Below are 113355 nucleotides of genomic sequence, written 5' to 3'. Positions count from 1 at the left end.
CAAACTTACCGATGCGGTGTCGAGCCCGTTGGCGGGCTCGTCGAGCAGCCACACCGGTGCCCCGCTTGCGATCACCCGCGCCAGCGCGGCGCGGCGGCGCTGGCCGGTCGAGAGCAGCCGCACCGGCACTTGCGCGAGCGAACCGAGCCCCACCGCCGTCAGCGCAGCCTCGACGCCCGCTGCCTGCCCGTCGAGCCGCGCCCAGAAGCGCAGCGCCTTGCCGAGCGACAGCTCGGGATCGAGCGCCGCCGTCTCGCCGAGCAGAGCGCGCGCGCCTTCGCCCTGTACCGTGCCCACGGCGGGTGCCAGCAGCCCCGCGGCGATGCGGATCAGGCTCGATTTGCCTGCGCCGTTGGGCCCGGTCACCAGCGCCGCCTCGCCGGGGGCGAGCGCGAAGCGCAGCCCCTCGAACAGCAGCCGGCCGCCGCGCATGCACGCCACGCCCTCGAAGGCGAGGCCGGGCGTCACTCGGCGCTGTCCTCCAGCGCGTGCATGTCGTCGTCCGAAAGCCCGAAATGATGCCCCACCTCGTGCACCACGATATGGCTCACCAGCGCTTCGAGCGAGACGCCGGTTGCCGCCCATTCGTCGAGGATTGCGCGGCGATAGAGATGGATGCGGTCGGGAAGCGCGCCCGAATCGAACGAAGATTTCTCGCCGATCGGCCGGCCGTGATAGAGTCCGGTGAGGTCGAACGGGTCCTCGATACCCATCGCGTCCAATGTCTCGTCGTCGGCGAAATCCTCGACGATCAGCACCACGTCGGCGAGATGGCTGGCGAACGGCTCGGGGATACGCGCGAGCGCGGCGCGCGCGAGGCGCTCGATGTCTTCGGCGGAAGGCGCTTGCCCGTGCATGCCCAGGTCCATAGGCGTTAGCGACGAGTTGCGGCAAGGAGCAGCAGATGGTCGAGCAGTTGAGCGATGCCGAGCGCGCGGACGCGCTCGATGACCTTGAGGACTGGGACTATGACGAGGCGCGCGACGCGATCACGCGCAGCTTCACCTTCCGGGATTTCAATGAAGCGTTCGGCTTCATGACCCGCGTCGCGCTGCTCGCGGAGAAGGCCGATCATCACCCCGAATGGTCGAATGTGTGGAACCGGGTTGAGATACTGCTCACCACGCACGACGCCGGCGGGCTCTCGGGCCGCGACATCGAGCTCGCGCACGCGATCGACGCGCTGTTCTGAAGACTCTCCCCTCCCTGCTTGCAGGGAGGGGGCGGGGGTGGGTGCGCGCGTCTGCGCGCCCAAAAGAATTCAGCCGGAAAAGCAGCGACCGAGGCATCGAGCCTCGCCCGCTGCTACACCCACCCCTGGCCCCTCCTTTTCAAGGAGGGGAACTTTGTGGGTTGTCTCACGAAAGCCGCCGCCGCATCTGTTTCCGGAGCGTCCCCGGCATCCAGCGCGCCGCGAAAGCGAGGCGGTGGGCGGTGGCGCCGACGATCACATGCACCTTGCGGCCCTGCGCGGCGTTCCACACCGCCTCGGCCACCGTCTCGAGCGGGGTGAGCTCGAGCCCCGCCGCCAGCACCGATTCGCGCACGTTGCGGTTGCTCCCCGCGATCGTCGCGTCGAGCAAGGGCGTGTCGATGAAACTCGGCATCAGCACGCGCACCCGAATGCCCTCGGGCGCCCATTCGCCGTCGAGCGCTTCGGAGAAGCCGCGCACGCCGAACTTGACCGCGGCATAGAGCGACATCCCCGCGCCGCCATAGATCGCGGCGGCCGATGCGGTGTTGACCAAGCACGATCCGGGCGTCGCCTTGAGCAGCGGATAGGCCGCACGCGCACCGTTGATCACCCCGGTCAGGTTGATCCCGACGATCCGGTCGACATCCTCGTCGCTCGCATCGGCGAGCATCCCGCCCACGGCGATTCCGGCATTGTTGAACAGCAGATCGAGCCGCCCACCGCTCGCGCCAGCGAAGTCGGCGAGTGCCTGCGCCCAGGCCGCGCGGTCGCGCACGTCCATCACATGGGTAGTCACTGGTGCCCCGGCGATCGAGGCCGCGGCCGCTTCCAGCCCGTCCGCATTGATGTCCGCCAGCCCCACGCGCCAGCCGCGCGCCGCGAACAGCCTGGCGGTCGCCAGCCCGATTCCCGATGCGCCGCCGGTGACGAAGATCGCCTTCTCGCCCGCCATGCCCCCTCCTTGCTCTTTTGACCTTTGCTTCATCATCCCGCACAAACTTGCATGATGCCAGAGCCGACGCGCAGTCTTACCTACAAAAATGTAAGCAAGCGCTATCCCGGCGGCGTGACCGCGGTTGACCAGGTCTCGGTCGAGATCGCCGGCGGCAGCTTCGTCGCGCTGGTCGGTGCCTCGGGATCGGGCAAGTCGACGCTGCTCAAGACAGTCAACCGGCTGGTCGAGCCGAGCGAAGGCGAGGTGCTGCTGGGCGGGGCGCCGGTGTCGGCTGAGCCCGTCCATCTGCTGCGCCGACGGATCGGCTATGTCTTCCAGAACGTCGGACTGTTCCCGCACATGACGGTGGGCGAGAATGTCGCGATCGGCCTCCGGCTCGCCGGCACACGCGATACCGCTGCGCGCGTCGCCGAGCTGCTCGCGCTGGTCGAGCTGCCTGCGGAAATGGCCGCGCGCATGCCCGATGCGCTCTCGGGCGGGCAGCGCCAGCGGGTCGGCGTGGCCCGCGCGCTCGCGACCGAGCCGGGGTTGCTGCTGATGGACGAGCCCTTCGGCGCGCTCGATCCGGTGACGCGCGACGGGCTCGGCAAGGCGATCCGCGGCCTCCACGACCGGCTGGGGCTCACCACCATCCTCGTCACGCACGACATGGCCGAGGCGCTGCTGCTCGCCGATCGCGTGCTGGTGATGGACGCCGGCCGCATCGTCGCCGACGCCACGCCCCGCGATCTGCTCGCGGGCAGGGCGGGCCCGGTCGCCGACGCGCTCGTCGCCGTTCCGCGTGAGCAGGCGCACCGGCTGGCGGAGCTGGAGCGGTGAGCCAGGCCTTCGCCCGCATTCCCGAACTGCTCGCCCAGCATCTGCTGCTCGCGCTCGCGGCGCTGGTGCTCGGGCTTCTGGTCGCGCTCCCGCTCGCGGTGCTCTCCGCCCGGCACCGCACGCTCGGCCGGGTGGCGCTCGGTTTCGCCAGCCTTGTGCAAACCGTCCCCAGCCTCGCGCTGCTCGCGCTCTTCTATCCTTTGCTGCTGTGGCTCTCGGCGCTGGTCGGCGGCGGCATCCCGGCGCTGGGCTTCCTGCCGTCGCTGCTCGCGCTTTCGCTCTACGCGCTGCTGCCGATCCTGCGAAACGGTGCAACCGGGCTGGCGGGCATCGATCCCGCGGTGCTCGAAGCGGCCGACGCGATGGGGATGACGCGCGGCCAGCGGATGCGGCTGGTCGAGGCGCCGCTGGTCGCGCCGGTGCTGATGGCCGGCATCCGCACCGCGGCGGCGTGGACGATCGGCGCCGCGACGCTCGCCACCACCGTCGGCCAGCCGAGCCTCGGCGATCCGATCTTCGCCGGGCTGCAGACGCAGAACTGGACGCTCGTGCTCGCCGGCTGCATCGCCGCGGCGGGGCTCGCGCTTGCGGTCGATGCACTGCTCGGGCTCGCCGAATACGGCCTTGCACGCCGCCGCCGCGGGCTGGTCTGGGCGAGCCTCGGCGCGCTGCTGCTCGGCGCGCTGGTCGCGCTCGCGCCTGCCTGGCCCGCGTCGCGCGGCACCGTCACCGTCGGGGCCAAGGGCTTTTCCGAGCAATATATCCTCGCGCGGCTGATCGGCCACCGGCTGGAAGAGGCGGGCTACCGGGTGCGCTATCGCGAAGGGCTCGGTTCCGCGGTGGCCTTCAGTGCGCTCGCCGCCGGCGACATCGACGTCTATGTCGAATATTCGGGGACGATCTGGACCAACCAGATGCGCCGGACCGACGTCCCCCCGCGGGCTGCGATCATCGGCGGCGTGGCCCGCTGGGCGCGTCACGGGCACCGGGTGACCCTGCTCGGCCCCCTCGGTTTCGAGAACGCCTATGCCTTCGCGATGCGCAGGGACGATGCGCGCCGGCTCGGCATCCGCACGCTCGACGATCTTGCGCCCCACGCCGACACGTTCGATCTCGCGACAGATGTCGAGTTCCTCGAGCGGCCCGAATGGGCGGCGGTTCAGCGCGCTTATGGGCTGCGCTTCCGCTCGACGCAGTCCTATCAACCGACCTTCATGTACCGCGCGCTCGCCAGCGGCGCGGCGGACGTGATCCCCGCCTTCTCGTCCGACGGGCGGATCGCCGCGCAGGACCTGGCGGTGCTCGGCGATCCGCGCCGCGCGATCCCTGGCTATGATGCGATCCTGCTGCTCAGCCCCCGCCGCGCCGACGATGCCCGCTTCCAGACGGCGTTGCGTCCGCTGGTCGGTGCGATTTCGGTCGAACGGATGCGCCAGGCGAACTACATGGTCGATCGTGATACGGACAAGGCAAGTCCCGGCGAAGCCGCCCGCTGGCTGGCCGATGGACTCGGACGCTGAGCTTGGGTTATCGCTAACACAAAGAACAAGGGAGAGGATGCGATGACGAAGGGGATGAAGCTGCTGCTCGCGAGCACGGCGCTGATGGCTGCACCGGTTTTTGCGCAGCAAGTGCCGACAGCGTTGTCTAAAGGGCCGACGGTCGCCGATCCCGCCAAATGGCCCGCTGCGAAGAGCCAGGGCCTGGTCGATCCGGAGACCGAGAAGTTCGTCACCGCGCTGATGGCGAAGATGACGCTCGAGCAGAAGGTCGGCCAGATGATCCAGGGCGACATCGCCAGCATGAAGCCCGAGGATCTGCGCAAATACCCGCTCGGCTCGATTCTGGCGGGCGGCAACTCGCCCCCGCTCGGTGCCGACGATCGCTCGCCGCAGCAGCCCTGGGTCGATACTGCGCGCGCCTTTCGCGCCGTCGCGATGGAGAACCGGCCTGGCAATCTCAGGATCCCGCTGATCTTCGGCATCGATTCGGTCCACGGCAACGCGAACGTGATCGGCGCAGTGGTCTTCCCGCACAATGTCGGGCTCGGCGCGGCCAACGATCCCGGTCTGATTCGCCGCATCGGCGAAGTCACTGCGATCGAGACTGCGGCGACCGGCCCCGAATGGGCGTTCGGTCCGACGCTCGCCGTCCCTCAGGACGACCGCTGGGGCCGCGCCTATGAAGGCTATTCGGAGGACCCCGCGATCGTCGCCGGCCTCGCCGGGCCGATGGTCGAGGGGCTCCAGGGCAAGGCGGGCAGCACGCGCATCCAGAACGGGCGAGTCGCCGCCTCGACCAAGCATTTCCTAGGCGACGGCGGCACCGCGGGCGGCGTCGATCAGGGCGATACGCAGATCGGCGAGGAGGAGCTGGTCCGCATCCACGCCGCCGGCTACCCCAATGCGATCAACGCCGGCACGATGACGGTGATGGCCTCGTTCAACAGCTGGAACGGCGCCAAGATGCACGGCAACAAGTCGCTGCTCACCGATGTGCTCAAGGGGCGGATGGGCTTCCAGGGCTTCGTCGTCGGCGACTGGAACGGCCACGGCCAGATTCCGGGCTGCACCAACACCGATTGCGCGCAGACCTTCAACGCCGGCCTCGACATGGCGATGGCGCCGGACAGCTGGAAGGGGCTGTTCGAATCGACCGTCCGCCACGTCAGGGACGGCACGATCCCGATGAGCCGGATCGACGATGCCGTCCGCCGCATCCTGCGCGTCAAGGTCAAGCTTGGGCTCTTCGATGCCGCGCGCCCGGTCGAGGGCAAGGCCGGCGTGCTCGGCAGCCCCGAGCACCGCGCCGTTGCGCGTGAGGCGGTCGCCAAGTCGCTCGTGCTCCTCAAGAACAGCGGCGTGCTGCCGGTCAAGGCGAGCGCGAAGGTGCTCGTCGCGGGTCCTGGCGCCGATTCGATGATGCTCCAGACCGGCGGCTGGACGCTCAGCTGGCAGGGCGATGCCAACGGCAACGAGCTCTTCCCCAATGGCGAGACGATCTATTCGGGGATCAAGAAGGCCGTGGAGGCCGGGGGCGGCACCGCCACGCTCTCGGCCGACGGCAGCTTCACTGCCAAGCCCGATGTCGCGATCGTCGTGTTCGGCGAGCAACCCTATGCCGAGATGCGCGGCGACATCCGCACGCTCGAGTTCCAGCCGGGCGACAAGCAGGCGCTGGCGCTGCTCAAGAAGCTCAAGGCGGCGGGGGTGCCGGTGGTCTCGGTGTTCCTCTCGGGCAGGCCACTCTGGGTGAACCCCGAGCTCAACGCGTCGGACGCGTTCGTCGCCGCCTGGCTGCCGGGCAGCGAAGGCGCGGGCGTGGCCGATGTGATCGTCGGCGATGCCGCGGGCAAGCCGCGCCGCGACTTCCACGGCAAGCTATCCTTCTCCTGGCCCAAGACCGCGGCGCAGTTCACGCTCAACAAGGGCAAGCCCGGCTACGACCCGCTGTTCGCGCTCGGCTATGGCCTTACCTATGCCAAGGGCGGCACCGTGGCGGCACTGAGTGAAGAGGCGGGAGTCGATCCGTCGCTCGCCAACACCAGCACCTTCTTCGCAAAGGGCACCGCCCCGGCGCCCTGGCGCATCGTCACCGAAGGCAAGATCGACCGCGCCACCGTCGATGGCCCACAGACGCAGGAGGGCGGCCAGCAGTTCGCCTGGTCGGGTCCGGGGACGCTCAGCATCCAGGGCATGGCGCTCGACCTCAGCCGTGAGACCAACGCCGATCTGTCGCTGCAGATCAGCTACAAGCTCGATCAGGTCGCGGCCGGGCCGGTGAAGCTCACGATGCTCGGCGGCGCGAACAAGGGCGCGATCGACGCGGCGAGCCTGTTCACCGGCGCGGTCGGCCAGTGGCGCACCGCCAAGATCCTGCTCAAATGCTATCAGAGCAACGGGGTCGACGTGAGCAAGGTCAGTGCGCCCTTCGCAGTCGAGGCGAGCGGTCCGCTGCGCTTCGCGATCGCCGACGTGCGGATCGTGTCGGACCCGAACGGCTCGACCTGCCCGGGAGCGAAGTGATCCAGGCGAAAGGCTCCCCCTTTGCGCTCCCCTCCCGCAAGCGGGAGGGGAACAGTGGCTACGGCGTCTTGCGCTCCACATTGAAGATCTTGTTGACGATCTTCCACTCGCCATCGGCCTTCACCAGCGAGAGATAGTCGGTGAACTTCACGCTCGGATAATCGAGCACCACCTTGGCCATCGCCGCGTTGCCGGTGACGTCCAGGCTCTCGATCGAGCGACGGCGCTGGGCCTCGTCGGCGGCGGGCTTGCCGGGGGCGGCGGCGATATAATCGGCGCTGGTCCGCTCGGCGAAGGCGCCGTCTCGGTTCCAGTAGAGCATCGCCTTGGGGTGGAAGGCGGCGCGGAACTCGTCGGGGCTGCCGGTAGCGTGGCCTGCGAGATAGTGATTCACCGCGGCGCGCGCGCCGGCTTCGTCCTTCTCCTGCGCGAAGGCGGGCGCGGCGATCGTCAGTGCTGCGAACAACAACAGGCTACGCATAGGCTGGACTCCTCCCGATTGAGGAGCCCAGCCTAAGCAGTCTTGAAACCGGCGCAACGTCGGCGGGCCGAACATTGCGCCGACGGGATGAACGTCAGAGCGTCGGCTTGCCGTCCACCCGGCGCGGGATGCCGGCATCGCCTTCGCGCAACTCCGCCGGGAGCAGGGCAGCCGGCAGGTCCTGATACGCAACCGGCCGCAGGAAACGGTCGATCGCGAGGGTGCCCACGGAGGTGCTGCGCCCGTCCGAAGTCGCCGGGAAGGGGCCGCCATGAACCTGCGCGTCGGTCACTTCCACGCCCGTCGGCCAGCCATTGGCGAGGATGCGCCCGGCGAGCCGCTCGAGCGCTGGGAGCAACTGCTGCGCGAGCGCGGTGTCGTCATCGGTGAGGTGCAGCGTCGCGGTGAGCTGGCCCTCGAGCAGGCCGATGACCTGAATCAGCTCGTCGATGCCCGCACAGCGCACCAGCAGCGACGCCGCGCCGAACACTTCCTCGGCATGGCTCGGATCGGCGATGAAATCGGCGCCGGTCATCGTGAACAGCGCACCGCGGCCCGACGTGGGACCGCTCGGCTCCTGGCCCTGTGCGACCAGCTTGAGCGCGGGTGCCGAGGCCCAGCGCGCGACGCCGCTCTCATAGGCCTTGTGGATGCCCGGGGTGAGCATCACCTGCGACGGCGCGCCGCACATCGCGTCGGACGCCGCCGTGACGAAGCGATCGAGGTCGGGGCCTTCGAGCGCGAGCACGAGGCCCGGATTGGTGCAGAACTGACCCGCGCCCATCGTCAGCGAGGCGATGAAGCCGGTGCCCAGCGTCTCGGCCCTGGCAGCAAGCGCGCCGGGCAGCAGGAACACCGGGTTGATGCTGCTCATCTCGGCATAGACGGGGATCGGCACCGGGCGGTTCTGCGCCAGCTTCATCAGCGCGGTGCCGCCGCCGCGCGATCCGGTGAAGCCCACGGCCTTGATCCGCGGGTCAGTGACGAGTGCCGAGCCGACCGAATTGCCCGCGCCGTTGATCAGCGAGAAGACGCCTGCGGGCATGCCGGTCTTCTCCGCCGCGCGCGTAATCGCGCCGGCAACGAGCTCGGAAGTGCCGGGATGCGCCGAATGGCCCTTCACGATCACCGGGCAGCCGGCGGCGAGCGCCGCGGCGGTGTCGCCGCCCGCAACCGAGAAGGCGAGCGGGAAGTTCGACGCGCCGAATACCGTCACTGGACCCAACGGCACCATGCGCAGCCGCAGGTCGGGCTTGGGCGCCGGCTGGCGATCGGGGATCGCATGGTCGATGCGCGCGCGCAGATATTCGCCCAGCCGAAGCTCCTTTGCGAACAGCCGAAGCTGGCCCGCGGTGCGGCCGCGCTCGCCGGTCAGGCGTGCCTGGGGCAGGCCGCTTTCCTGCATCGCGCGCTCGACCAGCGTGTCGCCCAGCGCTTCGATTTCCTCGGCGATCGCTTCCAGGAATTTGGCGCGCTCCTCGCGCGGCAGGTTCGAATAGATCGGGAAGGCAGCCTCGGCGGCGGCGCAGGCGGCCTCTACGTCCTCGGTGGTCGCGACGCTGAAGCTCGGCTCGATCTCGGCACCGGTCGCAGCCGCGATTGCCCTGAACCCTGCGCCATCGCGCTTTACGCGCTTGGATGCGATGAACAATTCCCCAGTCAGCGCCATTTCGCTCTCCCGATCCTGGTCAACGTTAACGGTAACATTTGCGCAGCGCACTTAGGCGTCGCTGCTCGCCGGTTCAACCGCCGCCGCCCATTTCAGCTGCCCATTTCAGCAGCAGACGGCGCGCATCTTCGATCGGCCGTGCGGATCGCGCGCCTCCATGGTGTCGCGCAGCCCGTGCTCGACGAGCCGAGCCATCGCGTCGTGCGCACCCTGCGGATCCTGCGCCTCGATCGCTTCGAGCACGTTCAGATGCACCGGAAGCGCGTCGTGCGGCGCGGGAAGCCGGTGCTGCTTGAAGGCCGTGGTGATCGCGATCGCGGCGGCGACGCCGCTGGTGAGCGAGATCACGAAGTCGTTGTCCGATGCTTCGAGCAGCGCCGAGTGGAATTGCTCGTCGCACCGCCGCCCGATCTCCGAATCGAAGCCGTGCTGGGCCACGCCGTCGAGCCCGGCCTTCATCCGCGCGAGCTGTTCGTCGCTGCGCCGCATCGCCGCGAGCCGCGCGGCATCGGGCTCGACGATCCGCCGAAGCTCGAACAGCGCTTCGATCAGCCCTTCGTCGGGCTCTCCCTCGAAGATCCAGGCGAGCACGTCGGGGTCGAGCAGGTGCCACTCGCGCCGCGGCGACACCTGGGTGCCGATCTTGGGACGCGAGGTCACCAGCCCCTTCGCGGCGAGGATGCGGATCGCCTCGCGATAGGCAGTGCGCGAGACCTTGAACTGTTCGCTCGCCGCGATCTCGCCTTCGAGTATCTCGCCGGGGGCGAGCGCGCCCGAGACGATCCGGATGCCCAGATCGCGCGCGACTGTGCCATGCAGTCGCAGCGAACGCGGGCGCGGCGGGCGGCGGCGCTTGCGCACGGTTGCAGGGGGCTGGATCGGAGCTGCGGTCATCGGGCTCCCGGCTGGGCAGCGGTGGCGGAGACGGAGGGATTCGAACCCTCGGTACGAGTAATCCCCGTACGGCGGTTTAGCAAACCGCTGGTTTCAGCCACTCACCCACGTCTCCGGAAAAGGGCCCGAGGGCGGGGCTATAGCGACGGCTTTCGCAGGGATCAACGGCCAACCTGCCGGGCCCGGAATCGACTCGCCCTGTCGAGCGTTCATTGCAGCGAAAGCCCGATGGCCATAGGATCGGGAGCCATTTTTGCTGTGGGTGGGGTTTTGATGCGCGTGCGTGACTGGATGGGCTGGGCTGCTGCCGTCATGCTGGGGCTCGGCGCATTGCCCGCTTCCGCGCAGATCACGACGATCGATCCCAACACGGCGATCGATTCGGACCTCGATGCTCCGCCGTCCGAGCAGCAGCAGGTGCCTCCGCCGCCCCCGGTCGTCGATCAGGGGCCGTATCAGGGCAGCACGCAGCCGCCTCCGCAGCCCGAGCCGCAGCAGACGCCCGTCGATCCGCAGCCGGTCACGCCCGCACCCCAGCCGACGCAGGCCACCGCGCCCAGCGCGCGCACCCAGGCGAGCACCACCTATCAGCGCGACGATCTGATCGGCGCGGCCGAGGGGGTGTTCGGCAAGGGCGCCTCGGGCCTCGCCGGAATTCTGGAGGACATCCTCAAGGAACAGGGCGAACCCAACGCCTATATCGCCGGCCGCGAGGCGTCGGGCGCAATCGGCGTCGGGCTGCGCTACGGTTCGGGCGAGATGTTCCACAAGGTCGAGGGGCAGCGGAAGGTCTATTGGACCGGCCCGTCGATCGGCTTCGACATCGGCGGCGATGCCAACAAGGTCTTCGTCCTCGTCTACAACCTCTACGACAGCCAGGAGCTCTACAAGCGCTTCCCGCAGGGCGAGGGCCGAGTCTATTTCGTCGGCGGCTTCTCGGCGAGCTATCTGCGCCGCGGCGACGTGGTGCTGATCCCCGTCCGCATGGGCGTCGGCTGGCGGCTCGGGGTCAACGCAGGCTATATGAAATTCAGCGAAAAGCAGCGCTGGCTCCCGTTTTAGGACAGGCGGCCGCGGGGAACGATCGCCGACGGGGGTCGTTTTGCACTGATGCTGGGGCATATCTTGGGTCCCGCGGGGACCGAATGACGATCAACGACAATTCTTCCGAGACGATGGGGACCAACTGGATCGAGCTGCTCGTCCAGAGCGTGACCGATTACGCCATCTATATGCTCGATCCCTCGGGCCTGGTGGCGAGCTGGAACCCGGGCGCGCGCCGGTTCAAGGGCTATGCCCCCGAAGAGATCATCGGCCAGCATTTCTCGCGCTTCTACACCGACGAGGACCGCGCGGCGGACATTCCCCGCATCGCGCTGGAAACCGCCGATCGCGAAGGCAAGTTCGAGGCGGAGGGCTGGCGCGTGCGCAAGGACGGCACGCGCTTCTGGGCCAGCGTGGTGATCGATCCGATCCGCGACCCCGCCGGCAAGCTGATCGGCTTCGCCAAGATCACGCGCGACCTGACCGAGCGGCGCGAGGCGCAGCTTGCGCTCGAACAGGCGCGGGAATCCTTCTTCCAGGCGCAGAAGATGGAGGCCGTGGGCAAGCTCACCGGCGGCGTGGCGCATGATTTCAACAATCTGCTCGCCGCGATCGTCGGCAGCCTCGATCTCGCGCGGCGGCGGCTGGCCGAGGGCGGCGACGTCTCGCGCTTCATCGACAATGCGATGCAGGCGGCCGAGCGCGGCGCCACGCTCACCCAGCGCATGCTTTCCTTCGCGCGCCGCCAGCAGCTCAAGCTCGAGACGGTGGACCCCGCCGCGCTGGTCCGCGGCATGGCCGAGCTTCTCCAGCGGACGATCGGACCTGGCATCGGGATCGTCACCCAGTTCCCGCTGGTGCTGCGGCCGGTCCACGCCGATCCCGCGCAGCTCGAGCTGGCGCTGCTCAACATCGCCGTCAACGCGCGCGACGCGATGCCCGATGGCGGCCGGCTGGCGATCGCCGCGCGCGAAGAACAGGTGGAGCAGGGCCAGGGGTTGGCGCCCGGCAGCTATGTCTGCCTCAGCATCGCCGACAGCGGCGAGGGCATGGACGAAGCGACGCTCGCGCGCGCCACCGAGCCCTTCTTCACCACCAAGGGCGTGGGCAAGGGCACCGGCCTCGGCCTCTCGATGGTGCACGGCTTCGCCGAGCAGTGCGGCGGCAAGCTCGCGATCCGCAGCCACAAGGGCGAAGGCACCATTGTCGAGATCTGGCTCCCCGTCTCCGAGAGCGAAATTGTGCCGGCGGCCGACGATTCGGGCGGCGAAGAGCATATCGCCGCCGACCTCTCCCTCGCCGTGCTCGCGGTAGACGACGATCCGCTCGTGCTCACCAACACCACGGCGATGCTCGAGGATGCCGGCCACCATGTGCTCCAGGCAAGCTCGGCCACGCAGGCGCTCCTGCTGCTCGAGGCGAATCACGTCGATGCGCTCGTCACCGATTTCGCGATGCCCGACATGAACGGCCTGCAGCTGATCGATTCGGCGCAGGCACGCTCGCCCGATCTTTCGGTGCTGCTCGTCTCCGGCTATGCCGAGCTGCCGCCCGATCTCCCGCGCCAGCTGCCGCGGCTCACCAAGCCCTTTCGCCAGGACGAGCTCGTCCGTGCGCTCAACGACATCGTCGGCGCTTCGGGCGAACGCGGCGAAGTCGTCCCCTTCCGCAGCCGCGGCAAGCGGTAGGAAGCGGACCGACCTGCTCCCCTCCCTGAAAGGGAGGGGTTGGGGGGTGGGTGCGCGCGTCTGCGCGCCTAAAGAGCTCAGTCCGACAAAAGCGACGGCCGAGGCATCGAGCCTCGCCCGCGGCTATACCCACCCCTTGCCCCTCCCTTTCAGGGAGGGGATGAATCCACACGACCCAACCCGCCGCCCGCCGCTTCGGGGCTTTTCCCGCCCTCCGCGCGCTCCTATAGCCGCGGCCATGGAGCGGCTGGACAGCGGCTCGGGGGTTCCGGCCGCGTATCGCGGCGGCATCGTCGCGCTCGGCAATTTCGACGGGTTTCACCTTGGGCACCAGGCAGTGGTGGGCCACGCGATCGCGCATGCGCATGCCGAGGGGCGCCCGGCGATCGTCGCCACCTTCGATCCGCATCCGCGGCGCTTCTTCCAGCCCGGTGCCGAGCATTTCCGCCTGACCACGCTCGATCAGCGCCAGCGGCTCTTCGCGGAGGCGGGGGCGGACGCGATGTTCGTCTTCGGCTTCGACGCCGCGCTCGCCGGCCTCAGCGCGCGCGCTTTCGCCGAGCAGCAGCTCGTGCGGCTGATCGGCGCTGCCGGCGTGGTCACCGGCAACGACTTCACGTTCGGCAAGGGGCGCGAGGGCGATGTCGCCACGCTCGCGGCGCTCGGCGCCGATCTCGGCTTCTCGGCCGAAGTCGTCCCGCCGGTGATGCTCGGCGGCGAGACCGTCTCCTCCACCCGCATCCGCGCGCATCTGCGCGAGGGCCGGCCGCGCGAAGCCGCGGCGCTGCTCACCCGGCCCTTCGCGATTGAGGGCGTGGTCGAGGGCGGAGACAAGCGCGGGCGCGAGCTCGGCTATCCCACCGCCAACATGGCGCTCGCCAATTATCTGCGACCCGCCTACGGAATCTATGCCGTGCGCGGCCGGCTGGCTGACGGTCGCACCCTCGGCGGCGTCGCGAACCTTGGCGTCCGCCCGATGTTCGATCCGCCCAAGGAGCTGCTCGAAAGCTTCTTCTTCGATTTCTCGGGCGATCTCTACGGCCAGGCGATCGAAGTCGCGCTGATCGAATATCTCCGCCCCGAAGCCAAGTTCGACAGCCTCGATGCGCTCAAGGCGCAGATGGACGCGGATGCCGCCAAGGCGCGGGTGATCCTGGAGAAGTAAGAGGTTCGCGCAGAGACGCAGAGGACGCAGAGGGTTTCCGGCTCCGCGCCGGCAGGCGCCCTCGGTACTCACCATTCGAAAGCCGCAGCGCAGTTCGTTGAACTCACTCTCGGCGTCCTCTGCGCGAAAAAATGATTCACGCGAAGGTGCAGCCCCCTGCCGTCACCCCCGCGAAAGCGGGGGCCATCTCCGAAGCGAGCCGCAGAATAGGATCTGATCGCTTGTCGATACGGCGGGAGATGGGCCCCCGCTTTCGCGGGGGTGACGGAGAGGGTGCCGCCACTGAGGCACAACCCCTTCCAAAATAGGATTTGATCTGCTTTCGTTCTCATCACGCACAGCCCGTCGAACCTCGTGGATCAGATCGCGTCGCGTGCCTGTCGCCCGGGCGTGGTTTCACCGTCGCGTCGGTGTAGCGTCGCTGGTGTGTCGGTGTCGCCCCGGCGTCGCGTCCATGGCGCGTCACTGTCGCGTGGGTGTCGCGTGAGTGTCGCTTCGGTGTCGCTTCATTGGCGCTTCGCTGTCGTGTCGCAGTCGTTTCGCCGAAAAAACGCGATATCGAGTCAACCGGAGTCAACCGCGCCCCATCCGCCGCCCCGACTCAAGGGTTTCGCGCCGCCCACACTTCCTCTAATTGCCGCCACTCCATGAACGACGCACCCGACACACCGCGCGACTGGCGCGACACCGTCTTCCTGCCGAAGACCGATTTCCCGATGAAGGCCGGCCTTGCCCAAAAGGAGCCGGCGATCCTCGAACGCTGGGCGAAGATCGGGCTCTACGATCGGCTGCGCGAGGAGCGCGCCGGGCGCGAGCGCTTCATCCTCCACGATGGCCCGCCCTATGCGAATGGCGACATTCACATGGGCCATGCGATGAACAAGATCCTGAAGGACATCATCGTCCGCTCGCAGAGCCTGATGGGCAAGGACGCGCCCTATGTTCCCGGCTGGGACTGCCACGGCCTGCCGATCGAGTGGAAGGTCGAGGAAGCGTACCGCGCCAAGAAGCTCAACAAGGACGAAGTCGATCCCGTCGCCTTCCGCGCCGAATGCCGCGCCTATGCCGAGAAATGGGTCGCGGTGCAGCGCGGCCAGTTCGAGCGGCTCGGCGTCATGGGCGACTGGGACGATCCGTACCTCACGATGAAGTTCGAGGCCGAGGCGACGATCGCCGGCGAGCTTCTCAAGTTCGCCGAGAGCGGCCAGCTCTACCGCGGCGCCAAGCCCGTGATGTGGTCCCCGGTCGAGAAGACCGCGCTGGCCGAGGCGGAGGTCGAGTATGAGGACGTGGTCTCGACCCAGATCGACGTCGCGTTCGAGATCGTCGAGGCGCCCAACGTGCCCGGCATCCAAGCGTTCATCGATGCCGGCGAGAAAGTGTACGCGGTGATCTGGACCACGACTCCGTGGACGATCCCGGTGAACCAGGCGCTCAGCTTCGGCGAAGGCATCGAGTACGTCGTCGGTTGGTTTCGTAGTGTCGACAGGGAAGCGGTTCCGGAGGAGCTCGTCGGCAAACGCTTTCTGATCGCTGAAAACCTAATCGGCGCATTCGTAAACCGCGTTCTGAAACAGCACCGCTTCGATACGCCGCGCCTCGGCTTCGAGAGGGAACCCGTCTTCTCGGGCAAAGCGCTCGCGGGCGCCGTAGCTCGCCACCCGATGCACCACCTCGGCGGCTTCTTCGCCAGGCCGCGCCCGTTCCTGCCCGGCGATTTCGTCACCACCGACGCCGGCACCGGGCTCGTCCATATGGCGCCGGACCACGGCGAGGACGACTTCCTGCTCTGCAAGGCGCACGGCATCGATCCGGTCTTCGCGGTCGATGCTTCGGGCATGTACCGCCCCGACTGGCTGTGGCTCGGCGGGCAGGGCAGCGTCATCAACAAGAAGTTCGTCGCGCCCGACGGCCCGATCTGCTCGAACCTGCGCGAAGCCGGCGCGCTGCTCGCCGCCTCGGAAGATTTCCAGCACAGCTATCCGCATAGCTGGCGAAGCAAGGCCAAGATCATCTTCCGCTGCACCCCGCAGTGGTTCATCCCGATGGACAAGCCTTCTTCTCCCTCTCCCCTCCGGGGAGAGGGTCGGGGAGAGGGGCACGCCACGAGCGATGCGCCTGCCGCACTGCCCCTCTCCCAACCCTCTCCCCAGAGGGGAGAGGGCTTTGAAGGAAGCAACGCCCCCACTCTCCGCGAACTCGCCCTCAACTCGATCGAACACACCCGCTGGGTGCCCGAGCGCTCGATCAACCGCATCCGCTCGATGGTCGAGGGGCGCCCGGACTGGGTGATCAGCCGCCAGCGCGCCTGGGGTGTGCCGATCGCGCTCTACGTCCACCGTCAGACCGGCGACTATCTGCGCGATCCGGCGGTCAACGCGCGCATCCTCCAAGCCTTCCGTGCGGGCGGCGCCGATGCCTGGTTCCAGGCCGATCACCAGGCGCTGCTCGGCCCCGATTACAGTCTCGCAGACTATGAGGTCGTCAACGACATCCTCGACGTCTGGTTCGATTCGGGCTCGACCCACGCCTTCGTGGTCGAGGCGCGCTATGGCGAGGGCGTCCGCGCCGATCTCTATCTCGAAGGTTCGGACCAGCATCGCGGCTGGTTCCAGTCGTCGCTGCTCGAAGCGTCGGGCACCCGCGGCCGCGCGCCCTATGAGGCAGTGCTCACCCACGGCTTCGCGCTCGACGGCAACGGCCGGAAAATGAGCAAGTCGCTCGGCAATGTCGTCGATCCGCTCAAGATCATCGGCGAGAGCGGCGCGGACATCCTCCGCCTGTGGGTCGCGCAGACCGACTATTTCGAGGACGTTCGCATCGGCAAGGAAGTGCTCGCGGGCACCGGCGACACCTACCGCAAGCTGCGCAACAGCTTCCGCTATCTGCTCGGCGCGCTCGATGGATTCGAGGACTCCGAGAAGCTGCCTGTGGCCGAAATGCCCGAGCTCGAGCGCTATATCCTCGCCAGGCTCGCCGAGCTCGACGCCGAGCTGCGCAGCGCCGCCGAGGCGTTCGAGTTCAATCGCTACTCCAGGGCACTCACCGATTTCGCCAACGAAGACCTGTCGGCCTTCTTCTTCGATATCCGCAAGGACTGCCTCTATTGCGACGCAGCCACGGATCCGAAGCGCCGCGCCTACCGGACGGTGCTCGACATCCTCTTCCACGCCCTGGTCCGCTACGCCGCGCCGATCCTCGCCTTCACCGCCGAGGAAGTGTGGCAGGCGCGATTCCCGGGCGAGGAAGGGTCGGTCCATCTGCTCGAATGGCCTCAGCTGCCGCAGGGCGCCGCCACCACCGCCGATTGGGCCGCGATCCGCGCGCTGCGCCAGACGGTGACCGAAGCGATCGAGCCTTATCGCCGCGAGAAGAAGGTGCGATCGAGCCTCGAAGCCGAAGTGACCGTGCCCGATCTCCCGCTTCCCGGCGACGATCTGGCGGAGCTGTTCATCGTCGCGTCAGTGACGCCGGGCGAGAGCGTCACGGTGACGCCCACCGACCGCCACAAATGCGGCCGGTGCTGGCGGCATCTTCCCGAAGTTGTGCAGGATGGCGGGCTGTGCGAACGCTGTGCCGAGGTGGTTGGCGAATGAAGTCTGTGCGTTCCATCGGTCTGCTCGTGGCCGTGCTGGTGTTCCTGCTCGATCAGGGCACCAAATATCTCGTGACCGGTCCGCTCGGGCTGAACATGCCGGGCGCGTCGATGGAGGTGCTGCCCTTCTTCGATCTGCGCTTCGTGCAGAACGTCGGCGTATCGCTGGGGCTGCTGCCCGCGAGCGGCGCGGCGATGCGCTGGGCGCTGGTCCTGCTCACCGGCGCGATCGCCGCGGGCGTGTTCTGGTGGATGCTCAAGGAGCGCAAGACGCCCGACGTGGCGGCGCTGGGGCTCGTGCTCGGCGGTGCGCTGGGCAATATCCTCGATCGCACGCGCTACGGCTATGTCGTCGATTTCGCCGACCTTCATTTCGGGACGTGGCGCCCCTTTTTGGTCTTCAATGTCGCCGATGCGGCGATTACCATCGGCGTCGTGATCCTGTTGATCCGTGCGCTGTTCGTGCGCGATAAGCCGGCCGCGCGGCCGGCTGCTGTGGAGAATGAAGTCAATGCGTAAGCTCATCGTCATCGCTGCGGGCGTCGCGCTCGCCGGCTCGCTCTCCGCGTGCGGCAAGAACGGTTATGACCGTACCCGGCCGGACGAATTCGCCGTCGCGCGCCAGGCGCCGCTGGTCATCCCGCCCGATTTCGCGCTGACGCCGCCGCAGGCCGGCGCGGTGCGTTCGCAGGATTCGAACACCCAGCAGCAGGCGCTCGACGCACTGTTCGGCGGCTCGCAGGCGCGCAGCGCGTCGGAGAATGCCGCGCTCAACGCCGCCGGGCGCACCAGCGCCGATGTCGGCGCGCGCAGCACCGTCGGCAGCCCGGACACGACGGTGGTCGACAAGGGGCAGACGACGCGCGACATCGTCGCCGCTCCCGAAGGCGACGGCCAGGAAGCCCGCGCCAGCACGCCGCAGTAAGCCTCGCTTACCCCCTGGGCACGAAAAAGGGCGCGGCCGGCGTGGCCGCGCCCTTTCGCTTCGGTCCGGATCAGAAGGCCGCGGTGAGCGACACCACGATCGTCCCGTCGGCAATCGAGCCGCCGGTGGTCTTCTGGAAGTTGGGCAGCAGATAGGCCGCGTCTTCCCCGCTGATGTCGGTGTCGATGTACGACACACCCAGCGTCAGGTTCTTCCAGGTCAGGTCGGCGCCCAGGTTCCAGTCGAGGTAGCTGCCGGTCGGCGCGACGCTGGTGCCGTTGGGCCCCAGGCCGCTGTTGCCGTCCGAATAGCCCAGATGGGCCCGCAGGCTGACCGGCGAGTTCGGGATGCCGACGACTGCGTCGCCCGACAGATAGATATTGTCTTCCTTGTCGCCGGGATCGTCCGGAAGCCCCGCCGCGGCCGCCGCGCCGGTGTAGTAAACCCGGCCGAGCGCCTCCTGCTGAGGCGCATAGAATACAGCACCGGTCAGCGTCGCCGGGCCGAGCGTGCCCGAGAGCTTGACATAGGGCTCGACGAAATCGGTCTCGTCGAGGCCGCCCGGATACATGTACCAGGTGGCGCCGATGTCGAGCGTGGCACCCTCGGCGATCGGGAACTTGAACCCGCCGAAAATGTCGAGCTCGCAGTTGCAGCCGAGGAAGGTGCCCCAGCCAGAGAGGTTCGAGCCCCAGGTGCCGATATAGGCGCCGCTTTTGTGCGAGAGCGTGACGCCGCCCTGGACCGCAAGCTCCTTGTCGGTCTGCGAGACGCCGCGGAAGCGGTAGTCGCTGGCGATCGTCGCGCTGCCGGAGACAGTGAAATCCGAAGCCGGCGGATCGGTTTCGTCCTGCGCATAGGCCGGAGTGGCGAGCGCCGCCACGGCGAGCGCGCCGAGGCTGAGCATGGAGAGGCGCATGGAAATCCCTTTCAAATCAATGGTGAAGGGTTCCCACCTGCTGTCAGCCGTCGTCGCGTCTATGATCGCGCGGCGTTGGGCCGACACAAGATCATTGCCGTAACAAGGCCGATTGCACAATATTATTTGCCACGCCGACTGCAGTTGGCCGGCGTGTGTTGCTGCGCCGCAACAGACGTCAGGCGGGGCGGACCGCCACTACGGCGTCGATTTCCACCGCCGCGCCCAGCGGGAGCACCGGAACGCCGACAGCGCTTCGAGCATGCAGGCCAGCGTCGCCGAACAGCGTCTGCATCAGCTCCGAGGCGCCGTTGGCCACCTTGGGCTGGTCGATGAAGTTGCCCGCGCTGTTCACGAACACGCCCAGCTTCACGATCCGCTCCACGCGGCTCAAATCGCCGCCCAGCACCTTCTTGATCTGCGCCACCAGCATCAGTCCGCAGCGCTGCGCCGCCTCCTGGCCGAAGGCCAGGTCGCGATCCTCGCCCAGCCGTCCGGTCATCAGCGCGCCTTCCTTGAACGGCAGCTGGCCCGAGATGTGGAGCAGCCCGCCGGCCTCGACCGCGGGGACATAGGCCGCAACCGGTGCCGCGGTTTCGGGGAGGGTGAGGCCGAGCTCGGCCAGCTTCGCTTCGATCGCTGCAGTCATGCTGCTGGCTCAACCACCGGAGCGGTCGGCGGTCAACCCCGCCGCGAAGCGCGCGGCGATCCAGGCCTGCGCCTCGCGCCAATCGTCGATCCGGGCATGCGCATGGGGTGCGGGCGGCACACGCGGCGCAAGGCTGGGTTCGGCGACCATGTGTAGTCGGTGGACGTGCGGCGCGTGGCGCGCGACCGATTCGTGGTGATGCTCGAGATCGTCGACGAACACGGTGACGGGATTGCCGAACTCGGCCGCGATCCGCGCAACCGGTGCGCCCTTGCCGCCCTGATTGCATTCCACGCGGTGGGCGATGCCGTGGGCGGCGAGCTGGGCGATACGGTGCTCGCGGCAATGATCGCCCAGGTTGGTGAGCACGACGATTTCCGCCACCTCCGCCAGCGCGGCCAGCGCCTCGCGCGCGTGCGGCACCAGCGTCTGGCGCTCCATCTCGGCGGGGAAGAAGCCGTCGAGATAGCCCCACATCGCAGTGGGCTCCACCAGCACCCCGTCGGCGCGGCGGCGCATCGAATTGGCGAAATCGCCGCCCGTCGGCGCGAATTCGATGTCGTGCGCCTCGTCGAGCCAGCTGCCGAAGTGCCGCACCATGTGGAGCAGCACTTCGTCGCAATCGGTGATGAGCAGCGGTTTCATGCGCGTTCGAGCTCCTGTCGCGCCGCGACCAGCCGGGCGGGCGGAACCTCCAGCGCGTCGGCGCAGGCGACGAGGTCGGGTTCATAGGATTCGAGAAAGCCCAGCGTCGCGGCAAGTAGCGCAGGCTCGCCGGCGCGAGCGCGAAGCCCGGCGGGATCGAGCCCGGTCAGGTCCAGCAGGCGGCTCGCCCGGCCCGGATCGCCGAGCGTCCAGACGAGCGCCTGGAGCGCGATCGCCTCGGCGTTTGTTTCTTGCGTGGGCATCGCCTAGGAACTCGTGCAAATCGTAAGGGTAAATCGCGTGGCAAAACGGGTGCTCGTTGTCGAGGACAACGAACTCAATCTCAAGCTCTTCTGCGATCTGCTGCGCGCGCACGGCTTCGACACCGAACCGGTGAGCGACGGGCGCGAGGCGGTCGCCAAGACACGCAGCTTCGAGCCGGACCTGGTGGTGATGGACATCCAGATGCCGCACGTCACCGGGCTCGAGCTGATCGAGGAGATGAAGCGCGACCCCGAGCTTTGCGCGATTCCGATCATGGCGGTGACGGCCTATGCAGGCCGCGAGGACGAGGAGCGGATTCGCGCTGCCGGTGCCAATGCCTATGTTTCGAAGCCGATTTCGCTCGCGCGCTTCATGGAGGAAGTTCGCGCGCTCGTGCCGGGCACGACGCAAGAAACCCCGCAACCCTGAAGAGGTGCGGGGTTCGCTGGAAGCGATCCCCGCTCGAGCGGGGTCACAGCAATCGGCGCCGGGCGCAGATTACTTGATCTTGGCTTCCTTGAACTCGACGTGCTTGCGCGCAACCGGATCATACTTGCGGAAGCTGAGCTTCTCGGTCTGGGTGCGCGGATTCTTCTTGGTGACGTAGAAGAAGCCCGTATCCGCCGAGCTGACGAGCTTGATCTTGACAGTGGTCGGCTTGGCCATGGCCCGAAAACCCTCGAAACTGCGAAAAGAAAGAGCGGCACGCGCCGGCGCACCGCTGTCAGACGCGGGCCGATGCGCGAGTCCCGCCCGAAAGTCAAGGCTTGGCGTGCCTCACAGCCTCGGCGGAGCATCGCGGCGGCGATATCAGGGCGTCGATCAGCATCATCGGCAAAATCCCATGGGCAGCGCGGGACCCGAACCTATATGGGATCGTTGTGCTGACGAACCGATTCATCCGGAGGGAAAGATGGCAGACAAGACCGCGGCGCTTCAGACGCCCACCGACCTCAACCGCAACGACACCAGGAGTGTCGCCGATGCGCTCAACAGCGCGCTGGCGGATTGCTACGCGCTCTACCTCAAGACCAAGAATTTCCACTGGCATGTCTCGGGCCCGCACTTTCGCGACTATCACCTGTTGCTCGACGATCAGGCGACGCAGATCCTGGGCGTGACCGATGCGATCGCCGAGCGCGTGCGCAAGACCGGCAACGTCACGCTGCGCTCGATCGGCGACATCGCGCGCCGCCAGACGATCAGCGACAACGACGCCGAGTTCGTCGCTGCTGCGGACATGCTGGCCGAGCTGCGCGACGACAACCTCAAGCTCGTCGAGAGCTTCCGCGCCGTGAAGCAGGCGGCCGAGGATGCGGGCGATAATGCGACGAGCGGCATCGTCGACGATTGGACCGACGAAGCCGAGGAGCGCGCCTGGTTCCTGTTCGAGGCCAGCCGCAAGGGCTGACTAGCGCTATCGCCGAATCGAAGGGCCGGCGCCGAATCGAAAGGGCCGGGAGTTTTCCCGGCCCTTTTTGCGTCACCTGATTGCAGCGAGGTCGACTTCGACCTTCTTGAGCATCTCATCGGTCAGCTTGCCGTCGGAAAAAGGCTGCACCGCGCGCAGGCTCATGCTCTTGAACGATTCATAGGCCGGGTGCGTGGTCGTGCCCGGCAGATCGGCGTCGAGCACCGCCTTTGCCCGCGGATCGGCGACCAGTGCCTCGATCGGCGTGTCGAGATTGAACTTGGCTGTAGCAGGCGTGGCGGTAGCGGTCGCGGGGGCAGGCGCAGGTGCCGTCTGGGCAAAGGCGCCCGGTGCGAGGAGCGCGAGCGCGGCGGCGGCCGGAACGATGAACTGCATAGGAACGGAACCCTCTACCTGAGCCGGACGTGCTGCCGGCGAAGCGGAACCTAATCGCAACTTTGTGGCAACCCTATTGCAAGGGGAGGCAAGCCGGCCGCCCCACTGTTTCAGCTTTGCTGAAACACACTCCGCCAACGATAGGCCTCATTACGAGGATTGTGGAAATGAATTGACTCCCGCTGCGCAATACCTCATTTCGAAATAAATCGAATCGAGGGTTGTGCATGGATGCAATTTCAGCAGTCCCCGCCCTGGGTGCGTTGGCACAGGAGCACCGTCTGGCGTTGTTTCGGCTGCTCGTTCAGGCGGGCGAGGCGGGAATGCCCGCCGGAGCCATCGCCGAAGCCCTTAGCGTCCCGAACTCGTCGCTCTCCTTCCATCTCGCCCAGTTGAGCAAGGCCGGCCTGGTGCGGCAGGAGAGGCGGCATCGGTCCATCATTTATCGGGCCGACTATGCCGCAATGAACGATCTGATGGCGTATCTGATGGAGAATTGCTGCGCCGGCGCCGATTGCGTCACAGCTCCCGGCTGCGCAGCCAGAACCGCCCAATCCGAAAGGAAATCCGCATGAAGCGCCTGCACGTGCACGTCGGCGTCGAGGATCTCGATCGCTCAATCTCCTTCTATTCGACTTTGTTTGGCGCCCCTCCCAGCGTCGTGAAGGCCGATTATGCCAAGTGGATGCTGGATGATCCGCGCGTGAACTTCGCCATCTCGTCGGGTCACCACGCCGCCAAGGGCATCGAGCATCTCGGCATCCAGGCAGAGAGCAACGAGGAACTCGCGGAAGTCTATGGCCGCCTCGAGGCGGCGGATCGCCCGGTGCTCGAGGAGGGCGCCACCACCTGCTGCTATGCGAAATCGGAAAAGAGCTGGGTCGCCGATCCCGACGGGGTGGTGTGGGAAGCCTTCTTCACCAAGGGCGAGGCGACAGTCTACGGCGACAGCCCCGCGCTGGGTGCGCTTTCCGGCAACGCCGCCGAGAACGCGTGCTGCGCTCCCGTCATGCCGGCTCCGAAGGTAGCCTGCTGCAAATGAGCGTGACGATTTATCACAATCCCGCCTGCGGAACCTCGCGCAACACGCTGGCGCTTATCCGCGCCACCGGCAGCGAACCCAAGGTGGTTCATTATCTCGACACGCCGCCCACCCGGGAGGAACTGGTCTCCTTGATCGAGCGCATGGGCATGGCCCCGCGCGATCTGCTTCGACAGAAGGGCACGCCCTATGCCGAGCTGGGGCTGGATGACCCGACGCTCACCGACGACCAGCACATTGACGCGATGATGGCGCACCCGATCCTGATCAATCGACCGATCGTCGTCGGGCCGAAGGGCGTGAAGCTCTGCCGCCCGTCCGAAGCGGTGCTGTCGATCCTCGGCCGGCCACTTAAGGCGGATTTTGTCAAGGAAGACGGTGAGGTTGTGCCCGCCAATGGCTGACGAAGCGGCGGCGGCCATGCCTGCCATGACGATCTTCGAGCGCTATCTGTCGCTGTGGGTCGCCCTTTGCATCGTCGTCGGCGTTGCGCTCGGTGCGATGCTGCCCGGGCTCTTCGCGGTCATTGCTGAGGCCGAGGTCGCGCGAGTCAACCTGCCCGTCGCGGTTCTGGTCTGGCTGATGATCGTCCCCATGCTGCTGAAGATCGACTTCGGCGCCTTGGGGCAGGTCCGCCAGCATTTGCGCGGCGTTGGCGTGACCCTGTTTATCAACTGGGCGGTGAAGCCTTTCTCGATGGCGCTGCTCGGCACGTTGTTCATCGGCTGGCTCTTCCGGCCGCTGCTTCCCGCAGACCAAATCGAAAGCTACATCGCCGGCCTCATCCTGCTCGCCGCGGCACCCTGCACGGCAATGGTGTTCGTCTGGTCGAACCTTTGCGAGGGCGAGCCCCATTACACGCTGAGCCAGGTGGCGCTGAACGACCTCATCATGGTCTTCGCCTTTGCGCCGCTGGTCGGCCTGCTCCTCGGCGTCGCCTCGATCACCGTGCCGTGGGGCACGCTCCTGCTGTCGGTCCTGCTCTATATCGTCGTGCCCGTGATCGTCGCGCAGCTCGTCCGCCGCCAGCGCCTCGCCAGCGGCGGCCAGGCGGCGCTCGATGCCTTGCTTCGCCGCCTCGGCCCGGTGTCGCTCGTGGCGCTTCTCACCACGCTCGTGCTGCTGTTCGGCTTCCAGGGAGAGGCGATCCTCGCACAGCCTCTCGTCATCGCGCTGCTGGCCGTGCCGATACTGATCCAGGTCTATTTCAATGCGGGGCTGGCCTATTGGCTGAGCCGCCGCTTCGGGGTCGCCTGGTGCGTCGCGGCGCCAGCCGCACTGATCGGTGCGAGCAACTTCTTCGAGCTGGCGGTCGCCGCCGCGATCAGCCTGTTCGGCTTGCAATCCGGCGCTGCCTTGGCGACGGTGGTCGGCGTGCTGGTGGAGGTGCCGGTGATGTTGTCCGTCGTCGCGATCGTGAAGCGGACGCGCAGCTGGTACGAACGGCCGGGTTCCACCGTCTCGATCTGACCGCGGACGCTCAGTTCGATACGCGAAGTCGCTCGCGTGCTGGCGTGTTCGTGACGGGAGCGCATCGGCCTGGCCGTGCGTTGCGATGGGATGCGCGCCTTTGCCGATCTGCTCGATAGCCTGGTCTACACGCGCTCGCGCAACGCCAAGCTCAAGCTGATCGGCGATTATCTGCGCGCGACTCCCGATCCCGATCGCGGCTGGGCGATGGCGGCGCTCACCGGCACGCTCGATCTGCCCGCGGTCAAGCCGGCGCTGATCCGGGCGATGGTCGAGGCGCGCGTCGATCCGGTGCTGTTCGCGCTCAGCCGCGATTTCGTGGGCGATTCGGCCGAAACGATAGCGCTGCTCTGGCTAGTCCCTGCCGATTCGAGCGCAGGAAAATCCAGTCGTCACCCCCGCGAAAGCGGGGGCCCATCTCCCAACCGCTCAACTGGGGCCAGCGGGCAGGTGGGTTCCCGCTTTCGCGGGAATGACGAGATATTGACGCTCTCCCGAGCCATCGAGCGGCTTCAGCAACTCTCGCGCTCCGATGCGCCGGCGGTGCTCGCCGCGATGCTCGACCGGCTCGACCCCGACGAGCGGTTCGCGCTGCTCAAGCTCGCCACCGGGGGCTTGCGCGTCGGTGTCTCCGCGCGCCTCGCCAAGACCGCGCTGGCCCAGGCGTTCGGGCTCAACGTCGATGCGGTGGAGGAAGTGTGGCACGGCCTGATGCCGCCCTATCTGCCGCTGTTCGATTGGGCGGAGGGGCGGGGCGCGCAGCCGACTGCCGCCAACGTGCCCGTGTTCCGCCCCTTCATGCTCGCCCACCCGCTGGAGGAAGCGCGCGTCGATCTTGGCGATTATGCGGCCGAGTGGAAGTGGGACGGGATCCGCGTCCAGCTCGTCCACGTCGCGGGGCAGACCCGGCTCTACAGCCGCGCGGGCGACGATGTCACCCACAGCTTCCCCGAAGTCGCCGCCGCGTTCGGACGCGAAGGCGTGCTCGACGGCGAGCTGCTGGTGAAGGGCGAAGCGCAGGGCGGGGCCAAGGGGCAGGGGGGTGGTGCCGGAAGCTTCAACGCGCTCCAGCAGCGGCTCGGGCGCAAGATCGTGCCAGCGCGGATGCTGTCCGACTATCCCGCCTTCGTCCGCCTCTACGACATTTTGTTCGACGGCGCCGAGGACGTGCGCGAGCTGCCCTGGAGTGTACGCCGGGCGCGGCTGGAGAATTTCGCGGTCACGCTCGATCCGGAGCGTTTCGACGTCTCCGCGCTGATCGAGGCGAAAGATTTCGCCGCGCTCGAGGAAATCCGCGCAGGCGCACGCGACTCGGCGATCGAGGGTGTGATGCTCAAGCGGCGCGACTCGCCCTATGTCGCGGGGCGCCGCGCCGGGCTCTGGTACAAGTGGAAGCGCGATCCGCTCGTCGCCGATTGCGTGCTGATGTACGCGCAGCGCGGCAGCGGCAAGCGCAGCTCCTTCTACTCCGACTATACCTTCGGTGCCTGGGGCCCGGGCGGCGAGCTGCTCCCCGTCGGCAAAGCCTATTTCGGCTTCACCGACGAGGAGCTGAAGTGGCTGGACCGGTTCGTGCGCAATCACACGCTCAACCGCTTCGGCCCCGTGCGCGAAGTCGAGAAGACCCTGGTGCTCGAAGTCGCGTTCGATTCGATCCACGAATCGAAGCGCCACAAATCGGGGCTCGCAATGCGTTTCCCGCGGATCAGCCGCATCCGCACCGACAAGCCCGCGCAGGAGGCGGACACGATCGAAGGGCTGCGGCGGCTCGCGACCTGAGCGAGACCGCGCTTGCGCGGCGAAGTTTTTATTATAGCCTCAGGACGTTTGGGGGCTTTCAGGAAATACCATGCGTTTGTTCAAACTGCTCGCCATCCTTCCGATGGCGCTCGCGCTGTCCGCTGCGCATGCGCAGGGCACCGGTGAGCCGGACTTCAGCGCCGATCGCATCCGTGCGGACGTGGCTTATCTGGCCGATGACAAGCTGGAGGGCCGCTTCACCGTCGCCAATGGCTATTTCGTCGCGGCTGCCTATGTCGCCGATCGTTTCGCCAAGCTGGGTCTTCAGCCGGGCGGCGATGTGGAGAAGTGGTTCCAGCTCGTGCCGGTGCGCTTGCCCAACGGGCGTATCGAACGCACCTATCGATCGCCCAATGTCATCGGCATCGTGCCGGGGTCCGATCCTGCGCTGAAGAAGGAATATGTCGTGATCAGCGCGCATCTCGATCACGTCGGGATGCGCCGGACGGGCGGCGATAATATCTTCAACGGCGCAATGGACAATGCGTCGGGGGTCGCGACGATGCTCGAGGCGGCGCGCGGGTTCGTCACCAGCGGCAAGCCTCCCCGGCGATCGATCATGCTCGTGGCGTTTGCGGCTGAGGAGCAGGGCCTGATCGGCTCGGACCATCTGGCGCGGAATCCCCTGATCGGCGACGGCAGGATCGTCGCCAACGTCAATCTCGACATGCCGATTCTGCTGTATGACTTTCAGGACGTGGTCGCGCTCGGCGCCGAACATTCGACGCTGGGGCCGGTCGTCGCGGCCGCAGCCGCAAAGATGGACATCGCGTTGTCGCCAGATCCGATGCCCCATGAGGATATGTTCGTCCGCTCGGACCATTACAGCTTCGTCAAGGCCGGCGTGCCTTCGCTCATGCTCAACACAGGGTTCAAGAATGGCGGCGAGAAGGCGACTCGTGATTTTCTGCGGTCGCACTACCATCAGGTCACGGACGACATTTCGCTGCCCTTCGACTGGAATGCCGCCGCCAAGTTCGCCAAGCTCAATTATCTGATCGCGCGCGAGATCGCCGATATGAGCGAGGCGCCGCGCTGGTACGCCAAGGATCGCTATGGTGAGCGCTTCGCCAAGAATGCGCCCAAGGCGGCGAGGCCTTAGCAGGCCGGCCGAAGCCGGGCGAGGGCCGGTGCCGCACTGTTTCAGCCCTGCTGAAACAGACTCTAGTCTTTCGGCGCCTCGATCTTGCCGCCGTCGGTGCGTTCGATGACCAGGCCGATCACGCTGCCGTTCGACGCGACGAAGCGGATTCGGCTGCGCGGGTCACGTTCGAGCGCGAATAGGTCGCCGCCGAGCGGCACCAGCGGCGACTTGAGCCCGCCGTCGCGCTCGAAGACGAGCCCGGCGCCCGCAACGGAGATCGTGCGTTCGCCATAGCGGCCGGCATAGGCGGTGACGGGAAGCGCCGGCGCCGCCTGGGCGATGCGGGCGCCGTGAAGCGCAGCCGCCCATTCCAACTCGGTACGCTCAGGCCCCTGCGCCTTGATCGCGAGGCCGGTGAGGGCTTCCTGCAGCGCTTTGTCGAGCGCGAGATCCTGCGGCACCTTTATCTTCGGCGCGACCCCCTTTGCTTCCCAATCGCCGCCGCCCGGCAGTTCGGGGCGGCCCACCGAGACGCTCAGTGCGAACCCGCCCGGGATCGGAAAGAGGTCGTTGCGATAGGCGGCACCTGCGGTCGTCTCGCCCACCAGCGTTCCGAAACCGAATCCGGCGACATGCGACGCGAACTCTTCCGCCGCCGATGCGCTGCCGCCGCTGGTGAGGACATAGACCGGAACACCTTGGATGCGGCCGCCGGGGACTTCGGCTTCGGCATAGGATATGTCCGGTGCCTCATCGCGCATGTGGAAGGTTACGAGCTTGGCGCCTGCCGGGACGAAATAGCTCGTCAGTCGTTTGACTGCCTCCGGGCTGCCACCCCCATTGGCGCGGATGTCGATCACGATCGCGTCGCCCGCGCGCAGGAAGGCCATGGCCTGATCGAGCGCGGCCTTGCTGGCATCGCCGCTCCAGAAGAATCCGTCGTACCGCATCAGCCGGACGTTGCCGGGAAACACCTTGAGCTCGCGCACGCCTTCGTTCTGGCGGCGGGCAAGTGCACGCCAGAAGGCGCTGTCGGCAATCTCGTCGTTCTGGCCACCGGCAGCGAGCTCGGCCGCCATCGCCGGGTTGTGCGTCAGGCTCAGATGCTTGTCGTGCGCGACCCCGGCCATGTCCGCGGTGATTCGCTGCGCGAACTCCTGGGGATCGGCGACCTCATAGCGGCCGCTGGCGAGCCCCTGCGCGAGCGCGCCATCCAGTGCCGAGCGTCGTTCCTTGACCACGTAATTCTCGCGAAGCGCCTTGCGGACCGCCTCCACCGCAACGCGCGAATCGAAACGGGCGGACTGCGCCTGTGCCAATGCCGGCATGGAAATCAAAAGGGGGCCGGTGACCGCGATCGCCGCTCCGAGCCGTAACATGAGCTTGCGCATTTCCTGTTCCTCCCACGCACCGGTTTCGCCCCGGCTGGCACCCCTGTGCATATCTGCGCTGGCGGAGGCGGCGCTGTGGAGGCAATGTTAGATCAGGCTGTGCATAATTCTGGCGCGAAAAGGGGGCATAACGCAGATAATGGGCGCAGTTACCGACAAGCTGGACCTCCGCATCCTGAAGCTCCTTCAGAAGGATGCGCTGATGACAGCTGAGGCGATCGCTGCGCAGGTGCCCCTCTCTCCGTCGGCGATCGCGCGACGCCTCCGCCGTCTGCGCGAGAGCGGCGTGATCGCAGGCGATGTGGCCGTGATCTCGGAAGAGGTGGGGCCGTTCCTCTCGGCAGTGGTGCAGGTGCAGATGGACCGGCACGCGCTCGCCGCAGTCGAGGCGCTGCGACGCCGGCTGATCGCGAGTCCCAACGTCCAGCTTTTCCTCGAAGTATCGGGGGCATTCGATCTGATGCTGCTCGTCACGGTGCGGGACATGGACGAGTATAATGCCTTCACCGACACGATGCTCGGCGACGATCCGGTAGTGCGGCGTTACGAATCCAGCTTCGTCAAGCGCCGCCGCAAGCTCAGCCTCGCGTTGCCGCTCGATACGGGCGAGGACTGACGCGCCGATGGAGGCCGCCGCGCTCGCTCCTGCGATGATGATCGCGTCCGGATCGATCCACGCGGTCGTCAACGCGATCCTCAAGGGCGGCAAGGACAAGATGGCGGGCCGCGCGGTGATCGACGGATCGAGCGCGCTGCTGCTGCTTCCGGCCACGCTGCTGGTGCCCTTGCCGCACGGTGCCTGGGGCTGGTTGATCGCCACCGCGCTGCTGCATTGCATCTATCTTTATGCGCTGGTCCGCGCGTTCGAGACGAGCGACTTTTCCGCGGCCTATCCGGTGATGCGCGGCACCGCGCCCTTGGTGACTGCTGCGCTTGCGATCGGACTGTTCGGCGAACCCGCCAGCACGCGCGAGCTCGCCGGGATCGCACTGATCGGGGCTGCGATGTTCCTGATGGTGACAGGCCGACACATCAGCCGCGCAGGCCTGGGCTGGGCGCTGTTCACTGGCCTCACCATCGCCGGTTACACAGTGATCGATGCCAATGGTGTGCGGGCCGCGCCGACGCCGTTCAGCTTCATCGTCTGGCTGTTCGTGCTGATGGGAACCGCCACGGTGACGATGTTCGCGCTGCTCTCGAAGGGCGCAATCTTCGCGTCCGCACGGATGCAGTGGCGTGCCGGCGCGACGGCGGGCGCGCTTTCGATCCTCACCTATGGACTGGCGCTCTCGGCCTTCGCGCTGGGCCCGACTGCGCCGCTAGCCGCTCTGCGTGAGACGGGCATGGTTACCGCGCTCGCCATCGCCACCTTCGTGCTGGGCGAGCAGGTGACACGCGGGCGCCTGATTGCGGTGCTCGGCATCCTCGGCGGCGCGGTGCTGATCCTCACGCGCTGAGGCAAAGCAAAAGGGCCGGACGTTTCCGCCCGGCCCCTTCGTGTTTCGGTCGCTGAAGATCAGCTGCCCGGGGTGAGGTTCACCGCTGCATATTTGCCGCGGCGGTCCACCTCGAGCTCGAACTCGAGACGGTCACCTTCGTTGAGCGTCGGCATGCCGGCGCGCTCGACGGCGCTGATATGCACGAATGCATCGGGCTGCCCGTCGTCACGCTGGATGAAGCCGAAGCCCTTCATGGCGTTGAAGAACTTGACCGTGCCGGTCGCCTTCTCGCCCGTCAGTTGGCGCTGCGGGCCGCCACGATCGCCGCCGCCTTCGCGCTCGCGCGGCGGACCGCGGTCCTCGACCGGGAGCGGCTCGCCTTCGATCTTGAGCTCGGTCGCCGAGATGCGGCCGCCGCGATCGACGAGCGTGAAGCCCAGCGGCTGGCCCTCGGCCAGGCCGGTGAGGCCCGCCTGCTCGACCGCCGAGATGTGGACGAACACGTCCTCGCCGCCATCGTCACGGACGATGAAGCCGAAGCCCTTTTGTCCGTTGAAGAACTTCACGACGCCCGTCGCTTCGCCCACGACCTGGGGGGGCATGCCGCCGCCGCCGCCGCGACCGCCGCCGAAGCCGCCGCCACCACCGCCGCCGCCGAAGCCGCCACCACCGCCGCCGCGATAGCCACCGCCGCTGCCGCCGCCGAAGCCGCCACCACCGCCGCGATAGCCACCGCCACCGCCGCCGCCGAAGCCGCCACGGTCTTCAAAGCCGCCGCCGCCGCCGTAGAAATTATCGTCACCGAAGCTGTCGCGCTTGTCTCTGCCGCGCCCGCCGCGCTCACCGCGGCGTCCTCTATCGAAACTCATGCCCTGTTCGTCTTCCCGGCTCGCCCTGAAAAGTAATCAAACCCAAGCGCCCGGACGAAAAACGCATGTGTTCGGGCACAAATTAAAGCGCCACAGAATCGTGCATAGCCCAAAATTGGACAGGGCGCGAACAAAATTCGACTTGAATAGGGCGGATCGGGCGGATTGTGGCGCTTGCGCCGCACGGTACGGCGCGGCACAGGGTGATTCATGGATACGATCCTCGCCCTGCTCGCCAGCCCCGCGGCCTGGGCCGCGCTCGTCACGCTGATCGTGATGGAGGTCGTGCTCGGAATCGACAACCTCATCTTCATCTCGATCCTTTCGAACAAGCTGCCCGAGGAGCAGCGCGTCAAGGCGCGCCGCATCGGCATCGGTCTGGCGCTGGTCATGCGGCTAGCGCTGCTGACGATGATCGCGTGGATCGTGGGGCTCGTGCAGCCGGTGATCGATCTGGGGATCACCGGGCCGCTCGGCGCGCACGGCGAGCCGGCGTTCGAGACGCAATTCTCCTGGCGCGATCTGATCCTGATCGCGGGCGGCCTATTCCTGATGTGGAAGGCTACCAAGGAGATTCACCATTCGGTCGACACGCATCAAAGCGACGATCTGCTCGACAAGAAGCATGTCGCGTCGATCAACTTCACCTCCGCGATCGTCCAGATCCTGCTGCTCGACATCGTCTTCTCGATCGATTCGATCCTCACCGCGGTCGGCATGACCGAGCATGTCGAGATCATGTATGTCGCAGTGATCGTGGCGGTGACGGTGATGCTGCTCGCGGCCAATCCGCTCGCCAATTTCATCAACGACAATCCCACGGTGGTGATGCTCGCGCTGGGCTTCCTGCTGATGATCGGCATGGTGCTGATCGCCGAGGGCTTCGGCGCGCATATTCCGAAGGGGTATATCTACACCGCCATGGCCTTCTCGGCCGGGGTCGAGTTCCTCAACATCTGGTCCCGTCGAGCCCGCGAAAAGAAGCTCGCGGCCGCCGCAGCGAAAGGCGAGCCGCCGGCAGCAGGCTAAGGCGGGGGAATCCCGCGTCTCGCGCTTCTTTTTGACAGTTGTGCGGATTGAGCCCGCGCGCCAACGCGGCTAGGCGGAAATCATGACCGTCTATTTCCACGAAGAAGACCTGCCTGAGAACGTGTTCGCGCCCGGAGCGTCGATCGCCGTCGATACCGAGACCATGGGGCTGGTCACGATGCGCGACCGGCTGTGCCTGGTCCAGCTGTCGGACGGTTCGGGCGACGAGCATCTCGTCCGCTTCGGGCCGCAATCGAGCTACGACGCGCCCAATCTTCGCGCAGTGCTCGCCGATCCCGAGCGGATCAAGCTCTATCACTTCGCGCGGTTCGATCTTGCGGCGATCCGCTTCTATCTCGGCGTCACTGCGGCGCCGGTCTATTGCACCAAGACCGCGTCGCGGCTGGTGCGCACCTATACCGACCGCCACGGGCTCAAGGATCTGGTGCGCGAGCTGCTGGGGCAGGAGATTTCGAAGCAGCAGCAGTCGTCCGATTGGGGCGGCCCCGATATCACCGAGGCGCAGCGCGACTATGCCGCCTCGGATGTCCGCTATCTTCACGCGATGAAGATGGAACTCGACCGGCGTCTTGAGCGTGAAGGGCGGATGCCGCTCGCTCAAGCCTGTTTCGACTTCCTGCCGTGGCGCGCCGAGCTCGATCTGGCAGGCTGGCCGGAGGTCGACATCTTTGCACATATCTGAGCAGCCATCTCTGGCGCGGGTATGCACCTTGGACATGAGTCATGTCTGAGGTTGCCGCTCGCCTGCGCTCGGAGCGGCGCTCCTGGGCCCACCCGGGCGGCAGCCACGATCGCGTGGTGCGGCTGCTGCTCATCGTGCTGCCGCTCGGCATCGGCGTGCTCGCGGCGTTCCTCGTGGTCGCGCCACTGCTGATGGGCGGGGACGTGAGCTTCGTGCTCGACAAGAACAAGGTGGATATGGCGCAGGAGCGACTGCGGATCGAGGCGGCCGAATATCGCGGCGCCGATGCGAAGGGCCGCCCGTTCCATCTCCACGCGGGATCGGCGGTCCAGCGCAGCTCGGCCGAGCCGATCGTACAGCTAAGCGACCTGACCGCCGAGATCCGCCTGGAGGAAGGACCCGCCTCGATCCGCGCCGATCGCGGCCATTATAATCTCAACAGCCAGCGAGTCTCGGTAGACGGCCCGTTGCGCTTTCAGACCTCGGACGGCTATCTGCTCAACACGCACGACGCAGTCGTGGATTTGAGGACGCGCCAGCTCCAGAGCGGCGGCGCCGTGACGGGCAATACGCCGATGGGAACGTTCAGCGGAAACCAGTTGAGGGCGGACCTCGAGAAGCGGACCGTCTCGCTCGACGGCAATGCGCGCTTGCGGATCGTGCCGCAGCGCGCAAATAGGCGTTGATGATCCGCGTCCTTGCCTCGCTCTCGCTCGGGCTCCCGCTGGCGCTTGCCGCGTCGGCGCCGGCTCTCGCGCAGACGCGCCACAATAGTTCGGCACCGATCGACTTCGCGGCCGATCATATCGAACTTCAGGACCGCGCGAATCGCGTGATGCTGACTGGCAACGTCAAGATCACCCAGGCCGAGATGACGCTCACCGCGGCGCGGATGACCGTCGCCTACACCGGGCAGATCACCGATGGCTCGCCGCAGGTCTCGCGGCTCGACGCTGCCGGCGGAGTCACTGTCGTGCGTCCCGATCAGCGCGCGAGCTCGCAATATGCCGTCTACGATCTCGGCCGCCGCGTGATCACGATGGTGGGCGGCGTCACGTTGCGCCAGGGGGCCAACTCCGTATCGGGCGGACGCTTGTCGATCGATCTCGACACCGGTCGCGCGACGATCGACGGCTCGGGCGTCGGCGGCAGCACGAGCCCGGGGGGCGTGCAGAGCCAGGGCGGCCGCGTCACCGGCCGCTTCTCGGTGCCCGAACGCCGCCAGTAACGGTCAGAATTTTACCGGACTGCCGCAGCCCTCTTCCATCGGCAGGCATTCTCATGCAGGAATCCTGCCAACCGGCGGGTCGCGAAGCCGGTCCAGCCCAGCCCTGCAGGATGCTGCCATGAACGACGTCGCTACGCTCGAACATCCGCTCGCCGATCCGGTCCCGCTGCCGGATCAGGGGCTGGCGGTCATCTCGATCGCGAAAACCTATGACAAGCGCGTGGTGCTGACCGACGTGTCGGTCTCGGTCGGCCGCGGCGAAGTGGTGGGGCTGCTCGGTCCAAACGGCGCTGGCAAGACGACGTGCTTCTATTCGGTGATGGGGCTGGTGAAGCCAGATTCGGGCCGGATCATGCTGGACGGCGAAGACATCACCAAGCTGCCGATGTACCGTCGCGCGATCCTGGGCCTCGGCTATCTGCCGCAGGAAACCTCGATCTTCCGCGGGCTCACGGTCGAGAAGAACATCCTGGCGGTGCTCGAGCTGAGCGAGCCGGATCGCGACGCGCGGCAGGTGCGGCTCGATCAGCTGCTCGACGAATTCGGGCTCACCCGGCTGCGCAGCGCGCCGTCGATGGCGCTTTCGGGCGGCGAGCGGCGCCGCGCTGAGATCGCCCGCGCGCTCGCCGCCGATCCCACGATCATCCTGCTCGACGAGCCGTTCGCGGGAATCGATCCGATCTCGATCGCCGACATCCGCGACCTTATCCGCGACCTCAAGAATCGCGGCATCGGCGTGCTGATCACCGATCACAACGTCCGCGAGACGCTCGACATCGTGAACCGCGGCTACATCATCTACGACGGACGCGTGCTCTTCGCCGGCTCGCCCGACGAGCTCGTGCGCGACGAGAACGTCCGCCGCCTCTATCTGGGCGAAAGTTTCGAACTCTAGATCATGAGTCTCGCGCCTCGCCTCGACCTGCGGCAGTCGCAATCGCTGGTGATGACGCCGCAGCTCCAGCAGGCGATCAAGCTGCTGGCGCTCTCCAACCTCGAGATCGAGACCTTCATCGCCGAGGAGCTGGAGAAGAATCCCCTGCTCGAATCGCAGGGCGGGGGTGACGAGGCGCCTGACCTCGCCCCGCCCGAGCCCGAAGACGCGTTCGAGCCGGTGCGTGAGGGACCGCCCGACGCCAGCGAGCTGCTCGAGGCCGGCGCGGCGGCGGGCGAGGCGGCACTCGACGTCGATCTCGCCGCCGAGACCTTCCACCACGATGGCCCCACCGATTCGATCGGCGCGCTCGACGGCAGCCTGGGCCTCAACGGTGCGAGCGGCGGCGGCGGGTTTGAGGACGGGCCCGACTTCGAGAATATCGGAACCGCGGACCTTAGCCTCGCCGATCACTTGCTGGCGCAGGCCGGCGCGAGCGTGGCGGGGGCGGACCTGTTCATCGCGCAGCACCTGATCGATCAGATCGACGAGTGCGGCTATCTCACGGTTCCGCTGCTCGAAGTCGCGAACCGGCTCGAAGTGCCGCTCGCGCGCGTCGAGGCGGTGCTTGCGATCATCCAGACCTTCGATCCGACGGGGGTCGGCGCGCGCAACCTCGCCGAATGCCTCGCGCTTCAGGCGAAGGAGGCGGACCGCTACGATCCGTGCATGGCACGGCTGATCGACAACCTCGATCTGGTCGCGCGCGGCGATCTCGCGCGGCTCCGGCGCATTTGCAACGTCGATGACGAGGACCTTACGGACATGATCCGCGAGCTCCGGGGCTATGATCCCAAGCCCGGCTGCCGCTTCGGCAGCGAGCCCGTCCAGTCGGTGACTCCCGACATCTTCGTCGCGCGGCGCAGCGGCGGCTGGGCAGTGGAGATCAACGCCGCGACGCTGCCGCGACTGCTCGTCAACCGCGCCTATTATGCCGAGATCTCGACGGGTCCGCAGGACAAGACGAGCAAGGCCTGGCTCTCGGACATGCTCGCGAGCGCCAACTGGCTGGTCAAGGCGCTCGACCAGCGCCAGCGCACGATCGTCAAGGTCGCGAGCGAGATCGTGAAGCAGCAGGAGGAGTTTTTCCTGCGCGGGGTCGCGCATCTGCGCCCGATGACGCTGCGCCAGGTCGCCGAGGCGATCGGCATGCACGAATCGACCGTGAGCAGAGTCACCTCGAACAAATATCTCAGCTGCGCGCGCGGCCTGTTCGAGCTCAAATATTTCTTCACCAGCGCGATTCAGTCGGCCGACGGCGGCGAGGCGGTCTCGGCCGAAGCCGTGAAGAGCGCGATCCGCGCGCTGATTCAGGCCGAGGATCCCAGGGCAATCCTCTCGGACGATACGCTCGTCGAGATGCTGCGCGAAAAGGGATTCGATATCGCCCGGCGCACCGTGGCGAAGTATCGCGAGGGGATGGGGATCGGAAGCTCGGTCCAGCGCCGCCGGCAGAAAGCGCTCGAAGGAGTCGGGTGAAGCACGCTCTAGAGATATTTATCCTATAATAGCCGAATGAGCGCCGAGTTTTCGATCGAGGTGGAGCCCGAACGCGATCTGGTACGGATCGGAATGAGCGGCTTCTTCACGCCTGCCGACATCGCGGATTTTCTCGATGCGCGCAGCGTCGCGCATGCGAAGCTGCGCTGCCCGCGCAACTGGCACCTGACGATCAACGATCTGCGCGGCATGAAGATTCAGCCGCAGGAGAGCGTCGCGGCCTTCCAGGCGCTGCTCGCGGACTCGGCCTATCGCTCGCGCCGCCTCGCCTTCGTGATCGGCCCCACGCTGGCACGATCCCAGCTTTCGCGCGCGCTGTCTGGGCGCGACGCGCGGTGCTTCAGCACCATCGTGGAGGCCGAGGCCTGGCTCTTTTCCGCGCCGGAAGAAGAAGCGGTGCGCGCGGTCGCATAGACGGTTCCGCGCCCCACGCCCGTTCGCCTGAGCTTGTCGAAGGGCGATTTCCACGCGCGACGGACCTGTGGCAGCGCCCTTCGACAAGCTCAGGGCGAACGGATGGATTTATTCTGCCCCGGCCCGCTTCAGCCGCACTGTGCTCGATGGAGCAGCTTCTGGTCGGCGAGCACCAGCGCCATCATCGCTTCGACGACGGGCGCGCCGCGGATGCCCACGCAGGGATCGTGGCGCCCCTTGGTCGCGATCTCGGTGGCTTCGCCTTCACGCGTGATCGTCTCCACCGGCGTAAGGATCGAGCTGGTCGGCTTGAACGCGACGCGCAGTCGCACCGGCTGGCCGGTTGAGATGCCGCCCGCGATCCCGCCGGCATGGTTGGCCAGAAAATGCGGGCCGTCGGGGCCCGGGCGCATCGCATCCGCGTTCGCTTCGCCGGTGAGCGCGGCAGCGGCGAAGCCGTCACCGATCTCGACGCCCTTGACTGCATTGATCGACATGCACGCCGCGGCAAGCTCGCTGTCGAGCTTGGCATAGAGCGGCGCCCCCCAGCCCGGCGGCACCCCGGTCGCCTCGCACGCGACCACTGCGCCAAGCGACGACCCGGCCTTGCGGGCGCTGTCGACCAGCACCTCCCAGCGCGCCGCGGCTTCGGCATCGGGGCAGAAGAACGCGTTGTTGTCGATCTCGGCGTCGTTGAAACTGGCGTAATCGATCGCGTCGCCGCCGATCGCTTCCACCCAGGCGCGGATCCGCACTTCGGGGATCGCCAGCCGCGCGACCGCGCCTGCCGCGACTCGCGCCGCGGTCTCGCGCGCCGAGGATCGCCCGCCGCCGCGATAGTCGCGGAAGCCGTATTTCGCGTCATAGGCATAGTCGGCATGACCAGGGCGATACGCCTGCGCGACTTCCGAATAGTCTTTCGAGCGCTGGTCGACGTTCTCGATCATCAGGCTGATCGGAGTTCCCGTCGTCCGCCCCTCGAACACGCCAGAGAGGATGCGCACCTGATCGGGTTCGCGCCGCTGCGTGGTGAAGCGCGACTGGCCGGGGCGCCGCTTGTCGAGGAAAGGCTGGATGCCCGCCTCGCTCAGGCTCAGCCCCGGTGGGCAGCCGTCGACCACGGCGCCCAGCGCGGGCCCATGGCTCTCGCCCCAGGTGGTGAAGCGGAAGACGCGTCCGAAGGAATTGAAGCTCAATTTTCCCCGCCCAGCTGCGCGAACGCGGGTGCATGCGTCGCGGCACCGCGCTCGCCGCACGGCATGGCGCCACCCTGGAGCGGCAGGGCCATCAGATAGTCGCCCGCATAGGGCGAGGCAAATCCGCGCGCCCAATCGGCCGAAAAGCCGAAGCGCTCGTAATAACCGGGCTCACCGAGGACGAAGGCGAGCATCGCGCCGGCGTCGCGCAGCTGCGCGAGCCCGGCCTGCACCAGCGCTTCGCCCACACCTTGACGACGATAGGCAACTTCCACCGCCAGCGGCGCCAACGCCACCGCCGCGATCGGCTTGCCGGCGATGTCGACCGCCATCCGGCTGAACACCACCACGCCCGCCAGCGCGCCGCTCTCCTCGTCATCGGCGACCAGGGTCAGCACCATGTCGCCTGCGACGCACAGCCGCTGGACCAGCATCGCCTCGTCGGGGTTGGGAAAGGCGCGGCGCAGCAGCGCATCGATCGCCGCCACGTCGCCGCCCGTCGCGGGGCGAATTGCTATGCTCATTCGGCGGCTTCGGCGTCCCAGCCGCCGCCGAATCGTTCGGCCATGTAGTGCGCGCTACCGAAACGGCCTGCCAGCAAGCCTTCGACGGTAAGGCCCGCGTCGAGTTCCTCCCAATGCAGGCCGAAACCCGCACCGGCGATCTGGACCTTCTCGAGCTGTTCGTCGGTAGCATGCTCGAGCCCCTGCGCGAGCCTGGCCGGGAAGGAGAAAGTTGCGCCGCTCACCAGATCGATCACGACGCGACCCTGCGCGCGATCATATCGCGCCGCGTACGCACGCGGCTTGACGGCGAGGTCGATCTCGCCGCGCCGCCGGGAGGCTTCGAATTGTTCTTGGGTCAGCTCACCCATGAATCGCGTTCCATCGTTCCAGTAAAAAACGCGCTGTTCTCTCGCACGATCCGCAATGCGCGTCGACTCTCCCGCAGGCTACCGCCCACCACCCGGACAACCATCGGTGCACCGCCTGCCTCCGGCAGCGCGATCTTGGTCTCGCCGTCGCCGAATATATGGACGTGCGGCGGAGGATCGTCGTCGGTGTAGATCACGACCCGCAGGCTGCCGCTGCGGAGGACCGTCGGCACGCGCTTCAGGCCAGCGCGATATCGGGTGCGTCCTCGGCCTTCATCCCGATGACGTTGTAGCCGGCATCGACATGGTGCGTCTCGCCCGTCACGCCCGAGGCGAGATCGGAGAGCAGATAGAGCCCCGCGCCGCCGACGTCCTCGATCGTCACGTTGCGCTTGAGCGGCGAGTTGAGCTCGTTCCACTTCAGGATCAGCCGGAAATCGCCGATGCCCGAGGCTGCCAGCGTCTTGATCGGGCCGGCCGAGATCGCGTTGACGCGGATGTTGTCGCGCCCGAGGTCGACCGCGAGATACTGGACGCTGGTCTCCAGCGCCGCCTTGGCCACGCCCATCACATTGTAATGCGGGATCACCTTCTCGGCGCCGTAATAGCTGAGCGTCAGCAGACTACCGCCGCCCTTGCCCGTTTCCGGATCAAACGGCGTCATCATCGCCGCGGCGCGCTTGCAGACCGCGACGAACGAATAGACGCTGATGTTCATCGTCATCAGGAAATTGTCGAGGCTGGTGTCGACATAGCCGCCGCGCAGCTCGTTCTTGTCGGAGAAGCCGATCGCATGGACGACGAAGTCGATCGTCGGCCAGCGCTCGGCGAGCGTCGCGAACGCCCCGTCCAGCGCAGCCATGTCGGATACGTCGCAATCGATCAGGAAATCGCTGCCCAGTTGCTCCGCCAGCGGCCGCACGCGCCGCTCGAGCGCCTCTCCCTGATAGCTGAACGCCAGCTCGGCGCCCTGCTCGCGCAGCTTCCGGGCAATCCCCCAGGCCAGCGAACGATCGTTGGCGAGGCCCATGATCAGCCCGCGCTTGCCCTGCATCAATCCCGTCACGACGAACCTTTCTCCCTTTCGGGAGCCTCCTCTAGCCCGTTCGACGGGGTTTCCGCCAGTGCGGCGTTGAGTTCGGCCCCTGCGACCATGCCGAGGCCGATCAACTGGAAGAAGATCAGCGCGATCATCACGCCCGCGAGGCTGCCATAAGTAAGATCATAGCTCCCCAATGTGCCGAGCACGACGGGAAGCAGTGCGGTGGTGCCCATCCACCAGACAGTGGTAAAGGCGGCACCCGGCCATTTCGGGCAGCCCGACTTGCGGTAGCGGCGGGGCGTGAGCGAATAGAAGAGGATGTAGAGCGCGCCGAACAGCGCCAGCGCGGGTACGAATTTGGTGAGCGAGAGAATCTGCTGCGCATCCGATGCCCAGGGCAGCAGCCGATAGATGAACTGCTCGGCCGCGGTGAGCATCACCTGGAAGCTGAAGGCAGCCATCGCCAGGATCACCGATGCGATGATGATCCCGATCGCGCCCAGCCGATAGCGCCAGAAGGGCGTGCTCGACCGCACCTTATAGGCCTGGCGCAGGATGCCGCGCAGCGTCTCGATGAAGCCGGCGGTGGTCCACAGCCCCACCAGCCCGCCCAGCCACAGCAGATTGCCGGTGCGCGCCTGGAGCACGTCCGAAACCGGCTTGCGCAGCACATCGGCCACCCCGGGCGGAACAGTGCGGAGAAAGGCTTCGAGCGTGTGGATCGCTTCGGCGTTGCGACCCAGGAGCTGCGCGATCGCCGCCGCGACGATGAAGAAGGGAAAGAGCGTGACCAGGCTGAGAAAAGCAAGGTTGCCTGCGTAGGTGAACCCTTCGTTGAAGGTGCGGGCGATCACCGTTCCCGCCACCGTGAAGAATCGGTCCGAAACGCCCGCCCGTTTCAGCGCCGCGTGCATCCGATGCAATATGCCCGGCCGCGCCGGCTTTTCGTGCGCCGAAGATTCCCCTGTCGTCACAGGGGCTCAGACGCCCATGCGGCCGCGGGGGTTCCCCTTGTTCTGCCAGCCCTGCGCGAACTCGATCAGCGCGTCGTCGTCCACTGGCAGGTCGACCATCAGCGTGACGAGCAGGTCGCCCCGGCTACCGCCCTTCTTGTGGAAGCCGCGTCCCTTGAGCCGCAGCACCTTGCCCGAGGTCGATCCCTTGGGGACGGTGAGCATCACCGGCCCGTCCGGAGTGGGCACGCGCACCTGCGCGCCGAGCACCGCTTCGGAGAGCGATACCGGCAGGTCGAGGCGGATGTCGTCACCTTCGCGCACATAGAAGCGGTGCGGCTGGATCTCGATCGTGACGATCGCGTCGCCGAACCCGCCGGGACCTTCCTCGCCCTTGCCGGCGAGCCGCATCTGGGTTCCGGTCTCGACCCCGGCGGGCAGCTTGAGGTCGATTGTCTTGCCGTCGCGCAGCGTGATGCGCTGGGGCGCGAGCCGGGCCGCGTCCTCGAAGCTCACCGCGAGCTTGTAGGCGACATTGGCGCCCTTGGCCGCGGCGCGGCGTCCGAACCCGCCGAATCCGCCGCTGAACCCGCCGCCGCGGCGCCCCGCCGCGCCGCCGCCGAACAGCCCCTCGAAGATGTCGCCCAGGTCGCTGGCCTCGCCGCCGAAATCGAATTGCGCGCCGCCCGGGCGGAAGCCGCTGTTGCCACCCGCACCGGGTCCGAAGCCGAAGGGCGAAGTCGGATTGCCGTCACCGTCGATCTCGCCGCGGTCGAAGCGTGCGCGCTTGTCCTTGTCGGTCAGCAGGTCATAGGCGTGGGTCACCTGGCTGAACTTCTCCGACGCCTTTGGATTGTCCTTGTTGCGGTCGGGGTGCAGCTCCTTCGCGAGCTTGCGATAGGCCTTTTTGATATCGGCTTCGCTCGCGGTGCGCGCCACGCCAAGAGTTGCGTAAGGATCGGCCATTTCTTTCCCTGTTCTTTTGCGCGGGTATTTCGGCCTGTGCGAGGCGCAGCGCAAGTGGGAGGGCTAAAGGGAAACGGCTCGGCTTGCTACAGGTCGGGCAGTGCCTGGTCGGCCTCGCCCCAGCCCTGGAGCGCGCGACTGGTGGCGCGCTCGATCAGCGTGGCGGCGTCGCGGATCGTGAAGCGCTTGGGCGTGTCGAGGTCGCGCAGCTCGCTCCAGCTGATCGGCGCGGCGACCGGCGCACCTTCGCGGGCGCGGGCGACATAGGGGAGCACCGCGGTCGCGCCGCGCTGGTTGCGCAGATAGTCGATGAAGATCTTGCCCCTGCGGTTGGCTTTCTTGAGGTTCGCCGTGAACCGCTCCGGCTCCGCCCCGGCGAGCGCCCGCGCGAACCGCTCCGCGAATGACCGAACCTCCGGCCACTCGGCCTCGGGCCGGAGCGGCACCACCACATGCACCCCCTTGCCCCCCGAAAGCATCGGCCAGCTGGTGAGCCCGATGTCGGCGAGGTGAGTCTTGAGGTCCTGCGCGGCCTTCTTGACCTTCTCGAAGTCGAGTCCCTCGTCGGGGTCGAGGTCGAACACCAGCCGGTCGGGCTTCTCGATGTCCGCGACCAGGCTGCCCCAGCCGTGGAACTCGATCGTCCCCATCTGCACGCACGCCATCAGCCCCTCGAGCTCGGCGACGTAGAGATAGGGCTGCACAGACCCGTCCTTCTCGCGCACATCGACGTGGAGGACGTGCTCGCCGAAGCTGCCCGCGTCGTGCTTCTGGAAGAAACAATGCTTGGCCCGCCCCTGCGGGCAGCGCACCAGGCTGATCGGGCGGTTGGCCAGCCAGCGCAGCAGCACCGGTGAGACTGCGGCGTAATAATCGGCGAGATCGCCCTTGGTGATCCCCGCCTCGGGGTAGATCACTCGGCCGCGGTTGCTGATCTTGATGTCGTAGGCCGGGGCAGCCGCCGCCTCGGGGAGCGGCGCCGGCGCTTCGGCGACGACTTCGCTCGCCTTCTTATCCTCGCGCAGCCCCAAGAAACTCGCGTGGCGCACCACCTTGTCGGCGGTGAATTCGCTGAAGGCGATCTCGGCCACCAGCTCCGGTTCCAGCCAATGTGCCCCCCGCGCCTCGGCACGCGGCACCTTCACCGGCGCCTGCTTGGCGGCGATCTTGTCGAAGCGTGCGCGCAGCGCGTGGAGCGTATCGAGGTTGAACCCCGTGCCCACCTTGCCGGCATAGATCAGCCCGTCCGGCCCGTTGACCGCGAGCAGCAGCGAGCGGAAGCCGCGCCCTTTGGCGCTGCTCGGCGTCCAGCCGACGATCACGAATTCCTGGCGGCGGATGCACTTGGTCTTGAGCCACGCCTTGGTCCGCGTGCCGCGATAGGGCGCGTCGGTGCGCTTGGAGACCACGCCCTCATAGCCTTCGCGGCACATCGCCTCGAACAGCTTCTCGCCGTTGCCGAGGACGTGCTCGGAAAACTGGATGGTCTCCTCCCCGCTGGCAAGCAGGGCGCGCAGCCGCTCCTTGCGCGTGAGATTGGGAAGGGCGGACAGATCCTCGCCCCCCTCGGCGAGCAGATCGAAGGCGAAGAGCGTCAGTCCCTTCCCGCCGCTGCCGATCGCTTCCTGCAAGGTCGAGAAGTCCGGCTTGCCGCTTTTGAACGCAACGATCTCGCCATCGACCAGTGCGCCCGCCGGAAGCGACTTGGTGGCTTCGGCGATGCCCGGGAACTTGTCGGTCCAGTCGAGCCCCGAGCGCGTGTAGATTCGCACCGGGTCCCCGGTCGCGACCAGCGCGCGATAGCCATCGTACTTGACTTCGTGGAGCCACTGGTTGCCCGCCGGCACCGTGTCGACCAGGGTCGCGAGCTGCGGGGCGCGAAAAGCGAGAGGCTTCACCTTCTTGCCCGCCTTGGCCGACTTGGCCGGCCGTGCGGGCTGCTTCGCGGGCTTCTTCCCCTCGGCGATCTCCTGCATCGTCCGCCCGGTGACCACGCTGGTCAGCCCCGTCTCGACCAGCAGGTCGGTGGCGCCCGCATAGGGATCGTCGATCTTGCGGAGCAGCCAATTTTCCGCGCGTTCCTTGCCGCGCGGCTTCAGCCGGATCAGCAGCCATTCCCCCTTCATCCGCTCGCCGTGGAGGCGGAAATGGAGGTGGCCCTTGTCCAGGTCCTTCGCGCTCTTGCCCTCCACCGGCTCCCAGCTGCCGGTGTCCCACAGCATCACCGTGCCGCCGCCATATTCGCCCTGGGGGATCGTCCCCTCGAAATCGGCATAGGAGAGCGGATGGTCTTCGGTACGCACCGCCAGCCGCTTCTCGCCGGGGTCCAGGCTGGGTCCCCGCGTCACGGCCCAGCTCTTGAGCACGCCGTCGATCTCGAGCCGGAAGTCCCAATGGAGCCGCGACGCATCGTGCTTCTGGACGATGAACCGGTTGCCCCGCCCTTTGGCGACCTTGCCCGCGGGCTCGGCCGTCTTGGCGAAGTCGCGCTTGGCGTTGTATCTGGAGAGGAGATCGGCGTCCGCCATCACGTTCACGCCCGCTTGCGCGCAGGCGCCTTCTTCGCCGCGGCGCTACGGCTGCCGGAGCGCGCAGGGGTCTTGGCCGTGCTCTTCTTCGCCGGTGCCTTCTTCGTTCCAGTGTCGTTGGCCGCCCCCGGCTTCTCCAGCGACTTCTTGAGCGCCGCCATCAGGTCGACCACGTTCGATCCGCGCGAAGGCCTCTCGGCGTCCTCCTCCTCGATGATCTTGCGGCCCTTGGCCTTCTTCTTGCGCTCGATCAGGTCCTTGAGCGCATCGACATAGCGGTCGTGGAACTCCTTGGGATCGAACTTGCCGGTCTTCTTCTCGATCAGCGATTCGGCGAGCCCCAGCAGCTCGGGGTCCGGCTCGGCGTCGGGAATGTCACGGAAATAGCCCTGCGCCTTGTTGACCTCGTCGGCATAGCGCAGCGTCTCGAGCACCATTCCGCGCCCGCACGGCTTCAGGCTCACGATATATTCGCGGCCCCTGAGCGCCAGCTGGCCCAGCCCCACCTTCTTGGTGCGCTTCAGCGCCTCGCGCAGCACGATGAACGCCTCTTCGGCGAGATCGTCCGCCGGCACCACGAAATAGGGCTTCTCGTAATAGAGCACGTCTATGTCGCTGGCGTCGACGAACTGGGTAAGCTCGAGGGTCTTCTTCGATTCCAGCTTCACCGCGTCGATCTCGTCCTGCTCGAGCAGAACATAATGCCCCTTCTCATATTCGAAGCCCTTGACGATCTCCTCGACGTCCACCGGCCCTACGCCCGGCGCCACCTTCTCGTACTTGATCCGCTTGCCGCTCGGCTCGTGGATCTGGTGGAAGCTGATCTGCGCGCCCGATTTGGTCGCCGAATAGATCTCGACCGGGATCGAGACCAGCGCCAGCCGTATCTGTCCCTGCCAATAGGCGCGCGCGGCCATCGAAAGCTCCTCGTTGCGAAGCCGATTCAATGTGCGAGCAGGGAGTCCGTTCCTCGACAGTGAACAGGGGCCGGCGTAGATGCCCGATCGATGACCACCGATCCCTTCCAGCTCTTCGACCAATGGTTCGCCGAGGCGCAGGCGAGCGAGCCCAACGATGCCAACGCCATGGCGCTCGCAACGGTGGATGCGGGCGGCCAGCCCTCGGTGCGGATGGTACTGCTCAAGGGGCATGGGCCTGAAGGCTTCGTCTTCTACACCAACCGCGAGAGCCGCAAGGCGGCGGACCTGCTCGCGAGCCCCAAAGCGGCGTTGCTCTTCCACTGGAAGTCGCTCCGCCGCCAGATCCGGATCGAGGGGCCGGTGGCGCAGGTGAGCGACGCCGAGTCGGACGCCTATTTCGCCAGCCGCAGCCGCGATTCGCAGCTCGGCGCCTGGGCGTCGGACCAGTCGCGCCCGCTCGACGCGCGCGCCACTTTCGAGACTCGCTACGAACAGATGCGGCAGCGCTTCGAAGGCAAGCGGGTGCCGCGCCCGCCGCACTGGGGCGGCTATCGCGTCGCGCCCGGGCGGATCGAATTCTGGCAAGACCGCGCACACCGCCTCCACGAACGCCGGCTCTTCCTCCGCACGCCCGACGGATGGAGTGAAGAGCTGCTCTATCCATGACCGCTGCCGGAAATCTCGCGCGCCGCGCCGCGCTGGCGAGCGTCGCCTGCGCGCTGCTGCTCGGCGTGCTCAAGGCCTATGCGGCGTGGCGGACCGGATCGGTTGCCGTGCTCGCGAGCCTTGCCGACAGCTTGCTCGATCTGGTGGCGTCGCTGGTGACGCTCGGCGGCGTGCACTGGGCGATGCAGCCCGCAGACCAGGAGCATCGCTTCGGCCACGGCAAGGCGGAGGCGCTCGCCGCGCTCTTCCAGGTGGCCGTGATCGCAGTCTCCGCCTTCGCGATCCTGCTGCGCGCGGTGGATCGACTGATCGCGCAACAGCCGAGCACCGATCCCGAATATGGCATCGGCGTCTCGCTGATCGCGATCGCCGTCACGCTCGCGCTCACCGGCTATCAGCAATCGGTGGTCCGGCGCACCGGCTCGGTCGCGATCGGCGCCGATCGCATCCATTATACGTCGGACCTGCTGCTCAACGCGGCGGTGATCGCCGCGCTGGTGCTGGAGGTCTATGCCGGAATCCCGGGTGCCGACGCCGCCTTCGGCATCGCGATCGCCGCCTGGCTGCTGTTCGGCGCCTGGCGCGCGTCGAGCGCGGCGATCGACCAGCTGATGGACAAGGAATGGCCCGAGGAGAAGCGCAGCCGCTTCGTCGAAGTCGCCGCGCGCCACCCCGAACTGATCGGTCTCCACGATCTCCGCACCCGCACCAGCGGCGCCAAGGATTTCGCGCAGTTCCACATCTGGATGGACCCCGAGCTGACGATCGCCGCGGCGCATGACGTGGTCGAGCGGCTCGAACGCGAGCTCGCGGTCGAATTCCCCGGCACCGAGTTCCTGATCCACGTCGATCCCGAAGGCCAGGTCGACGAGCCCGGGAATTCGCTCGCCGAAACCGATCTTCTCAAGGAGACCCGCACGTGAAGCTGCTCTTCGCCCAGATCGACGCCTTCGCCGACCGGCCGTTCACCGGCAATCCGGCCGCGGTGATGCCGCTCGAGGCGTGGCTCGAGGACAGGGTGCTCCAGGCGATCGCGGAGGAAAACAATCTGGCGGAGACGGCTTTCCTCGTCGCGGACGAGAGCGGGGAAGCCGATTACGAGCTGCGCTGGTTCACCCCTGCCGTCGAAGTCGCGCTGTGCGGCCATGCGACGCTGGCGAGCGGACATCATCTGCTGCGCGAAGACCCGTCGCGCGACTTGGTTCGTTTCCGCACCCGCAAGGCAGGCGTGCTCGAAGTCGCCCGCCACGGCGAGGGTTATCTGATGGCGCTTCCCGCCTATGCGCCCCAGCCGATGCCCTTGCCCGAAGCGCTGCGTGCGCTGGATATCGCCGATGCAGTCGATACGCTGCGCCATCCGAACGGATATCAGCTGATCGTGCTCGAAAGCGCCGAGCAGGTCCTTGCGCTCCGGCCCGATTTCCGCGCGCTCGCGGCGCTCGGCGACACGCTCAACATCGTCACCGCGCCCGGCGCCGATACGGATGTGATGAGCCGCGTCTTCGCCCCCGCGGCGGGAATCGACGAGGATCCGGTCACCGGCTCGGCGCACTGCGTGCTCACCCCCTATTGGGCCGCCCGCCTCGGCCGCAGCCGTTTCACTGCGCACCAGTCGAGCACGCGCGGCGGCTATGTCGATTGCGAGCTGGAGCCTGGCGGAGAGCGGGCGATCCTCGGCGGCAAGTGTGTGACCGTGATCGAGGGAACGTTCGCGCTTTAGGCCGAATCGACATGCGTCCCTGTTCGCCTCTCGGCATGCGCCCCGTATGCCCTGAACCGTCTCAACAACGGACGATCCTCTTTTTGTAGGCCGGGCCCCCACGCGCTCGTGGAGGCCCGGGAATAGCGGTTACGAATAGAACTTCAGAAAGTCGGCGCTGAAAGCCCGCGGAGCCGCGGCGCCGCCAGCAACACAGATATCGTATTCAGCCAGGCGGCAATCTTGGAGATCCGCGTAGCCCAGTGCATCCCATTGGAGACAAACTGCGCGCGCGTATTCGACGCAGGCCGGATTTGCCGTGGCCGGAGCAGCTATTGACGACAGCGCTACGGTAGAGGCGAGAAGACCGGCTGCATTTGCAACAATCTTCGATCCCAGGTTCTTCCTCAGCATCAGGATTCTCCTTAGACGAGATTTGCAGGACTCGGATAAGTCCGGCCCTCGAAGAGTGGGTGCTTGCGCTGTCGCGCGCAAACTCAATCTTCAATTAACCATCTATTGCTGACGTCGGTAATCTACGATGCGTCGAGGGTGAAAGCAGCTGCTGCCGGAGGATATGCCTCGACGGCGTAGGACAGAATTTCGCAGTCTGTCTACGCCGGAACCGCGGGCCCCATTCCGCCGGGTGCGCTCATGTTTGCTGAGGCATTCGCCGATACCTCGCTCGACGTCAGCAGCAGGGTTGGTGGACCATTCCATCCGCTTGCCAGCGACCGATGCCCCTCCACCCCTCGCCAGGCGCTGAAGCGCAAGCTACGGTATCCTCTCCTCAATTAAGGGGAGAGGTAACTGGGCGAGAGAACAAAGCTTGAACATCGGCCATGGCGCACTAACTCGGCGAAGCGACTTGCTCGCCGCTCTTTGACACTGCCGGATAGATTTCCAGCCCGGATTGGCCCGCGTGGCGCGTCGGTGCGGCCTTGGCGCCGCGTGCGTGTAGCATCGGTGCCGCGTTAGCGCCGCGTCAGTGTAGCCTCGCAGCCGCGTAGGTGCTGCGTCGGTTCAAGCACTTCTCAGCACTATCTTTTGGAATCAACAGCTTGCAAGCTTTGCCGCGGCCGCGAAAACGCGCAAACGAGTCAAGCAGGTCAATTGACCGGGCTAGGCCGTTGCCAGCTCCGCCCGTTCGGTCTCGGCGATCCAGCCGCCGCCGAGCACGCGGTCGCCCGCATAAAGCACGGCCGCCTGCCCCGGTGCGACGCCATATTCGGGTGTCTCGAATACCACCCGATCATCGTCCAGCCGCGCCGGCACCGGTTTGGCGAGGCTGCGGACCTTGGCAGTCATCGGACCCTTATGGTCGCCGCCCAGCCAGTTGATCCCCTCGATCCGCGCAGCGCGTACCGCCAGCGCACGCTTCGGGCCCACCACCACTTGGCGCGACTCGGGGTCGAGGCGCAGCACATAATAGGGTTCGGGTGCGCCGCCGATCTCGAGTCCGCGGCGCTGGCCGACGGTGAAGTGGATCAACCCCTTGTGCTCGCCCAGCTTGCGTCCCGCCTCGTCGACGATGTCGCCGCCTGCCTCGGCTTCGGGTCGCAGCTTCTTGACCAGACTGGCATAGTCCCGGTCGGGAACGAAGCAGATGTCCTGGCTGTCGGGCTTGGCGGCGACGCCCAGGCCCAGCTCGGCGGCAAGCTCGCGCACCGCCGGCTTGGGCATGCCGCCCAGCGGGAAGCGCAGGAAGTCGAGCTGCGCGGCGGTGGTCGCGAACAGGAAATAGCTCTGGTCGCGGGCCGGGTCGAACGCGCGGTGCAGCTCGGGGCCGGCGGCACCCGCCACGCGGCGCACATAATGGCCGGTCGCCAGGCAGTCGGCGCCCAGGTCGCGGGCGAGCGCGAACAGGTCGGTGAACTTGGGTCCCATGTTGCACTTGACGCAGGGGATGGGCGTGCGGCCGGCGAGATACTCGTCGGCGAAGTCGTCGATCACCCGGGTCCGGAAGCTCGACGCATGGTCGAACACATAATGCGCGATGCCCAGCTTGTCGCACACGGCGCGCGCATCGCGGATGTCGCGGCCCGCGCAGCACGAGCCCGCGCGGCCCACTGCCTCGCCATGATCGTAGAGCTGGAGCGTGACTCCGATCGTCTCCGCGCCGGTTCGTGCGGCGAGCGCCGCCACGACAGACGAGTCGACGCCGCCGGACATGGCGACGACGATCCGCCGCTTTGGGAGCGGCCCTTCGAGCTGGAAGTCTGCGGAAATCACGGCTGCGCACATAGGCCTACAGGCGCCGCGGTTCCAGTGCGGGCGCATACGGGGATGCGAAACCGGAATCAGCCTCTGATTTTCCCGCATCTTTACCGCCCCTTCACTCTGTTTCGTTACTCCGGGCGATCAACGAGTCGAAAAAAGGGGCGCACGAGTGGATTTGAGCTTCGCCAGGCTGGACCGGCAGGTGGGGGTTACCGCCATGCCGACCGAGCTGGCGGTGCTGCTGGTGGGAATCGCCGTTCGCCAGGCAACGAGTCCCACCGCCTGTATCCAGGCGCGGCTCGACGTCGCGGCTCCTGTCGATCGGCTGCTCGCGCCGAGCGACGGGGCATTCCACGGCCCGGCAGCAGCGGCGCTCACGCGCCGGAAACAGGAGTGAAGCAAGCGTTTACCGTGGCACTTTAGCCGATGTTCAAAGGGTACCGGTAGAGCGTGTTGCCAGTGAAATAGGGGCGGTGCCCCGGCTTGAGGTTGGTACATGATTGAGAACCAGAAGATCCGTCCCGCCAAGGTTATCGGCCCGCTCGGCGAGCCGTTGACGCTCGAGACGCTGCCGCCGCGGGACACCACCCGCTGGGTGGTCCGCCGCAAGGCCGAAGTGGTGGCGGCGGTGAACGGCGGATTGCTGACGGTCGACGAAGTATGCGAGCGCTACGGCCTCACGGTCGAGGAGTTCGCCGGCTGGCAGCGGGCGATCGACCGTTCGGGCATGCCCGGGCTGCGCGTCACGCGCATCCAGCATTATCGGTCGCTCTACGAACGCCAGCAGAAATATTGAGGGATCCCCCGTCGGGCTCCTGCGGCCCGCTCCTGCACGCCGGGGGCGGGCCGTTCCTTGTCCGGGGCACGGCCCAACAGGCCGAAGGTTCCACTGGCGCATCGAAATTTTGGTACGGAACCAATACGAGCGGTTGCGGATTTTCCCTTCGTCGCCCGGCCCGCCGGGTGGGAACATGGAGGGACTTGTCATGGGTCTTATCATTTGGCTCGTCATCGGCGGCGTCGTCGGCTGGCTGGCGAGCATCGTAATGCGTACGGATGCCCAGCAGGGCATCTTCCTCAACATCGTCGTCGGTATCGTCGGCGCTTTCATCGGCGGCCTGCTGTTCGGCGGCTCGATCAATGACAGCGGGGTCACGGTGAGCACCTTCCTCGTCTCGCTGGTCGGCGCGATCGTCCTGCTCGCGATCGTCAACCTGGTTCGCCGCGGCTCGGTCCGCTAGCGCTCCCCAGGGCAGGAAAGCAAAAGGGGCCGCTCCCTGGTGGGGCGGCCCCTTTTTCTGTCGTGCGCCTATTTGCGCCTATTTGAGCAGGAAGCGCACCGTCACCGAGATGTTCATCTCGCGCTCGCCCGCGACGATCTGGGTCCCCGAATCCATCGCCGCCTCGGCGCGCGCATAGGCGAGCGGGCGGGGCGGCGGCATCATCATGCTGCCTTCGGAGATCGAGAGGATGCGGTCGACGCGGAGCCCGGCCGCCTGCGCGTAGAGGTTGGCACGGGCACGCGCCTTGGCGATAGCGTCGGTGCGTGCCTCGTCGAGCGCAGCCTCGGGCTTGTCGAGCGTCAGGTCGGGGCCCGAAATATTGTTGGCGCCTTCGCGGACCAGGGTGTCGAGGATCGCCCCGCTGAGCGCGATGTCGCGGAAGCGAACACTGAGCTGGTTCGAAGCCTGATAGCCGGTGATCACCGGTGGCTGGTTCTGCTCGTGCCGGTATTGCGGGCTTAGCGAGACGCTCGAGGTCTGGATGTCGCGCTCGGCGACCCCCGCCTTGCGCAGCGCCGCGAGCACGCGGGCCATCCGCGTACCATTGTCGCGCATCGCCTCCTGTGCGGTTGCGGCCTGGGTGACCACGCCGGCCTGGATCGTCGCCACGTCCGGTACGCGCTTGGTGCTGCCTTCGGCGACCACCTCCAGAACCGTGCCGTCCAAGGGCGCAGGCCAGGGCCGCATCTCCTGCGCTTCGGCAGCCGGAGCAGACAGCGCCAGCGCTGCGCCGCTCATCGAAAAGAAGAAGCGATTCATAGTACCTCCCGAGGAAATCGTACGGCGAGAAGTGCCGTGTGTGGGACGAACGCCCGCTGAACGAATTGTATCGGTCGCGTTCAGATGCGTCGCGCAATGATCAGCCGGTAAAGCGCCAGCAGCACCACTGCGCCCGCGGTTGCTGCGGCATACGCCCGCCAGCTGCTGCCTTGCACATCGATGCCGAGCAGCGGCGTCAGGTAGAACGCAAGGAGCGCGCCTGCGATGCCGACCAGGATCGTGACGACCAGGCCGCCGGGATCCTTCCCCGGCATGATCAACTTGCCGAGCGCGCCCGCGACCAGGCCGATCACAAGCCATCCCAAGATACCGGTAGGCATAGGCTCTCTCCCGTATTTGCTTCCCGCGGGTGAGCCTTCCTTTCCGGTCGTCGATTTGCAACCGTTTCTTTCGGAAAACGATCGATCTACTTGCGGAAAACACAAGAAATCGGCATTGCCGCTGCGGGGCGCAGAACCGGCTTGCTGCCGGTGGTTTATTCAGATAATACAGTACGACCTTTTTGACGCAACGGCCGTGGCGGCCGGATCGGTGTGGCGCATATGAATTACGAGGCAGGGATGTTCGGACGGCAGGAGCGGCTGGAGTTCACCGGTGAGGAAACGCCGCGGCGCAGCCGTCGCTGGCTGTGGATCGGCGGAGCGGTGCTCGTCGTCCTGGGCTTGGTCGCCATCTTCATGATGATGCGTGGCGGCCAGCCCGCCGAGGCGCCCAAGGCGCCCGGCGCGGGCGGCTCGCAGCTTCCCACCGTCACCATTGCGGTGCCGGGGCGCCAGACCGTCCAGACGATCGTCAGCGGCACCGGCACGCTTGCCGCGCGCCGCGAGATGCCGGTCGGCGTCGTCGGCGAGGGCGGGCTCGTGACGCGCGTGCTCGTCGAGCCGGGCGCCTGGGCTGCGAAGGGTCAGGTACTCGCGACGGTAGACCGTTCGGTCCAGGCCCAGACCGCCGAATCGCTCGCCGCGCAGATCCGCGTCGCGGAGGCCGATGCGCGCCTCGCCCAGGCCGAGCTCGAGCGCGCCCAGCGCCTCGTTGCCGGCGGGTTCATCTCGAAGGCCGACATCGATCGCCGGACCGCCACGCGTGACCAGGCGGTCGCCCGCGTCCGCGTGGCCCGTGCGCAGCTCGCCGAGACTCAGGCGCGCAACCACCGGCTCGATATCCGCGCGCCGGAGGCCGGGCTGGTGCTGACGCGCCAGGTCGAGCCGGGCCAGATCGTCAGCGGCGGCTCGGGCGTGCTCTTCCGCATGGCCATGGGCGGGCAGATGGAGCTTCGTGCCCAGCTCGCCGAATCCGATCTGCAGCGCCTGCGCCCTGGAGCCCAGGCCCAGGTGACGCCCACCGGCACCACCCGAACCTTCACGGGCGAAGTGTGGCAGGTGTCGCCGGTGATCGACCCGCAGACGCGCCAGGGCATCGCCCGTATCGCGCTCACCTATGATCCCGCGCTCCGCCCCGGCGGGTTCGCCAGTGCACGTATCGTCGCCGGCACGGGCACGGCGGTGACCCTGCCCCAGTCCGCAGTTCAGAGTGACGCGAATGGCAATTACGTCTATACGCTCAATGCGAAGAACGAGGCGGTCCGCACGCCGGTGACCACCGGCGACGTGACCGAAGCGGGCGTGACGATCACTCAGGGACTGAACGGCACCGAACGCGTGGTTCTCACTGCCGGCGCATTCCTCAACCCCGGGCAGAAGGTCATCCCGAACCTTCAGAAGCAGAAGTAAAGGCGCCTGCCATGAGCTTCCGGAACATCTCGGCCTGGGCGATCCGCAATCCGGTCCCGCCGATCGTCCTCTTCCTGTTCCTCACCGTCGCCGGACTGGTGAGCTTCATGAAGATGGACGTGAACAACGATCCGGACATCGATTTCCCGATCGTGTGGATTTCGATCAGCCAGCCCGGCGCCGCGCCGAGCGAGCTCGAGAACCAGATCACCCAGAAGGTCGAATCGGCGGTTCGCAGCCTCCAGGGCATCGACGAGATCAACTCGAACGTGTCCGAAGGCCAGAGCACCACGGTCGTGCAGCTCGACATCGGCATGCCGATCGATCGCGCGGTCGAGGACGTGCGCAGCGCGATCCAGCAGATCCGCGGCGACCTCCCCGAGGGTATTCTGGAGCCACAGATCGGCCGCGTCGATACGTCGAGCGACAACGAAGTCGCGAGCTTCACCGCGGTCGCCACCGACATGACGGTGGAGGAGCTCAGCTGGTACGTCGACAACACGGTATCGAAGGAGCTGCTGGCGATCAGCGGCATGTCGGCCGTCGAGCGCAACGGCGGCGTGGACCGCGAGATCCGCGTCATCCTCGATCCTGCCAGGCTTCAGTCGGTGGGGCTCACCGCCAGCCAGGTCAACGCGCAGCTGCGCCAGGTGAACCTCAATGCCGCCGGCGGCCGCGCCGAAATCTCCGGCTTCGAGCAATCGGTGCGTGTGATCGGCAATGCCGACAGCGCCTATTCGCTCAGCCAGACCCAGATCTCAACCGGGGACGGGCGCACGGTCCGGCTTGCGGATATCGCGAACGTCAAGGACGCCTATGCCGAGCAGCGCAGCCTGGCGAAGTTCAACGGCCATCAGGTCATCTCGTTCGACATCAAGCGCGCCAAGGGCGCGTCAGACCTCGAGGTCTTCAAGGACGCCGAAAAGGCGCTCGAAGCGCTCGAGAAGCGCAACCCCAAGGTCCAGTTCGAGCTGCTCAACAACAATTCGAAATACGCCGAGCAGCAGTATCACACCGCGATAGAAGCGATGGTCGAGGGCGCGGCGCTCGCCGTCGTCGTCGTGTTCATCTTCCTGCGCGACTGGCGTGCGACGGCGATATCGGCGCTGGCAATCCCGCTCTCGGCAATTCCCAGCTTCTGGTTCATGGACATGCTGGGCTTCACGCTCAACCAGATGACACTGCTCGCGCTGAGCCTCGTCGCGGGCGTGCTGGTCGACGACGCGATCGTGGAGATCGAGAATATCGTCCGACACATGCGCATGGGCAAATCGGCGTATCAGGCGTCGATCGATGCCGCCGACGAGATCGGCGTCGCGGTGCTCGCCACTACCATGTCGATCGTCGCGGTGTTCCTGCCGGTGGGCCTGATGCCCGGCATCTCGGGCCAGTTCTTCAAGAACTTCGGGCTGACGGTGGTCGCGGCGGTGCTGATGAGCCTTGCCGTGGCGCGCCTGCTCACGCCGATGATTGCCGCCTATTTCCTGAAGGCCAAGGGCCATGCTTCGCACGGCGAGGGGCGGATCATGGATGCCTATGTCGCGCTGCTGCGCTGGACGTTGCGACACCGCTGGTCGGCGGTGCTCGGCTTCATGCTCTCGTTCGGCGCCACCATCGCCTGCTTCATGATGCTGCCGATGACCTTCCAGCCCGCGCAGGATCAGGAAAGCGTCACAGCCACGATCGAGATGGTGCCTGGCACTCGGCTGGAGGACACGGATCGCGTGGTTCGGCAGGTCGCTGCGATCCTGCGCAACGAGCCGCTGGTCACCGACATCTACGAGCGCAGCTTCGTCGGCAACGGGCGTGTGACCGCCCAGCTCAAGGAAGATCGCGACGAGAAGAGCACCGAGTTCGAGAAGCGCGTTGCGCCGCAGCTGCTCGCGATTCCCGATGCCCGCGTGAACTTCCGCTCGCAGTTCGGCTGGGGCTCCAGCGGGCGCGATCTCACCGTCACCCTGGGCGGCGAGGATCCCGCGGTGCTCACCGAAACTGCCAATACGCTGGTCCAGCAGATGGCGGGGATGAAGGAAGTCGTCGCACCGCGCATCGCGGGCGATCTTCTGCGACCGGAAATCGTAATCAAGCCGCGGCTCGATCTGGCGGCGAACCTGGGCGTGACCACGGCGGCGCTGTCGAGTGCCATCCGCATCGCCACACTGGGCGAGATCGACCAGAACAGCGCGAAGTTCTCGCTTTCCGATCGCCAGATCCCGATCCGGGTGGCGATCAACGAGGATGCGCGCGCGCGGCTGTCGACGATCCAGAACATGCCGGTGCAGACGCAGAACGGCGGATCGGTTCCGCTCTCGGTCGTCGCCGACATCGGCTTCGGCGCGGGTCCTACTCGTATCGAGCGGCTCAACCTGCAGCGGCGCATCGTAGTGGGCGCGGACCTCGCGATGGATCCGGTGACGGGCAAGCCCTACGTCAACAACGCGGTGATGCAGAAGATCAACCAGCTGCCAATCATGAAGAACCTGCCGCAGGGCGTCGGCCAGATGACCGTCGGACAGGCCAAGTGGCAAGCGGAGATGATGAACAACTTCTTCATCGCGCTCGCCTCGGGCATCTTCCTGGTCTTCGCGGTGCTGGTGCTGCTCTACCGCCGCTTCATGTCGCCGCTGGTGAACATGGGCTCGCTGCTGCTGGCGCCGCTCGGCGGGCTGCTTGCGCTGATGGCGACGGGGAACCCGCTCTCGCTGCCGGTGTTCATCGGCATCCTGATGCTGTTCGGCATCGTCGCGAAGAACTCGATCCTGCTGATCGACTTCGCGCTCGAGGAGATGGAAAAGGGCGTCGACAAGTTCACTGCGATCGTCGACGCCGGGCACAAGCGCGCTCAGCCGATCGTGATGACCACGGTCGCGATGGTGGCGGGCATGGTGCCCACCGCGCTCTCGCTCTCGGGTGACAGCTCGTGGCGCTCGCCGATGGGCATCGTCGTGATCGGCGGGCTGATCCTCTCGACCGTGCTCACGTTGGTGATCGTGCCGGCGATCTTCAGCCTCGCAGTGGGCCTCGAACACTGGCTCGGGCCGAAGCTGTCGCGCCGCCTGCTCACCTATCGTCCGGGCGACGACGGCAGCCGCGTGATCGGCCCGACGCACGGCGGCGGAGCGATCGAGCACAAGCCGGGGGACGATTCGCCGCAACCGGCGGAGTGAACTTGCCGGCGTTTGAGGTATTGGGGAGCGCGTGACCCTAGCGCGCGCTCCCCGCCCCTCAGAGGCCGTTCCCCCTGGGCTCCGGCGCATGCGCTTCGTCGCGACCGGGCTGCTCGTGCTGATGGCAGGCGTGTTCCTGGTCGCCCGCGCCTATGACCATCTCCATCCTGCGATCGGATTTATCCGCGCCTTTTCCGAAGCCGCGATGGTGGGCGGCCTGGCCGACTGGTTCGCGGTAACTGCGCTCTTCCGCCACCCGCTCCACTTGCCGATCCCCCACACTGCGATCATTCCCCGCAACAAGGATCGCATCGCGGATACGCTCGCTGCTTTCCTGCGCGACAATTTCCTCATCCCCAGCGTCGTCGCGCGGCGGATGCAGCGGCTCGACGTGGCAAGGGCGGCGGGGCGTTGGCTCGCCGATCCGGGCGCCGGCCGCGGCCGGTTGCGCGCGGGGATCGGGCGATTGGCGGCGGACATGCTCGAGGCGCTCGATCAGGAGCGTCTGGGTGGCATGGCCAAGCGCGCGCTTGCCGATCGGCTGCGCGCGCTTGCCGCGGCGCCGCTCGCCGGGCGGGCTCTCGCTGCCGCGATCGCCGAGGATCGCCACCGCCCGCTGCTCGACGGCACGATCCGCTGGGCAGCAAGGATACTTGAGGCCAACGAGCCGCTGGTCCGCGAGATGGTCCATGCGCGCGCAGGCAAGGTGCTGCGCTGGACCGGCCTCGACGAGACGCTTGCGAACAAGATCATCGACGGCCTGCACAAGCTGATCACCGAAATGGCTGACGATCCCGCGCATCCGCTTCGCGAAAAGGCAGAGGAAGGGCTGGCGCGTCTCGCGCACGATCTTCAGCACGATCCGGGGATGCAGGCCAAGGTCGAGAAGCTGAAGAACGACCTGCTCGATAATCCCGCCCTCGCCAACTGGTGGATGGGCATCTGGGAATCGGGCCGCGCCGCGCTGCTTCGTATCGCGCGCAACCCGGACAGGGCCCTGAATGGCCCGCTGGGCGAGGCGCTGCGGCAGCTGGGGCACACGCTCCAGACCGACCCGCGACTCGCCGAGACGATCAACCGCTTCGCGCGGCGCACGGCCGTGGGCGCCGCGGCCGACTATGGGGACGGGATCGTGCGGCTCGTCTCCGATACGATCCGAAGCTGGGATGCACGCACCGTCACCGGCCGGCTGGAAAACGCCGTGGGCCGAGACCTTCAATATATCCGCATCAACGGCACGCTGGTCGGCGGGCTCGTCGGCGCCACGATCCACGCGGTCGACGTGTTGCTTTGATCTGACCGGGCTTCAGTGCCAGTCGAGCTCGGGCCAGCCGCGCGCCTTCGCCATCGTCTTCAACGGGCCATGCGCATTCACAGCAAACCCCTCGTCCGCCCATTCGAGCAGCGGCGCGTCCGAGACATGATCCGAATAGGCGCGAACATGGGCTTGTCCCCGCTCGATCGCCTGGTCCTTCATCCACCGCTCGATCATGCGGAGCTTTGCGGGGCCGTAACAGTTGTCTCCTTCGATCAGGGAGAGAAAATGGCCCCGCGCATCCCGCTTCGCCTGCGTGGCGACCACATGATCGAACCCCAGCCGCCGGGCGATCGCGCCGGCGTAATAGCCGTGCGATGCAGTGGCCATCACCAGCGTGCAGCCCGTGGCGCGATCCGCCTCGATCCGTTCCCGAGCGCCATGAAGTACGCCCCGCTCAGCTTCGGCTTCGGCGAAGCTCTCGGCCACGCGCTCGATTTCGGCAGGCGCAAGCGCGCGGCCCAGCATCAGCCGCTGCGCAATCTGCTTGAGCCGGCCACGGTCGATCCATTTTGCCAGATAGGCGAGTGCCACCGCGCCTACCGCCGGCAGAAGCACCAGTCGCCACGGCGCGCGGGTGCGCGCGGCATGGAGCAGGAAGCGCGTCCATGTCGGCGTGGCAGTGATCGTCTTGTCCATGTCGTAGATCGCGAGGTGTCGCATTGGGACATCTAGGCGCGCGGCGGCTTGCCGATCCACTCCAAATCGCAGAAAGGTGCCCGGTATGAGGGGCAGTGCCGATTTCGAGCGAGTGGATGCAGGCGATGGCGCCACGTTGCGTTTCACCGGCAATCTGTCGCTCGCCTGCCTGCGCGATCTGCCGGAGCGGCTGAACGCGATCGAGGGACCGGTCGCGCGGCTCGATCTCAGCGAAGTCGAGCGGATCGACACCGTCGGTGCCTGGCTGGTCCACCGCTTCGCGCGCGATCACGATTCCAAAGTGGAGGGCCTCCACCCCGACGAGCAGCACCTGCTCGACCAGGTCGCTGCCGCCGAGCACCCGATCGAGTTGCCGCCCAAGCCCGCCGATCCGTTCACGCGGATGCTGGGCGAGGTGGGCGAGGCGGTGATCCAGGCCGGCAAGACGCTCTATGGTCTGCTCGGCTTCCTGGGTGCAACGCTGATCGCCTTCTGGAACGTGGCCAAGCATCCCAGCCGCTTCCGCTTCAATGCGACGGTGTACCGCTTCGAGGTCGTCGGCGTGACGGCCCTCGCCATCATCGGACTGATGAGCTTCCTGATCGGCGTAGTCATCGCCCAGCAGGGCGCGGTGCAGCTCCGGCAGTTCGGCGCAGAGGTCTATACGATCAACCTCGTCGGCCGCATCACCTTGCGCGAACTCGGCGTGCTGATGACTGCGATCATGGTCGCGGGCCGCTCAGGATCGGCCTTCGCCGCGCAGATCGGTACGATGAAGCTTACCGAAGAGATCGACGCGATGCGCACGATCGGCGTTTCGCCGATGGAGGCGCTGGTGGTGCCCCGCACGTTGGCGGTGGTGCTGATGATGCCGCTGCTCGGCTTCTATGCCTCGCTAGTCGCGATCATCGGCGGCGGTCTGCTCTGCTGGGTGAGCCTCGGTATCCCTCCAGTCACCTTCATCCAGCGCATCCGCGAAGTGGTGCCGCTCACCGATCTGTGGGTGGGGCTAGTCAAGGCGCCGGTATTCGGCGCGATCATCGCGATTGCCGGCTGCTTCCAGGGCATGCAGGTCGAAGCCGATGCCGAGCAGGTGGGCAACCGCACGACGATCGCGGTGGTGCAGGCGATCTTCCTCGTCATCGTGCTCGACGCCTTCTTCGCGGTATTCTTCAGCGAAGTGGGCTGGATCTGATGGTGCGGGGCGAGCGCGAGGACATCGTGATCTCTGTCCGCGGCCTTCGCAACGGCTTCGGCGAGCATATCGTGCACGAGGGGCTCGACCTCGACGTGCGACGCGGCGAGATATTGGGCGTGGTCGGCGGATCGGGCACGGGCAAATCGGTGCTGATGCGTTCGATCATCGGGCTGCAGCCGCCGCTCACGGGCGAGATCCACGTGTTCGGCGAGAACACGATCGGGCGCGAAGAGACGGAGGCGGTGAACATCCGCAAGCGCTGGGGCGTGCTGTTCCAGGGCGGCGCACTCTTCTCGACGCTCACCGTGTCCGAGAACGTCCAGGTCCCGATCAAGGAATTCTACCCCGGCGTCGATCAGGTCCTGCTCCAGGAGATCGCCGCCTACAAGATCGTAATGACCGGGCTGCCGCCCGACGCCGGCCCCAAATATCCGGCCGAGCTCTCCGGCGGCATGAAGAAGCGCGCCGGGCTGGCGCGCGCACTCGCGCTCGATCCCGAGCTGCTGTTCCTCGACGAGCCTACCGCCGGGCTCGACCCGATCGGCGCGGCGGCGTTCGACGAGCTCACCGCGTCGCTCCAGAAGACGCTGGGCCTCACCGTGTTTCTGATCACCCACGATCTCGACACGCTCTATGCGATCTGTGATCGCGTCGCGGTGCTTGCCGACAAGCGCGTCATAGCCGTCGGCACCATCGACGAGCTGCTCGCGTTGGATCACCCGTGGATTCAGGAGTATTTCAATGGACCGCGCGGACGCGCTGCGGTCGCCAGCGCCGAACGGGCGCCTGCGAGCACATGAGGGACTGAATGGAAACGCGTTCGAACCATGTTCTCGTCGGCGCCGTGGTGCTGATCCTGCTCGGCGTTCTAGCGCTGTTCATCGTCTGGCTCGCGCGGCTGGGTGGCGGCAACGAGCGCGAGTACGACATCTTCTTCCGCCAGGCAGTCGACGGCCTTAGCGCCGGTTCGGCAGTGACTTTCTCCGGCGTGCCGTCAGGGCAGGTGAAGGAGATCGCCTTCTGGCAGCCCGATCCCAGCCTGGTGCGCGTTCGCATCAGCGTGCATCCGAACGTGCCCATACTCGAAGGCACTACCGCCTCGATTCAGGGGAGTTTTACCGGCCCCAGCACGGTGCAGCTCGACGGCGCGATGAAGGATGCACCGCCGATCGAATGTCCCCGGGAGAACCCCCGCTCGGCGTGCCCCCTCGGCGTTCCCGTGATCCCCACCAAGGCTGGCGGGCTCGGTGCGCTGCTCAGCTCGGCGCCGCAGTTGCTCGAGCGGCTCACCACGCTCACCGAGCGTCTCACGGAGCTCCTGGGTGACCGCAACCAGAATTCGATCGCGGGCATTCTCGCCAACACCAATCGCCTCACCGATGCGCTCGCCGACCGCGGGCCCGAGATCGCCGCGACTCTCGCCGAGACGCGCATCGCGATCCAGAAATTCGGCGAGGCAACCCAGCAGATCGGCGAGCTCGCCGATTCCACCGAAGGGGTGATCTCGAGCGACATCCGCCCGATGATCGCCAACCTCAACAAAACGATCCAGTCGGCGCAGGGCAGCATGGAGACGCTGGACAAGACGATCGGCGATGCCCGCCCGGGCATTCAGGCGCTGTCGAAGAAGACGATCCCCGAGATCGGTCAGTTGGTGCAGGACCTCAGGGTCATGTCGACTTCGCTCGCCTCGATCGCCGAGAAGATCGACCAGGGCGGCGCGTCGAGTCTGATCGGCTCGCCCAAGCTGCCCGACTACGAACCGAAGAAATGAGGGCCCAGATGAACAAGCTCGCTCTCCTCTGCGCCCCGCTGCTCGCGGTCGCGCTTTCCGGCTGCATCTCCTTCGGGGCGAAGCCCCCGAAGGCGCTGCTGACACTGGAGCCCGCGGCATCGATCCCTGTCGGCGAATCGCAGCGCTCGAATGTCGCGGCGACGATCACGATTTCGGTTCCCTCGGTGCCGCAGGAACTCGCCTCGTCGCGTATCCCGGTGCGATCGGGCGGCACGGCGATCGCTTATGTGAAGGACGCGCAATGGGTCGAGCGGCCCTCGCAGCTGCTGGCGCGACTTCTGGCTGATACAGTGACGTCCCGGACCGGACGGCTCGTGCTCAGCTCGCGCCAGTCGATGCTCGATCCAGGCGCCTATCTGATGGGCGATCTGCGCGCGTTCGGCGTCGATGCCGACACGAGCGAAGCGGTGGTGACCTATGATGCGGCGCTGGTGCGCGGGCCCGAGACAGTGGTCGAGAAGCGCCGCTTCGAGGCGCGCGTGCCCGTGACCGAGATCGAGGCCGCGCCGGTCGGCGCCGCGCTCAACCAGGCTGCCAACCAGGTCGCGGCCGAAGTCGCCGACTGGGTCGGCCGCTGAGGCTCAGGGCGTACGCCGCACCGGCGGCAGCGCGTTGCAGATGTCCGCGCCGCCCGCCGGCACGGTGAAGAAGGGCGGGGTGCGGTTCTCGCGGCCCATGATCCAGGCTGCGAAACGTTCGTTGTCGGTCGCGCGATACTGGAAGCGGGGCCGCTCGTCCTCTGGGAGCTGGCTTGCGAGCCGCACGGAGAGGATCGGCGTGCGCTCAGCTGCATTCTCGTAGATGCCCAGGTTGCCGGTGCCGCGCGGCAGGCTCGAGAGCCACTGCATCCCATCTACAATGCGGCCGACGAGGGCGATGTTGCGGTCGAGATGCCGCGGCGCATGGCCGATGACCGTGTAGAGCTCGGCACCACTGCCCGTGCTCGGCGCCAGATCGCGCGCGACGCCGACCATGCCATAGCAATGGGTGAGCCAGGCGGCCTTGCCGTCGCTCGCCAGCGGCCAGCCGTCGGCGCTGTGACCAATCGTCGCCGCATAGGTGTCGGGTCGCGCGAAACGCGTGACGCCGTCGTAGCGGCTCCACTCATATTCGGCGGGCGGATTGACGATCACCTGCGGCGGAAGCGGCTTCTGCTCGGTCGCGTCGCCCCATTGCGTCACATAATTGTCCTGCACCCGGTAAACGCTGGTGCCGTCCCACCAATGCGCCTCGGCGAGCTTGCGGATATTGGCGACGTGCGCGGGGGTGTAGCGGGGCGCGAGCCGGATCGTCACTTGCCGTCCACCCGCGAGCGTCATCACCAAAATCTCGTCATCGGGGATCGGCTTCCAGTCCGAATCGATCGCCTCCGCAGGCGAAGGTGCGGTCTGGGCGATAGCAGAGATGGAAAAGGTGGCGGCGAGCGCGCAGAGCGCGAGGCGAGTGCTGAGCATGGCTTGAGACTGGCACGCCGCACCACGCTTGCCTAGCCCGCCGGCAGGCGGTAGGGCACGCCCCTTCCGGGACATGCGGAGCGGTGGCCGAGTGGTCGAAGGCGCTCGCCTGGAAAGTGAGTATACGGCAAAACCGTATCGAGGGTTCGAATCCCTCCCGCTCCGCCATCTACTTCTAACTTCTTGAGAACGCCGACACACGCCAGCGGGTATCGAGAGCGCGTCGGCAGTTTCCTCGATCGTCAGTTCCTGCAGATAGAACAGCGTCAGTATCTCGCGTTCGACGGGTGGAAGTCTGGCCAATCCGAGCTGCATGCTCTCAAGGTCGCGGTGATCTTCCTGCACCTCGTCCTCGGCGAGTTGGCTGGCGTTGTCGTCGAGAGGCAAGAACGCCCGGTACCGGCGGCGCAGCGTGTCGGCGAAGGCGCGATGTGCGATGCCGAACAACCAGGAGCGAAAGCGGCGTGGGTCGTGGAGGCGACCGACTCCGCGAAAGACGCGCAGCCAGATATCCTGGGTCAGCTCCGCGGCCGCGTCGCCTTCCTCCGACACGCGCCAGGCATAGCCGGCGACCGGCGCGGCCCACCGCCCCATCAACTCGTCGAATGCGCGGCGCTCGCCCAATTGGCAGCGGATCACGAGCAACTCGTCATCGATCCGGGCTTCTTCGCTTTCGGCTGTTCGTCGCATCGTTTGGCCCCACCATTCCCCTCTGTAGTCGGGGCCTAATGAAAAGGTTCACCGTGATTGCGCCGGCCGGAAGCGGAACGGCAGATCACAGACAGCAAGGGGCAAAGCTGCTATTCCGGCCTTCCACTCATTGCGGGGGTGCGGGAGTGACTTGCAAGATGCGGCGCAGGGATTTTCTCGTGGCGAGCGGGCAGGCCATTCTGGGCGCGGCACTATGCCCTGGCGTGGCGGATGCCGGAACCGGCCGTGCATCCGGCAGACCGCTCGAGGAACGCGAGGCCCATCTGGTGCCCGAACTCGAAGAGCGCATTCCGCTGCTGATGAAACAGGCCAGCTTGCCGGGCCTCGCGATCGCAATCGTACGCGATTCGAAGCTGGCGTGGTGCCGGGGCTTCGGGGTAGCGGACGTCGCCTCCAGCCGGCCTGTCGACTGTGCGACGGTGTTCGAGGCGCAATCGCTGAGCAAACCCGTCTTCGCTTATCTGGTCCTCAAGCTGTGCGAAGCGGGAGTCCTCGATCTCGACACGCCCCTGACAAGATACACGCCCGATCGGATCCTGGCCGGGGACCCGCGTCTCGACCGCATCACCGCGCGTCATGTGCTATCGCATACCAGCGGTCTGCAGAACTGGCGGTCGGAGACCGATCCGCTCAGCATCCATTTCGATCCGGGCGAGCGATGGCTCTACTCGGGTGAGGCCTATAGCTATCTCCAGTCGGTCGTGACCCGTTTGATCGGGCGCACCGATCCGAACAGATGCGTGACCTGGGACGTCAAGATATGCGCGACCGACTTCGCCGACGTCATGAAGGCTCGTCTCCTCATCCCGTTCGGGATGACGTCCAGCGACTATATATGGGACCCGAGCCTCGGAGCCCGATCGGCGCTGCCGCACGACGCCGACGGAAAGGCCATGCCGGGCCATCGCTGGACGGCGATCGAGGCGGCGCGATGGGGATCGTCGGGAGGGTTGCTCACCTCCCCTGCGGATTATGCAAGATTTCTGATCGAGCTCATGAACCCGCGCTCCGACGATCCATTTCGCCTGAGCCGCAAGAGCCTCGACGAAATGGTCCGGCCGGCGATCCGCGTCCCGGAGGAGGAGCGTGGCATGGCCTGGCCTCTTGGCAGCGCCTGGGGGCTCGGCTGGCAATTGTTCGACGTCGGAGGCGACCCGGTCATCGCCCATGGCGGCGACAGTCCTGGCTTCCACAACTTCGCCGCCGCCTCGATCGCGCACAAATCCGCGCTCGTCGTCATGACGAACGGCCAGGGAGGATGGCCGGTCATGAAGCAGCTCATCGCCCCTGCCTCCCTGGATCGTCTGCTCCATCAATCCTGATTGGACTGGGCTTCGCGCGGCTCCGGGTCGTCCCAGGACCGCTCGCCTTCCGTTGGGGCTGGGGTTCAAGAAATCCGCGTAATCGCGCCTCGGTCGTCCGCTCCTCCTCCAATCGCGCATCCGGATCGTTAAGTACCCGTGAACGGCACACGGAGGATGCATGAGAGCCACAAGGCGTGAAATCATCGTCGCCGGAGGCGCGCTCCCGGTTACCAGCATGGTAGCCGCCTCAGCGTCCGAGGCTGGCGTGGTGGCGGGCGGAGATGCCACCGCGGTGACGTTCGAGGTGAACGGCAAGCCACAGTCTGTGGCGCTCGATCCTCGAACAACCCTGCTGGACGCACTGCGCGAGCATTTACGCCTCACCGGCACCAAGAAGGGCTGCGATCACGGCCAGTGCGGCGCCTGCACGGTGCTGGTCAACGGCAGGAGGATGCTGAGCTGCCTCAGTCTGGCGGCGATGCACGAAGGCGACACGATCACCACGATCGAGGGGCTCGGCACACCCGAGCATCTGCACCCGATCCAGCGCGCCTTCGTGAAGCACGACGGCTTCCAGTGCGGTTACTGCACGCCCGGCCAGATCATGTCGGCGCTCGGAATGCTGGGCGAGGTACACGATGGCTGGTCAAGTCATGCTGCCGATGAGGTGTCGGAACGCCCTTCGCTCACCGATGCGGAGATTCGGGAACGAATGAGCGGAAATCTTTGCCGCTGCGCCGCCTATCCGAACATCGTCGCGGCGATCCGTGAGGCGGGAGAAGCCGCGTGAAGCTGTTTACCTACCACCGCGCCGCCGATCCGGCGGAGGCGGCGCGGCTCGCGGCGGCGCTTCCCGATGCACGCTTCGTCGCAGGCGGCACCAATCTGCTCGATCTGATGAAGCTTCAGGTCGAGACACCCGCGCATGTCGTCGATATCAGCCGGATCGGTCTCGACAGGATCGAACGCGATGGCGGTGGCCTGCGCATCGGCGCACTGGTGCGCAACGCCGATCTTGCTGCCGACATGCAGGTGCGCCGGCGCTACCCCGTGCTCGCGCAGGCGCTTCTTGCGGGCGCGAGCGGCCAGATCCGCAATCGGGCGACGACCGGCGGCAACCTGCTCCAGCGGCCGCGCTGCCCCTATTTCTACGACGGCACCACGCCCTGCAACAAACGGCGGCCCGGGTCCGGCTGCGCCGCGCTTGGCGGGTACAGCCGCCTCCATGCCATTCTCGGTGCAAGCGAAGCCTGTATCGCCACGCATCCGTCCGACATGGCAGTCGCGCTGGCAGCTCTCGGCGCGCGCATCGAAACGGTAAACGCCGACGGCTCGGGCCGTTCGCTGACGCTCCCCGAATTGTACGATACGCGCGATCCTGCTTGCGAGACGGCGTTGCGCAGCGGCGAACTGATCACGCATGTCACGTTGCCGCCGCCACCTACCGGTCCCCAGCGCTACCGCAAGGTCCGCGATCGCGCCTCCTACGCCTTTGCGCTGGTCTCGATCGCGCAGGCTGGTTCGGCGGTCGCGCTGGGAGGCGTGGCGCCCATGCCCTGGCGCGCTGCCAGGTTCGAGCGCGCCCGTGCGGCAGCCGCCGAGCCGATGGAAGCGATCGCGGCGGAGCTGCGGCCGGCGCGCACCTTTCCGGGCAATGCATATAAGCTCGAGTTGGTCCGCGACTTGCTCGCCCGCAGCCTGGAGGTGCCGGCATGATCGGAAAGGGCATCGACCGGCTGGACGGGCCGGCGAAGGTTTCCGGCACCGCCCGCTATGCGCACGAATTCGCCGGCGCGGGCGAAGCGCTGGTCGGAGTGCTCGTCGGTGCGACGATCGCGCGAGGCCGCATCCTTGCGACGAACGCCGACGCAGTGCGCGCGATGCCGGGCGTCCGGCTGGTGCTGACGCATCGCGAAATGCCGGAGCAGGCGGCATTCGTGTCCAACGCAGCGCCGCCCGGGCAGGGTGAGAACCGCTTCGCGCGGCCCCGCCCGTTCCTCGACAGTGATGCGGTGCGTTATTGGGGCGAACCGATCGCATTGGTCGTCGCGGACAGTTTCGAGCAGGCGCGGGATGCGGCTCTGGCGTTCAGCGCCCGCTACGATGCGCTTCCGCCGCGTACCGACATCGATGCCGAGCTCGACCGCGCCTATGATCCCAAGCGGATCAACAATGGCCAGCCTTCCGACAGCCTGATCGGCGACCTGGACGCTGCGATCCGATCGGGCGCCGCGAGTCTGGACCTGCACTATTCCACGCCGCGGCAGAACCATAACCCAATGGAGCCCTGGGCGACGCTGGCAGTGTGGCGAGACGACAAGCTGACGCTCTACACGTCCACCCAGACGGCATCGGTTATGCGCGATTCGGTCGCGGTCACGCTGGGGCTCGCCAAGGATCAGGTGCGGGTCGTCAGCAAGTTCGTCGGCGGCGGGTTCGGCGGCAAGCTGGTCGCGGAGGCCGACGCGATCCTGGCCGCGCATGCCGCGCGCCTGCTGGGGCGGCCGGTCAAGGTCGCCATGCTGCGCCAGCAGGGCTTCAGCATGGCCGCGCACCGCCCGCACAGCCGCCAGCGCATCCGCTTCGCGACGACTGCGGAGGGGGTCTTTACCGCGACGGGAATGGACGTGGTCAACGACACCGCGACTTTCCAGCAGTTCGTCGAACAGACCGCCGATCCCGTCCGCAGCATCTATGCGGCCCCCAATCGGCGCACCACGCACCGCGCCGTGGCGCTCGACATCCCTGCCCCGGATACGATGCGCGCGCCCGGCGAGGCGCCGGGCCTGACGGGCTATGAATGCGCGGTCGACGAGATCGCGGAAAAGCTGGGCATCGATCCGATCGAGCTCCGCATCCGCAATGAGCCCGATCGACATCCCGAGAATGGAAAGCCCTTCGGTACCCGCCGGTTGGTCGAATGCTATCGCGAGGGCGCGCGCCGCTTCGGCTGGGACGCCCGCCGGCTGCCGCGCACCCGGCGCGAAGGGGACTGGTGGATCGGCATCGGCATGGCCGCCGCGTTTCGCCCCAATTACCTGCGTCCCTGCGCCGCGCGCGCCATCGCACACTCCAGCGGACGCGTGACGATCCAGACGTCGATGACCGACCTCGGCACCGGCAGCTACACCATCTATGCGCAGGTGGCCGCGGAAGCGCTTGGCGTGCCGCTGTCGCAAGTGACGGTCGAGCTCGCCGACTCCGCGCTGCCGCCCTCGCCCGGCTCCGGCGGGTCCTGGGGTGCCGCGAGCGGCGGCTCGGCCGTGCTCGATGCGTGCCGCAAGCTGCGCGCGATGCTCGAGCCGGGGGAGATCGCCGCCGCCGTGCGAAAGCTCGGCGGTGAAGATGTGGCGGCAGAGGGTGCGATGGTGCCCGGGGAAGCACTGCAGCAGCTCGCCAGCGCGAGCTATGGCGCGATCTTTGTCGAGGCCGCGGTCGATGCGGTCACCGGCGAAGTCCGCGTCCGGCGCATGCTGGGCGTCTTCGACGTCGGGCGCGTCCTGAATGCCAAGACGGCGCGGAGCCAGCTGATCGGGGGGATGACCTGGGGCTTGTCGATCGCGCTCCACGAGGAGACGGTGATCGATCATCGCTACGGGCTACCGGTCAACCGCGATCTGGCCGGATACCACATACCCGTTCATGCCGACGTAGAGGAGATCGACGCGATCATGCTCGACGGAGTCGAGCCGGGGCACAATCCTTTGGGTGTCAAAGGCGTGGGTGAAGTCGGCGCTTGCGGCTCAGGGGCGGCGGTTGCGAACGCGATCTACAATGCGTGCGGGGTGCGCGTGCGCGACATGCCGATCACGCTCGACAAGATCCGCGCAGGGTGGCGCCGTGCCTGACGGGCGTGCGTCGGCACCCGATCCGCGAAACAGCGGCGGTTGTCACGCGGCAGCCCTCTCCGCATTGTAACCTCGGCCCCGCGTCAACAAATAGGCGGACGAGGAGACTCCATGCGATCCATTGCGCTCGGCGAAGGGGACGGCATCGAGCGCGTGAGCGAGCTCGCCGGCGACGGCTATTCGTTGCGGGCATCGCGCAAACACATCGTCGATCGCGCAATATACCGCCACATGGTCGGGAGCTGTCTGCTGCACGTGACGCTCTCCGGATCGATGCGGCGCTTCACCGGGCGGTTCGGGAACCGTGCCCCGGTCGTTCTCGCCAGCAGGCCGGGTCTGGTGTCCTTCGCGCCCCCGGGCTGGGAGCGGTACGGTGCGCTGGAGGACGGCGAAGTGATCGCGGCCGAGGTCGAGCTCGATCTGTCGCTGGTCGAAGCGAGCTGCGAGCAGCGGATCGATCCCGAGCGGATGCGCGGCTTTTTCAACGTCCCGGACGCGAAGACGACTGCGGTCGTGCAGGCGCTGGCCGGATCGCCCGCCGGCAGAGACAGCGTTTCGGCCGATACGCTGGCCCTCACCCTTGCCCGCCACGTCGGGCTGAGGATGGCGGGCGCGGACCGGCGCCGGGATGACGGGTGGATGCACCCGTCGGCGCTCCGGCGCGTCATCGAACGCATCGACAGCGATCCGGCCGCCCCGCCGCGCCTGAACGAGCTCGCCGCCCTCGCCGGCCTGGGACCGAGCGCGTTCATCCGTGCGTTCCGCGGCGCGGTGGGCCGAACTCCGGCCGCCTTCGTGCTGGAGCGGCGGCTGCGGCATGCGCGCAGCACCCTGCTGGCAAGCGAAGCACCCCTGGAAGCGATCGCAGCCGATCACGGTTTCTCGTCCAAGAGGCATTTGATCACTGCCTTCCGCCGTCATTTCGGCGTGACGCCGGGTAGCCTGCGAAGCCGCCGTCCGCGATTCTAGGCCGCTCGTCCCGCGCCGGGCGCGTAGCGGGCGAGCGGCTTCGATTGGCTTGCCTGAACGGCTGTCGCCGGCACGAAGCCCGTAAGGGCAACTGCCCTCGGCCGCACATCATCAGCATAACGATATTATAACTTACCTTAGTAGCAATACAGCACGCTACAATATGGCAATTTGTCTGTTACCGATACCAACTTTCAACTCATCTTTAAATATTGGATTAATAAATCCTATAATTATAGTTATATGGATAGTATACGAAATTGCACACGAACTATGGCAATACATTCATGTAATCACAATGTAATATGTCGTAATTATAAGCTTACAATATTTAACAATCAGTAACTATAGTTAATTCTTGTTATTTATAAATATGTCAAAGGAGTAAGATTCATCGTTGAAATAAGTAATGCTTTCGATATTATTCACTTCCCGAATAGGGCATTGCTGCAGGAACTTCATGCGGGAGCGTTGGTGGGCCAGCGTCTTCCTATGTGCGGCCATGTTTAAACGGCAACTAGGGGGATGAACGCATGATCAGACGTTCTGAGCACTCTAAAGACAAAGCCGAATCGACTGGCCGTCACCGCTTTTCACGATTGGTACCCGCCGCACTTGTCGCAATTATTGCCGGCAGCGGACAGGTAACCGCCCAGTCGCAGCAGGCGGCTGCGAAGGCGCCCGCCGCAAGCGTATTCCAGGACCAGGCCAGCAAGCTGGGCGTGCGCCGGTGCGCGAACCTTTTCGCAGCACTGGGCGAGACCGTCTCCAATGGCGCCGTCTACACCGTTGTGGCGCAGAGCGGCGGCGCGGCCGCCGATGGGCATGGCGTGCAGGGCGTGGTCGGCATGACATATAATGCGCCAGGTTACACCGCCCAGGCTGCCGGCGTGGTGCTGGCAGCGCCGGTCGGTGAAAAGTGTGAAGGGCAGCTGGTGCGCGTCGCTCCGTTCCAGCGCGCCTGCAAGGACGTCGTCGGCCAGTTGCCGGCGGGCAGCACTCCGGCGGGCAACCTGTCCGGCGTGCCGCTCTACATTCTCGGCGGCAACCAGGGCCAAGCGATGCTGGTCTCCAGCGGCAATAGCTGCGTGGTGGTCACCGTCGCGCGGGGTGCCGGCGGGTGACGCCGGGCGGGTCGCACTGCGCTGAAAGCGTCGCACGGCCCCCCTCCACCAGACTGAATTCGAATAGCTGAATCGTGAAGGCGTTCCCGTGTGCCGAGGCGACGGGAGAGCTGTGTCTGTTCGTACCAGGCCTTCGGCGAAGTGCCGTGGCCAGCTTAACAGGGAAATTGGCATGACCGGATCTGAATCGCAGAACGTTGGCCGCAACCGCTTTGCCGCAAACTGGGGCATTGGCGCGGAAGGAGCGAGCTGGACGCAGCGGCGGCGGCTGATGGCCGTGCTGCGCCGCGCGCATCGCGTGCTGGGGCTGAAGCGCGACCGGCTGGGGCTCGGTTCGCTCGGCGGCGGGATGGCCGGCGCGGTGCTTGCCGCGGGGATCATGGCCCCGCAAGCGGCATTCGGGCAGACAGTTATCGGCAATGGTGTTTCCACCAACACCGCCAACTGCACCAATCCCTCTGCTGGGAATCAAAGCGTTGCTATCGGTTGTGCCAGCGACGCTACCGGTTCTGCCTCAACCGCGATGGGCAATAACGCCAATGTGAATGGCGACAACGGCGTGGCGATCGGCACCGCTGCTACCGCAACGGGCAATGCTTCGATCGCCATCGGTTATGCGATGGGTGTCAATGGCCTCAACGCAATAGGCATAGGCGTCTTCGCGAACGCGACCGGCGTCAACGCGCTCGCTGTGGGTGGAAACGCCCGCGCCCTTGTGGATGGAGCATCGGCCTTTGGTGTCAACACCACCGCAAACGGCACCAACGCGACTGCCATAGGTGCCGCATCCACTGCCAACGGCTTTGGTACCGCGGTTGGTTCGACCAGCCAAGCAAGCGGCGGCAACGCGACCGCGGTGGGAGCGGGCAGTAACGCAACCGGCGGCAACTCGACAGCGTTGGGAGTGATCAGCCAGGCAACCGCCGTCAATTCTGTCGCGGTTGGCAGCGCGAGCCAAGCGACGGGTGAGGCGGCCACCTCTGTCGGGCGTGCGGCCCTGGCGTCAGGGAACAGCGCGCTGGCGCTCGGGGCGCAGGCCTTGGCCATCGGCAACAGCACGGTTGCAGTCGGACAGGGCGCCGGCGCCGGTTCGACCGTCGCCAATTCCGGTTCGGTTTCGGTGGGCGTTGCCAGCGGGGCGCTAGTAACCGGCGCGCAGAATATCGCGATGGGCGGCGGCATCGCCAGCGTCATGAGGGGCGCCGGCTCAGGCGTATCGGGAACACGCAACCTCGCCCTTGGAGTTGGCGACGGCACCGTCACTTATGACGGTACTCTGCAGGCCTCCGCAGGTAGCCTGGTCTCGGGCAGCGACAACGTCGCGATCGGTACCAATGCCGGCATCGGCGTTGCCGCCAACGGCACGACATCGATCGGCCACAATGCCCTGGCCACCCAGACCAACGGCGCTGCCATTGGCTTTGGAGCAACCGCCACCGGAGTGAACGCCATTTATCTGGGTGGACGCACCGGCGCCGGAACGGGTGCTCTCGCTCAGAGCGCTATCGCCATCGGCACGGATGTGACGGCAAACGTGGCCGACGCCACCGCGATCGGGCGCCAGAGCGTGGCATCGGCCGAGTTCGCGGTTGCGATCGGGGTAAATTCCCGTGCGTCGGGCATAAGCTCGTCAACGCTCGGTCCCAACGCAGACGCTTCGGGCAACTTTGCACTGGCTTTGGGCAATGAGGCTGTGTCGAGCGCAATTGGCTCGATCGCAATTGGGTCGGGTGCCCGGGGTACGGCCGATGGCGCCGTTGGGATCGGCAACGGCGCCCGTGCGACGCTCGCACGCTCGACCGCGCTGGGGGTTAGCGCATTGGCGAGCGGAGCGAGCGCGCTGGCCATGGGCGACACCGCGAACGCGAGCGCCCAGAATGCGATCGCTGCCGGCACGAATGCAGTCGCCAATTCCGCGGACTCAGTCGCCATCGGCACGAACACGACGGCCACGGGCGGCAAGGCGGTGGCGATCGGCGCCGGCAACGTCGCCAACGGCAACGGTGCGGTGGCGATCGGCGATCCCAGCACCGCAACCGGCGACGGCGCGATCGCGCAGGGCATGGACAATACCGCCACCGGCAACGGATCGGTCGCGATGGGCAACACCAATATGGTCGGCGGCGGCGGGCAGGCGGTGAGCACGCCCGGCACCGCGGCGCAGGGCGCCGTCGGCATCGGCTATCAGAATCAGGTGATCGGCCAGGGCTCGGTCGCGATCGGCAGCACCAGCCGCGCGCTGGCGGCGGGCGCGGTGGCATTCGGCGACACGGCGGTCGCCAACAATGCGGGTGACGTGGCGCTCGGCTCGGGTTCGGTCACCGCGGCGGCGATCCCTACAGCAAGCACGGTAATCGGCGGCACGACCTATAATTTCGCTGGCGCTGCGCCGACCAGCACCGTCAGCGTCGGCAGCGCCACCAATCAGCGCACGATCACCAATGTCGCCGCGGGCCGGATCGCAAGCGATTCGACCGATGCGATCAACGGATCGCAGCTCTGGGCCACTAACCAGGCGCTGCAATCAGCGATCGCCGGAGCGGCCACGCACTATTACAGCGTCAACGACGGCGGCGTCCCGTCTGGCAACTACAACAATGACGGCGCCACTGGCGCCCTCGCGCTGGCATCCGGCATCGGGACCGTGGCCAGCGGCAACAATTCGGCCGCGGTCGGCAATACCTCTTCCGCGCTGGCCGACGGCGCATTCGTATTCGGCAACGGCTCGACCGCCTCTGGCGTCAATTCGCTCGCGCTGGGCACCAGCAGCGGTGCGAGCGATGCCAATGCCATCGCGATCGGAACGGTTGCCCAGGCATCGGGATCGGAATCGATGTCGATCGGGGCTTTCGCGGAGTCGGCCGGCGACTTGTCCATCGCGATCGGCCGAAGCGCCAGCTCGGCCACCGAACGATCCACCGCCCTCGGCACGCTGGCGCAGGCAAGCGGCGCCTATGCGACGGCGCTCGGCAGCGGCGGCGTCAATGCGGCGACGGCGGTGCGAGCTTCGGGTGCGGGCGCGCTTGCGCTTGGCGGCAATGCGACCGCTGGCGCGAACGCGGCGGGCGACAATGCCATTGCGCTTGGCGGGCAGGCCAATGCCACCCAGGTGAACGGCGTCGCGATCGGCAGCGGAGCCGCCGCGAACGACGCAAATGCTGTCGCGCTGGGCGCTGGTTCGACCACCGCAGCCGCGGTAGCAACCGCCGGCGCCACCATCAACGGCACCAATTATGCCTTCGCAGGCACCACGCCTGGCAGCACGGTGAGCATTGGCGCGGCGGGCAGCGAACGGACCATCACCAATGTCGCGGCCGGCCGCATCGATGGCAGCTCGACCGATGCGATCAACGGCTCGCAGTTGTTCGCGACCAACCAGGCGGTGGATAGCCTCGGCACACAGGTCAATCAGAACACCACCGACATCGCCAATATCGATGGCCGCGTGACGACCATCGAGGGCAGCCTCACCAACATCACCACCGGCGGCGGCATCAAATATTTCCATGCCAACTCGGTGCTTGCGGACAGCCAGGCGCTCGGGACCGACTCGGTCGCGATCGGGCCGAACGCAGTGGCCAACAACGCTGGCGACGTGGCGATCGGCAATGGCTCGACCACGGACGTTGCCGTGGCGACCACCGGCGCCACCATCCACGGCACCAGCTATGCCTTCGCCGGTACTACGCCGACGAGCACGCTGAGCGTCGGAGCGGTGGGGGCGGAGCGGACCGTCACCAATGTCGCGGCGGGCCGGGTCGACGGCGGATCGACCGACGCGATCAACGGTTCGCAGCTGTTCGCCACCAATCAGGCGGTCGACAGCATCGGCGCGAACGTGACCAACCTCGGCAATACCCTCACCAATCTGGGCAACAGCTTCACCACGCTCGACGGCCGGGTGACGACGGTTGAGGGCAATCTCACCAACCTCGGCAACACGATCAACAACATCGCCGGAGACACCAATTCCGTCTTCACCGATGCGAACGGCGACGGCATCCGCTACGCCCGCACCAACGAGACGGGTCTGGCGCAAACCGATGCCTTCGCCCAGGGGGTCGGCTCGACCGCGCTCGGCTATCAGGCGCAAGCCGCTGCCGGCAATGCAGTGGCGCTGGGTCGCGGTGCCCAGGCCACAGTGGACGGATCGCTGGCGCTCGGTGCCGGCTCGGTCGCGGACCGCGCGCTGGCGCCAGCCGCCGGCAGCATTCCGGCGGGCGTCGGCTTCGTTCCCTACAATACGAGCGATCAGGTGCTGCTCGGCTCCGTCTCGGTCGGCAGCGCCGGCGCCTATCGCCAGATCACCAACGTCGCCGACGGCACGCAGGCGCAGGATGCAGTGACGATCCGCCAGCTGGCGGGGGCGCTCTCTTCCTTCGCAGTGACGCCGATCGTCTACTTCCACGCCAATTCGACGGCGGCGGATTCGCTAGCGGTCGGCCAGGAGTCGGTCGCGATCGGCCCGCAGACGGTCGTCAACGGCAACAACGGCATCGGCATGGGCAATGGCGCGATCGTCCAGGCGACTGCACCTGGCGGCACGGCGATCGGCCAGAACGCGCAGGTCAGCCAGGCCGACGCGATCGCTTTCGGCACGAATGCGCAGGCGAACGGGATCCAGTCGGTCGCGATGGGCGCAGGTGCGAACGCCACCCATTCGGGCAGCGTCGCACTGGGCGCAGGGGCGACGACTTCGGTGGGGTCGGAGACCGGCTACACCGGTTATGGTCTCGCCGCGCCGCAGAACTCGGCGGGTGAGGTCTCGGTCGGCGCGGTCGGTGCCGAGCGCAAGGTCACCAACGTCGCAGCCGGCTCGGCGGCGACCGACGCGGTCAACGTCAGCCAGCTCCAGGCAGTCGACAACAAAGTCACCAACATCGACAACCGGGTAACCAACGTCGAGGGCCAGATGACGGCGGTCCAAAACAACGTGACCAACTTGGGCGACAGCGTTGCGAACAGCTTCGGCGGCGGCTCGACCTATGATCCCACGACGGGCACCGTGACCACCCAACTCAACGTCGCGGGCAATACCTACAACAACGTCAACGATGCGCTGCAGGCGGTCAACGCGACTGCGGGCGCTGGCTGGAACGTCCAGGCGAACGGCGGTCCGTCGACCAATATCGGCTCGAACGGCACGCTCAACGTCACCGCCGGCTCCAACACCGTCGTGACGCTGAGCGGCAATCAGCTCCAGGTCGGCGTGGTGGACAATCCGACCTTCGCCGGCACCGTGACCGCCAACGGCGGCCTCGCGGTCGGGGCCAACACAAGCGTCAACATGGGCGGGAATGTCGTCCAGAACATCGGCGCGGGGGCGGTCAGCGCCACTTCGACCGACGCAGTAAACGGTGCGCAGCTCCACCAGGTGCAGCAGGTCGCCAGCAACTCCGTGCAATATGATGCCGACGGCAATTCGGTGACGCTCAATCCCGGCGGATCGGCGATGGTCCTCCAGAATGTCGCGGCCGGAGTCGCGGCGACCGACGCAGTCAATGTCCAGCAGCTCAACGACGGTCTCTCGCGGACATTGGCTTCGGCCAATTCCTATACGGACTCGAGAGTTGCTGCGATCAACTACGATCTCTCGCAGATCCGGCGCGAAGCCAGCGCCGGAACCGCGGGCGCGCTCGCCGCGGCGGGTATGCCGCAGGCCTTCGAGCCCGGGCGCGGGATGCTGGCGTTCGGCGGCGGCACCTATCGGGGCCAGTCGGCCTTCGCAGTGGGCCTGTCGCGCGTGATGGATGACGGCAAGACGGTCGTGAAGGCCGGCGCCACCTACGACAGCCAACAATATGTCGGCGCCAATGTCGGCGTCGGCTTCCAATTCTGATCCTCGTCAATCATCGATCGAGATTTTCTCAAGGAGGACGCAATGAAATTCGGGTACTTCGCCCTTTCGATCCTCTCGGGCCTCGGCCTCGCGAGCCCATCCGTGGCGGGCACGGAGGAGACCGCCAAGGCGCCGGCCACCACCTATGTCGCCAAGGTCGATCCTTCCGCCTTTCACCGAAGGCCGCTCGAGCACAAGAAGCTCGGCGTGACGGTGAACCCCGCAGTGGTGCGGATGATCACGCCGGGCGTGGACAAGTTCAGCATCTACAATCTGATCGGGGCTCCGCATTTCAGCGAGGGCATCACCCGCCGGTGGAACTATGTGCTCTTCTTCCCGGCCGCGCCGGGAAGTATCGAGCGCGTGCGCTGCCGGATGGAGATCCGGTTCATCCGGGAGCGGGGCCGCTATAGCGTGACCGTGTCGGAAGTGATCTGGCAGGAGCAGTCCTGTGCCGACCGGGTTGCCTCGGCGAGCTGATTGGGCGAGGGGCGGCGGCATGCGATCGATCGGATTGTCCGCCGCCCTTCTGCTGGTCTGTGCCGGGGTGCCCGCTTGGGCGCAGACCTTCGGCCCGCCGATCGCGGGCATGTGCCTGTTGTCGCGCACGAACGCGATCAGCGCTTCGCGCGCGGGCCAGTCGATGCAGGTGCAGCTCAAGCAGATGCAGACCTCGCTGTCGGGCGAGCTCGCGCAGCGGCGTGCCGCCGTCGACCAGCAGCGCCGGCAACTCGAAAGCCGGCAGAGCGCGATCGCACCGATCGAGTATCAGCGGCAGCTCGCCGTTCTCGGCCAGCAGGCGCAGACGCTCGAACAGCAGCAGAATGCGCTCTTCATCGCCGCGCAGACGCGCGGCCAGCAGCAGATCGATCGCGCGCTGAACGAGGCGCTCGCCCGCGTCATCACGCGTACCGCCTGCAGCCTCGTCATGGAGCGCGACCATGCCTATGGCTGGAACAACGCGATGGACGTCACCCCGGCAGTCACGCGCGAAATGGACGGCATTCTGCAATCAGTGGCGATCCGCTAACTGGCGACACCGCCTACCCGTCCCGTCGCCGGGGGCGGGCGCGGATCACCAATGTGGTGCCGCCCCTGGTGAGGCGCATGCGGCCAGTGCTTTCCCCAAAGGCGCCAGCTGAAAGCCTCGCCCCGTCCTGGTTGACCGACCAGATCTCCGGATAGCGTATCGCGAGCGTCTTCGCGGGCATGGGCGCCGCGAACTTGTTGTCGAGCACCCATTCCGTGCCGCCAGCCTCGACGAACAGGATCGCATGCTGCTCGCGATCCGCTTCGTCCCACACGATGGCCAGCCGCAGCGCCGCCTCGTCGAAGCCGAGCTCGCGCAGCGCGAAATATTTGGTGAGCGCGAAGCCCTCGCAATCGCCGCCGCGCGCGAACATCTCGCCGGGGGTCTCCCAGCGATCGGCCATTCCCCAGTTCTTCCAATCCGGGACATAGGGGAGCTGGTTCACCATATGCTGGACTCCGGCGAGTTGATCGCCCGGCGGCCGATCGCGTAACTGCGCCAGCGCAGCTCGCCACGCGGAATAGCCGCAGCTTTCGGGCAGATTCTCCGCGGGCATCATGCAGCCCCGCCGCGACTCGGGACTACGCTCCGCCGCCACGCGCGCGAGCACGTCGCTCCAGCGCGGTACATCGGTGAGGCCCAATGCCCGCTCGCCCGCCTTCGCTGCTCCCGGCGCGTCCGCTTCACGCGCGGACGCAAGATGACCCCAGGCCAGCGCGGCACATGCCAGCGCCAGGCCCGCTACTGATACGCAACGCAACGCCTACTCCCGTACGATACGGGAGCGAAATTAGTCCTGGAGCTCCTAAGGCATGCCTAATAAAGCCCTAAGTATTGATCACCAACCATGCTAAATGTTCTTGGTCAACAAAGCCTTGTCGTTAGACCGGTACAAGTTGACCTTGAGTCCGTATCGGGATGCTCCAAGCTGAGCTCGAAAGGCATGATTCAGTCCCAATGTGGTGCACTGCATTGCTCAAATAATTGATGCTTAACGGCCCTCCGCGGTCTTCCTTAACGGAATGTAAACATTGTAAAGCCGGCCGGCTGGGGGGAGGGGCGGCGTCGCCATTCTCGCCTTGCGTCATCTCCGGGGGGCGGGGAATGCGAATCAAAAGAAGTTGGTTGTTCCTGCTTGCGGGGGCCGCAGTGGCGCCGGCCAACATGGCTTATGCGCAGCGCACGCCGGTCGATCCGAGTCGCGTCGATGAACGGCTGCGGCCGACTCAGCCGGTGCCTGACGTCCGGTCGGTCGAGCTGCCTGAGCTCCCGCGCCAGCAATCGGTGCCCGAGTCGGCGATCTCGGTCCGCCTCACCGCAGTGCGGTTCGAGGGGGCGACATCGGTTCCGGTAGAAGCGCTCGACTCGATCGCCGCGCCCTATCTCAATCGCGACATGCCGCTCGCCGAAGTGTTCAAGCTCGCCGAGGAGATCACGTCCGAATATCGCCGTCGCGGTTTCGTGCTCTCGCGCGCAGTTGTCGGTCCGCAGCGGATCGAAGAGGGCGTGCTGACGATCCAGATCGTCGAGGGGAACATCGGCGAGACCAGGATTGAGGGCGAAGCAGGCGGTTATGCGCCCTATTTGCGCGGCTATCTTGCCTCGGTCGCGGCGGCGCGGCCCACCTCGGGTGATGCACTGACTCGCGCCCTGCTGCTCGCCCGCGATCTGCAGGGCGTCGAAGTCCGCGCGGTCCTCACGCCTTCCCCGACCGAAACCGGCGCGGCCGATCTCACGCTGGCAGTCGAACGCAAGCCGGTCGAAGGCTATTTCGCGCTCGACAATCGCGGTTCGCGCTGGCTCGGCCCACTCCAGGTCTATGGCGGGCTGACCTTCAACGATCTGCTCGGTGCCGGCGAGCGCCTCTCTATCAGCGGCGTGAGTGCGCCCGCCGACAGCGAGCTTGGTTTCCTTTCGGTCACTTACGACCAGCCGATCGGCAGCTCGGGTCTGCGCTACACCGCGTTCGGCAGTTATGCCGCGACTCGCCCCGGCGACGAGCTCCGCCTGCTCGATCTTCGTGGCCGCAGCGTGACCTGGGGTGGCGCGCTGCGCTACCCGCTGCTCCGCGCCCGCGATGCCAACCTGTTCGGCCGCGTCGTCTTCACGGGCCGCGACAGCAGCTCGCGCAACGAAGTGATCGACCCGATCTTCCGCGACAAGATCCGCACGCTTCAGGGCGAGCTGTTCGGCAATCTCGCCGCGTCCTGGGGCGGGCTGGTCAACGTCCGCGTCTCGGTGACGCAGGGGCTCGGCGTGTTCGGGGCGACCGAACGCGCCGATTTCCACAAGTCGCGCGCCACTGCTTCGGGGCAGACCACGCGCGCCAATTTCGAGCTGAGCTATGCGCAGCCCGTCGTCAGGGGGCTCTACGTCCAGCTGAGCGGCGCGGCGCAGTATAGCGGCGACAGCCTGCTCGCGGCCGAGGAATTCGGGATCGGCGGCGAGCAGTTCGCCCATGCCTATGATCCGTCCGAAGTGACCGGCGATCAGGGTGTCGCAGGGCGCGCCGAGGCCTTCTACGTCTTCCAGGGCGGGTTCGGCTCGGTCCAGCCCTATGCCTATTACGAAGCGGGCCGGGTGAACCAGAACGACCCGCTGCCGGGCGAGCCGCTGTCGAGCGCGCTCGAATCGGCGGGCTTCGGCATGCGCGCGGGCTTTGCCGGCGGCATTTCCGGCTCGGTCGAATTCGCCAAGCCGCTCAGCCGCCCGGTCGCCGCGAACGGCAGCAAGAATGCCAGGATGTTTCTCTCGATCAGCGCAGCTTTCTGAAGCTCAGGGCTGGCCACCCGAAACGGCCGAAACAGGGATACAGGATATGAGCACGCAGCACCGCACCCACGCCGCCGTCGCCTCGAGCCGGGCATCGCGCCGCTTCAAGCGATCGGCGCTGATGCTTTCGGCCGCGGTCGCGGCGATCGCGCTCTATAATCCGGCGCACGCGCAGATCACCTCCATCACGCTGCCGACCGGCGGCACCGTGGTGGCCGGTTCGGCGACGATCGGCACGCCCACTCCGACGGCGATGACGGTCAACCAGTCGACCGATCGCGCGGTGATCAACTGGAACAGCTTCGACATCGGATCGAGCGCGAGCGTCGCGTTCCACCAGCCGTCGAGCACCTCGATCACGGTCAATCGCGTCGTCTCGGGTGCGGCGCCGTCTGAAATTGCCGGCACGATGACGGCGAACGGCATCGTCGCGGTGCTCAATCCCAACGGGGTGCTGTTCAGCGGAACCGCCAATGTCGACGTCGGCGGGCTGATCGCCTCGACTGGCGACATCGATCAGGCGGCCTTCATGGCGGGTGGCGGAATGCTCGGGATCAGCAGCGCGGACGACGGCGAGATCGTCATCAGCGCGGGCGCCAGCATCAGCATCGAGAACGCGGGTCTTGGAGCGTTCGTCGCGCCGACGGTGCGCAACAATGGCGTCATCACCGCTATCGGTGGGCGCGTCCAGCTCGGCGCGGGCACGGCATTCACGCTCGATCTTGCGGGCGATGGCCTGCTCCAGATCGGAATTGGCGCCAACAATCCACTCGTCCAGAACCACGGCGCTATCTTCGCCGAGGGCGGCAAGGTGCAGATCAGCGCTCGCCAGGCTGCGGCCTATGTGAACGACTTGATCCCCACCGGCATCGTCGAGGTCGGCGGCGCGGTGATCGAAGGCGACACAATCGTTCTGCAGGCGGTGGGCGGCGATGTGAACGTCGGCTCCAACACGTCAGCGACGGGCGCGGTGTCGGTCAGCGGCAACCGGATCTATGGCGCAGGCGACCTCAACGTGACGGGCGCGCTGACGCTCAACCTCAACCAGGGCGGCATCGCGGACACCCGCGCGGCGAACTGGATCGGCGAGGCACTCGGCGTCATTGGCAGCGTGAGCGGCGGGACGACGATCAACCTCGGCGCGGGGCTCTACCGCTCGGGCGCGGTGATCAATGCCAGCAACGTCACCCTCGACGGCCATGGCGTGGCGGAGATCGGCTGGACCAGCGGAGTCGAGAATGCAGTCGAGATCCGGGGCGATGGTGTCACCGTCCGGAATCTCGAGATCTCGGGCCCCGCGACCTCGGGCTACACCAGCTTCGCCTGGGGCAGCACCAATTCGCGCGGCATCTTCGTCCACAACGGCGCCGACAATGCCAGCGTACTCGACAACGACATCCACGGCATCCGCACCGGCATCATCGTCGACGGGCGGAACAGCGGGACGATCGTCACCGGCAACACGATCGACAACACCAAAAGCGCGATCTCGGTCCAGTATACCGACGGATCGAACATCAACCTCGCCGGGAACAGCGAAGGCAGTTTCGGCAACGAATGGGGCATCAACGTCCATCTGAACGGCATTCTCCAGCCGGACGGTACGACGATCGCTCCCAGCACCAGCTCGGTCAGCGGCGTGCCCGTGGGCGTGCTCGGCACTGCGAGCCTGGCCGAACAGGCGCGGTTGCTCGCCCTAAGCAACGCCAATGCCGGCCTCGCCGTACAGAATCTCGCCTATTCCGCGGCGAACCGCACCCGCGCCTATGTCAAGGTCGGCGGCGCGACCAACACCCAGGGCAGCCTGCTGAGCGCGCTCGGCACGATCCAGGCGGGCGTGGACGCAGTCGTCACCGGCGGCACGGTCCATGTCGACGCCGGCACTTACGTCGGCAACGTCAACATCACGAAGTCGGGGCTGAACCTGCTCTCGACCGCCGGCCGCGATGCGACGACCATCCAGGGCGTCTCTGGGGTCGGCGCGTCGGGCACGCTCGTGATCGCGCCAGGCGCCAACGATGTGACGATCGGCGGTGCGGGCCAGGGCTTCACGATCATCGGCATCGACAACGGCAATCCCGCGGTCGAGAACGCAGCCGTATATCTGCGCGGCGCCCACAGCGGCGTCACGATCCAGGGCAACCGCATCACCGCGGCCGGCGAGCACGGGCTGATGTCCGAAGCCGCCGCGGTTCTCACCGGCCTGACGATCGACGGCAACATCTTCGACGGCAAGACCTATGTCGGCTCGGCACCCTCGTCGGCGCCGTTCAGCCAGCAGTTCACCACGCCCAACGTTTCGCGCCAGCTCGTCGTGCTCGGCGGCGGCAATGGTGGTGGCAACAGCTCGAACTTCACTTTCACCAACAACAGCGTGGTCGGGGATTCCGGCCTCAACACCGCTGTTACGATCGACGCGCACGGCGTATCGATCAGCGGCAACAGCTTCGGCACCACCACGGGCGGGTTCGGATCGGTGCTTCGCGCACGCGGCACCAACACGATCGTCACCGGCAATATCTTCGACGGCGCCGATGTCGGGGCGGGTGCCAACCTCCTCAATCTGCGCGATACGGTGTTCGGCCTCGGTCAGGCGAACTTCGCCGGTGTGCTCGACGCGAACAGCTTCAACGGCGGCGGCGTGTGGACCGATTCGGGTCAGGCCGGCTTCCGTACGCTCTTCCGCGGCATCGCGACCGCGGTGGCCGCAGCCGGGGTGGGCGACACGGTCCACATGCTCGACGGCACCTACAATCTCGGCACCGCGCAGCTCAAGATCGACAAGTCGATCGCACTGATCGGCGAGTCCGAGGCGGGCGTGATCATCGACGGCCGCGCCGTGAGCGCCAACGGTCTCGGCACCATCTCGGTGCTCGCCGACAATGTCTCGCTGGGCAATTTCACGCTGTGGGGCAGCGAAGTCGCACTCGGCAACTACGGCATCAAGGTCCAGCCCAATCCGGCCGGCCACGTCAACACGCCGGGCGGCGACGACCAGCGGCTGCTCAATTTCGCGATCAGCGACGTCACCGTCCGCGGCTCGCGGCGTGCCGAGCTCGACCTCAACGGCGTGGTGGGCGCGACGATCAACAACTTCACCGCCGACGGCCGTCGCGTGGCAGACGGCACCGCGACTGACGGCGCGGGCATCCAGATCGCCGACAGCGCCGATGTGACGCTCACCGGCGTCCATACGCTCAGCAACAACTGGGGCGGCGTCGCGCTCTACCAGAGCAACAAGGCCAGCGGCTACGACGGCCAGACCAGCAACATCACGATCGACGCGAGCCTCAACCAGTTCGACGAGGCCAACGGCCTGTTCTCGCAGCTCGAATCGACGACCCAGGGCTTCGGCACGCTGAACCTCACTGGGTTCGACTATGCGGTGCGCAACACCGGATATCGTCCTGACGGCAGCCAGTTCACCTTCTTCCGCACCGATCTGGCTGACGCCACGGGCTTCGCGCTCGCGCTCGACGCGAACGCGACCAGCTCGATCGAAGGCTATGCCGGCAATCACTTCAGCAACGTCTTCACCGTTGCCAATGGACTAACGATCGGAGCCGCGATGCGCGACCTGCGCGCGGGCGGCACCGTCAATATCGGCGCGGGGACGTTCAACGAAGCGGTCGCGATCACCAAGAGCATGACCCTCGCCGGCGCGGGTATTGACGATACATCGATCACCGGCGGCATCGCGATCACCAGCGGCTTCGCCGGCCTCACGCTGCGCGACTTCGCAGTGAGCGGATCGGCCAGCGGCACGAGTGTGATCAGCAACAGCGGCGTGCTCACCAACCTGACGGTCGACGGCGCGCGGATCGACGGCGGCAGCGTCGCCAATCGCCACGGCTTCATCGGCGGCCAGATCGGCGGCGACATCGCCATCACCAACTCCGAGTTCCTCAACATCCGCGGCTGGGCGGCATTCGACACGCGCAGCGGCGCGGGCGGCAACGACGGCGCGCAGATCAGTAGCGCGCTCTTCGCGAACAATCTGATCGACAACACGATCGGTCACATCGCCTTCCGCCAGCAGATCGGCGCGGCGACACTTCCCGACGTAACCTTCTCGGGCAACACCGTCACCAACACTGGCAACGCGACCAATTCGTTCGGTGCGATCTTCAAGGCGTTCAACGCCGACACGGTCGACTTCACCGGCAACAACGTCTCCGGCGTGGGCACCAGCGGCTTCAACCCCGCGGGCGAAGTGGCCTATGGCGCGGTGCTAATGACGCGGGGCGCGGGCACGCTCAACGTCACCGGCAACGTCTTCACCGGCAACAACCAGGTGCTCGCGATCGAGCCCGGCCGCGGCCTGGCGACCGTCACCAACATCGCCGGCAACAGCTTCATCAACAACGCCTATTCGATCTACCTGCCGACCAACGTCAGCGGTGCCGGCACGATCAGCTTCGGCGCGGGCAACAACTTCGTCGCGGGCGTGAACACGGTGCAGCACATCGTGTGGCGCAGCGACGCCGGGCTCGACCTCACCAACGTGATGTTCGACGGCGTGCTTGCCGCCGACATGAACCTTGCGGGCCGCTTCGCCGCCGCCGACCTGATCTCGGACGGCATCGACCGCAGCGGAGCGGGCCTGGCGCGACTGGTCGACGGCGAGGTCTACGTCACCACCGCGGCGGGCACCGACGCCGCGCTCCGCGCGCTGGTGCTGGCGCTGTCGGGCGACACGATCAACCTGTCGGCGGGTACGCACATGCTCAGCAACACGCTGTTCGTCACGAAGGACGGCGTCAGCATTCTCGGCCAGGGCAGCGGCGCCACGACGCTCAACGCGAGCGGCCACAACAGCTACGGCATCCGCGTCCATGGCGACGACGTGACGCTCGGCGGTTTCGCGTTGCTCGGCTCGTCGGCCGCGGTCGGCAATTCCAACTATGGCATCAAGGTTGAGAAAGTCGGCGACGCGAACGCGCGCAACACTGGCTTCGCAATCCGCGACGTTGCGATCAGCGGCACGCGCAGGACCGGGCTCGATCTCAACGCCGTGGTCGGCGCGCTGATCGACGGCGTGTCGGTGACGGGCGTCACCAACGGCAACGGCATCGCGATCACCGATAGTGCGAATGTCACGGTGCGCGGCACCACCACCAGCGGCAACGCCTGGGGTGGCCTCGCGCTTTACCAGGCCAACAATCTTGCCGGCGGCGGCAGCAGCCAGCAGCTCGCCAACATCACGATCGAGGCGAGCAACGCGTTCGGCGAGGCCAATGGCCTGTACCTGCAGGACAGCTCGGCCTCGCTCAACGCCGGCACGCTGACGATCGGCGGCTATGATTATGCCGTGCGCAATGTCGCGCATCGCAGCGACGGCAACCAGTTCGTCTTCTTCCAAAAGGATCTGAACGCCGCCACCGCCTGGGCGCTCGGGCTCGGCACGCCGACGAGCAGCTCGATAGAGGGCTATGCCGGCGATCATTTCAGCAACGTCTTCACCGTGGTCGAGGGGCTCGGCATCGCCGCCGCGGCGCGCGACGTGCGGGCGGGCGGTGCGATCAACGTCGGCGCAGGCACCTATGCCTCGGGCACGGCGATCGCCGCCGACGGCGTCACGCTCACCGGCGCGACGGGCGCGCGGATCGACGCCACGCACAACGGCGACAACGGCATCAGCATCAATGCCGATGGCGTGACCGTGCGGGGCTTCGAGATCTTCGGCGCCGCCGACCAGCCCTTCAACCTCTATGGCTGGGGCTCCTCGATCACGCGCGGCGTGGTGGTGATGAACGGCGCGGACAACGCCACGGTCACCGGCAACACCATCCGCGGCGTTCGCAACGGCGTGCTGATCGACGGTCGCAACGCTGGCGCGGCGATCACCGGCAACACGATCGACAACACCAAGAGCGCGATCTCGGTCCAGTATACCGACGGATCGAACATCGGCATCTCGGCCAACGCCGAAGGTGCCAACGGCAACGAATGGGGCGTCATCGCCCATCTCAACGGCATCTGGAACGGTTCGGCGATCACGGCCTCGGGCGGCGCGCTCGGCGCCGCGACGCCGCTCGCCGAGCAGCAGCGCCTGCTCGACCTGAGCGCCGCGAATGGCGGGATGGCAGTCTACAACCAGGCCTGGTCGGCGCTCAACCGCACGCGCGCCTATGTCACCACCGCCGGCACCGGCGGTGCGCAGGGCAGCCCGCTCACGCCGGCCAGCCTCCAGGCGGGCCTCGACGCGGTCGTGACCGGCGGCACCGTCCATATCGCCTCGGGCACCTATGGCGAGGATGTGATCCTCACCGGCCTGCGCGTGCTCGACATGGGCGCAATCACGGTCAACAGCTTTACCCTGGGTGCTGGCGCCGCGGGCACGGCGATCGGCACGAGCATCACCGCTACCGGCGCAATCGATCTTGCGAGCGGCATCGTCCTGAGTGGCGATACGGTGCTGACCGGCGGCTCGATCACTCTCGGCGCGATCGTCTCGCCCTATGCGTTGACGCTGAGTGGCGACACGCTGGCGATCGGCGCGGCGGAACTTGCGAGCCTGACCGTGACCGGCGCGAGCATCACGACCGCGGGCGTCACTACTGCCGGTGCGCAGATCTATGACGGCTCGGTCTCGTTGAGCGGAGACTATACCGCCGGCAGCTTCACCGTCACCGGCCTGGCCACGCTGTTGGGCGATGCCCTCGTCACCACGGACGGCGGTGCGGCGAGCTTCGGCGCATTGGCCGGCGCGCACAATTTCGGCGTGGACACGGGTGCCGGCACCATCACCCTTGGTGAGGCCAATGGTCTGGCCTCGCTCTCGGCAACCGGCGCGGCGATCGTGTCCGCCGGCGCGCAGACCAGCGGCGCGCAGCGCTACACCGGTGCGACTTCGCTGAACGGCACCTATGCCACCGGCGGCGGAAGCTTCGCGGTCAACGGCGCAACGACGCTGGCTGGCAATACGACGGTCGAGACCAGCGGCGGCAATGCCGGCTTCTCCACCGTAGCCGGCGGGCATGGCTTCGCAGTCGATGCCGGCAGCGGCAGCGTCGCGTTCGGCGCCGTTGGCGGTCTTGCGAGCCTTGCCGTGACCGGCGCGAGCATCGCAACCGCCGGCGTCGAGACCCAAGGCGCACAGAGCTACAGGGGTGCGACGACGCTGGGCGGCAGCTACAGCACCAATGGCGAAAGCTTCGCCGTGACCGGTCCGGCGGTGATCGCCAACGACACCAGCGTGGCGACCGATGGCGGCGCCGCGAGCTTCGGCGTCGTCGGCGGCATCGGCGGTCTGAGCGTCGATGCGGGCAGCGGCGTCCTCACGCTCGGCGCGGTGAGCGGGCTCGCCGGGCTCGAGGCCACCGGCGCCACGATCTTCAGTGCGGGCGCCAGCACCAGCGGCGCGCAAAGCTACACCGGCGATCTGAGCCTCAACGGCGACTATCAGGCGAGCGACTTCACCGTCGTGGGTGCGGCTACGCTCGCGGGCGACACGGCGGTGGCGGTGAGCGGAGGCAATGTCCTACTCGGCACAGTGAGCGGCGCCGGGAGCTTCGGCATCGACGCGGGCGCGGGCGACGTGTCGCTCGGCGCTGTCAGTGGCCTTGCTTCGCTTTCGGTGACCGGCGCCACGATCGCCACCGCGGGAGCGACGACCCAAGGCGTGCAAAGCTACACAGGTGCGACGATGTTGGGCGGCGACTACGCCTCCGATGGTGGTGCCTTCACCGTCAACGGCGTGGCCACGCTCACCGCGGCGGTCAGCGTCGCAACCTCGGGTGGCAACACCAGCTTCGGCACGATCACGGGACCGAACGGCCTCGCTGTCGATGCCGGCACCGGCAACGTCGTGCTTGGCGCGGCCAGCGGTCTGACCTCGCTGAGCGCGACCGGCGCGATGATCGTCACTGCAGGCGCCGCGACCACCGGCGCGCAGAGCTATGAAGGCGCTACCACGCTCAATGGCGCATACAGCACTGATGGCGCCGCGTTCACGATCGACGGCATCACCGACACGTTCAGCGCAGTCAGCGTCAGCACTTCGGGTGGTGATGCCAGCTTCGGCGCTGTTGGCGGCTCCGGCGGCCTGAGCGTCGACGCCGCAGCAGGCAATGTGACGCTGGGTACCGTCGATGGCATCGCTTCGCTGACGGCCATCGGCGCGACAATCGTCACGGCGGGTGCCAGCACCACCGGCACGCAAAGCTATACCGGTGCAACGACGCTGAGCGGCGGCTATACCAGCGGTGGCGGCTTCACCGTTACCGGGTCCACCACGCTCGGCGGCGCGACCACCGTGGCGACGAGCGGCGGCAACGCGAGCTTCGGCATTCTCGGCGGTGCGAACAGCCTGAGTGTCGATGCAGGCACCGGCAACATCACGCTCGGTGAAGCCAGCGGTCTGACCTCGCTGAGCGCAACCGGCGCGGCGATCGCCACCGCGGGCGCCGCCACCAGCGGCGCGCAAAGCTACACCGGCGCGACCACGCTGAGCGGCACCTACGCGACCAGCGGCGGTGCCTTCACGGTTGCAGGCGTCACGACGCTGAATGGGGCGACCACGGTCAATACGAGCAACGGCCCAATTACACTCGGCACCGTCAATGGCGCGAGCGCAGGCGGCCAGGCGCTCAGCCTGAACGCCGGCACGGGTTCGGCCACGCTTGGCGGCTTCGGCGCGCAGACTCGCCTCGGCGCGACGTCGGTGAATGCCGGCCAGACGGTGCTGGGTGGCGCTACTTACGCTGCGAACAGCCTGAACTTCACCGGTGGTGCGGGCGCCACCGTCCGGCTGACGCAGGGGACGACAACGTTCAACACCACGCTGCCCGGCGGCGCGGGCGGGGCGATTTCGATCGCGCCACACTTGATCGGCACTGTCACCGGCCAGCAGAACGTCACCTTCATCGCCGGCAACGGCCTGACGCTCAACAGCGGCGACGTGGCGATCGGCTATGTTGGCAGCGACGCGGTTCGCCTCGGCGCGATGACCGTCAATGCGAACGACTTCTCGGCGCAGACCGTGAAGCTCGCGAGCACTTTCACATCGCTGCTCAGCGGCTCGCAGCTGTTCAGCGCCAATACGCTCGACACGCTCGGGGATGTCGTGGCGCAAGTGGCGGGCATTGAATCGGGCCCGATCCGCGCCGGCGGCTCGGTCGCGATCGATGCAGGTAGCTCGGGCACGGGTTCGATTATTGCCGGGGGGCCGGTCTCGCTCGGCTACACCAGCGATGTGGCACGCACGATCACTTCGACCGGGCCGGTATCGGTAGCCACCACCGGCTCGATCGGCGGCGCGATCAACTCGGGCGGCGGGGTCAGCCTCGCCACGACTGCGGGCACGATTAGCAGCACCGTGGCCGCGGCCGGCCCCGTCTCGGCACAGACGACGACCGGTGCGATCACCGCGGCTATCACGTCCAGCAACGCCGTCACGCTGGGCACGACCAGCGGCGCGATTGCGGGTACGGTTCAGGCTACCGGCCCGGTCTCGGCGATCGCGACCAGCGGCAGCATCGCGGCGGCAATCACCTCCAATGCGGGTGTCACGCTCGGATCCACGAGCGGCACCATCGGCGGATCGATCCAGGCCGGTGGGCCGGTCGATGTCAGTGCAGGCGGTGCGATCAGCACTGCGGTCACCACCAGCGGCGCGGCTTCGCTCACTTCGACGAACGGCGGGGTGTCGAGCACGATCAACGCTGGCGGCCCGGTGGCGATCGCGGCGCCGGGACCGGTCACCAGCTCGATCACCTCGGGCGGAGCGGTCGGCGTGACTTCCAACTCGCCGGTCAGCGTCCAGATCAACGGCGGCACGGTGACGGTGAATGCACCAGGCGGCACGGTGACCGGCGTGTTCACCGAGATGGTCACCGATCCGCGGGGCACCTTCGTCATCAACGACGAACCCGTCATTGGGAGCGGAACGACTGATGCGCGGCAGATCATCATCGACAGGTTCGTCGCGCCCGCAGGCGGCACGGTTGGTGCTGACGGCACCTTCCAGCTGCCCATCGGGCTTGCGCTCGGCCTGATCGCGCCGGCTGGTGACGGCACCGGCGTCCAGCGTCCGCCGGTGGCTGTAAACAATGTCCAGCGGCTCGGCGAGCTGCTGCGCCTCGGCTACACCGCGATCATCATCCAGATCGACGACACCAATCTCGATCTGGAGGAGGAGCTCGACGGCGCGGCGCAGTGAGCGCAGGCTCTGCAGCGGGAACCGGGGAATCGAAGGGGCTTTCGAATCCGTCTCGCTGAGATGGAAACATTCCCCGTTCACCCTGAGCTTGTCGAAGGGCGTTTCGCAACCCTCTTCGCTCGCGGATGGCCGCCCTTCGACGGGCCTGGGCGAACAGGGGATGGTTCAGCTTGATGGGCAGGCGCTAGCCGCCGGCCAGCCGATCGAGCAGCGTGTCGATCGACGTGTCCGGCATTTCGGCTCCCGATGACTGGGATGGCTCGGCGATCGGGCGTTCGATGCCCAGGGAGAAAGATGAAAAGAGCGCGGCGTCGAGCGGGGATACCGATCGGTCGCCGAGCAGGATGCTCAGCACGCGTCCGCTGGTGCGGCCCCGCAGGTAGCGCAGCTGTGCCGCGAAGGTCCGGCGCTCCGGATCGCGCGCTACGGCAAGCATCAGCTCCTCGAGCGCGAGCATCCAGGCGCGCTGTTCGGGCGGGCTGCTGCGCAGCGACGCGCGCAAGCTATCCGCATCCTGGTCCAGGATCGAGGGCCTTTCCTCGGTCGTCGGCGGGACCAGCCATTGGTAGATGGCCTCGAAGGCCGCATTCAGCAGGTCCGCGCTGGTGCGAAAATTATAGGATACGACCCCCAGCGTGACGCCTGCCCGCGCGGCGACTGCGCGGTGCGTCAGCCTCGCCACGCCCTGCTGCGCGACAATCTCGGCGGCCGCGCTCGCGATCTGCTGGGCGACGCCGAACAGCTGCTGGGGGCCGGGGCTGGTCCGCAATGCTTCGGCGCGCGCGGTCCGGCGCCACGGCCCTTCGGGGGCGAGACTGCCCGAAAGCCACTGCGACCACCCGCGGCATGTCTCGTCCAGACATGCCCGGTCGAGTGCCCGGCGCCATTGCAGCAAGTGCAGGAAGCTCTCGCCGTCGAAGAAGGCGCGGGTCAGCTCCGCTGCATCGGCGTGCCCGCACAAGCCGCAGATATGCTCCCAGAAACTGCGCCACATGCCAGTCCAGGAAGCGCGTGCCGACGCATGTGCCGGGTTACGCGTCGCCATCAGCTGGCATTCACGCCAGGCGAAGGCGAGCTGGCGGTGCTCGAAAGTCCAATCGTCGATCAGCGCGGCCAGCAGGCTGGGCAGTGCATCGGGCGGCAGCGCAGCGGCGGGTGCGAGCGCATCGATTTGCTGGGTGCACCATTGCTCGGCTCGCGCCAGCGCCGCCCGGTTCGCCGCATCATACAAATGATCTAAATCACCGAAATGATAGTAGATTGCGGAGACGGGAAGCCCGGCTGATTGCGCGAGCGCCCGAGCCGAAATGCCCGCGATGCCCTGTTGCTCCCAGGCCAGCAAAACGGCTGACACCAGCCGCTCACTTGTCGTGGCGACGGCCTCTTCCTCTCTCGTCAGCACGTTTAGTTCCATCCCCAAGCCGTAAAATTCGAAGACGCGATCATAGTCATGGCGAGCGCTGCGCCAAGGCACACGCGTTCTGCCTCCAAAGCGTCATTCGGCTGCCGTGCAATTGCAATACGTTCGTTCTCAAACTTACATACAAACGTTCTAGAGCGCCCGGAGTTCAATACATCGGGGGACGCAAAATGCTATTTGGGAAATCGCATCGGCGGAGGTTGGCGCTCGCCGGCGCCGCGATTCTCGGCGGACTCGCCGGATCGCCGGCATTGGCGCAGGAGGTGGCGGGCGGCGCCGCGGCGGCCGGCGTGGTCGTCGATCCGGTCTCGGACACCGCAGAGGATGAGATCGTCATCTATGCGCCGATCCGCGACGCCCAGGCCGAAGCGCTCAAGCAGCAGCGCAATGCCGACAATCTGGTGAACATCATCGCGTCCGACACGGTGGGACGCTTCCCCGATCAGAATTCCGCCGCCGCGCTCGCCCGCCTGCCCGCCGTGGCCGTCCAGCGCGATCAGGGGCAGGAGCGCTACATCCAGGTGCGTGGTGCGCCCAACCGCTGGACCAGCGTCTCGTTCGATGGCGTGCCGGTGATCGGCGTCGATGAGGGCGGATCGACCCGTGCTTACCGCTTTGATGCGGTGCCGGCGGTGATCCTCTCGTCGATCGCGGTCAACAAGTCGCTGACGCCCGATCTTCCCGCCGAGGCCGTGGTCGCGCAGATCGATTTGCGCACTTTTTCGCCCTTCGAAGCCAAAGGGTTGGCGATCCAGGGCGATCTCGGCCTTGGCTGGATGGAGCTTGGCGGCGGCGAGCAGCGCCAGGCGTCGTTGCGCGCTTCCTGGTCGAACGACAAGATCGGCTTCGTGCTCGGCGGCTCGCACTATCGGCGCCACCAGGTCACCGATAATCGCGAGATGGCCTATGATGCGGACGGGCTGCTGACCAGCTACGACATTCGCAACTATCTGCTGGTCCGCGAGAACAACGGCGCCACCGCGGGTGTCGAGTGGCAGCCCGAGGACGGCGTCAAGCTCTTCGCCAAGTTCGTCTACAGCGATTTCAAAGACGACGAGCAGCGCAACCAATATACGTTCCAGCTCGGCAGCGCGCTTTCGGGCACGCGCACGGCGGAGGGTGGCAGCCTGGTCGGCGTGCCGGTCCGCGGCACCGGCGAGTACGGAAACTATCGCACGCACAATTACATCAGCACGATCGGCACCGACCTCGAAGGCGACGAGTGGAAGGGCAGCGTCCGCCTCAACTACACGCGTACCGAGAATTCCACCTATCTGCCGCTGATCCTCGAGAACCAGCAGTTCAATCGCCAGCTGCGCGTCTCGATGGACTATAGCGTCGCCGATCCCAACTTCCCCGTCGCGCAGCTCTACAGCACCGTGCCCGGCACCACCCCGGGCAGCTTCGTGCGCGGTCGCGAGCTCTCCGAACTGAACACCGCCGGGTTCGACTTCCTGATCGGCCTGCCGGTGGTGAGCGACACCGTCTCGGACAGCTATACCTTCAAGGGCGACCTTACGCGCGAGCTCGACAATGGCTTCGTCAAGTTCGGCTATCAGTTCGACGATCGCACGATCACCGGCAACACGATTGCGCAGAGCAACACGGTGCTGATCACCGCACTGTTCCCGCGCGTGGGCATGTCGATGAACCCCGCCGACTATGTGACGAACGAGCGCTGGGACACCGGTTTTCCGGCGGGCTTCCACGTCAACTATATCGACAACAAGCGCATGCGCCGCGACTTCGAGGCGGGGCTCGACGCGCTTGAGGCCGCGGGCCTCTATGATCCAGCCAGGAACACGCCGGCCGATACGCTCTACGACATCAAGGAGCGCGTGCTCGCCGGCTATGCGATGGGCAAATGGGAGTTCGGCGGCGGCCAGGTGGTCGCGGGTGCCCGCATCGAGAATTATCGCCGTTCGAGTTCGGGCTTCGCCGCCGCCGGCACAGCGATCACGCCGGTCCAGGTCGATTTCGAGAAGACTGATATCTTCCCGAGCATCAACGCCAAGTTCGACCTCACCGGCGACGTCGTTCTGCGCGGTTCGTTCCAGCGCGGCGTCGCGCGGCCGAGCTTCGGCGCGGTGCGCACCGGCGTGTCGATCAACGACACCTCCAACCCGGGCACCGTCTCGGGCGGCAATCCGTGGCTCGAACCCGAATATACCTGGGGCCTCGACGCGTCGCTCGAATATTATCTGCCGGGCGACGGTCTGCTCTCGGTCAGCGGCTTCCACCGCTGGGTCGACGGCGTGCTCTACGACAGCTTCACTACCATCACCGACGATAGCTTCGACGGCGGCGGCGTCGACCGTACCGGCTATCGCTATACCTCGACCTTCAATGGCGACAAGGGAACGCTCTACGGGGTCGAGTTCGCCTATCTGCAGCAGTTCACTTTCCTGCCCGAGGGGCTCGACGGCTTCGGCTTCCAGGGCAACTTGGCCTTCCTCGACGGCAAGTTCGACACACCCGCCTTCAAGGATGCGCAGTTCCCCGGCACCTCGGGCACGGTCGTCAACGCGTCGCTCTTCTTCGAGAAGTACGGCGTCTCGGCGCGCGCTTCCTACCAGTGGCGCGACGACTGGCTCGATACGTTGGGCGGGATGGGCTCGGGCGAGTTCCGCAAGGCCTATGGCAACCTAGACGTGTCGCTGCGCTACGCCGTGACCGAGAACCTCAGCCTCTTCGCCGACCTGAACAACCTCACCGACGAAGTCTACGTCGCCTATGAGGGCGACCACGACCATCCGACCGAGGTCGAGCAGATCGGCCGCCGCTACCTCTTCGGCATCCGCGCCAACTTCTGATCGGAGGAATCCCCATGAAGCGTTCCATCACCATCCTTGCCGCGCTTGCGGCCTCTGCCTTGGTCCTTCCGGCAGCCTCGGTCGGCCAGCAGGCGCGCCCTGCGCAGAGCGCCGTGCAGCATCAGCGCGTCCTTCCACTCGAAGGCGGGCAGAACTTCCGCGACCTCGGCGGCTATCGCACTGCCGACGGCCGCACCGTGAAGTGGGGCGTGCTTTTCCGCTCGGGCGCGATGAACGGCCTGACCGACAAGGATTTCGCCTATCTGCGCAAGCTCGGGCTGCGCACCGTTTGCGACTTCCGGGACATCCGCGAGCGCAAGCAGGCGGCGGTCAATTGGCCTGCCGGTACTCCGCCCAAGGTGCTGGCGAGCGACTATTCGATGGACAGCGCGGAGATGATGCGGACGCTGGCGGCGCCGGGCCTGGACGGCCCGAAGACGCGCACGATGATGGCGAGCTTCTATCGCGAGACGCCCTACAAGTTCGCCGACCAGTACCGGCGCATGTTCGGCGAGCTCAAGGCCGGCAACGTGCCGCTCGCTTTCAACTGTTCGGCGGGCAAGGATCGCACCGGCGTGGCGGCGGCGCTGCTGCTCACTGCGCTGGGCGTGCCGCACGAGACGGTGGTGGAGGACTATCTCCTCTCCAACACCTATTTCAAACCGACTGCGGCCATGGCGGGTGACGACGAGGCTTCCGCCTTCTTCAAGCGGCTTCCGCCGGACGTGATCAAGGCGCTGATGGGCGTCGATCGCAGCTATATCGAGGGTGCTTTCGCCGAAATCCGCGAGCGTTCCGGCAGCCTCGACGCCTATTACAAGGACGAACTGGGCCTTTCCGCGGCGGACATCGCAGCGCTGCGCGCGCGCTATCTCGAAAAGGCGCGCTGAGATGGGAACGAGTGGCGGCCGCCGGGCCGCCGCTCGTTCCGCAGTTCGACGGCCATTGCGGGTATCAGGTACAGACCCTAGAGGGCCGCGATGCCTTCCGCCCCAGAATCCTTCGGCAACCGCCGCACCTTCGCGATCATCTCGCACCCCGACGCCGGCAAGACCACGCTGACCGAGAAGCTGCTGCTGTTCGGCGGCGCGATCCACCTCGCCGGCGAGGTCAAGGCGCGTGGGCAGGCGCGGCGCGCGCGATCGGACTGGATGAAGATCGAGCAGCAGCGCGGCATCTCGGTCACCTCGTCGGTGATGACCTTCGAGCGCGACGGCATCAGTTTCAACCTGCTCGACACGCCGGGCCACGAGGACTTCAGCGAGGACACCTACCGCACGCTGACCGCAGTCGATTCCGCCGTGATGGTGATCGACGTCGCCAAGGGCATCGAGAGCCAGACGCGCAAGCTGTTCGAGGTCTGTCGCCTGCGCAACGTGCCGATCATCACTTTCGTCAACAAGGTCGACCGTGAGGGACGCGAAGTGTTCGCGACGCTCGACGAGGTCGCCGATCTGCTCGCGCTCGACGTGACGCCGATGACCTGGCCGGTTGGCATGGGCGGCAGCTTCGAGGGGATCTACGATCTCGCCACCAAGCGGCTGCTGCTTCCGGAAGGCGACAGCCGCGAGTTTCACGGTAAGGTGATCCAGACGAGCGGACTCGACGACCCGCAGCTCGACGCGATCGTCTCTCCCGAGAACCTCGCCAAGCTGCGCGAGGATGTCGAGCTCGCGCAGGCGGGCTATCCCGAGTTCGACGGCGAGGCGTACCGGAACGGCGACCTGACTCCGGTCTATTTCGGCTCGGCGCTCAAGGAGTTCGGGGTGGACTCGCTGATCGAGGCGATCGCCAGCTTCGCGCCGCCGCCGCGCACCCAGCCCGCCGAGCCTGCGCCGGTGGAGCCGAGCCGCGGCGAGGTGACCGGCTTCATCTTCAAGGTCCAGGCGAACATGGACCCCAACCACCGCGACCGGATTGCATTCATGCGGCTCGTCTCGGGCACCTTCAAGCGCGGCATGAAGCTGACTCCGACCGGGCACGGAAAGCCGATCGCGATCCATTCGCCGATCCTGTTCTTCGCACGCGAGCGTGAGCTGGCGGACGAGGCGTTTCCCGGCGACATCATCGGCATCCCCAACCACGGCGTGCTGCGCGTGGGCGACACGCTGAGCGAGAAGGCCGATGTCCGCTTCACCGGCCTGCCGAACTTCGCGCCCGAGATCCTGCGCCGCGTGGTGCTCAAGGACCCGACCAAGACCAAGCAGCTCCGCAAGGCGCTCGACGACATGGCCGAAGAAGGCGTGACGCAGGTCTTCTATCCCGACATCGGATCGAACTGGGTGATCGGCGTGGTGGGGCAGCTCCAGCTCGACGTGCTGCTCAGCCGGCTCGACGCCGAATACAAGGTCGCGGCCGCGCTCGAGGTGGCGCCGTTCGAGACTGCCCGCTGGATCTCGAGCGAGGACCCGGCTGCGCTGAAGGAATTCATGGAGCTCAATCGCGGCGCGATGGCCAAGGATCGCGACGGCAACCCGGTGTTCATGGCCAAGTCCGCCTGGGAAGTAGGCTATATCGCCGACCGCTATTCGAAGGTGAAGTTCGCGGCGACGCGGGAGCGCTAGGCAAGCTTCCCAGCGGCGCAAAGTGAAGGGAGTCGAGCAAAATCTTTTCACTTTGCGCGTGGCTTGGTTGACGCTGCTCGAATCCTGCCGGGATCGAAGTGCGTTCGCCATGTGGCGACACGAGCAGGTGAAATCCTACAAGTAAAGCCCCGACAGGGATCAGGCGTCGACGGGGTCCGCCCAATCCTTGCGCAGATGCTTCGCGGCGAGCAGCCCCAGCACGCCTGCCACGACGTAGAAGCTCAGTGCGAGGATTGCCGAATAGCGCAGCGCGTCGGCGCCCTGGCTCGCCTTGAGCGTGTCCGACATCCAGCCCATTACCCAGGATCCGGCGCCGAGCCCGATCAGATTGTTGATGAACAGGAAGCTGGCCGATGCGGTCGCGCGCATCCGCGGCTGGACGAGGTGCTGGACCGCCGTGGTGATCGGCCCCAGCCACAGGATGTTGAGCCCGTTGGGGATCAGCAGCAAAAACCAGGCGAGCACGGGGGAGGGCGACATCAGCCCGGCGGCGAACAGCGGCGCAGTCGCTAGCCAGGCGAAGGCGGGCATCCGCGCATAGATCGCGCGGTCGCCGCGCCCGAGCCGATCGGCGAACCAGCCGCCCGCGAATACGCCCGCGGTGCCGCCGATCAGCAGCAGCGATCCCATGAACTGCGACGCCTCCATCAGCGTGAAACCGAAGCTGCGAATCAGCACCGAGGGCACCCAGAAGGCGAGGCCATAGCCGCACATCGAGCTGAAGGCGGCGGCGAAGGCGAGCAGCCAGAAGCTGGGCTTGCGCGCGAGGATCGGGAAGACCGAGCTGACGGGAACGCGCTCCGCCGCGGCGGCACGGACGGATTCGGAATCGCTTCCGCCGCGCACCGGCTCGCGCACCACGAGGCGGAAGATCGGCGCGATCACGATCCCGGCGAGCCCGACGACGACGAAGGCCGCACGCCAGTCGACCGTCGCGGCGATATAGCCGCCGAGCAGCGCGCCGCCGGCCAGTCCGATCGGGATGCCGAGCGAATAGATAGCGAGCGCCCGGGCGCGCTTCTCGGGCGGGAAATAGTCGGCGATCATCGCATAAGAAGGGGCGACGCCGCCCGCCTCGCCCACGCCGACGCCCAAACGAAAAAAGAACAGCTGCCAGAAGCCTGTCGCGAGACCGCACAGCGCGGTGAAGCCGCTCCACACGGTCAGCGCCGCGGTGATCACCCAGCTGCGGCTCGTTCGGTCGGCGAGCAGCGCGAAAGGGATGCCCAGCGTCGAATAGAGCAGCGCGAAGGCGACCCCGCCGAGCGCGCCGAGCTGGGTGTCGGTGAGCCCGAGGTCCGCCTTGATCGGCTGGACGAGGATGCCGAGGATCTGACGGTCGAGGAAGTTGAAGGTATAGACCAGCAGCAGCATCGCGAGGACGAGGCCGCGATAGGCGCGGCTCACCGGGACGGGTGCGGCGGCTTGGGTCATCTTCAGGCTTCCCCTCTCGTGCATTGGCCGGACGCTCGCGGGGAACACCCGGCCATGCGAGCTTTGCAGCTTTGTTCGCTGCTGGCGATCAGAACTTCACGGTTCCGGTCACGAACACCTGGCGCGGGTTGCCGTAATAGGCGGTGAGCACGCCTTCGGTGCCAAGCGTCGGGATGTAGGCTCCCGTGGGCGTGCGCAGGAATTCGCCGGTGTCGGGGTTCTGCGCGAGGAAATTATACCCGGCGACGATGTAGCGCTGATCGGTCAGGTTGCGGCCGTGGAGGCCGATCGAGAAGGTCTGATCGATGTCCCAGATCAGGCTGGCGTCGAGCAGCGTATAGGCGCCCTGATCGAGCATCGGCGTGCGCAGCTCGAACTGCTGCGAAGCACCGCGATAGGACAGCGTCGAGCTCGCGCTGACCTTGCCCTCGCCCACCGGCACCGAATAGCCGAGCGTGCCGCTGGCGGTCCAGTCGGGCGTGTTCTGGATCGCGCGCCGATCAGCCACGTCGATGCCGCGCGCGTCGATGAACTCCTCGTACTTCGCATCGAGATAGCCGAGCGACCAGCTGAGGTTGAGCGTGCCGCCGTCGGCGCCGAGGTTGCGTGCGGCGACCAGATTGCCTTCGAACTCGACGCCGCGGATTCGCGCCTCGCCGGCGTTGGTGGTGACGCCGATGAAGGTCTGCTGACCGTTGATCGTGGTGCCGATCGATCCGGGCACCTGGACGTCGGTATAGTCGGAATTGAACAGGGCAAGCGCCAGGTTGAGGCGGCGATCGAACAGCGCGGCCTTGTAGCCCAGCTCCCAGGTGGTGACCTTTTCCGGATCGAAGGCGAGGAAATCGTAGATCTCCTGCTGGGTACAGGTGGCGCCGCTCGGCGTGCGGCACGCGGTCGACTGGCCGCGCGGGTCGAAGCCGCCGCCCTTGAAGCCCTTGGCCCAGCTTGCGTAGAGCATATGCTCCTCGCTCGGCTTGAAGCTGATCGAGGCGCGCGGGGTGAACTCGGAGAAATTGCCCGTGCCGCGGAAGTCCGAAGTGGTGGCGAAGAGCACGCCCGAGCCGCCGAAGAAGGGCGATCCGCCACCCAGATAGGTGCGCCGCAGGATCGTCGACTTGCGCTGGTCCCAGGTATAGCGCCCGCCCGCCGACAGGCTGAGCTTGCCGATGTCGTAGGTGAAGTCGCCGAACACCGCGACGGTATCGGTGTAGACATTGCCATAAGTGAGCGCAGTCACGCCGCCGGGCAGGCGCACGTCGAACACGGTGCGCGCTTCGGCATCGAGATAATAGACGCCGAGCAGGCCCGAGAAGCCGCCGGTGTCGACCAGCAGCTGGGCCTCCTGGCTGAACTGCTTGTTGTTGTAATAGGCTGGCACGTCGACCTGCACCGCGGGAAGTGCGTCGAAGTCGATCGGCGAGGCGCTGTCGTCCTTGCGATAGCCGGTGATCGAGCGGAACGTCAGCCAGTCGGCCGGCTGGACCTCGATCAGGCCGGTGACGCCCCAGGCTTCCACATCCTGTTCGGGGTCGATCAGCCCGCCTTGGGAATCATAAACATCGTCGAGCACCGGCGTGCCGCTGACGATGCCGGGGATCAGCCGGTGGCCGCCGCGCGTGTTGCTCTTGTCCTTGGTATAGTCGCCCGAGACGCGGAAGAAGGCGGCGCTGCTCGGCTCGAACTCGATCGTGCCGCGCGCGGCCCAGATGTCCTTGTTGTAGTTCGCCTCGCCGGTGGTGAGGTTCTCGCCGAAGCCGCCGCGCGACAGGCGCGCGACAGCACCGCCGACGCTGAGGCCGGTGCCGCCGATCGGAGCGCTGCCGCTCACCACCAGCTCGGCCTGATCATAGCTGCCATAGGTGCCGCGCAGCTTGAACGTCGGTTCGCTGCCGATGCGGCGGGTGACGTATTTGACCGCGCCGCCGATCGTGTTGCGGCCGTAGAGCGTGCCCTGGGGGCCGCGCAGCACCTCGATCCGATCGACGTCGTAGATGTCGAGCACCGCCGCCTGCGGGCGGTTGAGATAGACGTCGTCGAGATAGATGCCGACGCCCGCCTCGAACCCGGCGACCGGGTCCTGCTGGCCGACGCCGCGGATGAAGGCGGAGAGGGTGGAGTTGGTGCCGCGCGAGACTTCGAGCGTGACGTTGGGCGTGGTGTTCGAGATGTCGGTGATGTCGAGCGCGCCGACCGCTTCGAGCTGGTCGCCGCTGATCGCAGTGACGGCGATCGGCACGTCACGCAGCGATTCCTCGCGGCGGCGGGCGGTGACGATGATCTCGCCGGAGTCTGCGGCTTCTTCCGCCTGGGCCTCGGCTGCCGGAGCTTCCTGCGCGTGCGCGGGAAGGGCTGCCGCGGCGGCAAGCGCCGCGCCGGCGAACAGCGCGGCGCGAGCAGACGGAATCATGCGTGACATGCGATGGTCCTCCCCAGATTGTCCCAGCCCGTCGTGGTGCGGGTTGTAAGCCGATGCGTGCGGGTATACTGAAACCTGAACCGGGTTTCAACTTCTGATAAAAAGGGGAGGAAAGATGGCCGGAGGACGGGGCGCCGCACCTGCAGCCAGCCGCCCGGCGAGCGCAGAGGCGAGCGCGGGCAAGGAGCCGCGCACGGCGCGCGGGCGGCGGACGCTGCGCGCGATCCTGGACGCCGCGGCCGAGGAGTTCGGCGAGAAGGGTTTCCACGAAGGCTCGATCAGCGGGATCACGCGGCGCGCGGGCGTCGCGCTCGGCAGCTTCTACACTTATTTCGATTCGAAGGACGACGTGTTCCGCGCGCTGGTGCGCGACATGAGCGACCAGGTGCGCGAGCATGTCGCCCCGGCGCTCAAGGGCGCGCCCGACCAGATCGGCGCGGAGCAGGCGGCGCTGCTCGCCTTCCTCCGCTTCGCGAGCTCGCACCGCGAGATCTATCGGATCATCGACGAAGCCGAGTTCGTCGATCCCGAAAGCTTCCGCATGCACTATGCGACCACCGCCGAGCGCATCGCTGGCCGTCTGCGCGCTGCGGCCGACCGCGGCGAGCTGCGCAGCGACCTGGGCGAGATCCACGCCTGGGCGATCATGGGAATGAACGTGTTCCTGGGGCTGCGCTACAGCGTGTGGGACGAGGATGTGGCGCCCGAGGCGATCGCCGAAACCGTCGCGGCCATGCTCGCCAATGGCATCGCCGCCAAGGGCTGAACAACGGCAAACCGCCCCGGCACGACCGGCGGTGCCGTGGGACCCTCTATAATGGAAACGGGCCGGAGTCCGCTCTCCGGCGCTTCCAGCGAGGGTTGCGTTGCGGATATTGTTCTACCTGCCGGTGGTGACGCCTTTGTGGTTCGAGCGTGTCGTCGTGCCGATGATCCGCACGCTGCGCCCGCACGCCGAGCTGCACGTGCTGGTCCCTGCGCTGTGGCGCAACACGGGCGTCGCGCGGCAGCATCTGGCGAAGTGCGCCGATCTCACCGACATACACTGGCACATCGTCGAGGGACCGGGGCACGAGAGCCTGCGCGATGCGCCTGACGACCGCGAAGGGCTGATCGGCTTCGTCCAGTCGCTCGCGCCCGATCACGTGCTGTGCCGCGTCGCCGAGACCGAGACGGTCGCCCGCTTCCCGGGCAAGATCCATCACATTCTCGAAGCCGGCTCGCCGCCGCTGCGGACGATCCCGTTCGGCGTCATCCTCCAGCCGCTGCTGTTCGAGAACGGCGCGATTCCCGCGCTCACTTCGGAGCAGGCGGCCGGTCTCGATGCGCAGTTCGCACCGCGCTGGGAGGCGGCGCAACAGCGGCGGGCCAAGACCTGGCCGTTCGACCTCCCGCGCGCGGAGGCGCTGGCGCTGCTGGACCTGCCGAGCGACCGCAGGATCATCGCGGTGCCGCTCGAATACGATCATGAGGAGAATTTCTACTGGGTCCAGCATCGCTTCCGCGAAAACATCGATCTGGTCTCGCACTTGCTCGACAGCATTCCCGACGATTTCCTGCTCGCCTTCACCAACCATCCGCTCAACGTCGCGCACGGTCGCGACGCGGCGCTTCGCGCGGAACTGCAGCGGCTCGGCAGGCGCGTCCACATCGTCTCGGCTCCCGATCCGGATATCAACGTCACCGATCTGCTCGTCCGCCACTGCGACGGGATGATCGTGCAGAACTCCAAATCCTATTCGGTGGGTGCGCTGTTCGGAAAGCCGGTGCTGCGGCTGTCGCATTGCCCTTCGGCCGAATGGCTGCGGACCTACGAGGACCTCGACACTTTCCTCGCCGCGCTCGGCGCCGGATCGGCGGTTGCGGCCGACCCCGAGGCGGTCCGCCGCTGGTTCGCCTATCGCATCGCCGACGAGAGCTTCGACGCCGAGACGATCGGCGCCGCCGACCTGCTCGCCCGACTCGACAATCGCATTTCGCCCGGGCGCTGGGAAACCGGCTTCGCCCGCTACGACCAATATCAGACCGGGAGATGAAGATGCCCAACCCCTATAAGGATATTTCGGTAATCATCCCGGTGCGCGAAGGCAGCAGCCGCGTGCGCGAGAAGATTTTCCTGCCGTTCCACGACGACATGTCGCTGCTCGACTGGAAGATCGAGCAGATGAAGCTGGTGCAGGATCCGGCACTGATCTTCCTCAGCTCCAATTCGGAGCGCGTGCGCGCAGTGGCCGAGCGCGCCGGCATCGGCTTCTTGCAGCGCAGCGACTATCTGAGCGTGGGGCACCAGGCTTCGTTCACCGAAGTGATCACCGGCGTGGTGGCCGACATCGCGACGCCGCACTTCGCCTGGGTGACGGTGGTGGTGCCGCTGATGAAGCCGAGCGAATATCGCGAGGGCTTCGATCTCTACCTGCGCCAGGTGGTGCGCGAGAAGAGCCATGACAGCCTCGTCTCGGTCAATCTGCTCAAGGAATATTTCTGGAACGCCGAGCGGCCGCTCAACTACCGCGCCGACAAGCACCACACGATCAGCCAGGAACTGCCCGACTGGTTCCGCGTGACCAACGGGCTCTACATGCGCTCGCGCGAGGACACGCTGCGCGAAGGCTATTTCCTCGGCGCGAGCCCGCTGATGCACCGCGTCAGCAAGGCTTCGGGAATCGATATCGACGAGTATGAGGATTATGAGTGCGCGATGGCCATGAAAGCCTTTTACCTGCGCAGCGAGGAGGCCCGCGCGCTGGCGGCGTGAGGCGGAGACGTCAGGGCTTCTTCGCCAGCTTGTCCTTCAAACCGGCGAGCGCGCCGAACGGGCCGGCTTCCTCCTCGCTCAGTACGCCCGCCTGCTTGAGCACCGCGCCGGCATTGGGACTGCGCGGGAACGGGTCGAGCGCGAGTGCGAGCGTCTCCGCCGCGGCCTCGCCGAGGTCGATCGCGCTGCCCGAGTAGAAGACGGTGTCGCATTCGTCCTCGCTGAGCTCGAATTCGTCGTCCCCGGCTTCGGGGCCATCGGTTTCGGGAAGGAAGCGGATCGCGAAATCCTCTTCGATCGTCGCGGGCACCGGCTCGTCTGTAACCACACAGGACTGGGTGACCTGGCCCGACAGATGCCCGCGCGCGATCACGCCGGTGGCATCGCGGTGGAGCGTGAAGGCGGCTTCGAGCTTGTCGAGCGCCTTGAGGGCGAAGCGCCGGGCAAGCGCGGCGCGCTCCTCCGGCTCGGCAGCCACGTCGATGCGCACTTCGCCGGCGCCGATCTGGTCGAGGCGGTGGGGGCGGGAGAATTCGGGAGTCATCGCGGCAGCTCGCCTGCAATCACGGACTCGATCGGGGTAGCGGCGAGAGCATCGTGAAATGCCCTGAGCCGCGCCTCGACATGCGCCAGCGCCGCATCGGACGGGGCGTTGCCGCGGTAGAGATTGCGCACCAGCGCAGGGCCGAGTGTGCCATCGGCGAGACCGCTGCGATAGGCGCCGAGCCGTCCCCCCAGCATCCCCATCATCCGGCCCATATGCTTGCCTACCACGATGTCGCCGATGCCGATCTCGCGCAGCTGGCCGTCCATGTCCTCGATGAAGCATTCGGCGAGCGCAGTGCTCGGCGCGACTCCCGCCGGCTCCTGCTCGAGGCGGAGCAGCACCATCGCGAGCACCGCGGCGATCATGTCGAAGCGCCCGTCGATCGTGTCGGGCACCGCGCCCTCGGCATACCAGTGCGGCGCGCGCGCGCGGGCCACCACCGCGGCATAAAGTCGCGCCGCGGCGCCGCGCTCGGGTGCGCCGAAGAGCCGCTTGAGCAATTGCATTTCCCGTCTGTCCGTCCGTTCGGAGTGCCGCGACCTTGTTTGGCCGCATTTTGCCGCATATTGAGGCGAACGGCGCGCGATGCAATGCGCGCGTGCTTGCGTTTGTCCGGAGACTCCAATGCCGATTCCCGTCCGCCTCGCTGGTTGCGCCATGCTGCTTGCTGCCATGGGCACGACCGCCTGCACCCAGACGAGGACGCATCAGGGCTATGTGATCGATCGCGAGCTGGTCGATGCGATCCAGCCGGGCGTCGACAACCGCGACTCGGTGATGCAGACGCTGGGCCAGCCGACGCTCACCAGCCAGTTCAACGGCGGCGAATGGTATTATGTGTCGCGCGACAGCCGCAACTACATGTTCCAGGACCCGAAGGTGCGGTCGCAGACCACGTTGCGCGTCCGCTTCGACGGCGCGGGCAACGTCGCCGCAGTCGACCGGATGAACGAGGAGCTGGTCGCCAAGGTCGATCCCTATGGCAAGAAGACCCCCACGCTGGGCCGCAAGCGCGGCTTCTTCGAGGATCTGTTCGGCAACATCGGCACCGTCGGTGCGCCCGGTACCGCACCGGGCGGCGGCGCGGGTCAATAGATCCTAAGCTTGCTGCCGGCTGACTGCCGCGTTCCCGGTCGGTTCAGCCACGATTCTCCAAAAAGTACCAGTGCCGTTTTCGGGCGGCCTGGAATGCTTGGGAGAACAAGATGAAGAAGATCGTCACCGCTGCGCTGCTCGCCGCCGTCGCCATGCCGGCCGTGGCATTGCCGACCGCCGCGAGCGCCCAGTCGCGCAGCGAGCTGCGTCGCGACCGGCAGGACATTCGCGAGGAGCGGCGCGAGCTCGACCGCGCCTATCGCCGCGGAGACCGGGGCGACATTCGCGACGAGCGCCGCGACCTGCGCGAGGCGCACCAGGAATATCGCGAGGATCTGCGCGACCGGAATCGCCGCTGGGGCGACAATGACTGGCGCGATTATCGCAACCGCAATCGCACCATCTATGCTCGCGGCAGCTGGCGTGCGCCCTTTGGTTACCAGCGCTTCCGCCCCGGTGTTCGGATCGCGCCGAACTTTTGGGGTTCGCGCTATTGGATCAACGATCCCTGGCGCTACCGCCTGCCCCCGGCAGGCCGCTATCAGCGCTGGGTGCGCCACTATAACGACGTGCTGCTGATCGATTCGCGGCGCGGGCGCGTGGTCCGGGTGATCCCCGGCTTCTACTGGTAAGCCGTTGGTCTCCGCCCCGGGCTGCGCTGCAGTCCGGGGCAATCCGGAGTTCGGCCGCGCCGGATGCGCCCGGCGCGGCCGGTGCCCGCAGGCACGGTCCGAAAGGGGAAGGACCATCGCGCTGAACGCGCCTGAAGCCGTTTCGGTCCTGTAGTGAATCCAATTTTGCGCACGTGTCAGCGCACTGTGAAGAGAATCTGGTCCACCACCCGTCCGCCCAGGTCCACCAGCCGCAGCCGGTGCTGCCCGGGCGGGGGCTGGATCAGCGGAGTCGCACTCGCCGGACCCAGGTCGCGCCGATCGAGCAACAGCCGGTATCCCGCCGCTTCGCCCGTTACCGCGACAGTCAGCCGCTGGCGGTCGGGTGGAATATCGGGGTCGATCGCGTAGACGCTTCCCGCGACGGGATTGACGATGCGCGGCCGGCGCGCGGCTGCGGGCGCCGCCGCGATCTCGCGCAGCGCCGTGCCGCGGAGGAAATATTCGCGGCGCGGCTGCTCGATCCCCCCGGCGAAGCGGATCGCGCGTTCCTCGATCTGCGCCGGGCGCGGCGGCGCCCTGCCGGGCACGTCGCGGTGCAATGCCATCATGACGTCACGCCACACCGGCGCCGCGCCGCTGGTCCCGGAGACCGCTCGCATCGGATCGCCCTCCAGGTTGCCGACCCACACGCCGACGGTGAACCGGGTCGAGAAGCCGATGCACCAATTGTCGCGCATCGCTTTGGATGTGCCGGTCTTGGCCGCAGCCCAGAAGGGGAGACGCAGCGCCGAATCGGTGCCGAACGTGCCCGCACGGGCGTTGGGATCGGCGAGCATGTCGGCGACGATCCACGCCGCTTCGGGTGTAGTGACCGGGCGGGCGGCGGCGGCAGGCGAGGCTTTGGTCACCCTCAGCGGTGCCCAGCGCCCGCCGAGCGCGAGGCTGCGAAATGCTGCCACCTGCTCCACCAGCGTCACTTCCGCTGATCCCAGCGCGAGCGAGTAGCCATAATATTGGCCGTCCTCGACGAGGCCACGATAGCCGGTGTCCCACAGCCGATCACGGAAGGCGTCGACGCCGGTGAGCAGCAGTGTACGTACGGCGGGGACGTTGAGCGAGCCGCCGAGCGCGATCCGCGCGGAGACCGGGCCCTTGAAGGCGCGGTCGTAATTCTGTGGGGCATAGAGCCCCGAGGCAGTGTCGAGCTGCACCGGGGAATCGTCGAGGATCGAGGCAGCGGTGAGATAGCCCTTCTCGATCGCCTGGGCGTAAAGGAAGGGCTTGAGCGTCGATCCCGCCTGCCGATAGGCGGAGGCTCCGTCGACCGCCGGCGCAGTGCTCTCGCCGCCGATCCCGCCGACATAGGCGAGCACTTCCCCGGTCGCATTGTCCGCCACCACCACGGCCCCGTCGCGCGCGCGCGTGCCGCCGAGGCCCTGGAGCTGGCGGCGCAGCGCCGCGATCGCGATGCGCTGGATACGCGCGTCGAGTGTAGCGGCGACGCGTACGCCGGGCTTGTCGAGCAGATGTGCGGCGAGGTGCGGCGCAAGGCCGGGATCGAGCGCGAGGCTGCGCGCGGGGCCGAGCATCGATGCCGCCGCGCCGGCGAAACGGCTGCAATCCTTGTCGCGACCCAGCGCGCAGGCGCGTCGTGCGACTTCGGCCGATCCTGCCTGCGGATTGGGGAGCAGGGCGGCGAGCAGCAACGCATCGTCGTGAGTCAGCACCGCAGGCGTCTTGCCGAACAGGCCGAGCGCGGCAGCACCGATCCCCTGCGCCTCGCCCCGGAAGCCGGCGAGGTTGAGATAGGCCTCGAGGATCTGGTCCTTGGTCCAGCGCGCCTCGAGTGCTGAGGCCGCGCGCATCTGCCGGAGCTTGTCCCAGCTGCTGCGCCTCCCCGGGCGCGCGAGTTCGGGTGCGAGATAGGCGGCGACCTGCATCGAAAGCGTCGAGGCGCCGCGCGCGCGCTTGCCTTCGATGCGATCGCGCAGCGCGCCCGCGAGCGCCAGCCAGTCGATCCCCCCATGGCTGCGGAAGCGCCGGTCCTCCGCCGCGACGATCGTCTCGGGCACGGCAGGCGCAATCTCCTGCAGCCGGGTCCAGGCGAGGCGGCGCGCCTGATAGTCGATGCGCGCGCTGTCGATCAGCCGGCCGTGTCGGTCGTAGAGCCAGGCTTCGGAGGGCTGCCAAGCGCTGCGTACTGCCGCATAGTCGGGCAGCGGCGGTGGGCGCGTGGCCCAATCGATCGCGATGTGGCCGCCGATCAGGGCAAGCAGGGCGCTCCAGACGATCCGAGGCGGGGTAAGCACGCCCGGCAGGCCGCGCTCACGCCACGCCCTGCGCTGGCGTGTCGCCCAGCGCCCGATCGCATCGGGAAAGCCGTCGATGCGCTCGATCAGGGGGGCAAGGCGTGGCAGCTTCATCGTCCTTACCGGCGCATCATCGCTCCGCCACCACCATTGCCTGGTTCGGCAGCTGCGCGCGGATCTCGGGCGAGTACATCGCCTCCACCCGCGTCGCAGGCAGGCTGAACCGGCCCGCAGCGTTGAGCCGCATCACATAGGAGATGGTGAAACGCCCGCGCGGCACCCAGCCATAATAGGCGCGCCACGCATCGCGGCCGCGCTCGATCCAGTTGGGCGAGACGCCGTCGCTGGTGCCGCCCTCCGCGGCGAGCATCTCGGACTGGCCGCCGAGATTACCGATCACCGTCGCCCCGGTCGGGACCGGATCGTCGATCACCACCCAGTTGCGCTCGGCCGATGCCTCGACGGTGATCGTCACCTTGATGACGTCGCCGCGCGTGTAGCGGCCCTTGGCGAAGGACTGGACCGGGGTGACCTGCTTTGTCGCGCGATAGCCCGCCATCAGTGGCTTGGTCAGCGGCACCGCCGCCTTGACGCGGACGAAGGCCCACGGGCCCGCGCCGCCGCTCTGGCCCAGCTGCAGCGGCGTCTGCTGCGCCGGGAGCGGCAGGCTGAACAGCCGTTGCGGTTCGGCGAGGGGCCAGCTCCGGGTGACGTTCGCCGGGCCCAGCGTGGCGGTGGTCACGCCCGCGATGTTCTCCGCTGGATAGAGGCTCATGAAGCGCCGCGCGGCGATCGTGCCCCAGGCGTTGGCGGTGGTCGTGTCCCAATGGCCGCGTTGCTGGCGCATCGCGACGCCGGTCATCAGCTTCGGCGAATCGCCCTGCCATCCGGGGCGGCCGAGCGTGACCAAAGCGGCCTTCACTGCGGCTTCATCGTTCGAGGACATCAGCCACCAGGGCATGTTGCCCTTGTCGGAAAGGTCGATGCGTGTCCCTTCATAGACCAGCCGGGTGCGCAGCACGCGCTCGGCATCGGCGCGGAGCTGGGCGCCGTTGGCGAGACCCGGCACGCGGCCGAGCGCCGCCAGATAATCGGCCAGCGAGGATGTCGGCATCTCGGCGGGGGCGATACCGATCTGGCCGAGCATGTCGGCGGTTGCGGCACCCTGGCGGGCCAGCGCGGCAAAGGCTGCGATGCGCTGGAGGCGGACGTCGCCATAATCCTCGTGCCTCAAACGCCCGTCGAGCACGGCCTTCATCGCCTCGATCATCTTCGCGCGCGGCTCGGCTGGAAGCGGCAGGCCTGCTTCGCCGGTGATCGAGAGGACATAGGCGGTCAGCGCCTCGGATCCCGGCCATTCGCCGGGGAAGTAGCGCAGCAGTCCGTCGCCGTCCTGATAGGCTGGGATTTCGCCCGCGAGCAGGTTCCACGCCGCGGTGTCACCGAGCGCGATCGCCTTCGACAGCCGCTGCTCGAAACAGCCATAGGGATAGGCGGCCATATAGTCGCGCACGCCCTGGAGTGGTGGCGCGAGCGTGTCGGCGAGCTGGACTTCGACCATGCCGAACCCCGGCAGCGCGCCCGCCGGGGGCGCGACGGCGAGGCTGGTGCCGGCGCCGACGCGGACAAGGCTGGCTGCCCAGGTCTCGACGGGGACGGCGGGGATCACGTCCTGCGCGACGGTCACCCGGTCGGCTGCCTTGCCGTCGGCCGAGCGTGCAGTGACGGTCCAGCTGAGCTTGCCGTCGCGCGGCGGAGCGGTGAGGTTCCAGGTCACGGGTGCGGCGCCGCCGGCCGGAATGTCGACGGTCAGAGGTCTGCCGGTCGCGACCGCTGGACTCAGCGTGACATTGGCGGTCACGCGCATCGGCCGGTCCGATCCGTTGCGCAGCGTGAACATCGCGCCGAAGGTATCGCCGGTGCGCACCAGCTGGGGCACGCCTGCGAAGATGCTGAGATCCTGCCGCGTCCGCACGCTCGCCTCGCCGGTGCCGAAGAGCTGCGCACCGTTGGTGGCGATCGCGACGAGCTTGAACGAGGTGAGCGCGTCGGAAAGCGGCACCGCTACGCGCGCGCGCCCCTGCTGATCGAGGGCCACGCGGCCGCGCCACAGCAGCACAGGCTCGAAATTCTCGCGGTTGAGGCCAGAGAGGTCGCCACCGCCCCCGCCGCCTGCCTCCACGGCCTTGCGGCCATAATGGCGCTTGCCGACCACTTGGGTCTGTGCGGTAGAGGTGAGGACCGAGAGCGGCCGTTCCCCCATCATCGCCGCGAGCACGTCCCAGCTTTCGTTGGGCGCGAGCTGGAGCAGCGCTTCGTCGACTGCGGCGAAAGCGACATCGGCCTGGCGTGCGGGCGAGCCGTCGGGATTCCTCACCTGCACTTCGACATTCGCAGTCTCGCGCGCGCCATAGGCCTGCTTGTCGGCCTTGACCGTCACGCTGAGCTTGTGCCCCTCCCAGCCCACTTTCACCTTGGCGATGCCCAGACGGTAGGCGGGCTTTGCGAGATCGACCGTCGCGGTGGGCTTGCCGCCGTCCCTGGAGAAGAAGGGCAGCCCCCAGTCGCGCGCGAGGCTCGATCCCCAGTTGGAGAAGCCCGAGACGCGCCCGCGCACGGCCATCACCGATACATAGACGTCGGGCGCATAGCCGCCGGGCATCGGCACTTCGATCACCGGATCCTTGCCCGAAAGCCCGACGACGAAGCTCGAAAGCACGCCTTCGCGCTCGACCGTCACCAGCGCGGTCGCGTCGCGGAAGGGCATGCGGACCTGGAATTTGGCGGTTTCGCCCGCCTTGTATTCGAGCTGCTCGGGGATCAGGTCCATCCGATCGCCATTGTCGCCGCCGAACCACCAATCCTCGTCGCCGACCAGCCACACCGATTGCGTCGCGCGCGCGACATTGCCGTTCGCGTCCTTGGTGGTGGCGACGGCATAGACTTCGCCCGATACGCCGGGATCGAGCTGGCATGTCGCGAGCCCCTGCGCGTCGGTGTTCGCCGAGCAGGTCGCGCCGAGCCTGGTCGTCTTCATCTGGTTGTCATAGGCGTAGAAGCCGCCGATCAGCCGCCGACGCGCCGTGAGTATCTCGCGGCTATAGAGCTCGACCGAGATCGACTGGTTGGCGATCGGCTTTCCCGAAGTGTCGAGCGCGACGAAGCGCAGCCGCAGATCGTCCTGCTTCATCAGCCAGCCATCGGTCTTGATGCCCAGCCGTACCCCCGAAGTGTAGATGGGCACGCGGCGCGAGGCGGTCAGGATTTCGCCATTGGCGTCCTGATAGTCCATCTCGACCTGCATGTTGGTCGCCTGGTCGAGCGTCTGCGGCACTTCGACATTGGTGCGCGCCGCGCCGTCCGCGCCGAGCGTGACGGGCAGCGTCTGGGTCGGCGGCAGCTGCGCCGATTCCTCGTCGGTCTCGTCGTCGCCGTTGAGCGGCTTCACGCCTTCGCTGAGCGCGCGTCCGCCGAAGCTGTAGCTCTCATAGCCCGCAGGGGTTTCGACGCCCTCGAACCAGCCGACGCGCAGCTCGAC

The 113355-nt window shown here is 66.9% G+C and carries 95 protein-coding genes, 2 tRNA genes and 4 pseudogenes (2 of these 101 cut by a window edge); 62 read left to right on the top strand and 39 right to left on the bottom strand.

What is annotated here, in order from left to right:
• Both ccmA and ACMGDH_RS02455 read right to left on the bottom strand, forming a co-directional pair.
• Positions 1–468 carry the 5' portion of a heme ABC exporter ATP-binding protein CcmA gene (gene ccmA / locus ACMGDH_RS02460; protein WP_436826330.1) on the bottom strand. The gene continues 102 nt to the left of window position 1, outside the view, so only the first 468 of its 570 coding nucleotides appear in the window; it begins with the start codon at positions 466–468; its stop codon lies beyond the left edge, outside the window.
• Positions 465–857, bottom strand: a complete 393-nt coding sequence (locus ACMGDH_RS02455; protein ID WP_436826329.1) for a metallopeptidase family protein — start codon at positions 855–857, stop codon at positions 465–467. The genes ccmA and ACMGDH_RS02455 overlap by 4 nt, the downstream gene beginning before the upstream one ends.
• Positions 858–898: 41 nt before the next feature.
• Between ACMGDH_RS02455 and ACMGDH_RS02450 the strand changes: the two are divergent.
• A pseudogene (locus ACMGDH_RS02450) lies at positions 899–1192 on the top strand (4a-hydroxytetrahydrobiopterin dehydratase); the annotation flags it as partial.
• Positions 1193–1358: 166 nt separating this feature from the next.
• Here ACMGDH_RS02450 and ACMGDH_RS02445 read toward each other — a convergent pair.
• On the bottom strand, positions 1359–2147 hold the full coding sequence (locus ACMGDH_RS02445) for an SDR family oxidoreductase (RefSeq protein ID WP_436826328.1): 789 nt from the start codon (positions 2145–2147) through the stop codon (positions 1359–1361).
• 54 nt (positions 2148–2201) lie between these two features.
• Between ACMGDH_RS02445 and ACMGDH_RS02440 the strand changes: the two genes are divergently transcribed.
• From ACMGDH_RS02440 to ACMGDH_RS02430, 3 genes are read left to right on the top strand one after another with little or no spacing between them, the layout of a single operon-like run.
• Positions 2202–2969 (top strand): ATP-binding cassette domain-containing protein, encoded by a 768-nt coding sequence (locus tag ACMGDH_RS02440; protein ID WP_436826327.1) that lies wholly within the window; start codon positions 2202–2204, stop codon positions 2967–2969.
• Complete coding sequence (locus ACMGDH_RS02435; protein ID WP_436826326.1) at positions 2966–4489, top strand: ABC transporter permease/substrate-binding protein; 1524 nt, start codon at positions 2966–2968, stop codon at positions 4487–4489. Before ACMGDH_RS02440 ends, ACMGDH_RS02435 begins: the two co-directional genes overlap by 4 nt.
• Before the next feature lie 42 nt (positions 4490–4531).
• Positions 4532–6994, top strand: a complete 2463-nt coding sequence (locus ACMGDH_RS02430) for a glycoside hydrolase family 3 protein (protein WP_436826325.1) — start codon at positions 4532–4534, stop codon at positions 6992–6994.
• 58 nt (positions 6995–7052) lie between these two features.
• Here ACMGDH_RS02430 and ACMGDH_RS02425 read toward each other — a convergent pair whose 3' ends face one another.
• From ACMGDH_RS02425 to ACMGDH_RS02410, 4 genes are all read right to left on the bottom strand, one after another.
• Positions 7053–7475, bottom strand: a complete 423-nt coding sequence (locus tag ACMGDH_RS02425) for a nuclear transport factor 2 family protein (RefSeq protein WP_436826324.1) — start codon at positions 7473–7475, stop codon at positions 7053–7055.
• A gap of 94 nt (positions 7476–7569) precedes the next feature.
• Positions 7570–9144 carry an aldehyde dehydrogenase (NADP(+)) gene (locus ACMGDH_RS02420; RefSeq protein WP_436826323.1) on the bottom strand — a complete coding sequence of 525 codons (1575 nt, stop codon included), beginning with the start codon at positions 9142–9144 and terminating at the stop codon, positions 7570–7572.
• Between the two features lie 105 nt (positions 9145–9249).
• Positions 9250–10038, bottom strand: a complete 789-nt coding sequence (locus tag ACMGDH_RS02415) for a FadR/GntR family transcriptional regulator (RefSeq protein WP_436826322.1) — start codon at positions 10036–10038, stop codon at positions 9250–9252.
• A 22-nt stretch (positions 10039–10060) separates the two neighbouring features.
• Positions 10061–10153: transfer RNA gene (locus ACMGDH_RS02410), tRNA-Ser, on the bottom strand.
• A gap of 158 nt (positions 10154–10311) precedes the next feature.
• Here ACMGDH_RS02410 and ACMGDH_RS02405 point away from each other — a divergent pair.
• The 6 genes from ACMGDH_RS02405 to ACMGDH_RS02380 all read left to right on the top strand — a co-directional run bounded on the left by ACMGDH_RS02405 (position 10312) and on the right by ACMGDH_RS02380 (position 18455).
• Positions 10312–11100, top strand: coding sequence for a DUF1134 domain-containing protein (locus ACMGDH_RS02405; protein ID WP_436826321.1), 789 nt, complete (start codon positions 10312–10314; stop codon positions 11098–11100).
• Positions 11101–11183: 83 nt separating this feature from the next.
• Complete coding sequence (locus ACMGDH_RS02400; protein WP_436826320.1) at positions 11184–12770, top strand: PAS domain-containing hybrid sensor histidine kinase/response regulator family protein; 1587 nt, start codon at positions 11184–11186, stop codon at positions 12768–12770.
• Positions 12771–13008: 238 nt separating this feature from the next.
• Positions 13009–13935, top strand: coding sequence for a bifunctional riboflavin kinase/FAD synthetase (locus tag ACMGDH_RS02395; protein WP_436826319.1), 927 nt, complete (start codon positions 13009–13011; stop codon positions 13933–13935).
• Positions 13936–14582: 647 nt separating this feature from the next.
• Positions 14583–17531: an isoleucine--tRNA ligase gene (gene ileS / locus ACMGDH_RS02390; protein WP_436826318.1), complete on the top strand. Its 2949-nt coding sequence runs from the start codon at positions 14583–14585 to the stop codon at positions 17529–17531.
• On the top strand, positions 17528–18049 hold the full coding sequence (gene lspA / locus ACMGDH_RS02385; protein ID WP_436826317.1) for a signal peptidase II: 522 nt from the start codon (positions 17528–17530) through the stop codon (positions 18047–18049). The genes ileS and lspA overlap by 4 nt, the downstream gene beginning before the upstream one ends.
• On the top strand, positions 18042–18455 hold the full coding sequence (locus ACMGDH_RS02380; protein ID WP_436826316.1) for a DUF3035 domain-containing protein: 414 nt from the start codon (positions 18042–18044) through the stop codon (positions 18453–18455). Before lspA ends, ACMGDH_RS02380 begins: the two co-directional genes overlap by 8 nt.
• Positions 18456–18525: 70 nt before the next feature.
• Here the strand turns inward: ACMGDH_RS02380 and ACMGDH_RS02375 are convergent, their stop codons facing one another.
• The 4 genes from ACMGDH_RS02375 to ACMGDH_RS02360 form a co-directional block, all read right to left on the bottom strand.
• On the bottom strand, positions 18526–19374 hold the full coding sequence (locus ACMGDH_RS02375) for a TorF family putative porin (protein ID WP_436826315.1): 849 nt from the start codon (positions 19372–19374) through the stop codon (positions 18526–18528).
• A gap of 178 nt (positions 19375–19552) precedes the next feature.
• Positions 19553–20023 carry a RidA family protein gene (locus ACMGDH_RS02370; RefSeq protein WP_436826314.1) on the bottom strand — a complete coding sequence of 157 codons (471 nt, stop codon included), beginning with the start codon at positions 20021–20023 and terminating at the stop codon, positions 19553–19555.
• Between the two features lie 9 nt (positions 20024–20032).
• A complete protein-coding gene (locus ACMGDH_RS02365; RefSeq protein ID WP_436826313.1) occupies positions 20033–20668 on the bottom strand; it encodes an HAD family hydrolase in 636 nt (211 codons plus the stop codon).
• Complete coding sequence (locus ACMGDH_RS02360; protein WP_436826312.1) at positions 20665–20931, bottom strand: DUF3572 domain-containing protein; 267 nt, start codon at positions 20929–20931, stop codon at positions 20665–20667. The genes ACMGDH_RS02365 and ACMGDH_RS02360 overlap by 4 nt, the downstream gene beginning before the upstream one ends.
• 37 nt (positions 20932–20968) lie before the next feature.
• On the opposite strand from ACMGDH_RS02360, the gene ACMGDH_RS02355 reads away from it, so the two are divergent.
• Positions 20969–21361 (top strand): response regulator, encoded by a 393-nt coding sequence (locus ACMGDH_RS02355; protein ID WP_436826311.1) that lies wholly within the window; start codon positions 20969–20971, stop codon positions 21359–21361.
• Positions 21362–21430: 69 nt separating this feature from the next.
• Here ACMGDH_RS02355 and rpmG read toward each other — a convergent pair whose 3' ends face one another.
• Complete coding sequence (gene rpmG, locus ACMGDH_RS02350) at positions 21431–21598, bottom strand: 50S ribosomal protein L33 (protein ID WP_046348982.1); 168 nt, start codon at positions 21596–21598, stop codon at positions 21431–21433.
• A gap of 247 nt (positions 21599–21845) precedes the next feature.
• Between rpmG and ACMGDH_RS02345 the strand changes: the two genes are divergently transcribed.
• Entirely contained in the window at positions 21846–22343 is a 498-nt protein-coding gene (locus ACMGDH_RS02345) for a Dps family protein (protein WP_436826310.1), read from the top strand.
• A 72-nt stretch (positions 22344–22415) separates the two neighbouring features.
• On the opposite strand, the gene ACMGDH_RS02340 is transcribed toward ACMGDH_RS02345, so the two are convergent.
• Entirely contained in the window at positions 22416–22739 is a 324-nt protein-coding gene (locus tag ACMGDH_RS02340; protein WP_436826309.1) for a hypothetical protein, read from the bottom strand.
• Between the two features lie 227 nt (positions 22740–22966).
• Here ACMGDH_RS02340 and ACMGDH_RS02335 point away from each other — a divergent pair, with 227 nt between their 5' ends.
• From ACMGDH_RS02335 to ACMGDH_RS02310, 6 genes are all read left to right on the top strand, one after another.
• Positions 22967–23314, top strand: a complete 348-nt coding sequence (locus ACMGDH_RS02335) for an ArsR/SmtB family transcription factor (protein WP_436826308.1) — start codon at positions 22967–22969, stop codon at positions 23312–23314.
• A complete protein-coding gene (locus ACMGDH_RS02330) occupies positions 23311–23781 on the top strand; it encodes an ArsI/CadI family heavy metal resistance metalloenzyme (RefSeq protein ID WP_436826307.1) in 471 nt (156 codons plus the stop codon). The genes ACMGDH_RS02335 and ACMGDH_RS02330 overlap by 4 nt, the downstream gene beginning before the upstream one ends.
• Entirely contained in the window at positions 23778–24185 is a 408-nt protein-coding gene (arsC, locus tag ACMGDH_RS02325) for an arsenate reductase (glutaredoxin) (protein WP_436826306.1), read from the top strand. The genes ACMGDH_RS02330 and arsC overlap by 4 nt, the downstream gene beginning before the upstream one ends.
• Positions 24178–25251: an ACR3 family arsenite efflux transporter gene (gene arsB, locus ACMGDH_RS02320; protein ID WP_436826305.1), complete on the top strand. Its 1074-nt coding sequence runs from the start codon at positions 24178–24180 to the stop codon at positions 25249–25251. Before arsC ends, arsB begins: the two co-directional genes overlap by 8 nt.
• A gap of 90 nt (positions 25252–25341) precedes the next feature.
• Positions 25342–27030: a cisplatin damage response ATP-dependent DNA ligase gene (locus ACMGDH_RS02315; RefSeq protein WP_436826304.1), complete on the top strand. Its 1689-nt coding sequence runs from the start codon at positions 25342–25344 to the stop codon at positions 27028–27030.
• Between the two features lie 70 nt (positions 27031–27100).
• On the top strand, positions 27101–28153 hold the full coding sequence (locus tag ACMGDH_RS02310; RefSeq protein WP_436826303.1) for a M20/M25/M40 family metallo-hydrolase: 1053 nt from the start codon (positions 27101–27103) through the stop codon (positions 28151–28153).
• A gap of 62 nt (positions 28154–28215) precedes the next feature.
• Here ACMGDH_RS02310 and ACMGDH_RS02305 read toward each other — a convergent pair whose 3' ends face one another.
• Positions 28216–29526 carry a S41 family peptidase gene (locus ACMGDH_RS02305; RefSeq protein WP_436826302.1) on the bottom strand — a complete coding sequence of 437 codons (1311 nt, stop codon included), beginning with the start codon at positions 29524–29526 and terminating at the stop codon, positions 28216–28218.
• 139 nt (positions 29527–29665) lie between these two features.
• Here ACMGDH_RS02305 and ACMGDH_RS02300 point away from each other — a divergent pair, with 139 nt between their 5' ends.
• Together ACMGDH_RS02300 and ACMGDH_RS02295 are read left to right on the top strand one after the other, a co-directional pair.
• Complete coding sequence (locus ACMGDH_RS02300; protein WP_436826301.1) at positions 29666–30142, top strand: Lrp/AsnC family transcriptional regulator; 477 nt, start codon at positions 29666–29668, stop codon at positions 30140–30142.
• A 7-nt stretch (positions 30143–30149) separates the two neighbouring features.
• On the top strand, positions 30150–30983 hold the full coding sequence (locus ACMGDH_RS02295; protein WP_436826300.1) for an SMR family transporter: 834 nt from the start codon (positions 30150–30152) through the stop codon (positions 30981–30983).
• A gap of 59 nt (positions 30984–31042) precedes the next feature.
• Here the strand turns inward: ACMGDH_RS02295 and ACMGDH_RS02290 are convergent, their stop codons facing one another.
• Complete coding sequence (locus ACMGDH_RS02290) at positions 31043–31834, bottom strand: cold-shock protein (RefSeq protein ID WP_436826299.1); 792 nt, start codon at positions 31832–31834, stop codon at positions 31043–31045.
• A gap of 210 nt (positions 31835–32044) precedes the next feature.
• Between ACMGDH_RS02290 and ACMGDH_RS02285 the strand changes: the two genes are divergently transcribed.
• The 7 genes from ACMGDH_RS02285 (at position 32045) to ACMGDH_RS02255 (ending at position 37642) form a co-directional block, all read left to right on the top strand.
• Positions 32045–32863 carry a TerC family protein gene (locus tag ACMGDH_RS02285; protein WP_436826298.1) on the top strand — a complete coding sequence of 273 codons (819 nt, stop codon included), beginning with the start codon at positions 32045–32047 and terminating at the stop codon, positions 32861–32863.
• 82 nt (positions 32864–32945) lie between these two features.
• Complete coding sequence (locus tag ACMGDH_RS02280; RefSeq protein ID WP_436826297.1) at positions 32946–33566, top strand: ribonuclease D; 621 nt, start codon at positions 32946–32948, stop codon at positions 33564–33566.
• A gap of 41 nt (positions 33567–33607) precedes the next feature.
• Positions 33608–34252, top strand: a complete 645-nt coding sequence (gene lptC / locus ACMGDH_RS02275) for an LPS export ABC transporter periplasmic protein LptC (RefSeq protein ID WP_436826296.1) — start codon at positions 33608–33610, stop codon at positions 34250–34252.
• Entirely contained in the window at positions 34252–34794 is a 543-nt protein-coding gene (locus tag ACMGDH_RS02270; protein ID WP_436826295.1) for an LptA/OstA family protein, read from the top strand. Before lptC ends, ACMGDH_RS02270 begins: the two co-directional genes overlap by 1 nt.
• A 118-nt stretch (positions 34795–34912) precedes the next feature.
• Complete coding sequence (gene lptB, locus ACMGDH_RS02265; RefSeq protein ID WP_436826294.1) at positions 34913–35689, top strand: LPS export ABC transporter ATP-binding protein; 777 nt, start codon at positions 34913–34915, stop codon at positions 35687–35689.
• A gap of 3 nt (positions 35690–35692) precedes the next feature.
• Positions 35693–37207 (top strand): RNA polymerase factor sigma-54, encoded by a 1515-nt coding sequence (gene rpoN / locus ACMGDH_RS02260; RefSeq protein WP_436826293.1) that lies wholly within the window; start codon positions 35693–35695, stop codon positions 37205–37207.
• Between the two features lie 36 nt (positions 37208–37243).
• Entirely contained in the window at positions 37244–37642 is a 399-nt protein-coding gene (locus ACMGDH_RS02255; RefSeq protein ID WP_436826292.1) for a hypothetical protein, read from the top strand.
• A gap of 128 nt (positions 37643–37770) precedes the next feature.
• Here ACMGDH_RS02255 and aroC read toward each other — a convergent pair whose 3' ends face one another.
• From aroC to ku, 9 genes are all read right to left on the bottom strand, one after another.
• Positions 37771–38838, bottom strand: coding sequence for a chorismate synthase (aroC, locus tag ACMGDH_RS02250; RefSeq protein WP_436826291.1), 1068 nt, complete (start codon positions 38836–38838; stop codon positions 37771–37773).
• On the bottom strand, positions 38835–39362 hold the full coding sequence (locus ACMGDH_RS02245) for a GNAT family N-acetyltransferase (protein WP_436826290.1): 528 nt from the start codon (positions 39360–39362) through the stop codon (positions 38835–38837). Before ACMGDH_RS02245 ends, aroC begins: the two co-directional genes overlap by 4 nt.
• Positions 39359–39712, bottom strand: coding sequence for a DUF2442 domain-containing protein (locus tag ACMGDH_RS02240; RefSeq protein WP_436826289.1), 354 nt, complete (start codon positions 39710–39712; stop codon positions 39359–39361). Before ACMGDH_RS02240 ends, ACMGDH_RS02245 begins: the two co-directional genes overlap by 4 nt.
• Complete coding sequence (locus ACMGDH_RS02235) at positions 39700–39945, bottom strand: DUF4160 domain-containing protein (RefSeq protein ID WP_436826288.1); 246 nt, start codon at positions 39943–39945, stop codon at positions 39700–39702. The genes ACMGDH_RS02240 and ACMGDH_RS02235 overlap by 13 nt, the downstream gene beginning before the upstream one ends.
• A gap of 5 nt (positions 39946–39950) precedes the next feature.
• Positions 39951–40778, bottom strand: coding sequence for an enoyl-ACP reductase FabI (gene fabI, locus ACMGDH_RS02230; RefSeq protein WP_436826287.1), 828 nt, complete (start codon positions 40776–40778; stop codon positions 39951–39953).
• Positions 40775–41668, bottom strand: a complete 894-nt coding sequence (locus ACMGDH_RS02225; RefSeq protein ID WP_436826286.1) for a YihY/virulence factor BrkB family protein — start codon at positions 41666–41668, stop codon at positions 40775–40777. Before ACMGDH_RS02225 ends, fabI begins: the two co-directional genes overlap by 4 nt.
• A gap of 66 nt (positions 41669–41734) precedes the next feature.
• A complete protein-coding gene (locus ACMGDH_RS02220; protein ID WP_436826285.1) occupies positions 41735–42673 on the bottom strand; it encodes a DnaJ C-terminal domain-containing protein in 939 nt (312 codons plus the stop codon).
• Positions 42674–42759: 86 nt separating this feature from the next.
• The gene (ligD, locus tag ACMGDH_RS02215; protein ID WP_436827204.1) at positions 42760–45201 is read right to left on the bottom strand and encodes a DNA ligase D; all 2442 of its coding nucleotides are present in this window, start codon (positions 45199–45201) and stop codon (positions 42760–42762) included.
• A gap of 5 nt (positions 45202–45206) precedes the next feature.
• Positions 45207–46118 (bottom strand): non-homologous end joining protein Ku, encoded by a 912-nt coding sequence (gene ku / locus ACMGDH_RS02210; protein ID WP_436826284.1) that lies wholly within the window; start codon positions 46116–46118, stop codon positions 45207–45209.
• A gap of 90 nt (positions 46119–46208) precedes the next feature.
• On the opposite strand from ku, the gene pdxH reads away from it, so the two are divergent.
• From pdxH to ACMGDH_RS02195, 3 genes are read left to right on the top strand one after another with little or no spacing between them, the layout of a single operon-like run.
• Positions 46209–46787, top strand: a complete 579-nt coding sequence (gene pdxH, locus ACMGDH_RS02205) for a pyridoxamine 5'-phosphate oxidase (protein ID WP_436826283.1) — start codon at positions 46209–46211, stop codon at positions 46785–46787.
• On the top strand, positions 46784–47710 hold the full coding sequence (locus ACMGDH_RS02200) for a cation diffusion facilitator family transporter (RefSeq protein ID WP_436826282.1): 927 nt from the start codon (positions 46784–46786) through the stop codon (positions 47708–47710). Before pdxH ends, ACMGDH_RS02200 begins: the two co-directional genes overlap by 4 nt.
• Positions 47707–48507 (top strand): PhzF family phenazine biosynthesis protein, encoded by an 801-nt coding sequence (locus tag ACMGDH_RS02195; protein WP_436826281.1) that lies wholly within the window; start codon positions 47707–47709, stop codon positions 48505–48507. The genes ACMGDH_RS02200 and ACMGDH_RS02195 overlap by 4 nt, the downstream gene beginning before the upstream one ends.
• A gap of 129 nt (positions 48508–48636) precedes the next feature.
• Here the strand turns inward: ACMGDH_RS02195 and ACMGDH_RS02190 are convergent, their stop codons facing one another.
• Positions 48637–48900, bottom strand: a complete 264-nt coding sequence (locus ACMGDH_RS02190) for a hypothetical protein (protein ID WP_436826280.1) — start codon at positions 48898–48900, stop codon at positions 48637–48639.
• A 708-nt stretch (positions 48901–49608) separates the two neighbouring features.
• Positions 49609–50718, bottom strand: a complete 1110-nt coding sequence (mnmA, locus tag ACMGDH_RS02185) for a tRNA 2-thiouridine(34) synthase MnmA (RefSeq protein ID WP_436826279.1) — start codon at positions 50716–50718, stop codon at positions 49609–49611.
• A 157-nt stretch (positions 50719–50875) separates the two neighbouring features.
• Between mnmA and ACMGDH_RS02180 the strand changes: the two genes are divergently transcribed.
• From ACMGDH_RS02180 to ACMGDH_RS02170, 3 genes are all read left to right on the top strand, one after another.
• The gene (locus ACMGDH_RS02180; protein ID WP_436826278.1) at positions 50876–51103 is read left to right on the top strand and encodes a hypothetical protein; all 228 of its coding nucleotides are present in this window, start codon (positions 50876–50878) and stop codon (positions 51101–51103) included.
• Between the two features lie 99 nt (positions 51104–51202).
• Positions 51203–51502 (top strand): CtrA inhibitor SciP, encoded by a 300-nt coding sequence (gene sciP, locus ACMGDH_RS02175; protein WP_436826277.1) that lies wholly within the window; start codon positions 51203–51205, stop codon positions 51500–51502.
• 190 nt (positions 51503–51692) lie between these two features.
• Complete coding sequence (locus tag ACMGDH_RS02170; RefSeq protein WP_436826276.1) at positions 51693–51947, top strand: GlsB/YeaQ/YmgE family stress response membrane protein; 255 nt, start codon at positions 51693–51695, stop codon at positions 51945–51947.
• 78 nt (positions 51948–52025) lie between these two features.
• On the opposite strand, the gene ACMGDH_RS02165 is transcribed toward ACMGDH_RS02170, so the two are convergent.
• Positions 52026–52748: an SIMPL domain-containing protein gene (locus ACMGDH_RS02165; protein WP_436826275.1), complete on the bottom strand. Its 723-nt coding sequence runs from the start codon at positions 52746–52748 to the stop codon at positions 52026–52028.
• 80 nt (positions 52749–52828) lie between these two features.
• Positions 52829–53062, bottom strand: a complete 234-nt coding sequence (locus tag ACMGDH_RS02160) for a GlsB/YeaQ/YmgE family stress response membrane protein (protein ID WP_436826274.1) — start codon at positions 53060–53062, stop codon at positions 52829–52831.
• A 249-nt stretch (positions 53063–53311) separates the two neighbouring features.
• Between ACMGDH_RS02160 and ACMGDH_RS02155 the strand changes: the two genes are divergently transcribed.
• The 3 genes from ACMGDH_RS02155 (at position 53312) to ACMGDH_RS02145 (ending at position 58960) form a co-directional block, all read left to right on the top strand.
• The gene (locus ACMGDH_RS02155) at positions 53312–54499 is read left to right on the top strand and encodes an efflux RND transporter periplasmic adaptor subunit (RefSeq protein ID WP_436826273.1); all 1188 of its coding nucleotides are present in this window, start codon (positions 53312–53314) and stop codon (positions 54497–54499) included.
• 11 nt (positions 54500–54510) lie between these two features.
• Positions 54511–57666, top strand: coding sequence for an efflux RND transporter permease subunit (locus tag ACMGDH_RS02150; protein ID WP_436826272.1), 3156 nt, complete (start codon positions 54511–54513; stop codon positions 57664–57666).
• Positions 57667–57754: 88 nt separating this feature from the next.
• Positions 57755–58960 (top strand): DUF445 domain-containing protein, encoded by a 1206-nt coding sequence (locus ACMGDH_RS02145; RefSeq protein ID WP_436826271.1) that lies wholly within the window; start codon positions 57755–57757, stop codon positions 58958–58960.
• 12 nt (positions 58961–58972) lie between these two features.
• Here ACMGDH_RS02145 and ACMGDH_RS02140 read toward each other — a convergent pair whose 3' ends face one another.
• On the bottom strand, positions 58973–59644 hold the full coding sequence (locus ACMGDH_RS02140; protein ID WP_436826270.1) for an HAD family hydrolase: 672 nt from the start codon (positions 59642–59644) through the stop codon (positions 58973–58975).
• A gap of 61 nt (positions 59645–59705) precedes the next feature.
• On the opposite strand from ACMGDH_RS02140, the gene ACMGDH_RS02135 reads away from it, so the two are divergent.
• The 4 genes from ACMGDH_RS02135 to ACMGDH_RS02120 are packed head-to-tail and all read left to right on the top strand — an operon-like array spanning position 59706 to position 63191.
• Positions 59706–60815 (top strand): ABC transporter permease, encoded by a 1110-nt coding sequence (locus ACMGDH_RS02135; protein WP_436826269.1) that lies wholly within the window; start codon positions 59706–59708, stop codon positions 60813–60815.
• On the top strand, positions 60815–61618 hold the full coding sequence (locus ACMGDH_RS02130; RefSeq protein ID WP_436826268.1) for an ABC transporter ATP-binding protein: 804 nt from the start codon (positions 60815–60817) through the stop codon (positions 61616–61618). Before ACMGDH_RS02135 ends, ACMGDH_RS02130 begins: the two co-directional genes overlap by 1 nt.
• Before the next feature lie 8 nt (positions 61619–61626).
• Positions 61627–62592 carry an MlaD family protein gene (locus ACMGDH_RS02125; RefSeq protein WP_436826267.1) on the top strand — a complete coding sequence of 322 codons (966 nt, stop codon included), beginning with the start codon at positions 61627–61629 and terminating at the stop codon, positions 62590–62592.
• 8 nt (positions 62593–62600) lie between these two features.
• Entirely contained in the window at positions 62601–63191 is a 591-nt protein-coding gene (locus ACMGDH_RS02120) for an ABC-type transport auxiliary lipoprotein family protein (RefSeq protein ID WP_436826266.1), read from the top strand.
• 3 nt (positions 63192–63194) lie between these two features.
• On the opposite strand, the gene ACMGDH_RS02115 is transcribed toward ACMGDH_RS02120, so the two are convergent.
• A complete protein-coding gene (locus ACMGDH_RS02115) occupies positions 63195–64067 on the bottom strand; it encodes a peptidylprolyl isomerase (RefSeq protein ID WP_436827203.1) in 873 nt (290 codons plus the stop codon).
• 77 nt (positions 64068–64144) lie between these two features.
• On the opposite strand from ACMGDH_RS02115, the gene ACMGDH_RS02110 reads away from it, so the two are divergent.
• Positions 64145–64235: transfer RNA gene (locus tag ACMGDH_RS02110), tRNA-Ser, on the top strand.
• Between the two features lie 81 nt (positions 64236–64316).
• On the opposite strand, the pseudogene ACMGDH_RS02105 reads toward ACMGDH_RS02110, so the two are convergent.
• Positions 64317–64661 (bottom strand): annotated as a pseudogene (locus ACMGDH_RS02105) (RNA polymerase sigma factor); the annotation flags it as partial.
• A gap of 254 nt (positions 64662–64915) precedes the next feature.
• Between ACMGDH_RS02105 and ACMGDH_RS02100 the strand changes: the two are divergent.
• The 11 genes and pseudogenes from ACMGDH_RS02100 (at position 64916) to ACMGDH_RS02050 (ending at position 78892) form a co-directional block, all read left to right on the top strand.
• Complete coding sequence (locus ACMGDH_RS02100) at positions 64916–66100, top strand: serine hydrolase domain-containing protein (RefSeq protein ID WP_436826265.1); 1185 nt, start codon at positions 64916–64918, stop codon at positions 66098–66100.
• A gap of 160 nt (positions 66101–66260) precedes the next feature.
• Complete coding sequence (locus ACMGDH_RS02095) at positions 66261–66872, top strand: 2Fe-2S iron-sulfur cluster-binding protein (RefSeq protein WP_436826264.1); 612 nt, start codon at positions 66261–66263, stop codon at positions 66870–66872.
• Positions 66869–67798, top strand: coding sequence for an FAD binding domain-containing protein (locus ACMGDH_RS02090; protein WP_436826263.1), 930 nt, complete (start codon positions 66869–66871; stop codon positions 67796–67798). The genes ACMGDH_RS02095 and ACMGDH_RS02090 overlap by 4 nt, the downstream gene beginning before the upstream one ends.
• The gene (locus tag ACMGDH_RS02085; RefSeq protein ID WP_436826262.1) at positions 67795–69930 is read left to right on the top strand and encodes a xanthine dehydrogenase family protein molybdopterin-binding subunit; all 2136 of its coding nucleotides are present in this window, start codon (positions 67795–67797) and stop codon (positions 69928–69930) included. The genes ACMGDH_RS02090 and ACMGDH_RS02085 overlap by 4 nt, the downstream gene beginning before the upstream one ends.
• A gap of 111 nt (positions 69931–70041) precedes the next feature.
• The gene (locus ACMGDH_RS02080; RefSeq protein ID WP_436826261.1) at positions 70042–70899 is read left to right on the top strand and encodes a helix-turn-helix domain-containing protein; all 858 of its coding nucleotides are present in this window, start codon (positions 70042–70044) and stop codon (positions 70897–70899) included.
• A 533-nt stretch (positions 70900–71432) separates the two neighbouring features.
• Entirely contained in the window at positions 71433–72023 is a 591-nt protein-coding gene (locus ACMGDH_RS02075; protein WP_436826260.1) for a hypothetical protein, read from the top strand.
• Positions 72024–72195: 172 nt separating this feature from the next.
• Positions 72196–74121: pseudogene (locus ACMGDH_RS02070) on the top strand (YadA family autotransporter adhesin); the annotation flags it as partial.
• A gap of 315 nt (positions 74122–74436) precedes the next feature.
• Positions 74437–74536 (top strand): annotated as a pseudogene (locus tag ACMGDH_RS02065) (hypothetical protein); the annotation flags it as partial.
• Positions 74537–74667: 131 nt separating this feature from the next.
• Entirely contained in the window at positions 74668–77862 is a 3195-nt protein-coding gene (locus ACMGDH_RS02060) for a YadA-like family protein (protein WP_436827202.1), read from the top strand.
• A 42-nt stretch (positions 77863–77904) separates the two neighbouring features.
• On the top strand, positions 77905–78342 hold the full coding sequence (bamE, locus tag ACMGDH_RS02055) for an outer membrane protein assembly factor BamE domain-containing protein (protein ID WP_436826259.1): 438 nt from the start codon (positions 77905–77907) through the stop codon (positions 78340–78342).
• 19 nt (positions 78343–78361) lie between these two features.
• Positions 78362–78892 carry an OmpH family outer membrane protein gene (locus tag ACMGDH_RS02050; RefSeq protein WP_436826258.1) on the top strand — a complete coding sequence of 177 codons (531 nt, stop codon included), beginning with the start codon at positions 78362–78364 and terminating at the stop codon, positions 78890–78892.
• 13 nt (positions 78893–78905) lie between these two features.
• On the opposite strand, the gene ACMGDH_RS02045 is transcribed toward ACMGDH_RS02050, so the two are convergent.
• Complete coding sequence (locus tag ACMGDH_RS02045) at positions 78906–79652, bottom strand: transglutaminase-like cysteine peptidase (protein ID WP_436826257.1); 747 nt, start codon at positions 79650–79652, stop codon at positions 78906–78908.
• A gap of 365 nt (positions 79653–80017) precedes the next feature.
• Here ACMGDH_RS02045 and ACMGDH_RS02040 point away from each other — a divergent pair, with 365 nt between their 5' ends.
• Complete coding sequence (locus tag ACMGDH_RS02040) at positions 80018–81664, top strand: ShlB/FhaC/HecB family hemolysin secretion/activation protein (RefSeq protein WP_436826256.1); 1647 nt, start codon at positions 80018–80020, stop codon at positions 81662–81664.
• A 46-nt stretch (positions 81665–81710) separates the two neighbouring features.
• Positions 81711–91826, top strand: a complete 10116-nt coding sequence (locus ACMGDH_RS02035; RefSeq protein WP_436826255.1) for a beta strand repeat-containing protein — start codon at positions 81711–81713, stop codon at positions 91824–91826.
• Between the two features lie 184 nt (positions 91827–92010).
• On the opposite strand, the gene ACMGDH_RS02030 is transcribed toward ACMGDH_RS02035, so the two are convergent.
• The gene (locus ACMGDH_RS02030) at positions 92011–93180 is read right to left on the bottom strand and encodes a TetR/AcrR family transcriptional regulator (RefSeq protein WP_436826254.1); all 1170 of its coding nucleotides are present in this window, start codon (positions 93178–93180) and stop codon (positions 92011–92013) included.
• A gap of 266 nt (positions 93181–93446) precedes the next feature.
• Here ACMGDH_RS02030 and ACMGDH_RS02025 point away from each other — a divergent pair, with 266 nt between their 5' ends.
• From ACMGDH_RS02025 to ACMGDH_RS02015, 3 genes are all read left to right on the top strand, one after another.
• Positions 93447–96059, top strand: a complete 2613-nt coding sequence (locus tag ACMGDH_RS02025; RefSeq protein ID WP_436826253.1) for a TonB-dependent receptor — start codon at positions 93447–93449, stop codon at positions 96057–96059.
• Between the two features lie 14 nt (positions 96060–96073).
• Positions 96074–96949, top strand: a complete 876-nt coding sequence (locus ACMGDH_RS02020) for a tyrosine-protein phosphatase (protein ID WP_436826252.1) — start codon at positions 96074–96076, stop codon at positions 96947–96949.
• 90 nt (positions 96950–97039) lie between these two features.
• Positions 97040–98623: a peptide chain release factor 3 gene (locus ACMGDH_RS02015; RefSeq protein ID WP_436826251.1), complete on the top strand. Its 1584-nt coding sequence runs from the start codon at positions 97040–97042 to the stop codon at positions 98621–98623.
• Positions 98624–98782: 159 nt separating this feature from the next.
• Here the strand turns inward: ACMGDH_RS02015 and ACMGDH_RS02010 are convergent, their stop codons facing one another.
• Positions 98783–100078, bottom strand: a complete 1296-nt coding sequence (locus ACMGDH_RS02010) for a spinster family MFS transporter (protein ID WP_436826250.1) — start codon at positions 100076–100078, stop codon at positions 98783–98785.
• A gap of 88 nt (positions 100079–100166) precedes the next feature.
• On the bottom strand, positions 100167–102497 hold the full coding sequence (locus ACMGDH_RS02005; RefSeq protein ID WP_436826249.1) for a TonB-dependent receptor: 2331 nt from the start codon (positions 102495–102497) through the stop codon (positions 100167–100169).
• Between the two features lie 115 nt (positions 102498–102612).
• Here ACMGDH_RS02005 and ACMGDH_RS02000 point away from each other — a divergent pair, with 115 nt between their 5' ends.
• The 3 genes from ACMGDH_RS02000 (at position 102613) to ACMGDH_RS01990 (ending at position 105252) form a co-directional block, all read left to right on the top strand.
• Entirely contained in the window at positions 102613–103263 is a 651-nt protein-coding gene (locus ACMGDH_RS02000) for a TetR/AcrR family transcriptional regulator (RefSeq protein WP_436826248.1), read from the top strand.
• A gap of 100 nt (positions 103264–103363) precedes the next feature.
• Positions 103364–104533 carry a hypothetical protein gene (locus tag ACMGDH_RS01995; RefSeq protein WP_436826247.1) on the top strand — a complete coding sequence of 390 codons (1170 nt, stop codon included), beginning with the start codon at positions 103364–103366 and terminating at the stop codon, positions 104531–104533.
• Between the two features lie 2 nt (positions 104534–104535).
• Positions 104536–105252: an acylneuraminate cytidylyltransferase family protein gene (locus ACMGDH_RS01990; RefSeq protein WP_436826246.1), complete on the top strand. Its 717-nt coding sequence runs from the start codon at positions 104536–104538 to the stop codon at positions 105250–105252.
• Positions 105253–105262: 10 nt separating this feature from the next.
• Here the strand turns inward: ACMGDH_RS01990 and ACMGDH_RS01985 are convergent, their stop codons facing one another.
• Both ACMGDH_RS01985 and ACMGDH_RS01980 read right to left on the bottom strand, forming a co-directional pair.
• The gene (locus ACMGDH_RS01985) at positions 105263–105796 is read right to left on the bottom strand and encodes a YceD family protein (RefSeq protein ID WP_436826245.1); all 534 of its coding nucleotides are present in this window, start codon (positions 105794–105796) and stop codon (positions 105263–105265) included.
• Positions 105793–106305 carry a ubiquinol-cytochrome C chaperone family protein gene (locus ACMGDH_RS01980; protein WP_436826244.1) on the bottom strand — a complete coding sequence of 171 codons (513 nt, stop codon included), beginning with the start codon at positions 106303–106305 and terminating at the stop codon, positions 105793–105795. The genes ACMGDH_RS01985 and ACMGDH_RS01980 overlap by 4 nt, the downstream gene beginning before the upstream one ends.
• Positions 106306–106423: 118 nt before the next feature.
• Between ACMGDH_RS01980 and ACMGDH_RS01975 the strand changes: the two genes are divergently transcribed.
• Both ACMGDH_RS01975 and ACMGDH_RS01970 read left to right on the top strand, forming a co-directional pair.
• A complete protein-coding gene (locus ACMGDH_RS01975) occupies positions 106424–106894 on the top strand; it encodes an outer membrane protein assembly factor BamE (protein ID WP_436826243.1) in 471 nt (156 codons plus the stop codon).
• A 110-nt stretch (positions 106895–107004) separates the two neighbouring features.
• Positions 107005–107526, top strand: a complete 522-nt coding sequence (locus tag ACMGDH_RS01970; protein ID WP_436826242.1) for an RcnB family protein — start codon at positions 107005–107007, stop codon at positions 107524–107526.
• Between the two features lie 176 nt (positions 107527–107702).
• Here the strand turns inward: ACMGDH_RS01970 and pbpC are convergent, their stop codons facing one another.
• The gene (gene pbpC / locus ACMGDH_RS01965) at positions 107703–109931 is read right to left on the bottom strand and encodes a penicillin-binding protein 1C (protein ID WP_436826241.1); all 2229 of its coding nucleotides are present in this window, start codon (positions 109929–109931) and stop codon (positions 107703–107705) included.
• A 16-nt stretch (positions 109932–109947) separates the two neighbouring features.
• On the bottom strand, positions 109948–113355 hold the 3' portion of the coding sequence (locus tag ACMGDH_RS01960) for an alpha-2-macroglobulin family protein (RefSeq protein ID WP_436826240.1). The gene runs 2355 nt beyond the window's last position; the window shows 3408 of its 5763 coding nt (coding positions 2356–5763); its start codon lies off the right edge, out of view; its stop codon occupies positions 109948–109950.

Source organism: Sphingomonas radicis (assembly GCF_051400635.1).
In the GTDB taxonomy this organism is placed as follows: Bacteria; Pseudomonadota; Alphaproteobacteria; order Sphingomonadales; family Sphingomonadaceae; genus Sphingomonas.
Note: the sequence above shows the minus strand (reverse complement) of the source record. Positions and strands in the feature narration are given on the sequence as shown.

Coding starts and splice junctions, on each gene's coding strand:
- ACMGDH_RS02310 (WP_436826303.1), top strand. CDS start 27,101: ATGCGTTTGTTCAAACTGCTCGCCATCCTTCCGATGGCGCTCGCGCTG.
- sciP (WP_436826277.1), top strand. CDS start 51,203: ATGATTGAGAACCAGAAGATCCGTCCCGCCAAGGTTATCGGCCCGCTC.
- ACMGDH_RS02370 (WP_436826314.1), bottom strand. CDS start 20,023: ATGACTGCAGCGATCGAAGCGAAGCTGGCCGAGCTCGGCCTCACCCTC.
- lptC (WP_436826296.1), top strand. CDS start 33,608: ATGTCTGAGGTTGCCGCTCGCCTGCGCTCGGAGCGGCGCTCCTGGGCC.
- ACMGDH_RS02375 (WP_436826315.1), bottom strand. CDS start 19,374: ATGCGCCTCTCCATGCTCAGCCTCGGCGCGCTCGCCGTGGCGGCGCTC.
- lspA (WP_436826317.1), top strand. CDS start 17,528: ATGAAGTCTGTGCGTTCCATCGGTCTGCTCGTGGCCGTGCTGGTGTTC.
- lptB (WP_436826294.1), top strand. CDS start 34,913: ATGAACGACGTCGCTACGCTCGAACATCCGCTCGCCGATCCGGTCCCG.
- ACMGDH_RS02140 (WP_436826270.1), bottom strand. CDS start 59,644: ATGCGACACCTCGCGATCTACGACATGGACAAGACGATCACTGCCACG.
- ACMGDH_RS02340 (WP_436826309.1), bottom strand. CDS start 22,739: ATGCAGTTCATCGTTCCGGCCGCCGCCGCGCTCGCGCTCCTCGCACCG.
- arsB (WP_436826305.1), top strand. CDS start 24,178: ATGGCTGACGAAGCGGCGGCGGCCATGCCTGCCATGACGATCTTCGAG.
- ACMGDH_RS02010 (WP_436826250.1), bottom strand. CDS start 100,078: ATGACCCAAGCCGCCGCACCCGTCCCGGTGAGCCGCGCCTATCGCGGC.
- ACMGDH_RS02360 (WP_436826312.1), bottom strand. CDS start 20,931: ATGCCCACGCAAGAAACAAACGCCGAGGCGATCGCGCTCCAGGCGCTC.
- ku (WP_436826284.1), bottom strand. CDS start 46,118: ATGGCCGCGCGCGCCTATTGGCAGGGACAGATACGGCTGGCGCTGGTC.
- ACMGDH_RS02005 (WP_436826249.1), bottom strand. CDS start 102,497: ATGTCACGCATGATTCCGTCTGCTCGCGCCGCGCTGTTCGCCGGCGCG.
- ACMGDH_RS02420 (WP_436826323.1), bottom strand. CDS start 9,144: ATGGCGCTGACTGGGGAATTGTTCATCGCATCCAAGCGCGTAAAGCGC.
- ACMGDH_RS02290 (WP_436826299.1), bottom strand. CDS start 31,834: ATGAGTTTCGATAGAGGACGCCGCGGTGAGCGCGGCGGGCGCGGCAGA.
- ACMGDH_RS02125 (WP_436826267.1), top strand. CDS start 61,627: ATGGAAACGCGTTCGAACCATGTTCTCGTCGGCGCCGTGGTGCTGATC.
- ACMGDH_RS02000 (WP_436826248.1), top strand. CDS start 102,613: ATGGCCGGAGGACGGGGCGCCGCACCTGCAGCCAGCCGCCCGGCGAGC.
- ACMGDH_RS02170 (WP_436826276.1), top strand. CDS start 51,693: ATGGGTCTTATCATTTGGCTCGTCATCGGCGGCGTCGTCGGCTGGCTG.
- ACMGDH_RS02440 (WP_436826327.1), top strand. CDS start 2,202: ATGCCAGAGCCGACGCGCAGTCTTACCTACAAAAATGTAAGCAAGCGC.
- ACMGDH_RS02445 (WP_436826328.1), bottom strand. CDS start 2,147: ATGGCGGGCGAGAAGGCGATCTTCGTCACCGGCGGCGCATCGGGAATC.
- ACMGDH_RS02095 (WP_436826264.1), top strand. CDS start 66,261: ATGAGAGCCACAAGGCGTGAAATCATCGTCGCCGGAGGCGCGCTCCCG.
- ACMGDH_RS02145 (WP_436826271.1), top strand. CDS start 57,755: ATGCGCTTCGTCGCGACCGGGCTGCTCGTGCTGATGGCAGGCGTGTTC.
- ACMGDH_RS02035 (WP_436826255.1), top strand. CDS start 81,711: ATGAGCACGCAGCACCGCACCCACGCCGCCGTCGCCTCGAGCCGGGCA.
- ACMGDH_RS01990 (WP_436826246.1), top strand. CDS start 104,536: ATGCCCAACCCCTATAAGGATATTTCGGTAATCATCCCGGTGCGCGAA.
- ACMGDH_RS02080 (WP_436826261.1), top strand. CDS start 70,042: ATGCGATCCATTGCGCTCGGCGAAGGGGACGGCATCGAGCGCGTGAGC.
- pdxH (WP_436826283.1), top strand. CDS start 46,209: ATGACCACCGATCCCTTCCAGCTCTTCGACCAATGGTTCGCCGAGGCG.
- ACMGDH_RS02200 (WP_436826282.1), top strand. CDS start 46,784: ATGACCGCTGCCGGAAATCTCGCGCGCCGCGCCGCGCTGGCGAGCGTC.
- ACMGDH_RS02190 (WP_436826280.1), bottom strand. CDS start 48,900: ATGCTGAGGAAGAACCTGGGATCGAAGATTGTTGCAAATGCAGCCGGT.
- ACMGDH_RS01975 (WP_436826243.1), top strand. CDS start 106,424: ATGCCGATTCCCGTCCGCCTCGCTGGTTGCGCCATGCTGCTTGCTGCC.
- ACMGDH_RS02245 (WP_436826290.1), bottom strand. CDS start 39,362: ATGAGCATAGCAATTCGCCCCGCGACGGGCGGCGACGTGGCGGCGATC.
- ACMGDH_RS02135 (WP_436826269.1), top strand. CDS start 59,706: ATGAGGGGCAGTGCCGATTTCGAGCGAGTGGATGCAGGCGATGGCGCC.
- ACMGDH_RS02075 (WP_436826260.1), top strand. CDS start 71,433: ATGATCAGACGTTCTGAGCACTCTAAAGACAAAGCCGAATCGACTGGC.
- ACMGDH_RS02015 (WP_436826251.1), top strand. CDS start 97,040: ATGCCTTCCGCCCCAGAATCCTTCGGCAACCGCCGCACCTTCGCGATC.
- ACMGDH_RS02335 (WP_436826308.1), top strand. CDS start 22,967: ATGGATGCAATTTCAGCAGTCCCCGCCCTGGGTGCGTTGGCACAGGAG.
- ACMGDH_RS02425 (WP_436826324.1), bottom strand. CDS start 7,475: ATGCGTAGCCTGTTGTTGTTCGCAGCACTGACGATCGCCGCGCCCGCC.
- ACMGDH_RS02395 (WP_436826319.1), top strand. CDS start 13,009: ATGGAGCGGCTGGACAGCGGCTCGGGGGTTCCGGCCGCGTATCGCGGC.
- ACMGDH_RS02120 (WP_436826266.1), top strand. CDS start 62,601: ATGAACAAGCTCGCTCTCCTCTGCGCCCCGCTGCTCGCGGTCGCGCTT.
- ACMGDH_RS02380 (WP_436826316.1), top strand. CDS start 18,042: ATGCGTAAGCTCATCGTCATCGCTGCGGGCGTCGCGCTCGCCGGCTCG.
- ligD (WP_436827204.1), bottom strand. CDS start 45,201: ATGGCGGACGCCGATCTCCTCTCCAGATACAACGCCAAGCGCGACTTC.
- ACMGDH_RS02150 (WP_436826272.1), top strand. CDS start 54,511: ATGAGCTTCCGGAACATCTCGGCCTGGGCGATCCGCAATCCGGTCCCG.
- ACMGDH_RS02115 (WP_436827203.1), bottom strand. CDS start 64,067: ATGCTCAGCACTCGCCTCGCGCTCTGCGCGCTCGCCGCCACCTTTTCC.
- pbpC (WP_436826241.1), bottom strand. CDS start 109,931: ATGAAGCTGCCACGCCTTGCCCCCCTGATCGAGCGCATCGACGGCTTT.
- ACMGDH_RS02365 (WP_436826313.1), bottom strand. CDS start 20,668: ATGAAACCGCTGCTCATCACCGATTGCGACGAAGTGCTGCTCCACATG.
- rpmG (WP_046348982.1), bottom strand. CDS start 21,598: ATGGCCAAGCCGACCACTGTCAAGATCAAGCTCGTCAGCTCGGCGGAT.
- bamE (WP_436826259.1), top strand. CDS start 77,905: ATGAAATTCGGGTACTTCGCCCTTTCGATCCTCTCGGGCCTCGGCCTC.
- arsC (WP_436826306.1), top strand. CDS start 23,778: ATGAGCGTGACGATTTATCACAATCCCGCCTGCGGAACCTCGCGCAAC.
- ACMGDH_RS02285 (WP_436826298.1), top strand. CDS start 32,045: ATGGATACGATCCTCGCCCTGCTCGCCAGCCCCGCGGCCTGGGCCGCG.
- ACMGDH_RS02130 (WP_436826268.1), top strand. CDS start 60,815: ATGGTGCGGGGCGAGCGCGAGGACATCGTGATCTCTGTCCGCGGCCTT.
- ileS (WP_436826318.1), top strand. CDS start 14,583: ATGAACGACGCACCCGACACACCGCGCGACTGGCGCGACACCGTCTTC.
- ACMGDH_RS02415 (WP_436826322.1), bottom strand. CDS start 10,038: ATGACCGCAGCTCCGATCCAGCCCCCTGCAACCGTGCGCAAGCGCCGC.
- ACMGDH_RS02255 (WP_436826292.1), top strand. CDS start 37,244: ATGAGCGCCGAGTTTTCGATCGAGGTGGAGCCCGAACGCGATCTGGTA.
- ACMGDH_RS02430 (WP_436826325.1), top strand. CDS start 4,532: ATGACGAAGGGGATGAAGCTGCTGCTCGCGAGCACGGCGCTGATGGCT.
- ACMGDH_RS02225 (WP_436826286.1), bottom strand. CDS start 41,668: ATGCACGCGGCGCTGAAACGGGCGGGCGTTTCGGACCGATTCTTCACG.
- ACMGDH_RS01985 (WP_436826245.1), bottom strand. CDS start 105,796: ATGACTCCCGAATTCTCCCGCCCCCACCGCCTCGACCAGATCGGCGCC.
- ACMGDH_RS02400 (WP_436826320.1), top strand. CDS start 11,184: ATGACGATCAACGACAATTCTTCCGAGACGATGGGGACCAACTGGATC.
- ACMGDH_RS02305 (WP_436826302.1), bottom strand. CDS start 29,526: ATGCGCAAGCTCATGTTACGGCTCGGAGCGGCGATCGCGGTCACCGGC.
- ACMGDH_RS02280 (WP_436826297.1), top strand. CDS start 32,946: ATGACCGTCTATTTCCACGAAGAAGACCTGCCTGAGAACGTGTTCGCG.
- ACMGDH_RS02315 (WP_436826304.1), top strand. CDS start 25,342: ATGCGCGCCTTTGCCGATCTGCTCGATAGCCTGGTCTACACGCGCTCG.
- ACMGDH_RS02270 (WP_436826295.1), top strand. CDS start 34,252: ATGATCCGCGTCCTTGCCTCGCTCTCGCTCGGGCTCCCGCTGGCGCTT.
- ACMGDH_RS02405 (WP_436826321.1), top strand. CDS start 10,312: ATGCGCGTGCGTGACTGGATGGGCTGGGCTGCTGCCGTCATGCTGGGG.
- ACMGDH_RS02155 (WP_436826273.1), top strand. CDS start 53,312: ATGAATTACGAGGCAGGGATGTTCGGACGGCAGGAGCGGCTGGAGTTC.
- ACMGDH_RS02330 (WP_436826307.1), top strand. CDS start 23,311: ATGAAGCGCCTGCACGTGCACGTCGGCGTCGAGGATCTCGATCGCTCA.
- ACMGDH_RS02100 (WP_436826265.1), top strand. CDS start 64,916: ATGCGGCGCAGGGATTTTCTCGTGGCGAGCGGGCAGGCCATTCTGGGC.
- ACMGDH_RS02220 (WP_436826285.1), bottom strand. CDS start 42,673: ATGGCCGATCCTTACGCAACTCTTGGCGTGGCGCGCACCGCGAGCGAA.
- ACMGDH_RS02345 (WP_436826310.1), top strand. CDS start 21,846: ATGGCAGACAAGACCGCGGCGCTTCAGACGCCCACCGACCTCAACCGC.
- rpoN (WP_436826293.1), top strand. CDS start 35,693: ATGAGTCTCGCGCCTCGCCTCGACCTGCGGCAGTCGCAATCGCTGGTG.
- ACMGDH_RS02455 (WP_436826329.1), bottom strand. CDS start 857: ATGCACGGGCAAGCGCCTTCCGCCGAAGACATCGAGCGCCTCGCGCGC.
- ACMGDH_RS02050 (WP_436826258.1), top strand. CDS start 78,362: ATGCGATCGATCGGATTGTCCGCCGCCCTTCTGCTGGTCTGTGCCGGG.
- ACMGDH_RS02165 (WP_436826275.1), bottom strand. CDS start 52,748: ATGAATCGCTTCTTCTTTTCGATGAGCGGCGCAGCGCTGGCGCTGTCT.
- ACMGDH_RS01970 (WP_436826242.1), top strand. CDS start 107,005: ATGAAGAAGATCGTCACCGCTGCGCTGCTCGCCGCCGTCGCCATGCCG.
- ACMGDH_RS02240 (WP_436826289.1), bottom strand. CDS start 39,712: ATGGGTGAGCTGACCCAAGAACAATTCGAAGCCTCCCGGCGGCGCGGC.
- ACMGDH_RS01980 (WP_436826244.1), bottom strand. CDS start 106,305: ATGCAATTGCTCAAGCGGCTCTTCGGCGCACCCGAGCGCGGCGCCGCG.
- ACMGDH_RS02020 (WP_436826252.1), top strand. CDS start 96,074: ATGAAGCGTTCCATCACCATCCTTGCCGCGCTTGCGGCCTCTGCCTTG.
- ACMGDH_RS02085 (WP_436826262.1), top strand. CDS start 67,795: ATGATCGGAAAGGGCATCGACCGGCTGGACGGGCCGGCGAAGGTTTCC.
- ACMGDH_RS02300 (WP_436826301.1), top strand. CDS start 29,666: ATGGGCGCAGTTACCGACAAGCTGGACCTCCGCATCCTGAAGCTCCTT.
- ACMGDH_RS02295 (WP_436826300.1), top strand. CDS start 30,150: ATGGAGGCCGCCGCGCTCGCTCCTGCGATGATGATCGCGTCCGGATCG.